Origin of the sequence: Salipiger thiooxidans (assembly GCF_900102075.1) — a bacterium.
In the GTDB taxonomy this organism is placed as follows: domain Bacteria; phylum Pseudomonadota; class Alphaproteobacteria; order Rhodobacterales; family Rhodobacteraceae; genus Salipiger; species Salipiger thiooxidans.
Genome location: NZ_FNAV01000004.1, coordinates 280628 through 394436, shown reverse-complemented (window position 1 = coordinate 394436; position 113809 = coordinate 280628). Strand labels below are relative to the sequence as shown.

Genomic DNA, 113809 nt, shown 5'->3' with positions numbered 1-113809 from the left:
CACCACATTATCATCGGGTCTCCCGCCAGATCTTCTATGTCCTTGCCGGGGAACTGACGATCAGGGTTCCGGGCCGTATCCTCTTGGCCAAGGCGGGAGAGGCCCTGGAAATCTCCCCGGGCCTGGGACATTTAGTGCAGAACAACGGGCCCGAAGATCTGCGCATCCTGCTCGTGTCCGCCCCTGATACGGCCGGCGACCGGTATCCGGTCGAAGACCATGCGGCCATCCCGGCGGATGTAGCACACCATCCGATGTATTGGCTCTAGCTCGCCCCAGACAAAATCTCCCGCTCGGTTGAGACCTTCTCAATCGGCGTGGAGGCGGCTCCCGGCTAAGCACTTGAGACAAAGAGCGGATGCCAGAAGCCATGAACATCAATGATCTCAGAAAATCCTTGAGCGCCGCCTCTGGCGAGACACCGACTCCCGGCCTGTCGGGTCTTCAACGACTTGCACTTCTTTGGGTCACGGCCATCGTGCTGACATTTCTGTCCTTCCTCTCTTATCCTCAACGATCTGGCGAAACGGGCTCCATTCAGGATCGTGCCGAGCAAACAGACGACCTTGGGCGGGTATACTCCCTGAACCGCGCATCTTCGTAATACCGTGCTTTTGTCGCCCGGATCGGTGGTGTGCCGGCCACCATGACGATCTCGTCTGAAGGCGGCAGCTGCATGATTTCTCCAGGCGTGAGCAACGCCCGCGCAGTTTCCGACCGGGACACCATGAGATGGCTGAGCCAGGGCGCCAGACGATGACCGGCATAGTTCTTCATCGCCTTCATCTCGGTAGCGGTGCCGAGAGCGTCGGACACTCGCTTGGCCGTGCGCTCATCATTGGTCGCGAAGCTCACCCGGACATGGCAGTTGTCGAGGATCGAGTTATTTGGGCCATAGGCCTTCTCGATCTGGTTCAGCGACTGGGCGATGAGGAAGCTCTTCAGGCCGTAGCCCGCCATGAAGGCCAGCGCGCTCTCGAAGAAATCCAACCGACCGAGCGCCGGGAACTCGTCGAGCATCAGAAGCAGCCGATGACGGTCATCCTTGCCCTGCAGGTCTTCGGTCAGCCGTCGGCCGATTTGGTTGAGGATCAGACGAATGAGCGGCTTGGTGCGATTGATGTCAGATGGCGGCACCACGAGATACAGCGTGACGGGGCGCACTCCCCCAACAATGTCACCGATCCGCCAGTCGCAGCGGCGCGTGACCTGGGCGACGATAGGGTCTCGATAGAGGCCAAGGAAAGACATCGCCGTCGACAGCACACCGGAGCGTTCATTCTCGGACTTGTTGAGCAACTCACGGGCGGCACTGGCGACCACGGGATGCGGCCCCCTCTCGCCCAGATGCGACGTTCGCATCATCGCGCGGAGTGTGGACTCAACGGGACGCCGCGGGTCGGACAGGAAGTTGGCGACACCGGCCAGCGTCTTGTCCTTCTCGGCATAGAGCACATGCAGGATAGCACCGACGAGCAGGCTGTGGCTGGTCTTCTCCCAGTGGTTCCGCCGCTCCAGGCTCCCTTCGGGGTCGACGAGGATGTCGGCGATGTTCTGGACATCGCGAACCTCCGACTCCCCACGGCGCACTTCCAGCAGGGGGTTGTAGGCCGAAGAGTTCGGATTGGTCGGATCGAACAGCAGGACCCGACCGTGCCGGGCCCGGAACCCTGCGGTCAACTGCCAGTTCTCGCCCTTGATGTCATGAACGATGGCCGAGCCGGGCCAGGTGAGAAGAGAAGGCACGACGAGCCCTACCCCTTTGCCGGATCGCGTCGGCGCGAAGCAGAGCACATGCTCCGGCCCATCGTGGCGCAGATATGCCCGGTCATGGCGTCCCAGGACCACACCATCCGGGTCAAACAGTCCGGCGGCCTTCACCTCGCCCTTCTCGGCCCATCGGGCAGAGCCATAGGTCGCGACGTTGCGGGCCTCGCGCGCGCGAAAGACTGACATGGCGATAGCCACCCCGATGGCGATGAAGCCCCCAGAGGCGGCGATGATCCCACCGGTCACGAAGATCGGCGGCGCATAGGCCTCGTAGAAATACCACCACCAGAAGATGGCGGGAGGATAGTAGACGGGCGTCCCGAACAGCTCGAACCAGGGCGGGCCCAGCTGTGCCTGATAGCCAAGGCTTGCAGCCACGTATTGCGTTGCGCCCCAGGTGGTGGCCAGAATGATGAGGAAGACGATGGAGATCTGGCCCCAGAGGATCTTGGTCGCGGACATGACTGTCGCTCCTTTCCGGTGTGTTGATCAGAGGCCGAGGCCGCGCTTACGGCCAAAGTCCCAATCGACCCCGCCGTCCCCGCGTGCGAGGCCGGTGACATCCCGGCCGAGATGCTTTTCGAGAGACGGAGACCAGGGCACCAGCTGGAAGCCGAGCGCGCCGTCAGCTCCATAGCCCTCGATCATCGCAAAACGGCCCGAAGCCAGCGCGAGCCGCCGGCGATAGATACCGCTCACGTAGTCACCCGGATCCGCCTTGTTGAACGGCAACCCGGTTTCCGCCGAGAGCTGCGTGCCAACCGCCTGCAACTCCCGGTCGCGCAAGGTTCCGAGCAGGCGCCGGGCAAAGACCACCCTGCCGCTCCGCCGCTCGGCCAGCCCCTCCGTGACCAGGTGCTCGGCCCGGGCTTCCAGGGCCTCCCGGACCTCGGCACCGAAGCCCTGGCCCGACAAGGCGAGCGGATCGCGCGCGATGGCCTGCCGGTCGAGCCAGGTGGCCCCGGACGCGGACACCTGCGCATCGAGGTCCAGGTCGGACCGGGCCGCCAGCGCGACGCGACGCTGGCCGCGCGCATCGTCATAGGTGCGGAGTTCCACGATCGAGCCCGGCGCGCTGTCGCCGGCGGCGTCGAGATGGGGCAGACGGATATGGTGGCTCCGGCCATCGACACCATCGACGACGGCATAGGCTGTCCCCTTCAGCTCGTCATCGAGGCCCCGCTGGACCAGACAACCGATGACAGGAACATCGAGGCTCTCTGCGGCAAGGACGAAACTCGAGGACCCGCGCTCGATCCCGCGTTCCGTCAGCGCCCGATGCATCCGCTTGATGATGTCGCCACGCTCCCCCATCTCCCGCAGGACTGCCTCTGCATCATCCCTGATGTGCCATTGCGACTGTCCGATCTGGTCGGCGACGCCGAGCACTTCCAGCCGGCGCAACCGCCCGACCTTCAGCGCGTGAAACGCATCCGGCTGCCGATCCGCATCCGGCGCCATGTCGAGGATGCGGGAACGCCCGGCATCCCGGAGCAACTGACGATCGAGCTGCGTCCAGCGCTCGGCCCCGATCTGACGTTCAAGCGTCCGGCGGATGTCGAGATCGCTGCGTGGGCCCAGTTCCTGGGTGATGAGATCCCGTGCCCTGTCCCGCATGCCCTCCTTGATGTAGTCCCGCGAGATCACGAGATCCTGGCCGTCGTCGCGTACGCCCCGAACGATCAGGTGGACGTGCGGATGCGCGGTGTTCCAGTGATCGACGCCGACCCAGTCAAGCGACGTGCCGAGATCCTGCTCCATCCGCCCGACGAGATCGCGGGTGAAGGATTGCAGGTCGGACATGTCCGGCGCGTCGTCGGGTGAGACGATGAACCGGAAATGATGACGGTCATCGCGACACCGCTCGGCAAAGGCCCGGCCATCGGCATCCTCCGTTCCCGGCCCGAAGAGCCTGGCCTTCTCCCCCTCCCGGGTCACGCCGTCCCGGCGCAGGTAATCGAGGTGGGCTCCGAGGGGCGCGGATTTCCCGCTGTGCCGGACCACACGCGCCTTGACCACCGCGCCGCGTGTGCGGGCGGTGATGAGGCGGTTGGCCTGAATACTGGCGCGTTGACCGCGCCCGAAGCGGGACCGATTACCCGGGGTGACGCGCCCGGCCCGCGAGACACCACCCCCGGCCTTTTTCGCGGCAGCCAGGGCCTGTGCGACAAAGGGCCGGGCCTGCTGCGCCCGTGTCGAGCGGATACGTCCCGGACGGATGCGGAACTCGCGATCATCGGGCATGGGATTTCCCCACACAGTGCGAAACCGCGCTGTATATCAGAGTGTTAGGCACATCTCGCACGGTGCGGGCACGCGCGACACGGTTCGGAACGCGGCAAAAACATGAACAAAAACAACCGCCCAACCGCCGCGCACCGTGCGCCCTTTTATCCTGCCATCCTTCGGTCGTGGTGCCTCCCGCCACCCCTCGCGCCCACCAAGACACGCCAGAGCACGACGGAATGCGAAGTGTCGTCGCGCGGGTCATGGCCGGGCCTCACCAGTTTCTCGCCTGACGAAGAGGCCCTCGGCCTGCGGGGCGATGCCCGCCCGTGGCGCCGCCGGGACAGGGGAAAGAGAGCTGCCGACCGTCCGGTGAGGCGACACAGGATCGGTCGCAGACGCGCCTTCTTCGCGGCTGATGAAGAGCGCCGCCTCACGCCAATCGAGCAGCCGGGCTGCAGTGATAGCGGTGCCCGATGGCCGCTCGCCAAGCAGCACGGGCGCAAGCGCAGCGACATAGGCGCGCGTCTCGGCGGGCAGTGGACGATCCGCCAGTCGGTATTCGTCGTAGCGGGCGGGACCGGCATTGTAGGCCGCCAGCATCGCCGCGACATCGCCATAGCGATCCCACATCTCGCGCAGATAGGCCGTGCCCGCGAAGATGTTGTCACGCGGATCGTAGGAGTCTCGGCCAAGACCATGACGGATGCGCAGCCCGGCCCAGGTGTCGGGCATGACCTGCATCAGCCCCATCGCGCCAGCGGAAGAGACCGCACGCAGATCGCCCGCGCTCTCTGCCTGCATCACGGCCATGATCCAGGTCGTCGGAATGCCGAAGCGCTGCGACGCCTCGGCGATATGGGCGGCGTAGGGATGCGCGGCAATTGCGTGATCGGGCACATCGGTTTGCGCCAACAGCGGCTGCGTGGCGGTGACCGGGATGAGGAGGCCGGAAAGAAGAAGGAGGAAAATGCGGCGGCAGATGCCACCTCTCCCCGAGGCGGGACGGGTGCTGGACATGATCATGGTCAGTCCTGCTCATCGCGCTTCTTCGGGCGGGTCCAGTGCAGCCCCCAGTCCCTGCCCTCCTCATCCGACTGGAACAGGCGGGCGCGGATCGGATGCCGGAAAACCGGATCATCGAGCAGGACTGAGACGAATACCCCTGCGGTTTCGCTTGTGTGTTTCCAGCCCGCGCCAACCTCCGGACCATCCTCGTCACCGAGGTGGATACGATAGGCAGGAGCCTTCTCGGTATCGACGTTATCGGTTGGAACAAAGGTCAGTTCCAGGTCGAGCGAGAGCGTGCGAAGCTGTCCGGAATAGCCGGACGGGGTGCGTGTGAATTGGCCGATCTGTGGCATTGGAAGCTCCTTCCTCATGCGGTGAATGGGAGGCAGGCCGCTGGCACGTCCCGCCATGAACGCGCGTCACCGCTCCGGCGCGTGCCAGACGAGGCGGCCATCGCCGCCCTCGTCGGTGAACAGTGGACTGGCCCGACCGATCACTGCCGAGGTGGGGAACGGGCCGAAATATCGGCCATCGAAACTGTCAGCGACCGCCGGGTTCATCAGGAAGACCTCCCCCTCGGCAATCGTGCGACAGCCCTGCCAGACGGGAAGATCGCGGCCCTGGCTGTCGCGCTCTCGCGCCTCCCCCAGATGTCTGCCATCGACGGTGATCGCGGCGCCGTCGCGGCAGACCCGTTGTCCCGGCAGCCCGATGACGTGCTTCAGGATCGGCACATCGCGACCGACATAGCCGCGCGTGACCATGAAACCTGCAAAGGGTTCGGGCGGCATGACCACGACCAGATCTGGCACCGCGAGCCGGTCCACCGGCGCGATGGTGTAGAAACCAATCGGCACGCTGGCCGAGGCGTTCCAGACCAGCCGTGGCGTAGTCGGAATGCTGCCGGCGATGACGGCGGCAAGCGCCGCAACCGTCACCATGATGTAGCGGGCACGGGTCATTTTGCGATCTCCCGGCGCCGGAGCCATGCGGCATGGCGTTCCGCCGAATAGGGACGCGGCGCTTCTCCCGCCGTCATCCAGTGCGCGACATGACGCCAGTGATCGGGATCGACCTCGGTGGGATCGATGCCGAGTCCCTCGATCGCATCGATATGACGCAAGACCTCTTCGACCTTGGGCCAGCCTTCGATCTTCAACAAAATCTCGCCACCGGGGCGCACGAAGGGCAGCGTCTGACAGGCGCTCCCAGGCGCGATTGAGCGCACGATGTCGATGCGCGAGACGACGGTTCCATAGTCATTCGCCGCCCAGCGGACGAAGGCGAAGACAGAACCCGGCATGAAGAAGACCACACGTCGGCTGCGGTCCAGGACCTGCTCCCCTGCCCCGTTGCCGAACCGGATCCAGAACTCGGTCTGCTGCTCCAGCCAGATCAATTCGACGCGGGTCATGTCGCCGAAGCTGAAAGAGGAGGCCTCAGTCGCCGATGATTTGCCGGGTCTCAGAATGACGCTCATCACCGATCTCCTGGTAGATCGAGTGGAAGGCGTGCCAAGCCGGGGCGACGGACCGTGTCGGAGGCGGGGCTGTCCGGGAGCGATCCGGCAGCACCAGGCATGCTCGATGCGTCCGGTTTCTCAGCCTTTCGAAGGCTCCTGGCTGCGCTGCGGATGATGTTCTCCACACCATCCGCGCGCTCTTCAAAGTTAGAGTCTTCGTTAGACTCTAAGTTAAGGGAGCGATTTCCGATTTTACTCCCGTGCGTTACACCCTGTTTGGGTTCCTGATAGCACGAGACCCCGGTTCCTGATGGCACGATAGTCCGGGTTCCCGATAGCACGAGCGCATTCACAGGTTTTCCACAGCCCGGCGCGGGCTCGAAGGCCAGCAGCTTGCGGCCACGAACCTCAGTCTCCAGAAAGAGTGTGTAACCCGGCAGCGGCTGCCGCCGGATGATGTCGCGAAGCTCGAAGGCAAACCGCTTGAAGGGCGACAGTGTCCCGGACTTCTGGTGAAGATGATGGAAGTCGAAACGCCAGCCATCGCGCTGGCGGCCACCGTGCTTGCGCACCAGGCGATAGAGCCAACGGTCGAGCCCGCCGGTCAGGTCGAAATACGCCCGGTCAATGGTGAGGATGAGCGCATTGTCGAGCACGGCCTGGTAGAACCAGTCGGGCACAATCAGCTCGATGCCGTCCGGACGCCCGTCCCTGTCGCTGCGCTCCTGCCATTCGTAGATCCAGGAGAAGCGGTGGCGGCGTCCTTCCGCCGGCTGGCGGATAGAGGTGGAGATCGTCGTCGACTGCAGACGATCCAGCGCCGCCTTCAGGCGCTGGTAATCCCGCGAACTGGTGCCGCGGCCGACATAGGTGAGGATCTCATATGGGGTGGCGGCCATCAGCCGGGAGGTGCGCAGACCCGCGTCACGCGCCTCGACGATCTGGCTCGCCGCCCAGATCAGGATGTCGGCATCCCAGATCGTGGCCATACCGTGATCAGGAACAGCCTCGACCCGGATGCTGACGCTGCCAGCGGCAAAGTCGATCGGTGCGACCCGTTTGGATTTGGCGAGGGAGAAGAAGGGATAGGCCATGAGGTCTTGCGCATCTCTTGGGGCGAAATCCCCGGGCAGCGCGCGGAACAGATCGAGCTGTCCACGCTCGGAACGGGGTCTGCGTCCATCGGTCATGAAGGTGTCGCCCCCCAAGGTCAGCGCACGAAGCGGCCGGGCTGCGGGAGGCTCGGGAGCGTGTGGCGTTTCGCCGGCAGCACCTGTCCGCGCGGGTCGGAGGTCGACGTGACAGCGCCCCGTCCAACCCAGGCCTGCAGGTCCTCGATCGCATAGACCACACGCCCGCCCAGCTTGTGGTAGGCGGGACCGGTGCCATAGGTCCTGTGCTTCTCCAGCGTCCGAGCCGACAGGCTCAGGAACTGCGCGGCTTCCTTGGTGCGCAGATAGCGCGGGGGAAGTTCGGTTGAGATGGCGGACATCGGGCGTCTCCCTGCTGTGTGTGACCAGCGCCGCGAAACAGCGGCTGATGACGGTCACGATGGCGAAGCGCGTCCGGTCAGATGCAGTGGGGAGTTGGCAGAGGAAAATTCGCACACCGCGGCGCGGGATCGCGGACCTAGAGGCGGCGCTGGTGACGAAGGAGCTTACGATAGCCGCCGGCGATCAGGTCACGCCCCTCACGAAGGAGACTGGAGACGGCAAAACGGGCAGAGGAGACCTGCCATTCATCGCGATCCAGGTGACCGGTACGGAACAGCACCTCAGCGATCTGCTTCTGGGTCGCGCCGTCGAAGGCGGCGTCGGAGGCCTGGAGGACCCGCCGCAGGCGTGCTTTCTGCTGCGCGGTCAGACGGGTGTCGCGGGGGATTGATCGACGGCGGTGCTGGTCCGCGAGGAGCCGCTGGATCGCCTCGATGCGATCGAGGCCCTCGGGGCCGAGCGGAACAGTGGCAACAAGCCGACCATGGTGTTTCAAAGGAGCGACGAGATGCAGGTATGTTCCGTCCGGCAGCCTGTGGCGCAGGTGCTTGCCAATGGGGGATGCCCTGCCCTTTGGGGCGACTACCTGACCGCCTGGGGCGTCTGTCCCTTCAACGAGTGCTTCGGGGGCGACCGCGAGGACCACGGCGCTGGTATCGATTTCGGGGCGCCAGAATATCTCTGCAACAGTCGCGGTCAGACCAGGCCGTATCGGGAAAGCACAGACCCCATCGACGGCCGACCTGATCCCTCAGGTCAGCCCTCTCAGGTGGTCCCCCTACAAGTTCTGCATAGTCATCTTGATACTCGGGATTGCGGCGCAGGCATTCCCAGCCGAGTTCCGGCGCGGCCAGATCATCGAGATAGTCATAGGCCGCCTGGTCACGCCAATTCGAGCGGTCGGGTTGCATGGCATCGCCTCTCCCCTGGATTGATCTCAGGAAAGGATTCCGGGAGATCAATCACTTGGGAAGTCCGCCCCAAGGCATCAGGTGATGCGTGGCACGCATCACCTTCTCAGCCGGTGCGCCCCGCCGCCAACTGCCGATAGCCCTCGGAACTCAGCCAGCGCGCGCGTTCAAGATGGGTATCGTGGACCAGGCGCGCCCGCTCAGGCTCTTTCTGCGTATCGAGCCCCAGGATGATCCGCGCCGCCTCCTGCCAGTTCGCGCCCTCGCCTGCAGCATCGAGCAAACGCATATACTGCGTCATGTGGCGACGGTCATAATCCGTCACCACGGCCCCTTGCGGCGGTACATCCTGCAATTCGCCTCTTCTCACGCGCAACCCCATTGCGGTTTGCCAGCATGTTTAGCACGGTTGTTCGATCTTCTTGTGAGCATGGCGACGGCGGGCGTCCCTCTTCGAGGAGACGTGCCGGAAAACTCAGCCCTTCGGGACGGCCTTCGCCTGAACATGCATCACTCCAATCCCCTGGTCAGAGTTCAGGAGCAGAATGCCATTCGCTTCAAAAGCCCGTCGAACCTGATCGCGCGTGGTCTCATAGACCTCGAGTCCGCTTTCGGATTCGAGACGCTTGAGCGCGGTCAAAGATACCCGGGCCTCATCCGCAAGCTGCTCCTGTGTCCAGCCAAGAAGCGCACGCGCGGCCCGCGATTGTCGGGCGGTGATCATGCAGATCACCTCCCATCCGGCCCGGCGCGCGCGCCAGAACTACGACCATTATAGTCGTTCTTAGGAGAATCTCCACCGGAGTTCTTCTACGTTTATATCGCACTTTCGAATTAGCACTGCCAATTCGGAAAACTGATTCGGTTGCCCGGATTGGCGGGCAGGCCCCGGCCTGTCGGCCGGGGCCTCACGGCGCCGCTACTCGCTGCGGCGACCGTTGGGGCGGGACCAGATCAGCGCGTAGCTCTCGCCGTCCTCCTCATCGAAGAGATTGGCGTAGATCGGGGCGGTGAAGCTCGGATCGTCGAGCTTGAGGCCCAGATAGTCGCGGCCCTCGCCCGAGCGCTTGGACCAGGCGGCGCCGATCTCGGCGCGGCCCACCAGGACCCGGTGGCTGGGGGCGTTCTCGCCGGCGGCGCGGGTGTCGGGGACGATGCGTACGCCCTTGGCCTGAACGCTGAGGGTGACGATTTCGCCGGTGAATTCGTTACCGGTCTTCTTGAAGGTGCCGATGGTCGCCATTGTAGTCTCCGTTTTCCGTTTCCGGGTCCGCACCATTGCGGCCCGATGGCGATCGACAGGCCAAAGACGACCGGCGGCGCACCCCGGCCTGCCGGGGGCTGGACAGCAAAGGCGGAGCTTTCTTGTCTCGCGCGGAATGGGCGCAGCACAGGGGAAGAGAGTTATGGCGGCGCTGTTGCGCCAAGCCGGTCGAGGCACAGCCGGTCTTCGGCCAGATCAGGCCATTGAAAGGGCCGTATGGAGCAGACATGGACGGGTCAGAACGGAGACGATGGCGACCGCGGATGCCTGCCAGGCTGACCGGCCTATCCACCGGCGGGTTCGCTCACCCGCGACAGGCCATGCGCGTCGTTGTCCGTGCGCCTCGACCGGCGGGCCTCCTCCGATCACAGGTGCGATCTGCCGCTCGAACGGTCCGCCCCCTCCAACTCACGGCCATGGGCCGCGACGTGGGCCTCATGCCGATCCGCACACCGCTCCATACCGGCATCCTGACGATCGGGATGCTGCGTTGCCACATTTTCCAAAACTGTCCTTCGATGAGTGGCACAGCGAAACACGCGTGATGGCTCCCATCGTGCAACGGGAGCTACAGAAATCATAGGACAAGAAGTGGTGCAGCTCACCACGGGCCTCGCGAGTTCGAGCGAGCTGGGCAGTTGAAAGTGCAATGGCTTCTAGCTGGTCAAATATTCATCGTTCGATCAGACTGGAGGAAGTGACTTTTCGAACATGCATGAGAGGGCCGTCAAACCATGGGACAGACAGAAGCCTCCATAGACCGCGCCCATTCGGTGCCCATGGCATACTATATCGATGAAAGCGGAAATACTGGCGATCTGACCACGGCAGGGGGCGAAATCTACGGTTTTGAGCAGCGCATGTTCACGCTTGCCGCAGTGGGCTGCGACATCGACGATGCGTTCATGGAGAGATTCAAAGTCCTCAGGACAGCGCATCGCATCCAATCTCCGGAAGTGAAATCTCGACAGGCGTATAACCGGCCACAATTCGTCTCCGACCTTCTCGATCTGCTCGAGGAGCGCGGTTGCCCGATCTTCATCGAGGCCGTCGACAAGCACTATTTCGTTATCGCGAATATCATAGATCGGATCGTCGTGCCCTATCTCGGGCCGTGCGACGTTCAGCCGCGCTCGCTATGGATAAAGGGGGTGATTGCGGATCATATGGCGATTTATGGGCCGCCTGAGTTAGCCCAAGCCTTCATCGCTTGCTGCCAGAGCCGAGATTACGTAGAGGTCCGCGACTTCTACAAGCAGATCATCCGATGGGCTCAGAAAAGCCGGCTTCCAACCGAAGGGGTTGCCGATGCTTTCGTCCGCTTTACCCGTGACAGCCTCAAGGATTTTCGGAAGCTGCCGAAGGCAAAGGCGGTGGAGAGCGCTCTGCCAATTCCGGATACCTCACCCAAGGGCAGGCTGCTATGGGTCCTGCCAAATCTGACATCGTTCACCCACATCTATGCCCGGATCAACCGCTTCCTCGAAAAGCAGGTGTCGGGCGTGACGCTCTTCCATGACGAGCAGCTTCAGTTCAACGACGTTCTGCGCCAAAATAAGGGGTTGATGGAGGGTTTCACCGCCCAGAACATGAAGCTGCCGCTCAAGACGGCGGATTTCGAGTTCTCAGAATCTGCGAAACTGGAGTTCATACACTCTCACGACTCCATCGGCATTCAGATTTCTGATGTCCTCGCCGGCTTTGTGGCAAGATATATCCAAGACGTCGTCTGGGGTGGAATCGCAATGGATGTTGACAGAATGGCCATATTCAACCGCATTGTAATTACCAGCGAGCGCGAGCGGGGCACAGGGGTGAACATCGTGGCGCCAGAGAGTCTGATCCGTTTTCTCGGCATAACCTCAAGAGCGAATTATTTCTAAACGTCAATTTGGAATAGAAATATCCGCCCCCCTGGCGGAAAGAGCGTGGGATCAGGGAGGAACTTGTAATGGAATCGGTCAGCGATCTGGAGCGGGGAAAGCATCTTAGAAAAGCACCCAAGGACCTACCAGCCAGCCTTCGCAATGTCGTAGAATACCGGAAATCCGGCCTCAGTCTGAACCACGTTGTCGGGTGCCCGCTCGATTGCGGCTACTGCGTGCGTCATATGTTCGACAACTTCGAGATGAAGCGTCCTCACCTCGTGGTGGATGATGAACAGGCTGTGGCCGCGCTGATCGCACATTGGGCATTCGTACCCCATGTCACCCCAGTCCAGATATTCAATCGCGCGACCGACCCCTTTCTGCCTCTCGTGAAGCAGCACATGCTGCACACTCTCGAACTGCTAGATGGGCACGAGTTCAGAAATCACGTTCTAGTAATCACCCGCTGGAAGGTCACGCCTGAGGATATTGAGCGCCTCGAGCGCCTGCAGCATCTCAAGGTCACAGTTCTGGTGACTTGGTCTGGCATTGCGGACCCTCGTCTCGAACCGGTTGACAGCGCGATCGCAGAAAGGTCGCTTGAGGTACTTTCCGATTATGCCAGCCGCACCAAGAGGATCCTCTACTGGCGCCCTATAATAGCCGGCGTAAACGACACCGATGAATGTATCGCCAGGGCCAGTGCACTGTCGGGCTTCGTGGACGCCACCGTCTTCACTGGCCTGTTCCATCGGGAGGAGATTCGTGCTCACTTTCGTTCTGCAGGCGTCGAGGATTTCTATCATGACGTGCCCAGGCGCAAGATCCTCCCGCGCGAGGTCGAGCAACACATCCTGCGCCGATACTTTGGCGCGCCGATTTTCCGCAAGACCTCTTGTGGTATCGCCTACGCGCACGGCGAAGCCGATTACAACGGTCATTATGGCATCCGGGAAATATGCGACATCTGCCCGCCGGACCAGATCAGGATCTGCGCAGCGGTGCATCGGAGGCCCTCACCCGACCGGCTGTCATCGCTCGTCCAGATGGTCGGTCTGGACCCTGGACGGATTGAAATAGCTGAAGGAAAGGTGATTGTTGAGAACAGCACCGAGCAGCAGCGCTATTTCATCCAGCATTCCCTGGGGTTCCAGGTGCATGATCGTACACAGCCGCATCTGCCTGAGCGACACGGCCGCGCCGAGGAGGGCTGGAATTGAACGAGATAATGTGGGCTGTCGATGTTGAGGGCAGCGGGAAATCCCCCCCTGAGATCGTCGAGCTGGCGATCGCCGAGATGAAGGGGCTGACCCTGACCGGGCGCCGCAAGCATTGGCGCTTTAAGCCGAAGAAGGGAATCTCCCCGATGGCGTCCCACATCCATGGGATCTGGGACGATGACGTGGTCGATGCGCCGGATATCGAGGATGTGGCCGATGACGTGTTACTGTGGCTCGAGGACAAGGCCATCGTCGGTCATAACGTCAAGGTCGAGGTAGACATCCTCAGCCACGCGCTTGAAGGGTGGGAACCCACAGCGGCCTATGACACGTTGAAGATCGCGCGGCGCCTACTCCCCGCGGAGGAAAAGCATGGGCTGGAGTACCTCGGGTCCAAGCTGGGCCTGAGCCCCCTGGCTGAGAAAATCACCGGCGGGAAGAGCCACTCTGCTCCCTTTGATGCGGCGTTGTCAGCTATCCTTCTGGACCACATGCTGCGTGACCGGACAGAGGAAGACCAGCGAGCGATCCTTGCCGGAGCGGACATTCTCGACGGCGCCCAAGGCTCGTTGCTGTGAGACGCGCCCCATTCCGCATTGCGGTCGCAGGAACGCATTCCACCGGCAAGACGACCTTCCTAAAACGTCTGAAGGCGTTGTTCGAGCAGCGCGGGCTTGCCGTGGCCTACGTTCACGACAGCGCGGTCAATGCCCAGGACAAAGGCTTCCCGATCCTTGCAGACCATACCTTTGAAAGCACGGCCTGGCTGATAGCCAGGGCCATCGAACTGGAAACTGAGGCCACCATCTCGGCAGACGTCATCCTCGTGGACCGTCCTGTTGCGGACGCTCTCGGATACCTTCAGGCGGCGCTCCTGCACACCTCGAGGTCAATAGCACCCGCCCGCTTACAGGCACTGGAGCGGATCTGCGAGGCCTGGGCGCCCGAATACGACCTCGCCTTCGTGACGGTCCTTGATCCATCCGTCGAACTCGGTGAGGGGCGGGACGGGGATGTGCTTTTCCGCGCCAGGGCCGCCGAGGAGGTGACCCGAGTAGTCGACAGGTTCATGCCCGACCGCCACCTTCTGCGCCATGGCGGCGCGGACGCAGCCTTGGCGTTCGCCATCGCAGCTTTCGACGATAAACACCGCGGAGTCTGATAATGGCCCGCGAGCAGAATGATCCTGCCAAGATCGCCGAAGCCCGGGCGATCGCCCTTGCGGGAAAGCGCCGCATTGGCCTCGGCTGCATGGCGCTGACCGGGATTTATGGCGCCGTTGGCCGTGAGCAAGCCGTCGCAACAATCACCGCAGCCCTAGATAACGGCGTGACACTTTTTGACACGGCTCCGCTGTATGGCAACGGCGCGAACGAAACGTTGCTGGGCGAAGTACTGTGCGGCCTACCCAATGCGACCATCGTCACCAAGTTCGGCCTCTATTCCGATGCTGGGGGCAGTCTATATCGCGATAGTCGGCCCGAAGCCATCAGGCAATCGGTCGAGGCCTCATTGAGACGCCTGAAGCGAGATCGCATCGACCTTCTGCTCCAGCATCGCAGCGATCCCGATACGCCTGACGACGATGTTCAGGCCTGCATCGAGGATCTGATCTCCGCGGGCAAGGTGGGCGAGTTCGGGCTCTCCAGCGTTTCTGCCGACCAAATCGCAGGACGGCCGGTGGCACACACCCTTGGGGCTGTGCAGAACGAGCTTTCTTTGGTGACCGGCCAGAAGATGGAGGAAGTCGCTGCCGCCATGGCGCGGGGCGCCTGCTTCATGGCCTTCTCCCCATTGGGTAGGGGTATCCTGACAGGCTCAAAGCCTTCACAGCCAGATGATCTCAGGACATCAATGGTGGCTTTTGCGCAGCGCTCTACGAGCGGGCACCCGCATCGCGATGGTTATGGTGTCGAAATGGAAGTTGGGGAGTTAGTCGCCGCGCGCCGGGCGTTAGCATGGGTTCTGGCTCAGGGAGCCAACGTCGTTGCGATTCCCGGCTGTCGATCCCCGAGCCAAGTTTCCGTGATTTTTGATGATCTCGATGGTCTTACCACGGTCCGTGCCCTTAACATCGAAGACAAAATTTCCCAGAAAACTTCAGTCTGAAAGCACATGGTATGCTCTGGGCTGAATCTCCTGCCGTTGGGCGCCTCTTCTGAGTGAATGAACGCATAGCAGGTTCCAAAAGGCGGCTAGCGGCCTGGGAATGGCGGCGGCCAACACGGAAGAGCGGATGTCTTGAATGACGGGCAACCCGGTCGGGCCCCGTCAACCGGACAGGCCGGGGGCGGCCCCAAACCTGCTAATCCAGCATGCTTCAAGGAAGCAAGGCGCTCACGCGCCGCCCTCTGCCAATCGATAGACCGGGATGCCCATTTTGCGGGCCTTGTCGGCGAGGTTTTCTTGAATCCCGGTTCCGGGGAAGACGATAACCCCGATCGGCATCGTGTCGAGCATCCTATCGTTGCGCTTGAACGGCGCGGCCTTGGAATGCTTGGCCCAGTCCGGCTTGAAGGCAACCTGCGGCACCTTGCGATTGTCGGCCCAACTGGCCGCGATACGCTCCGCGCCTTTGGGCGATCCGCCGTGCATGAGCACCATGTCCGGGTGCTTGGCGTGGACCTGATCGAGCTTGGCCCAGATCGTCCGGTGATCGGTGGTGTCACCACCCGAGAAGGCGATCTTTGATCCGGCGGGCAGCAGCACCTCGTTGTCGGCCCTGCGTTTCGCGGCGATGAAGTCGCGGCTGTCGATCATGGCCGAGGTCATCTGGCGATGGTTGACCCGTGATCCGGTGCGCGGCGACCAGGGCGTGCCTGTGGTGCGCAGGAAGAGGTCGGCGGCAGCGTCGCGGAAGGTCTCCATGCTGTCGCGGCGCTCGATCAGGTTTTGTCCGATGCCGATCAGGGTCTCCAGCTGGACGGATTTCACCTCGCTTCCGTCCTGTTCGCGCTGAAGGCGCTTCTGCGCCTGCTCGTTATCGTCGAGTTTGCGTTCGATCCGTTCCACGGCGCGGTGGAAGGTGTTGACGTTGGACCACATGATCTCGTCGAGGTCGAAATCGAGGCTGGTGTCGGCCATGGTGGAAATCAGAGCATCGAAGATGTCGGCAACCGCGCCCTGGATGGCGGTGTCCTCGGGCGTGATCCGGGGATCGGCCTCGCCCTCGGCTGGACGGTAGCCATAGAGTTCGAGCGCTTCAATGACATGGCCAGTGGGAGATGTGCTGTGATCGGGTTCGAATTCGTCATGGGCATACATGGGATGTGTCCTTCGGCTGGACCGCGACCGTCGCGGCCTTCATGGCGACGACAAGCCCACGGGCGCTCCGGTCTGACAGCCGAGCTCTTTGCGAGGGCCGTGATGGCAAAGCCCGGCTGATTTGTTTCGCGCTGTAAAGGCGGCTCCGCCGCCGACGGAAATCAGTCGGGCGCCGCCATTGCCGGGCCGGAGCGTCTGTGGGCCGCTCGCCCTCTCAAGAAGGCCAAGGCGCGGACCTCTTGCCGAGGTGCTGAAATCCTTTGCCCATGACGGGATCGATTGTCCCCGCTCACGGCCCTCTCTGGCTATGACGCAAGCGCCATGAAGCGGCTGACGTCCTCGGGGGCGATCTGCACCCGGATCTGCGCCCGAAGCGCCTCCAGGCCGAAGCTGACGAGATCGTCGTTGAAATCTCCCAGCATGGGCGAAAGCGTGATCGCCTCGATCCCGGCACCGATGGCCCGGTCCACCAGGCTGTCCCGTGCGGCGTCACCTGCCGGATCGTTGTCGCGGACGATGTAGAGCCTGCGCAGTTGCGGCGGGAACAGGATAGCAGCGAGATGTCCGGCCGAGAGTGCGGAGACCATCGGCATGATCGGCAATGCCTGGCGCAGCGAGAGAATGGTTTCGATCCCTTCACCCGCTGCCATGACATCCTGCACCTCACCAAACCGGACAGCGTTTCCGAGCAGGTCCCCCATCGCCTTCCTCGGCGGATCGACTGGCGCTTTCCCGGAGCCGTCGCGGAGGAGCCAGGTGCGATGCGCGCCGGTGATCTTGCCATCGAGGTCGGTCACCGCGGCAATCATGGCGGGCCATGCCTCTGTCGGCCCATCGCCCTCCGGCCGCCAGTAGCAGGTCGGATGGAAACGCAGATTTTCGGTTCCGCGTAAGTCCATAATGCCGCGTGTCCGCAAATACGTCTCTGCGAGACTGCCGGCGAGCGGTTGCGCCATGCGCCAGAGGCGACGGGCCGCCTCGGACGATCCTGATGGTGCTTGCGGTGTTCGGGATCGGTGGGACTTTGGCTCCGGTTCGGGATGCGGCAGGCTTAGGAAGCGGCGGGCTTCTTCGGCGACATCCGCGAAGTCGATGAGGCCGAGGCTTTCGCCGATCACGTCGAGCAGATCGCCATGCTCGCCGCTCTGGGCATCGGTCCATTTTCCAGCCGCACTCTTACCGGCCTCAGGCCCGGTCAGACGGACGAACATCGAACGACCGGGCGTGTTTCGTACATCCCCGACCTGCCAGTAATTGCCCTGCTTGCGCCCGTTCGACAGATAGTGGCGGCACACCGCCTCGGCCTCTCGGCCGAGACGCTGCGCCAGTTCGGAAGCGTTGAGACGTGCCATCACGCGGCCTCCCGCTCGGAAATGCGCTCGATCGGGAAACGGTCGAGCAGTTTGCCGATGATCGCCGGCCCCGATGCGTCCACCGGAACGAAGAAGCGCAGCTTCCAAGAGATGATCTCGCTGAAGAGCCCATAGGCCCGCAGGCGTTTGCGCATCGAGTCGGTGATGCCCGTCAGTTCAATCCGGCTAGTGCCCATGACACGGGGCCGGCGCAGTTGCAGCCCTTCGGCCAGGTCGAAGATTGTCCGGCCCTCGATCAGTGCGGCAGCCGTCCGGCGTGGTGCAAATGTCGCCCTGTGACAGGCGCAACGATGCGAAGCGCATGGCGTCTTCGGCGGACGGGCACTCCCCAAGCGGAATGGTGCGATCGAAACTGTTGGCTTTTTCACCACCCTCATGACTTTCCGTGCCGAGGCAGGAGACCTGCGTCGGCAGTCTCCGCAGCCGGGGAAGTACGGGCATGACTTCGGTTGCAACGATCTGACCGATGGGACGAAAGGTGTCGGAACTGGAAAAGGCGGTCATCGGGATCACTCCATGACGGGCGCCGGTGAGCCTCTCACTCCAGCCCTTAACCCGTCACGGCCGAAAGGCCCGCACTCTTCCTCTCTGACCGGGCTTGTTCCCGGTTCCGCTGCCGACGATGGGGGACCATCGTGAGTCACTGAAGGCCCGAAGCGCGGGTCTCCGCGCTCGGGCCGTTTGGGGTGAGGCGCTTTCGCGCCTTACTCCCATGGATCCAGTTCCAGCTTCACCATGTCCTCATCGCCGTCGAACTCGTCGGCGGGCATGGCGCCGTGGGTTCCGTCCCCGGCCTGGAACACGACGACTACAACCATCAGCGTGGCGGCGAGGCTGGCGGCGAAAGCGGTGGCATCTGCATAGGACATCGGGACTGGCTCCTGTCACTGGAGGCAGGGGACCATCCCCCGCGCGACAGGCGCCCGACGTGTTTGACCGGATCTGCACTCACCCTCGGGCGTTCGGACTTTTTCCGAATCCCCGAGGGCGGCGCGTCTGCGTAAGCCGACCCCTCCGGGGTTGAATGTCAAAGAGACGGATCAGACCAAGGTTAGCGAATGGAAGCGGGGGTGGTGTCTTGCATCCGACAGGTGCCGGAGCCCCCCACTGCAGATGTTTCGCCCTGCCAGCCCTTGCCGCCGCGCTGGCATCAGGAGTGTGTTCGAGGACGGGGCGGAAACCGATGCCGAACATGATGAGCGGCACCGTGGTGAAGCTGGAATTGGTGCCATACAGGCCGACGACACGACGACCGCGGTGGCTATCGTCAGACGTGAACGGGCCTTCAGTCCCAGAGCCCATCGGCAATCTCGTGGTCGATCAGGGCGCGCGCGCTCATCATCACGTCGTCACCGCCGGTGTCGATATGACCGTAGAACCGGGCATGACCGCCGTTCGCGGTCCAATCGGCATAGCGGCAATATTCGCGGGCTTCGAGACGGAAGGCGCGAATGTCTTCCGCCCAATGGGGCTTCGGCTCCACCACCACGGTGATGCCATCGCGGGTTTCCTCCCAAGGCAGCGTGCGTTCGGATGGCGGACTGGCGCGGTTCTCACGGAATATTCGGTCGATATCGATCGTCGCGGGCATCGGGTTACTCCAAAGGAAAAGCCCGGTCACGGGGACCGGGCAAGTTGCGGAAACGGAAGGGATGTGGCGGGGCAGCAAAGGCCACCCCGCCTGAGCATCATTCGGCGGCGACCATGGACTGCTCCTCGTCCTCCGTGGCGTCTTCATCCTCGCCGTCCCCGGCAAGGAATTCAGGCAGATCATCCGCCTCCGTATCGACCCCGGCGTCCATAGCGATATCGGCATCGCGATCCACCATGCGCAGCGGCTCCGGCAACCAGCCGGTTTCGGCCAGCAGGCGCTCGGCCTCCTTCGCCATATCCCCTTTCTTCAGATGGTCGATGAGCTGGGCCGCCCGCTCGCCGGCACCTTCGCGTACCGCCTCGATGATCCGCGGCTTGGTCACGCGACCGAGATAGTTGCCGACGGTCGGCCGCCAACCCACGGCCACCATGTCGAGGTCCGTCGCCCGCGCCAGCCGGTCGGCCTGGGACAGGCGCACGTCGAGCCCGTGCTGGCTGACGCCCATACCGCCATAGGGGTTGGGCTTCTCGTGCAAGGCGTTGACGCCGAAGCTGATGCAATGGGCGAGCAACTCCATGCGGGTGTCGTCGTCCTGATCGACCAGCCAGTCCCAGAGCGCCGCATCGTGGGCCGGGATATGATCACCCCAGCGTTCGTGCCGCTCGGCGATGGCGCGCGCCGAGGCGCTCTCCCCCAGGTCATCGGCCTGCGCCGGGAAATGAACTTCCCGGACATGGGCCTCGAGGCACCCCCTGGTGGACTGCGGCAGGAAGCAATCGGTGACCAGCCGATGCAGCAGCGCCGTCATCGCGACATGCGGGTTCGCCGCCACGGCATCGCGGAGCGCCAGCGTGCGATGCGCGGTGAGCTCGCTGACCAGGCGGTCCGGCAGAGGCCGGATGGTTTCGACGTCCTCTTCCTCTTCGGATTCGGCCGCCGTGCCGCCCACGGTGATGACAGCGCGCTGGACGCCGCCGGGCTCGCCGCCTTCGGGAGATGCACCATCGGCGTCATCGCCCTCGGGACCTTCCGCCGCCTCGTCTTCGGGACGGACATAGCCGCGCTCGACGGCGAGCTGGCCGTCATGGCGGATGCTGACGAAGACACCGGCGCGCGCCATCTGATCGGCGTCGTAGCGCATCGGTCGGGTCTCGAAGGCTTCCAGCGCCTCTTCGATCTCGCGGAGCCGCGAGTCCACCTCGTCGGGCAGTTCGTCGACCTCGGCATATTGCGCCTCCAACGCGTCGAACTCGTCGCGGAGCTTTTCGCGCTCGGCACGCTCCTGGTCGGTCAGGTCGATGGTGGTGCCGACAAGACGGCGCATGCCACTGGTATGGCCATAGGGAAAATCGGCCGCGACCTCGATCCACTTCCAGCCTTCGGCGGCGATGGTTTCGGCCTCGGCCTTCAGCTTCTCGCCTGCCAGCCGGGCGAGCAGCACCGGGTCCTGGAGCCAGCCGCCATCGTCCTGCTGGAAGAGATCGCGCAGCACATAGCCGCCCGCTGCCTCATAGGTCTCGATGCCGACGAAGAGCGCCCGTTTGTCGGAGGCCCGCACCGTGGTTTCCGTCAGCATGCGACGGATCGTGTAGGGCTCTTTCTGCCAGCCATCCTTGATCGCCTCCCAGACCTGTTCCTGCCGGGCGTGGTCTTCGGAGACGGTGAAGGCCATGAGCTGTTCCAGCGTCATGCCGTCCTCGGCATAGGTCTCGAGCAGCGCCGGCGAGACCGAGACCAGGCGCAGGCGCTGCTTCACCACCCTGGCGTCGACGAAGAAGGCGGCGGCGATTTCCTCCTCGCTCATGCCCTTCTCACGAAGGCTCTGGAAGGCGCGAAACTGGTCGAGCGGATGCAGCGGGGCGCGCTCGATATTTTCGGCCAGCGACACCTCGTCGATCAGGATGTCGTCACTGGCCTCCGAGACGACACAGGGCACCGGCGCGGTCTTGTTGAGGCGCTTCTGTTTGACCAAAAGCTCCAGCGCGCGATAGCGGCGGCCGCCAGCCGGCACCTCGAAAAGGCCGGTTTCCTGACCCTCGGCGTCAAGCTCGGGCCGGACATGCAGGGACTGGATCAGCCCGCGGCGGGCGATGGACTCGGCCAGTTCCTCGACCGAGATACCGGCTTTCACGCGACGGACGTTGGACTGGCTGAGCACCAGTTTGTTGAAGGGGATGTCGCGCGAGGACGACAGGGTGATTTTCTGCGTGGCAGTGGCCATGTCAGGGTCTCCATGACGGACGCCGGGGAGCCTCTCTCTCCGGCAACCAGCCCGTCACGAAACCCCCACCCTCCTCTCCCTCTCGTGGCCGAGCCGGGGATGAACGCGCAGACCCATCAGAGCTCGCCGCGGGCACGCAGGCTGGTCTCCCGGCCAGCACCGGTGATGATGTGGTCGTGCAGCACTACCCCAAGGGACGCACAGGCGTTCCGGATTTCTTTCGTCATCGCGAGGTCGGCGGCTGAGGGCTCGGGATCGCCGGCCGGATGATTGTGGACGATGATCAGCGCCGAGGCATTGAGCGCCAGGCAGCGCCGCAGCACCTCCCGGGGATAGACCGGGACGTGATCGATGGTGCCGATGGCGAGGCATTCGTCAGAGATCAGCCGGTTCCTGCGGTCGAGATAGAGGACATGGAAGCGCTCCACATCGCCCCGTATGGTCAAGGCGCAATAGTCGAGGACCGCCTGCCAGGACGTCAGGACAGGGTTCTGGTTGAGATGGCGCAGCAGGATCTGCCGGGCCTCATAGACCACGGCCTGCTCCTGGGCCGAGAACCGGAGCGGCTGCGGTTCGATGGCGGGTGTTCTCGTGTTTCGTGTCATGGCGCTGTTCTCCGACGGGCAGCCGGCCGGGCGCCGAACTTTCACCGCGTCACGAGGAGAAGCGCCGCCCTCTTCCAGCGAAGAGAGCGGCGCCGAAGCTGAAGAGCGTGGATCTCAGGAACGCCGGGGCTCCGCATCGGGACGTGTCCCGCCTGGCAGACGGCCCGAGCGATAAAGCAGGCGCTCGGCATCGCGAATGCTGCCGGCATCCCGGGCGGCCTCGGCCCAGACCGAGATCGGGAGATCCCACGTGAACAGCAGATCCGGCTCGATACCCATGCCGAAGGGCAGCCGAATGGAGCGCAGTTCGTTGAGGCTCCAGGAGCCAAGTTCGGGGTAGCCAATGTCGGCCAGGCCAAACATGATGTCGCCGTCCTCGTCGAGCTCGGTCGCGAGCCAGACACCGGCGCCGAAGGGATTGAAGAACTTCACGACCGGAATGTGATCCTGATCGCGATCGCGGCCATTCGGCAGCAAACGGTCACGCTGTGTGTCGGTCAGGAGGATCATGCCGCGGCCCTCCCTTCCGTCGGGGTCTGCCGCTCAACATCGGTGCTGTCGTCGGGCAGATGGGCCAGCATCCAGTCGGCCGCCTTGCTGGCCTGCGAGGCGGCGCGGACGATCGCGCGGGAATCCTCGCGCATCACCTCCAGCCAGGAGCCGATGTAATCGGCGTGGCGCACAGTCGGGACGATCCCGAGCGAGGCGCAACAGAACGCGCTCGAAATCTCGGCGATTTATCCTGACAGTCAAGTGCGAGATATGCCTTGTCGGTCACTATCGGCGTTCGTGCAGACTACGGCGAAGACCTGTGGAAACCCGAACGGCGCGCGTCGAACATTCAAATCTGCCTGGCTAACGAGCGCGATGCTGCACAATGCTCAGATGCCAGCGAAGCCCAGAAAGCAGACACGGCTGGAGGTGCGCCATGCCCACTCTATCCGCCGCTGTCGGCCCGTTGCGGTCATTCGTCTGGCTGGCCGCGCTGCGTCGCAGCTTCGCCAAACCAGACATCGGTGGGATCCTGCAGCAAGATTTGGCGCGCCAAGGTCACTATGCCATTTGTCTTGAACCTACGCTCCGCGCGCTCCAAGGCTGGCCACCCTTCGGGACCACTTCGCTCTCGTCTCGGGCGATGAATTGATGACTGCCGAAAAATGGGTGACGTGCAGAGGCGAAATGCCGACGAATCCAAAGATCTGCATTCGAAGCTGGCGCACCAGTGCGGCCTTGTGGACGAGCCGAAAGAACCAGTGCGGCGTATCCGAGGTCATGATCAGCCGCGCGGTGCGTCCGGCCAGAAGCGGCCGGGGCGATCCCAGCCAGGTCTTGGCGCGCGTGTCGAAGGCGCTGCCGGGCAGCAGGGCGCGGTCGAATAGGCCCTTCAACTTGGCGGGCAGACCGCCCCACCACATGGGGCTCAGCAAAACCAGATGTTCGGCCCAGTCCATATTGGCCATGACCGCTTCCAGATCTGGCTCGAGAGGCTTGGCGGCACGGTAGCCGGCCCCGCCGAAATCGGGATCGAAGTCCAGATCGTGCAGATGGGTGATCCGAAGTTCGTGACCAGCCTGCACCGCGGCCTGCGCGTAGTCTTCGGAAAAGAGCCTGGAAAGCGAGGTTTTACCGGGATGTCCGTTGAGGACAAAGATGCGTCTGGGGGCCATGGGAACTCCTGAATTGACCGCGGTCATATTTGTTATCCCCTATGTTGACCGCGGTCAATAATCTGGATAGGAGGCCCCATGGCCCGCGCAAAACAGCTCAGAAGCGTCAAGACACGGGAAAGGCTTCTCGGCTGTGCGAGGGAGATTGTCTCGGACTCCGGCTTTGCGGATCTCCGGGTCGAACAGGTCGTCACCGCCGGGGGCGTGGCGAAAGGCACGTTCTTTGCACATTTCAGCGACAAGGACGCTTTGATGGATATCCTGATCGGCGAGCGGGTCGACGCGCTGCTCGACGATCTGGACGCCGTTGGCGGCTTTCGCTCTATCGCACACGTGGTGGAGAGCATCATGCCGCTTCTGAGTTTTCTCTCGAGCGAGCGTTATGTCTTTGATATTTTTCTGCGTCTGTCAGGGGCGCTTGCCGTCGAAAAGGTCGGGGCCATCGCCAAGGCGATCTGTCGGTACGACCGCATCCTGGTCCAGAAGTTGAAGGGTGGACCGTTTCGGCAGGACATATCGGCTGAGCTTCAGTCAGAAGGAATCCAGGCTTTCTCCGTCAGTTCGGTGGCTCTGAGCCTTTGCACAGAGCATGGCGACAAGACCCTCAGAGATCGACTGGCAATCCAGCTGCAGGCTTGGCTGAGTCCCAAGCAAATGCCTGATCGGGATATGTAGGGCGGGATCCATCGCCCGGCTCGACAGCAGCGGCGCATCCATAGCCGCCGTCGAGCGCCCAAGCCTCCACCGCGTGCGGAACCACGAAAGCAGCCATACATCGCGGTTGCAGCACGCCCCGGACCCGCCAAGTTCCGGAGGGCGGACAAACCAGGCTTTCGCTGCCGACTTACCAAGGTCGGCTATCGCGCTTGAGACAACTCTGGCGTCTTGATGTACGTCAATGATCTTATTAATTCAGTGGCTTAGTGTTCAGCATGCCAGCAGCAACCAACAAAATCGATCTACTCGCCGTTTTCGATAAAGACTTGGCCAAGCTCCGCAAAACGCTTGATGGCGTCGACGAAGCAAAAGCCTCTTTGTCGGCCCTCGATGACGACACTACGATCAAGGGTGTGATCGCACACCGCACTCACTGGATGGGCATGTTCCACGGTTGGTACGAAGACGGTGTTGAGGGCCGCGAGGTGCATGTCCCCGCCAAGGGCTACAAATGGAACCAGCTCAAGGAATACAACGCCCCGCTCTACGAGAAAGGTAACGAGACGCAGTGGGCAGATTTGCTTTCCGACTTTGAGGCTGCTTGTGACAATTTGCGCCGGTTTATTGCATCACAAGATAATGAATCGCTCTACACCAGTGGCGCACACGCGTGGACCGGCAAGTGGACGCTTGGACGGTTCGCAGAGGCGTCAGGTCCATCGCATTTCCGATCGGCAAACACCTACATCCGAAAGGCGTTGCGAAACGCAAAATGAAGCCGTCTGAGCTATCCTTAGGTCTGGCCTTCAAGTTCAAGAAAACGAGATTTACAGTTCGTGGCCTGAATGACTGTGACGAACTCAGTACAGCAAAGCTGCCAATCCTATAAGCCGCAGCATTCGGTAGTTTGGGCTCCTTCCCGACCTTCGCTGCGCCGCCGGGCCAAGCCCCTGATCACCCATGCGGCGGCGTCGCTGTCGGCCCACATGTATGTGTCGGCTGCTATTCGCAATCGAGAATTCGGCACGATTTCGGAAATCGTTCATATGTATCCGGCCTGTTAATCGGCTCGCTGGCCGTGGCCTTGATGGGGTTACGCACGCGCCGTGGTCTCATTACCGGCAAGGTCCATGATAACCATTTGGGCCGTCAGACTCTGGGGGCGTATCTTCTCCGTTCCATGCTGTCCTCTCTATCGCGAACTCCTTGGTGACCTTGGAAAGCGTCAGATCGCTTCCATTGCCGCGTCTTTTGGCGCGTCGAACCGGGTGCCGTGCCGCAGAAGGCTCCAGGCAGTTCGAGCGAGTTTGTTGGCAAGCGCGATGGCCGCCTTGTTTCGCGGCATACAGGCGACCGCCTCGGTCAGCCACGGGCCGAAGCTGAAGTCAGACCATCGGTATGGGCGCATCATGATCACTTTCGCCGCCTGCACAAACAATATCCTCAGATAGCGGCTGCCGCGTTTAGTGATCCTGCCGAGAATGGTGCGTCCGCCTGTGCTGAACTGTCGGGGCACCAGGCCCAGCCATGCCGCGAAATCGCGCCCTCGATCGAAGGCTTCACCTTTGCCGACGGACGCGACCATCGCCGTCGAGATCATCGGGCCAATGCCTGGGATCGTCATGATGTTGGCGCAGTTCTCCTCAGTGCGGCTGATCTCTTCGATCTCGCTAGAGACATTCTCGATCCGTTTGTCCAGCCAGAGCCAGACGCCATGGAGCCCGATTAGAATGCCGCGCATCCGGGGCGATATCTCATCCCGTCGCTGTTCGAGGATCGTCTCGAAGGAATTCTTCAGCGCCCGCAGCCCCGACCTGACGGTGATCCCCTGCTCGATGAGAAAGGCCCGGATCTGATTGATGGTGGCCGTGCGACGCGAAACCAGCCGTGCCCGGACCCGGTGCAGAGCCTGAAGGTCGAGCTGATCCTGGTCTTTCTCTGAAACGGTCCGGAGGTTTGGACGCAACGCGGCCTCGGCGATGGCCTCGGCGTCGTTGTAGTCGTTCTTTTGGCCCTTGTTGAAAGGCTTTACGTAAATCGCCGGGATGATCCGCGGATCGAACCCCATGCCCCGCAGCGTTCGGCTGACAAAATGGGCGCTGAGGCAAGCCTCCATTCCCACGATGCAGCAAGGGATTTTTGCGAACGTGGCATTCAGGTCAAAGCGCTTGATCTGCTTGCGCATGACCAGTTGGCCGGACCGGTCGAACGCGACCAAGTGAAACGTATCCTTGCCGATGTCGATCCCGACGACGGCGAGATCTTCGATCCTTCCTGTCTTCTTTGCACACATGGCTGCTTCTCCTTGTTGCGCGGTTGACCCCGGTTCAGGATAGCTCAACGGTGGGGAAGCAGCCGACACATCCCATTACCGGTCGTTGGCCAGGATCGTCATTGCCGCAGCGCGGCTTCCCCAGACCGGACCTTCATGGCACCGCGCAGCATAGTCCGAGGCCCCAAGGTCAGCTCCGCGGACGAAGCCGACGTTCCCTCTTGGCGCGAGAGAGCGACCATCGTATCGACTTCAGAGTAGAAAAATCTCCGATAGAAGAGAGTACGCGATGAAGGATGTGACGAAATCGGTCGGCTTCGCCGTAATTTTTTTGTTTGCGTCATGCGCAGGAGCGCTTGCTGCTGACTATATCGCGGGTGTTCAGACACTCTCAGTGACCTCCGGGGAGCGGGCAACCGATCTGGAGGTGACGATCTGGTACCCTGCGGTCGAGGGCGGCACCGCCGTAACCTAGGGCGAGAACATCTTTTTCAAGGGGACGCCGGTCGAGGAGGGAGCGCCGATACGCAATGGAGAGTTCCCGCTTGTCCTGCTGTCCCACGGCGCGGGACTGGCAGGTCATGCCGGTGCGATGGGCTGGATCGCGGCACCGCTGGCAAAAGAGGGCTTCATCGTCGCAGCGCCCACGCATCCCGGGAATACGGGGCGGGACCGGTCGGCCGAGGAAACCATGAAGCTCTGGCTGAGACCGTCCGATCTCTCGAAGACGCTTGACATGATCGAGGAGGATCAGGCGTTCAATTCGCATGTCGCGCGTGATCGAATAGGGGTTCTGGGCCTGTCAATGGGCGGCAATTCCGCGCTGTCCATCGCTGGAGCCAGGCTCGATCCCGAGCTTTTCGCGACATATTGCGACACGGACGATCTGAACGCGTCCCTCTGCGAGTGGGTGCGTCTGAGCGGAGTCGACCTGCACGCAATGGACAAAGGCGCCGCTGGACGAGACAACACGGATCCCCGGGTCCGCTTCGCCGTTGCTATCGATCCGGCGCCAGCGGATATCTTTGCCCCTGCATCCTTCGCTGACGTCTCGGTTCCGGTTTTCATCGTAAACCTGGGAAAGGCATCTGAGATCCCGGAAACCATTCAGGCATCCGGGATCGCGGGCGCCATACCCGGCGCAACCTACCAGATAATCGAAGCTGCCAGCCACGCGTCAATGTTCCCCGAGTGCAAACCCCATGCGGCCGAAATTGCGATTGAAGAAGGCATTGAGGATCCGATCTGTACGGATGGTTCCGGCAGCTCCCGCGATGCTATCCATGCCGAAATTATCGGGCTGACGATTTCCGCGTTTCGCAACGCGATTGGTTCAGCTGACTGACAACAAAACCCTCGAACGAGAATCGACGGAACGCCCCCCCTACTCACCAACCGACTGGCGTCCTGCGCTCGGCAAACGACGGTCCTGACTGGGTTTCAATCGGACGTTCGGCTGCGCAGAGACCAAGACCGCGACCGTGGTCGAGGACATCGTCGCTTCCGGCCCATTGCTGCCCTTGGGCTTCGCTGATGCGCCGCGGCGCAGCATTCCCGAAGCGGACGCACGAGCATGGTTGCAGCACCACGACCGACAAGCCGTCGATTATTGCAGTCGAACGGACGTTGACACTCCCCCATTTTTTCAGCCCAATGATAATCATGTTTTGCAGCTGAGGTCCTGATTAGCATTACGGGGTCATTCAACCTTCAGGAGTGCCTGTAGAATGCCTAACCGAACTTCTTTGGTTGCTGGAGCGACCCTTTCTCTTTCCCTTATATTTTCAGCTTCTGTTTCAACTGGGCAGGGTGCAACAGCCGACCTTGATGCTATCCGATCCGACATCGCCGCCATCGAGCTGGAGATTTCTGAGGTCGAGGTATCAAATGGCAACTACCAGGGCGGCGCACTCGCCCTAATCGCCTCTCTTAACCTCGAGACATTGCTTCTAACGAAATCAGTCCTGGAGGCTCGGCTCGCAGCCGAGGAATCCGGTGCCCCTATCGAAATTGTGGTTCCTGCGGTCCAGCCCGATCCGGCGCTGGCTGGGAGCATCCTCGCGGATATCCAGACCCAGCAAGGAAATGTCGATGCTGCGAAAGCGGAGGCCGACAACTCTGGTGGCCTGATGCAGGCGCTTGCGCTCACGCGATACGAGACGGAGAAGCTGAGCCTCGCCCAGCTGCGCCAGGCCTGGTTCCGGGCCCAGTATGGGATTGCCTTCCCGACCAGTGGGGCGCCGCAAGCGCCTACGCCGATCGCGCAGACGGAAAAGACATCCCTGCCGGACGAGGTCGGGCTTGGCGTGAAAACCAAGCCGGATTGGGCGGACCCGGGCCATCCGGAAATCGACTACGACATGGAAGTGTTCAAACAGCTCGCCGCGGGTGATTTCACGATCGTCGGCTGGTGGGGAATTGAGCACTCTCGTGCAGCTCTTGATGATTCCCCTCAGGTCTTCGCCATCAATGTCTCGGATTACGGAACCGGATATTCGGATCATCCTTCACTCAAGGTGTTGTGCCACGAAGGGGAGGCGCGCGTGATCTTTGATGCCGATAGCTTCATAATGGGAGATTTCCAATCCAACACGCTGCCAGTCACGGTTCGGATCGGGAGCGACGAAGCGATGCCGGAGCGGTGGTCGAAACTGACCAGCAACAAGGGCGCAGGGCTCTTTGGTGCCAAGGCGCAGGACTTCATCCGAAGGCTTGTCGGAGAGGAAAAGGTCTTCATGCGTCTGACGGGCGACCGCGGCCAGCTGTACGATCTTTCACTCAAGATGGATGGATCTGAGCGAGTTTTTGACGAAGTGGCGGGTGCCTGTCAGTTCAGTTTGCTCGATCTTGATCGAGAAGACTACAAGGCCATCCAGACTATTTTGAACGCGGCTGGTTTCGATGCCGGGACGCCGGATGGTCAGTGGGGGCCAGGATCGCGCAACGCAATGGCGGGCTACCAGGCGTCTGTCGGATTGCCTGAAACCGGGGCACCGGATCGGGCGACGCTTGTCGAGATGGGGATCCTGCAATAGTGAATTGCCTCCTTTGTCGCGTGCCCTCATGAAGCCCCGCAAAACGGTTCGGCTCGACTGCGGTCAACCTTAGCCCGAAGCTGCACTGCGGTTCCGTAGCGTCTAGAACGGGCTACGGTCGCTGTGTGGTTGCGTGGTCCCGGCCCAAAGCTGCAGTTGATCGAGACCTTCGTCGCTGCGTTGCCGCTTGCCTAAAGCAGCCACTGGCGGAAGAGGCAGATTTGGGATTAGCAATCCTCGCCATTCATGGTTAGTTAGTCAGCTGAGTAAAGCCATAAATTTACAGGACAAAAGTGTGAGTTCGTCTTCACCTACACACCCGCTCGACGAGGCTGCATTCGAAGATGTGTTTCTTCAAGAACTGGACTCTTGGTTCTCGGCAGACATTGCATGCTGCGACCGATGCAACGAAAAGTTCCTAAAGATATGGCCAGCGGCATACGCTGCCGATTCCGCAGAGTTTCAGTGCAACCAAATACAACTTGACGCATTTTATGACGGATCTCGGATCAGTGCATTTTATACAAAAGAACAATTCGAGCGCCTCGTTCAGGAGCTGGATTGCCCAAGGTGCGGCGAAAAGTTGGGATACACCCTCTACCCGTACGAATTACCATTCGATGTCCCTGTTGAGTTTGAGGATAACGTGGCCTCCATTCACGCTATTGCGCACGAGACGCCATTTCTCCTATTGAAGAACGAGTTCGCCCAGAAAGTTCTCCAGACCTTGGAGGCTCTATCACAATCGACCAACGCCACTACGATGCCGTCTAGCTTATATAGAGCGCGTGGGCTGGAAGGGCTGAGAGAAATATCAGTGGGTCAGTTTGACTTTGCCGACCCCAAGTATGTCGGCGAAGGTAGGTACAACCACGCAGGGCAACCGGTACTATACCTAGGTGATAGCAAAGAAACTTGTTTTCATGAACTAAGAGGTAAAAATTGCGCTGTTGCTGAAATTGCGCTCGATAGTGACTTGAAGATCTTGGATTTGGCGACCCCATACGACAGCCATAAAAACCAATCAGATCTGTTGAATGCGCTCGCGTTTTCAGCACTCCTCAGTACTCCTCAGGAGGAAATGGGGTATAAGAAAGCTGCCTATGTTTTTTCAAGGTTTGTCGCGGACTGCGCCCGCTCGTCTGGGTTTGATGCTATTCGATACCCTTCAACACGAGCCCCAGAGCACGCGTACAATCTTGTAATTTTGAATGCGGACTTTTCGATTGGAAACCGATCGCGTTTGGTCGGCCTATGCCTCTTCGATGGCCAAATAGCCAGGACGGTGGAGATCTAGTTTCGGCGAACTATTCTGGAAACACGGGAAGCGTCCCTTCGTTCTAGCATCAAATGCTGTAGCGCTACTCCCGAAAACGGCCATCGGCTTGCATCCGTATCAAGGATGCCAGCGCTCACCCACTGCCGCCCGCTCGTCTTCTCGACGTGCATCCCATTCATATCCTTCTGCAATGGACATGAGGCTTTCCGACAACCGAGGGTGGGAATTGCCATATCTAGCAGCCAAGTCTCGATAGCGCTCAGCAAGTCTGCGCTCTTGCTCCCCGCCATCGTACGGGCTGCGCGTTGTTACACCTCGTGCATTTCGGACCCCCATACAGAACCGCTCTCTTAGTCCGGCGCATTCAGAGCGATCTAGATACTCCAAGATGACGTCAGGCAACCAGTCATCCCAGGACCGTCTCCGCGCCAGTCGTGCGAGCAGAGCTCCAAAATGGATTTCAGCGACTTCCTTGCGGTCAGCATCCGCCGCAAGTCTTAAGGCGCTATCAGCCCATGAGGTGAAATCATCCGGAGACATCGCACCTTCGTCATTGCAGCCGGGGACTTTCTTCCACCCCTCCAAGGAATGATAGGCCAGCTCTGCAAGAAACTTGCGCTTCTCCGCCGATAGCTCCTCTCGCTCGAGTTCTTCCGCCCCATCGCGCCGACGATACTGCCAACAAAGTAGCTCAATAAAGAACTTAGGGTCGCGAGCAAGTTGTCGGTGCAAGGCCAGTGTACGCTTGTGACGCCTATGTCCGTATGAGCTCAGAAGAGGCACGAAGGGCAGTTCTATATTGGCGATTTGATCGTCAGAGATTTCTTCGTCTGCGTCGAGGATTTGAAGCACTTCATCCAGATTGTAGGAACTTGGAAAAGGCCCATCCCGTTCCTCTCCGTGAGCAACTGCTTGTAGGATCTCGACCCACCGGCTTGCTGGCAGCTTGTTCCTCCACAGAGAAACGGCTGAAAACGCAGATCTAGGACGCTGATGTTCAATGAGCTTTGTAACGGCGTACTCCACTTCGGTGGACGGCGTGTCATCCCAAATATGAATTGATGCCGAATTCCAAAATGCAGAAGCCACGTCTTCGCCCAAGCTTTCTGCGACCTGCCAGCCAATTGAACGACCAGGAAGGTGCTCGGCGAATCTCAGGCGCTCCACTTCACTGTTCAGGATTCCTTGTGCCTCTAGGCCAGCCACGACTGCGGCAAGGTCGATCCAACCTGCGCTCCATAGAAGTTGCCGCAGGAATGGATTGGATTGATCATTTGCCTCGGTGCGCAACGCAGCCGAGACCCAGTGGGTCGCCGTTTCCACTGCCGCGTCTTGCGGAACCAAGATTTGAGCCACCAGTTCTGGTTGCTTCACGCTAAGCGCAAACGGAAGAACCGCTTGATCTCCCAATAGCTCCCTGATTTCAGCGATGGCGTTTCGGCGGCGCTCTTCGACAAGTGCGTTTCGCTCCTGCCATGACAAGCGCCCATTTCCTTCGTCTTCCACCAGCGCACGCCACTCAACGTGGGAATTTTCAAACAGCCAACGGTGGCGAGCAGTCGGGGACTGAGGGGATAAAGCCTCTTCCATACGCCGAAGCGCGGCTGCCAACTGTTCGTCCTCTTCACCTTCCTGATAAGCACGAAGAACATCGCGCCGACGAAGGTTGTGCCGAAGATCAGCTTTGTCCTCATCGGTTGCTGTCGCTGACCAACTCTCGACCTCGATGACCAAGCGAGATAGGTCGTCAGGATGAATACGTGTCGCAACCTCTAACAGCTGTTCCAGCTCCGACTTTTCAAATGGAGCCAAGTCGAGCAGTAGTCGGCTGGCTTCGATCGCCGCCGTGCGGACATCCGCATTTGTCGGTGACGGCACTTCTGCATCCAGTGCTCGCCATTGCGGCCTCGCGGTGCGTGAAGCGAAATTTGGGCCACCTCCTGGAAGAAGAGAGATGCAGACGTCCATCGCAGCATATCGAGACTGCGCGGACAAGCGCCGTAAGACAGCTATCTTTTCCGCAGCACTGAGAGCGGTGGCAGGCAGCCAAGCCCTGAACAGAGAACGGGCGGTTGATTTCGGCGAGTTTGACCAGTTGTCTTCCACCTCCAGACGGCGAAGGCCAAAAACAATCTCTGCGACACGAGAAAAGTGAACAGGGTGCCAAGCCAAAAGTTCAAGCGCCCAAAGCAAATTGGTCCGCAAACACTCGCCACTCACGAAACCTTCAGTGGTTCCCATGATGGCGCGTATGGCTGGTACTGGTTCTCTAAGCTCAGCTTCAAGGCAATCAAGGAACGCAGATGGAGATGCCTCCGCCAATGTTCGTAGGTGTCCCCGAATAGAAAGCCAGCGTTCTTGGTCAGCACCTTGCATCAGTGACCGAACAATTTGCGCGGCACGATATGAAAGGTCAACTCCCAACCTATCACCGCAGATTTCTGCACCATGAACGGATAGAATGCCCAACGCGTCGCCGAGACCGGAAAGAAGGGCACCCGAAAAACTTCTCGCGTGACCCAACACATTGGCCATGTACCACTGATCTTGAGGCAGATCTAAGGCGGGGTCTCTATCGCCCAGCAACTCCGGCAAGAGTTGAAAGAAACGGTCCAGATCGTCTCGATCTATGTAAGGCCCTACGGCAAAAAGTGCGTCGATTTGTGATACGACGACATTCACATGCCCATAGCGAGTAATTGGTGCGTCGTTCAAAGCGAGCAGTTCGTCTCGAACTGGTTCCACTTCACAATCCCGAAAATCACCCAATAGCTGGAGAATTGTGCTGTCATCCATGCTCTCGCGCTCAACCCACGAGCCTGCCAATGCGAACGGGAGGACACGTTTTGCCACTGCGCGATCTCTAACCCAACTAGGCCGCCGAACCTCAGGATCACGAGAGAGCTGACGCCGCAATACAGGAACAGAATGACCGACCTTGATGGAGAGGTTATCCGCGTCATCACGCGATAGCCCCATACTCTCGAGTTCAGCGCGAAAGGTATCTGAGGGGACGTGCGAAAGCAGCAGTGCCTCCCGGACATCTAAACGGCCCTTGGGATATGCGCGGACAATAGTCAAATTTCGTCGATCACCAAAATCCAACTCCTCCCCATCTCCGCCGTCCGCAACGACAATAAGGTGGTTTGCGCTCGTAGGAATTCTGGCATCGCGAGATGTGGCAACAACTGTCGTATCAAGAAGATCGAGAGCATCGGCCTCGATCATTGTTGCAACGACAAATGCAACGGCCTCCCCTCTATCGTCAGCTTGAACCGGAACTATTTGCTCTCGGTCGCGCAACTTCTGCAACAACACGCTCTGCTCGTTGTGTCGTCTAGAAGAAACAAGCTTGATGGACAATGGCGGCACCGAAGCTGTCGCCCAGCTATTCCACCATTCGTGAGGTGTCTTCAGCCCGGGCCAGGCGACACCCAGCTTTTCACCCAACCAACGGGCCGTGGCAGGCGCGTCTTCGAGCCAAGTTTCAAGGTCTATGGCGTCTAATGCCTCAACGGTCGCCCAAGCGCCTTCACCACGTTGCTCTTCAAGCCAGTCTTCTTTTCCGTTCCACCTCCTCGGCGTCACGAAGACGAATGCACTATTCTCGCGCTGGTCTTGCGGCGTTTCTTTAGTTCTCTTTTGATAATCACCGTCGGCTTTACTTCGAGGGTCTACATTGCAACCCATTTCCCATACGCTTCGGCCTTGCGGCACCCAGACTGTCCCGGCTTCACATTCCACTTGACCGTCAAGCCCAGGCAAATCGACCGCTTCGTTTCCGGGAAAGCGCATGGAAACAAGGGATCCCGTGGTTTCCGTGATCAGGCGGCGAACAAGTATTGGTAGGTTGCTACGACAATCGTGGCGGTCGGCCCATTGGCGTATTGCAGTTTCGTCAACTGGCACAGTGACCTCGTGAGCTTGGGGCTTGGTTCAGCCCAGAGTAAGTGTTTGAGTTGATTTGGTGCAATGCGTCTGGCGATAGTAAAGCCTGCTTTGCGGGATGCGAAAGAAAATCTCGCGCTTGCAGAGAATGCCCGCTTCCCGCCCCTGGTGTCGATCGAGCGGGCTTCAGCCTTGGTTCTCGCCTGAATGTCCGCTTCGGCGGTGCGGCAGGGGCGCCTTCGCGACCGCGGCGAATGACCGCTCCCCGCCCGATTGTGTTGAAAAACTCTGCGAACCAAAAAAATGGCTCGAAATCTTGGAATACTATTCCCGAAGGCCGCCCCTTGGCAAACTGCATTTGCTCAGGAGGGGCGCGTCAAAGTACTCCAAGATGTCGTCCAGCTGGCCTGAACGGTGTTCCTGCTCAACCTGTCTATGAAAGCGCAGAGGGTTCGGCCCTCAAGGCGCTGCCGCGGGCCTGGATGACCCTCCTCCTGCCGGCAGCACCGGTGTGGCAGCCCCCCCAGCGGGATCCGGGGATGTCTGCACCGCAAAAGGTGCACTTGTCTTGCGGCCTCTCCAGAAGCGTTGCTTGGCGTCGAGGCTCCCGCCCGACTGACCCAAGCATGGGCTCCCTACCCCCTTTCACACGCTTCGGAGAGTCTCTCCGACCCAACGTACCCGTCCGATTTGCGCTCCATGCTATCCGCTTCCCCGCCAACCCGCTGCGCGACCTTCTCCCAACTATGCCATCGTGCTTCACTCCGGGGTCATGAACACGGCGTTTCTCTTGATAGCAATGTATTCCGGGCGACCGATCATTCCCGCTGAGGATGTCGCCAGGGATTTTTCAGTCTGAGTACCGACAAGTTCGTCCGCAAAGTCTCGGCTGGTTCCATCGCCCTTCCTCTCGTCCGCATGGAAGCGTCGCAGAAATGCGCCAAAGGCGTCCATATCGACGATTTGGCCGAGTACCTGGACAAGAGGCGGGCTGCTGCCGTCAAGGAATGCCTGCAACTGCGGGGCCTTCGGTAAGCGTGTTCCCCTCTGAAAATCGCCGAAGGCCAGCCTGCTACCCATGGCACAAAGCTACCACCCTCCTCACCTCGTCCGACAGCACGGATTGGTTTCTGTCAGAAAACTGCGTATATTTCTGACAGGAGAACGATCATGCAGCGCCTTGCCGAACAGATATTGACCCATGCAGAGGGACTTCCGGAAGGAGCGCCACTTGCCGCAAAGGGGCTGCTGCACCTCGGCAGCCGTGCCGGTGTGGATCAGGCCTTGTCGCGCCTCGCCGAGCGCGGCCAGTTGATCCGTGCCGGACGCGGGGTTTACCTGCGACTGATCAAAAGCCGGTTTGGAACGCGCGCACCGACCGTGGAACAGGCCGTCGAGGCCCTCGCGGCGCAACGTGGCGAAGTCATTGTTCCAACCGGCGCCGCCGAAGCGAATGCGCTTGGGTTGACCACGCAAGTGTCTGTTCGCTCCGTGTACCTGACCTCGGGTCGCAGCCGCACGCTCTCATTGGGCAAACAACTCGTGGAACTGCGCCACGCCCCCCGATGGCAACTCGCCCTGGGGAAGAGGCCGGCAGGCAGTGCTGTTCGCGCTCTGGCCTGGCTCGGGCCGGAACAGGCAGAGACAGCTCTTAGATCGCTGAAGCAGAAACTGCCCGCAGCGGCGTTTGACGAATTGGTAACGGCAGCACCGCAGTTCCCGACCTGGCTTGCACGCAGTGTCGCAAAGGCGGCGCATGCCTGAGCCCTTCCTGTCTTTGTCGTCTGAAGACCGCAAAGAAGCCCTGGCCGTAGCTGTAGATCGCACCCGGCGGCCCACACCAGCGAAGAAGCGCGGTCGGGCAGCATGCTCGGCGAGCTAATGGCGATGCCTGACACTTAACACCAAACTCTAGCGCGGACGCTCCACATCATAGGCGACAAAAAAGGGGAAACCGCCTTCAATGCCACGACATCGGATCTCATATTGACTGTCACCACCGTCCCTGCTCCGACAGAAAAGATAAGCTAACTTAGCTCTGGGACTTGCCTCCGTGGCGAAGCCTATGGCGTTGCAAAGTTTGCCGAGCTCCTTCTATAGTATCTAAATCTGATGTAGAGAGCTGAAGTTTTGCCATTAACCGATCATTAGAAAACTGTATTGCAGCCTGGGCACCATCGGCGAGCGTAAACCTACCCTCAAATCTAGAGAAATCGGACGCCGAGAATTCACTCAACGGAACCGGAAGTCTCCTAAATTCATTGGGCGTAACCTCAAGAACACCGCCACCGTAGAACCTCCCCTCGATCTCTGCGAAGAGCAGCGTCAACGAATTGTAGAACGACGCACAAAGGTCATGAATCGCGACCCCCGGCTTCATCCGGATATGATAAGCTGAATCGGTTGCAAGCACACCGCACTCATTTACGCAAAACCGCGGGACGATGTGTGAGCGTTTGAAGAAAAAACCCTCATTCGGTTGAACAACCGGAACCTTAAACCAGTCCTTTCTATGCCTACACTTGTAACGCTGATCGATACCTTCTTCTTCACCTAATTCTATATATCGTTGAACTGCCTTAGGCAACTTTTCAGCGTGTAATTTGGAAAAATCCAGAAGATAGCAAGCCTTACCGGTAGATTCGAGCTCATCAAAGTGCTCGACCGAAAAACTAACCGCATCGCCGAGGAAACTTGATTTTTTTATGATCGGCCGCGCCCAACGAGTGAGCTTATTAAACTCCAGGTCAGCTCGGGACAAAATAAAATAGTCGTTCGCAGCGGTGACAGTACCAGCAGCATTATCGCAAAAATCCGAGACACGTTCACAGTTCTGGTCGATCTTCTGAATTAGGTTAAGCACCTCACTATCCAGTAAGAATCCTTTCATCTCTAAAGAGGCGGCTTTGATGGCTCCAGACGAAAGACGGCAACTTGATTGAACCCCTGCTGTCTCAAGTGATGCTACTCGGTGCAGCACAGTTTCACACGGACCTTCTCCTTTGGTCGCAATAACAGTAACTGCATCTTGGTCTATGGATTTGAAAGCTTTCTCATTCGGAATGTAGATATCAAGGGTCGTGAAGTGACCCTCCATCCAGTCCCGAAGGCGCTTGCCATAAGATACAGTTAAGAATTCATAAGGAATAACGAAAGCGAGGACACCTTTTTGTGCCAGCTTCATCGTGGCTTTCACAACGAAACCCGCCCATGCGTTCCTGAGATGCCTGCCTTCAAAATCATATTGCTCACCGATGCGGTCAAGACGCGACCTCGTATCCGGGTCACAACGATGCCAACTCACATACGGTGGATTACCAATGATGATATCGAATTGCTTAGGCCAAACCTCCGGCAGGTCCTCAAAGAAGTCGCCACAATAGACATGAGCCTTGTCGAATTCGGCTTTGCAGTGTGTGATCGCTTCTTCGTCTTTGTCCAGCGCGTAGATATTCAGAGAGCTTGTCGCCAACAGCGTGCGCACAAACGAACCGTCACCACAGCTTGGCTCAAGAACAGAGCCGATCGCCGTGACATCCAGTTTCGCCAACGCCTGAGCAACAACCACTTCAGTGACTGCTGCTGGCGTGTAGACAACCCCGTTTCCTTTCGGATCGTAGGAAGAATTACTACGCAATGGCACTGAGTTTGAATCTTTCATATTCCTGTGTCAACTCATCAATCTGCTCGAGCAGCGCAATTTTTCTCTCATTTGTAAGACGCGGATCCTCCTTCAAAAAGCGAAGACGCGACCTAAGTTTCCTGATTGCTTGAGATTGCCAGATCTGTTGATGACGCATGAGGCCAAGTTTCAACTCGCGGATCATGTAGGTTCCGACGGGACTCAACGCCAGAAAACGGCCATCGACTGAGCGATCAAGATGCGTTTCGTACTCAAGCGAGCAAGGATCCTCAAAACCGACTTCTCCGTTGTTTGGTGTGTCAGGATCATCACCAATCCAAGTGTCCCACTTTGCGCGGTTACAAAATGGACAACTATAGATAAGGTTGGAATAAGTGGCGCTTCGCTCTGGAAACCTCTTCTTGGGTGCAAAGTGATCAATTTGAAACACCCTAATGCCCCCCAGTATATAATCAGGCGTATCGCAGTAGCCGCAACACTCTCCAAAATCCGTCTTGAGCTCCGTTTTATAAGCCCTGTAGTGGCCTTTGGATGGCGGGTTGGACCGCTCGGGTCGGCGATCTCGAAGCATCATTCATTCTCCCGTGGCTGCCCAAGTTCAGTTTCAATCTCGGCAGCGAGATCAGCGGCCCTGCGCAGTAGATTATTGAATGGTTCGAGGGCGTTTTCTTTTAGCAGACGAGGGACTGCTGCTACTCGCCCCCCAATGGCTCGCTCCAATCGCCCGTCGAGATCGAGCAATACCTGCAGTTCTTCTGCTCGCAAGGGTTCTTCTAGTGACCGCTGGTATAACTCCTGAAAGGATTCTTCCAACCGGCGCCGGTCAGCCCTGTACTCTTCAATTTTCGTACGAACTCGCAGAAAGAATGGAAGTTTACTTTTATCTTTTTCACCTGAAGCGGTCTTCTCAGCAAGATAGTCATCTTTGGGGAAAATCAAGTTTACATCATGGAGCTGCTCAAGCGCGTGCGGAACATAATTTGTTGTCAGGAAGCAGGGGAACCCCTCGAAATGCTTTTGCACCTCCTGAATAAGATCCAGTCCCGAATATTGGACGTCGGCCTTATATTCGCTAAGGCGAAAATCCGTGATCAAGACCTCACAACGGGATTCTATGATCTTCTCCAGCATCGTATTGATATCCGCCTCGGGAACTACCGTCGCAACTTCATCATCCCCAAAATAGCCAGAGAGGGCAGCGGCGAGTACTACTCGCCGCCCCTGGTCCGCTTCTTCATCTACATATAGCAACATCGTCAGACACCACTTTTCCCTGCTATCGGCAAAGAAAACTCCAATCGGAAGCCGAAACTTTCGGTCTTACGGTACGCACGCACGGTCCCATCGTAGGAGCGCACCACCGACTCAAGTATCCACATACCCAAGCCAGTGCCTGCTCCTTTGCCTTCACGATCTTTCTTTGTCGTGACGTTGAACTCGAATATTTCGCTCGGATCTTTGATTGAGCTGTGAATGCCAGGACCATTATCTTCATAGATGATACCAACCTCCTTCTCACTCTTAGCAAAAATGTCTATCTTTATTCGCCGCTCGCCTCCCCCCATGCCATCGACGAAAGCTTCGAATGAATTCAGGATCAAGTTGTTGAAAATGCTGTCAATATCAATTTCGAACGCCAGAATCTCTGCTGCGAATCCATCTTCGAAATTGAGATCCAATGCGATTTCTCTCGGCCGAAGGAAGCCATCCCAAACGACCTTCAATTCCTCTAGGTGACTGCGCATATCGACGTTGGATCGCCGACGGCGCCCGGAGCGAACGGCCGAAAGTGCGAAATTGAACCACTGCGCCGCCTTCCTGTCGGAGGCTTCCATGTCACGAAGGATGGCGAAGGGATTGAACGCCTCGTTCTTGTTGGCAAATTCTTTTTCATCCAGATGGCGTGCCAACAACGCGGCGAGCTGCTGATTGCGTCCTGCCAGCGTGTTCAACTGTCCCATTTCGTGGGCAAAGGACACCATTACGGTGCCAAGTGTCGCCAGTGACCTCAGAATGACCTGATCCTCAGCTTGTTCCTTGAGCATGTTCTCTTGGACGGTCACCGTCTGGGCAAGCTTGCGTACATCGTCTGAGGAGCTCTCAGGTTGCGCTTCAATTTTGCGTGCCAGTTTCAACCCTTCTGACCGCACTTGCTTATCGGCATTTTCGACTTTGTAGGTCTCAAGTAGGTTGTAGAGAACACGGCTCCGATCCCTTTCCAGTTCATTGACGAACCTCAGAATGAGGGCCTGGAATACCCGGAATTCTTCTGTTTCGATAATGCCTTCGCGGTTTGACTGATCGACAAGAACGCTATTTTCATTGCGAGAAATGTTCACCGTTCCAGCAATATTCTGAGGTGGAACGGGCCAGTTGAGGCGTGTGGGTGCTGCAGGGTTTGCGGCCCTTCGCTGACCAAGCGACAGCCAGTCATATGCTCCGCTTTTGGGCTCGCCGTAGGGCCTCACACCAAAGTTGTCTCGATAAATGCGAATACCCCCAAAGATATCGAGCCATTCCTTTCGCCGTTGCGGCTGAAAGCTCCGATATGGATACTGTCGATCTTCGGCCTTTGATGGCATTTGAAGCTTGAAGAACCGCAGGACAACCTCGAACGGACCGATGGACCGCGCGCGATTGAAAAAGAGCTCGGACTCTCCTGGAAATAGATCTTCGAGCGATTTTACGTAGCTTGTGGCCCGATTGCTGAAAGCTTCCTTGGTAAACGGTTCCTTTTTCATGTCTTTCCGCATGAAGAGCGCTTTCGGAAACTCATCATGGTTGAGTTCATTGCGGACGACCGTGAACTCCACCGCACCATCCGACTGAACCTTTGCGGTCAGCCTGTAGTCAAAATCCTCAAGTACGTCGGACGCGACACTGTTTGATTGGTTGGGATCTCGGTCGTCGCGCAGATAAATGCTAAATGCACGCTGTTCGTCGGGGGGCGCAAGAACACCCAGCGTGCGTCGAAGCTTCTTGATCGAGTCCCTCGACCAGTTGTCGCGCACCTCCGAAATTTCGATTGATGTGCCAGTACGACTTTCCGACGCCTTTTTCGCAAGCTCCTCGAGATCCGCGATTGCCGCAACTGCGGACAAATCTTTTTGGAATCCAGCCGTTCCTAGCTCAATCTGAGCAGTTACCTCGTCTAGGACCGCTCCGTCTTTCTCGAATTTGTTCCAATCAACGGTCCAAGTCAGCGTTTCACTATTACCAGCTTCTGTGATGGTGCTCGAGTGCAGTTGGCATCGTGCTCCCAGCCGATCAAGGGCAAACCTACCGATCCCTTTGGCTCCGGTCCTAGTGCGACCAAGCTTGGATGAAGATTCCAGTTCTTTGTTGGCTGTTCCGATGACCATCCATGCATCACGGATTGCGTCGTCTCCCATACCTGCACCATCGTCGATCACTGTGATCGTCACAAGATGCCGAATGAGTTCGGCCTCCGGACTGTGCTCATCGGCGAGGCATGGGCGCAGATTGGCTGTTTCGCCATCAAGATCGTAGTGGTTTTCGGGGTTCAGGCCCCACTCAGCCAGTCGGTCGAATTCATCCTTCGAAATCTTTTCCGGAACCCCGGTGTAGGTTGGCGATATCCGAACAATGCAGAAAGACGCATCGGCGTCATAGGAGTTCTTGACCAACTCGCTGATTGCGCTCTCTGCGGTAGCAACATTTTCACGCCCAATCAGGCGAGCCGTTCGGGCAGAAACCCGAAAAGGGACTTCCTGAACTTTATTCATGACGAACTCCAAAGGCTCGAAAGCGGAACCGCGAAGATGTTCTCTCCGAAGGGAACGATCTTATCGTGATCATAGAGCACCATACCCTGCACGAACTTGTCCCCACATGCATCGGCCAACTTCCGCATTCCGGAAAAGTCCGCCGCTGATACCGTTGCTGAAGACTTGACCTCAATCCCGATGACTTCGCCGCGACGATTCTCCAAAACCAAGTCGACCTCGTTCTTATCCTTGTCCCGGAAGTGAGCGAAGGAGCATCTCTGTTCGCTCCATGAAGCGATTTTGCGCAGTTCGCTGAACACAAAGGTTTCCAAGATCGGACCGAAGCAGGTCTTATCCTTCGCAACCACATCTGGTGACACATCGCGCATTGCTGCGAGCAACCCGGCATCGAGAAAGTGCAGCTTGGGCGATTTGGTAAGACGCTTCAGACGGTTCGTGAACCAAGGCTGCAATGTATGGACAAGATAGAGGCTCTCGAAAACGCCTACGTACTTCCGGGTCGTCACGTGATTGAGATCGAGAGCGCCACCGATAGCTGAGTAATTGACCAATTGCCCTGAATGTTCAGCGAGCACGGACAACAATTTGGGCATGACTGCGAGCTGATCGATTTGGGCCACGTCACGCACGTCTCGCTGAACGATCGCATCAAGGTAGCCGTGGTACCAGTCTTGCTTGCGCGCCCATCTCTTTCGACCAAGAGCCTCCGGATAGCCGCCGGACAAAACGACCTCGATCAGCTCATGGCCAACGACTATGTGTTTTGACGAAGGCATTTCTCCCGCAAAAGCTCGATCGATGAAATTCGACTTGGTGCCAATAATCTCAGACTGGCTTAGCGGCAGAAGCCTGATGACTTCCATGCGCCCGGCCAGGGAGTCTGCGACCTTCGGAAGGGTCATCAGGTTGGCAGATCCTGTCAGCAGGAAGCGACCTGGCGTCTCGTCATCATCAACCAGGTTCTTGATCGCGAGGAGCAGGTCCGGAACACGTTGCACCTCGTCGATCACGGCACGATCGAGACCGCGAACGAACCCGACCGGATCATCGACCGCGGATCGCAGGACGTTGGCATCGTCCAATGTCAGAAAAGGTGTCCTGTCGGCGGCGACATCCATCGCGAGTGTCGTCTTCCCCGACTGACGCGGGCCAGAGATCAGAACGACGCGGGTGTCTGACAGCGCCTCCTCTATCCTCTCTTTCGCGAATCTCGGGTACATGTTCTGTTTGTCTCCATCCGGCCGATTGAAATTGCGCTTCCGACCGGTTGAAAGTCAATAGATGACCGTTTGAAAGCAGGCATCCGACCGTCTGAAACTAAAGGTTAGGGAAATCGAAAGACCACACGCGGCGAGCAGCAAGCTGATGACATCAGCTCACCTTCTCCATACGCTGCCCCTTCGCAACAACCCGATCCGTGTCGCTGAGCTGCTTGAGCATTGGGGCGATCAGCTTCACCAAATCGACAGGTCGCCTATCGGTTGACCCGTACAGCCTCGCGACGCCAACATTTGGTACTTGGTACACCCCACAATGGCATTACCGACTGTAAATTAATGATTTTTTCATCCAAGTCCGTCCAATCCATCACAGGATGAACGGCAACCGCGCGGCAAACTCGGCGGCGCCGGGGCAACCTGACTAGCGAGCCCAAATCTTGGAATTTCGAGGTTAATGGCGCACCCATCAGGATTCGAACCTGAGGCCTTCGCCTTCGGAGGGCGACGCTCTATCCAGCTGAGCTATGGGTGCCTGCGCATGGGGGTGATACGGCAAAGCGGCGGCGCCCGCAATCGGGAAATTTCGTCGGCGAGGCATTCGCTTGTTATGGCCTCTGGCGAGCCGCGCGCCCTGCCCCGGAGCCGCCTTGCGGGGCCTGACACACGGACGCCAAGCCAAGCGCAGCCAGAAACGAGCGCGAAAGATCATGTCGCCAAGCGCACCCTGCGGAACACCATTCACGGCAGAATAACGGATCAACCCTAAACTGTGCCCGTGAGCGAGATTCTCTCATTTTTCAAAGACTCATTTTTTCAGGAGACACAGCATGACCGGTATGACCCACGCCCTGTCCCGATACGATTACCTCGTGAAGCAATGCCTCGACGGCAAGGCCCTGTTGACCGAGCCGCCACTGGCGCAGCATTTCGGCCATCTCCTCGGCAAGCCGAACGAGATCACCGGGAACCTGTCGCACCAGGCAATCCTCGACGCCTATATCGCCCTTGTCGACGGCATGAAGACCACGACGGTCACCCCCGGGCCGGCCGAGGCCGGGATGACCTTCTTCGGCCAGTTCGTCGACCATGACATCACGCTCGACGCCACCAGCAGCATCGGCAGGAAGATCGACCCTCGCTCGATCCGCAACGTGCGCACGCCGACGCTCGACCTCGACTGCGTCTACGGTGACGGGCCCGACGCGAGCCCGCATCTCTACCACAACAAGCACAAGGACTACCTGCTCTTCGGGCGCGACGACTGCCCGCTGGACCTCGCCCGCAACGCCAAGGGCACGGCGCTGATCGGCGATCCGCGCAACGACGAGAACATCCTGGTGAGCCAGATCCAGGGCGCTTTCATCTGCCTGCACAACATCCTCATGAGCCACGCCAACGACGGCGCGCGGGCGGAGAACGAGGTGAGCCGGATGGTCCACGGCGTCGGCGGCATGTCCATCCGCAAGACCGTCTGGACAGAGACAGTGGTGCCGCGGCTGATGGACTTCGAGCACGTCCGGCGCACCGTCCGGCTGCACTACCAGTGGCTGGTGCTGAACCAGCTCCTGCCCTCGTTCGTCGACAAGGCCTGCATCAAGGCGGCGCTCGCGGCGCCCTACGTCTTCGGCAAGCACGGCCCGATCATGCCGGCGGAGTTCTCCGGGGCGGCCTACCGCTTTGGCCACGCCACGGTGCAGGCCAGCTACAAGCTGAGGGCAGACGAGCAGCCGCGGGATCTGTTCGCGATGATGAAGGCGTTCAGCCCGCGGGTGCCCGATGACGACATGCACATGAACATGTTCTTCGACCTCGAGGACGGCAACGTCCAGATGGCGCTGCCGGTCGGCACCAAGATGGCCGAGACGCTGTTCGCGCTGCCGGATGGCATCGTGAACAAGTCCGAAAAATGGGGCGAGATCGAGGTGCCCGTGGCGGAAGCCAAGAAGCTCGCACTGCGCAACATCCTGCGCGACCGGACGGCGCTGCAGCTGGCCTCGGGGCAGCAGGTGGCGCGGTGGCTTCAAGCTCATGCGCCGCATCTGGGCATCAAGGAGCTCAAGGCGCCCGAGGCGCTGGCCTCGCGGCACATCGACAAGACGCCGCTATGGTTCTATTGCCTGCAGGAAGCGGACGCGGGCGGCAAGCTCACCGGCGTCGGCGGCACCATCGTGGCGCAGGTCTTCGTGCGGCTGCTGCGCCTCGATCCGGAAAGCATCCTAAACACCGACTTCACCCCGTGGGAGGGGTTCGGCAGCGCCGACATGACCATGGGCAAGATGATGAAGTGGATCGAGACCAACCGCGACACGATCCCGCTGGGCAACGAGCTGCGCTGCGGCTGAGCCATCCCGGGCGCGCCGCCCGCAGGTGGCGCGCCGTTTCTCAGATCGAGACCGAAGGCGCCCGTCAGGCGAAAAGCTCGTGCGCCAGTTCCAGCGCGTCGACAAGCGCGTCGACCTCGGCCTCGGTGTTATAGAGCGCGAAGGACGCGCGGCAGGTCGCCGAGAGCCCGAGGTGGTCCATCAGCGGGCCTGCGCAATGGTGGCCCGCGCGCACCGCGACGCCCTTCTTGTCGAGGATCGTCGAGACGTCATGGGCATGCGCCGCGCCGTCGAGCGTGAACGAGAAGATCGCCGCCTTGCCGGGCGCGTTGCCCTGCACCTGCAGCCAGTTCAGCCCCGAGAGCCGCGAGCCGGCATAGGCCGCGATCTGCGCCTCGTGAGCGGCGACGTTCTCCATCCCCAGCGACATCAGGTACTCGAGGGCGGCGCCCATGCCGATCTGCTGGACGATGCCGGGGGTGCCGGCCTCGAACTTCATCGGCGGGTCGGCATAGGTCACGCAGTCCTTGTGGACCTCGCGGATCATGTCGCCGCCGCCCATGAACGGGCGCATCTCGGCCAGCCGCTCCTTGCGGATGAAGATCGCGCCCGAGCCCGAGGGGCCGTAGAGCTTGTGGCCGGTGATGGCGTAGAAATCGCAGCCGATATCCTCGACATCGACCGGCATATGGACCGCGCCCTGACTGCCGTCGACCAGCACCGGCACGCCCATCTCGCGCGCGGCGTGGCAGATGGTCTTCACGTCCACGACCGTGCCGAGCACGTTCGAAAGCTGCGTGACGGCCACCAGCTTGGTCTTCGGGCCGATGGCGTCGATCACCTTCTGCGGGTCGAGCGCGCCGGTCTCGTCCACGTCGACCCACTTCAGCACGACGCCCTGACGCTCGCGCAGGAAGTGCCAGGGCACGATGTTGGCGTGGTGCTCCATCACCGACAGCACGATCTCGTCGCCAGGCTCGAAACGCGGCATGGCCCAGGAATAGGCCACGAGGTTGATGCCCTCGGTGGTGCCGGAGGTGAAGACGATCTCTTCCTCGTCCTTCGCGCCAAGGAAGCGCGCCGTGATGCCGCGCACCGCCTCGTACTTCTCGGTGGCGAGGTTCGACAGGTAATGCAGCCCGCGGTGGACGTTGGCATATTCCTCGGCATAGCCGCGGGTCACGGCGTCGATTACCGCCTGCGGTTTCTGCGCCGAGGCGCCGTTGTCGAGATAGACGAGCGGCTTGCCGTTGACCTCACGCGAGAGGATCGGGAAGTCGCGGCGAATTTCGGAAACGTCAAACATCAGCCTGCCATGGTTTCGGGGGAGACCCCTGCTAGCACGAGTAGAAGGACCATCGCAAAGGCAAGTGCGATGGTCACGATGACGAGCAGCAGCAGGGCTTTCCAGAGATCGCTGAAGCCATGCGCCACTTCGAGGAAGTTGATCAGGATCCAGACGCCGGCCATCAGCGCGGCGACCAGCAGGAGCGAGCCCAGGGCCGAGGACAGCAGCCCCGCCAGCAGCACGACGAGCTGCGCCAGCGCCCGCAGGACGTGGAACCACGCGAGCAGCAGCGCGATCTCGATGTCGCGCCCGGTGCCGCCAAGCGCCCGCCCGACCACGCCGAGCAGGACGATGGTCACCGCGAGCTCGAGCGCGAGGATCCCCGCAACGAAGACCGGACCAAATTGCGCGGGCAGTGCCTCGGCCGGGACCAGCACGAAGGAGATCCCCGCGACCAGCCCGTTCAGCACCACCGACAGCGCCAGCGCCGTCAGGATCGCCTCACGGCTCAGCCGCATGGCCAGCAGCAGGCGCGCCACCTCGCGCGGGGCCGCAACCGTCTGCAGCGCCAGCCGGAGGAAGCCCGCCGGGGTCATTCCGCCGCCGCCTTCTGCGACGCGACGAGCCCGCCGAGCCAGAACCACACGAAGACCGCGAACCACAGCAGACCCACGATGGTCAGCTGCGGCCCCGTCCCCACCAGCCCCGCGACGAGCCCGTTCAGCAGCACCAGCGGCGTCGCCGCCAGCAGCGCCCAGAACAGCGCCAGCCGGGCGCCGTAGCCCGACCCCTTGCCGCCGAAGAGGCGGGCGGCAAGGTGGCTGAGGAAGGCCAGCACGTAGAACAGCAGCGGTGCGATCACCAGCCACGCCAGCAGCGAGGCGCCGAGCATCGGGTTGAGCTCGGTCCCCGCCAGATGCGCCTGCCGTGCGAGCTGCGGCATCTGCGCCACGAAGAACAGACCGCAGGCGGCCATGACGAACATCAGCGCGCGGTCCTCGCGCGGTCCCTGTCGCAACAGGCGCCGCACGACGGCCCCCGGCCCCCGGTAGGTGGCCAGGATCTCGCGCGAGAGCGTCATCAGCCGCGGCGCCGCAGGAGCCAGGCCTCGACCCGGCCTACGATCTCTTCCTGCAGGCTCTCATCCTCGATCTCCTGCACCGCTTCCGCGATGAAGGCGATCGTCAGAAGGTCCTCGGCGATGCCACGCGGCAGGCCGCGGGCGCGCAGGTAGAAGAGGCCGTCCTCGTCGATGGCGCCCGAGGTGGACCCGTGCGAGCAGGCCACGTCGTCGGCGTAGATCTCGAGCTCGGGCTTGGCGAGGAACTGGCTGTCCTCGTCGAGCAGCAGCGACTGGCTGATCTGGTAGCCGTCGGTCTTCTGGGCACCCTGCTTCACCAGGATCTTGCCCTGGAACACGCCGGTCGCGCCGTTGCGCAGCACCTTCTTGAAGACCTGCCGGCTTTCGCAGTTCACCGCGTCATGGGTGACGAACACCGTGTCGTCGTGGTGGAAATCGCCGTCGCCCATGCAGGCGCCCGCGATGTGGCAGACCGCGTCGTCACCGGTCAGCTCGACCACGCACTCGTTGCGGGTCAGCACGCCGTTCACCGTCAGGGTGAAGGTCTTGAAGGTGCTCTCGGCGCCGAGCCGCGCGAAGATATGCGTGGCGGCGCGACGCTCGTGGTCGCGGCCCTGGGCGCGGATGTGGTGGAACCCGGCGCCGTCGGCCACGTCTACTTCCATCACCTTGTTGAAACGCGCCGCCGCGGGCCCGTTCTCGAGCACGGTGACGTCGCCGCCTTCCTCGACCTTCACCACGTGGTGCAGGATCGCGTCCGAGGTCTCGGACTCGTGGTAGTAGATCAGCGCGACCGGCTTCGAGACCTTGCCGGTGACGCGCATCAGGATGCCGTCTGTGGCGAAGGTGGTGTTGAGCGCCGCGAGAGGACGCTCGACCGGGGTCTGGCCGTCCTCTTCGAGCTTGCCGTAGAGATCCTGCGCCCAGTGGATGTCCGCCGCATCGGCGAGCCGGGCGATCTCGATGTTCTCGAGCGCCAGCGGATCCGAGGCCTCGGCATCGAAGACGCCGTCGCGGAACACGATCTTCAGGCGTTCGACACCGTCGAACACCAGCGGCTCGTCCCCCTGGAACACTGCGGCCGTGGGGGCCTCGGCCGCCACGAGCGTGTCGGGGCGGGTGTATTTCCAGTACTCGTCACGGGCGCCGGGCAGGCCCATCGCCTGCAGCCGGGCAAGCGCCGACTGGCGCGCCGGCGCCGACCAGCCGCCCTCGGGCAGGTCGAGCGCGGCAAGGCGCGCGTCGGTCGCCGTCTGCTTCGGTTGCGGAAGTGCCATTTACGCCTCCTCTTCGATCAGGTGCGCGTAGCCTTGCGTCTCGACCTCGAGCGCCAGCTCGGGGCCGCCGGTCTTGATGATGCGGCCGTCGTACATGATGTGGACCACGTCCGGCTTGATGTGGTCAAGCAGGCGCTGGTAGTGCGTGATCACGAGGAAGCCGCGACCCTCGTCGCGCAGCGCGTTGACGCCGTCCGAGACCAGCTTCATGGCGTCGACGTCAAGGCCGGAGTCGGTCTCGTCGAGGATGCACATCTTCGGCTCGAGCATCGCCATCTGCAGGATCTCGTTGCGCTTCTTCTCGCCGCCCGAGAAGCCGACGTTCACCGGACGCTTCAGCATCTCGGCGTCGATCTTCAGGCTCTTGGCCTTTTCACGCACGACCTTGAGGAACTCGGTCGAGGACATCTCCTCATCGCCACGTGCCTTGCGCTGAGCGTTCACCGCGGTGCGCAGGAAGGTCATGTTGCCGACGCCGGGGATCTCGACCGGGTACTGGAACGCGAGGAAGAGGCCTGCCGCGGCGCGCTCTTCGGGCTCCATCTCGAGGATGTCCTCACCGCCGAGCGTGGCCTCGCCCTCGGTCACCACGTAGCCGTCCTTGCCGGACAGCACGTAGGAGAGCGTCGACTTGCCCGAGCCGTTCGGCCCCATGATGGCGTGCACCTTGCCCGCTTCCACGGTCAGGTTCACACCCTTGAGGATCTGCTTGTCCTCTTCCTCAAGTTTCACCTGCAGGTTCTTGATTTCCAGCATGTTTTCTCTCCATTCTACCCGCCCGGGCCGCGTTCGCGTCACGCGGCGTTCAGGGCCGCATCGTCAGTTGCATGATCCGCAGCAGCCGCTTGGGCGGCACCGGCTGCGGGGTGATCTCGAACCGGGCGAGACGCCCGGTCATTTCGGGGCGGCCAAGGAATTCCTCGACCCGGTGTATAGTGTTGCCGCCGGGCGTAATCGTCGAACAGCAGCGTCAGCGGCCGTTCGGCCAGGAACAGGGCCGCAAGCGCGCAGCCCTCGCGGAAGCGCCCGTCGACCAGCACCACGTCGGGGTGGCGGAACTCGGGCAGCTCCCAGACCTCGAGCGGGTAGCGCGGCCAGCGGCGCCATTCGCTCTCGTCGACCGGGTGGCCCCAGTCCTTCGTCTCGCCGATGTCGGACCAGACGATATCCACTTCGGTGCCCATCGCGGGCGGGTTCCCGGCCAGCCAGCCGCGCATCATCTGCGCCCAGTCCCGGTCGCTCTCGACCGAGAACACCGACTTGCCGGGCATCCCGGCGGCCAGGGCGGTGGAGCCGCCCGAGCCGTATTCGAGGATGACCTCCGCCCCGGCATAGAGCTCGCGCAGCAGCGCGGCCTCGGCCTCGGGCATGGTCAGCTCCGGGCGCGTTATGGGCGCCGCGACGCTCACTCGATCACAACCGCCGTTCCGGAGGCGGAGACCATGAGCATCGTGTCGCCCACCACCTCGTAGTCGATGTCCACGCCGACCACGGCATTGCCGCCGACCGCCTTTGCCCGTTGTTCAAGCTCGCGGAAGGCGACCTCGCGGGCGTCCTGCAGCTTGCGCTCGTAGGCGCCCGAGCGGCCGCCGACGATGTCGGTGACCTGAGCGAAGAGATCGCGGACGATGTTGGCGCCCATGATGGCCTCGCCCACCACGATGCCCTTGTAGGCGGTGATGCGGCGGCCTTCGACGTTGTTCGTGGTCGTGATGATCATGGTTTTATTCCAAGGGTTTGCCATGTGACCTTCGTGCGATCCTCGTGGGGTCCCGTCGTCGTCCTCAGGTGTTTGCGAGGTAGTTCACGGCCATCATGACGACCAGCGCGAGCCCGCCGGCGGCGCTTGCCGTCAGCAGGATCGAGCCGCCCAGCAGCCCCTCGGTCTTGCCCTTGCGCTTGCGCAGGGACAGACCGATCAGCAGGCCGAGGAACACGCCGATGCCGGCGCCTGAAGATTGCAGGGCGAGTTGCTGGAGCATCCCGAAGCCCTCCCGGACGCGGCGGGCGTCAGCCCACCGAACCCTCGAGCGAGATGGCCACCAGCGCCTGCGCTTCCATGGCGAACTCCATCGGCAGCGCCTGCAGCACCTCCTTGCAGAAGCCGTTGACGACCAGCGCCACCGCCTCTTCCTCGTCCATGCCGCGCTGGCGGCAGTAGAAGAGCTGCTCGTCGTCGACCTTCGAGGTGGTCGCCTCGTGCTCGCAGCGCGAGGAGTTGTTCTTGACCTCGATGTAGGGGACCGTGTGGGCCCCGCACTTGTCACCGATCAGCAGGCTGTCGCACTGGGTGTAGTTGCGGCTGTTCTTGGCCTTGGGGTGCATCGACACGAGGCCGCGGTAGGTGTTCTGCGCCACACCCGCCGAGATGCCCTTGGAGACGATGCGCGAACGCGTGTCCTTGCCGAGGTGGATCATCTTGGTGCCGGTATCGGCCTGCTGGTGGTTGTTGGCGATGGCGATCGAGTAGAACTCGCCCTGGCTCTCGTTGCCGCGCAGGATGCAGGACGGGTATTTCCAGGTCACGGCAGAGCCGGTCTCGACCTGGGTCCACATCACCTTCGCACGGTCGCCGCGGCAATCCGCGCGCTTGGTGACGAAGTTGTAGATGCCGCCCTTGCCGTTCTCGTCGCCGGGGAACCAGTTCTGCACCGTGGAGTATTTCACCTCGGCGTCTTCCTCGACGATGATCTCGACCACGGCCGCGTGCAGCTGCGCGGTGTCACGCTTGGGCGCGGTGCAGCCTTCGAGGTAGCTCACGTACGAGCCCTTGTCGGCGATGATCAGCGTGCGCTCGAACTGGCCGGTGTTCTCGGCGTTGATGCGGAAGTAGGTCGAAAGCTCCATCGGGCAGCGGACCCCGGGCGGCACGTAGACGAAGGAGCCGTCCGAGAACACGGCGCTATTGAGCGTCGCGTAGAAGTTGTCCGACACCGGAACCACCGAGCCGAGGTATTTCTTCACCAGCTCCGGGTGCTCGCGGATCGCCTCGGAGATCGAGCAGAAGATCACCCCTGCCTTCTCGAGCTCCTTCTTGAAGGTGGTCCCGACCGAGACCGAGTCGAAGACCGCGTCCACGGCCACCCTGCGGTCCGAGCCCGCGGTCGCGGACAGCGCGCCCGCCGCGTCGGCGGGCGCGTCATCGGCGCCCTCGACGCCCGCGAGGATCATCTGCTCCTTCAGCGGGATGCCGAGCTTCTCGTAGGTCGCCAGAAGCTTGGGGTCGACCTCGTCGAGCGACTTGGGCTTGGTCGCCATGCTCTTGGGCCGTGCGTAGTAGTACTGTTCCTGGAAGTCGATCTCGGGGTAGTCGACCATCGCCCAGGTGGGTTCCTTCATCTGGGTCCACCGCTCGAACGCCTTGAGGCGCCATTCGGTCATCCACTCGGGCTCTTCGTTCTTCTCCGAGATCAGCCGCACGATGTCCGGGTTCACGCCCTTGGGAGCGTATTCCATCTCGATGTCGGTTTCCCAGCCATACTTGTAGGTCGAGATGGCCTCGACCGCATCCACGGTTTCCTGCTCGACCCCTTCCTTGACGGTCACGTTGTCGAAGGCTGCCATGCGTTCTCTCCTGTCATCACGCCGGGGCGTGTCCTGTTCGCTCGCGCGCCCGGGGGCGCCCATCCATCCGCGACGCCAGCGCGCCACGCTCAAAGTCCAGACCGCCCTGCGGCCATCCTGTCCCGGCCGACCCGCGGCCCGTGCGCCTAGGGCGCCTCGAAAAGTCGGAAGCGCCTTCCGGCGCTTCGCCGCGGCGCCTCCGGCGCATGTCTCCCGCGCGCGAGGCGCTGGTCTTGCGCGCCTCTGGCGCTTTCTGTTACGCGCCTCTGGCGCGATGCTTCCGGTACTGCTTGAGCCAGGCATCGGCAAAACGCAGCACGTCCTCTTCCGTCACATCCGGCCCAAGGCTCACCCGGATCGCGCTGCGCGCGGTCTCCTCGTCGTGACCCATGGCCCGAAGCACTTCGCTCGGCCGCAGCTTGCCGCTGGAGCAGGCCGATCCCGCGCTGACGGCGAATCCAGCCAGATCCATCTGCATCACCTGCGTTTCGCCCTTCCAACCCGGCAGGGCGAAACAGGAGGTATTCGGCAGGCGCGAAGCACTATTCCCGACAAAAATAGTCTCTTTTGCGCCGTCCGCAATCACATTCTCTAGAATGTTTCTAAGTTTTTCAACTTTTGTCCAGAGCCCATGCTCAAGATCCCGCTGAGACGCCAGAGCCGCCGCCGCGAACCCCATGATTCCAATCAGGTTTTCCGTACCGGCCCGGCGGCCCATCTCCTGGCCGCCGCCCAGCATCCGCGCCGAGAGATCCGTCCCGCGCCGCAACACCAGCGCGCCGATTCCCTTGGGACCGCCAAGCTTGTGGGCCGAAACCAGCGCCGCAGTGCAGCCAGCCCAGTTGAATGCGAAGGGGATCTTGCCAAAGGCCTGCGTGGCGTCGACCACCGCAAGTCCCTGAGGCAGCTCCTGAATCACCCCGGTCTCGGAGTTGGCCGCCTGCAGCGCGGTGCGGGCGGGATCGCTCACCACCACATGCCCCGCCGCATCCACCGGCAGCACCGCGTCGATCCAGGCCCGGACCGCGTCATGCTCGACCGCCGCGCCCCGCAGATCGCGCCCGGCACAGGCCAGCGCCGCGGCCTCGGTCGCGCCCGAGAGGAACACCACGTCCGCCCCGTCGGCACCGAAGGCCGAGGCCACCTCGGCCCGCGCCCGCTCCATCATGCCCTTGGCCACCCGCCCCTCGGCATGCACCGAGGAGGGGTTTCCCGTCACATCCATCGCGGCGATCATTGCCTCCCGCGCTTCGGGGCGCAGCGGTGCGGTGGCGTTCCAGTCTAGGTAGACGCGCTTCACGGTATCATCCTTCGGATCGGTCTCGGGTCACGGGCGGCGACGGCGAACGGGGTGCCCCCGCTCACGGCCTGCCGCAGCCCATGCCACAGGTCGTCAGGGCTCGTCGACCACCGAAAACAGCGAAGGCACCGCCGGACAGGGCGCCAGCGTGTTGTCGATGACGTCCGACAGCCGGGTCTGGTGCAGGAACACGTAGACATGCGCAGAGAGGCTCTGCCACAGCCGGTTGGTGAGCGACTGCGCCCGGCTGCCCGAGGCCGCCCCCGAGGCGCCCGCGCCCTTGTGCATCGCGTCCACGGTCTCGTCGACCGCGGCGAGAATATCCACGACGCGGATCTCCGACGCCGGGCGTGCCAGCCGGTAGCCGCCCCCCGGGCCGCGCACCGAGGCCACCAGCCCCGCCCGCCGCAGCTTGACGAAAAGCTGCTCCAGATAGGGCAGCGACACGTCCTGCCGTTTCGAGATATCCCCGAGCGTCACCAGATCTCCGTCCGGCTGCATCGCGATATCCGCCAGCGCTACCATCGCGTAGCGCCCCTTCGTGCTGAGCTTCATGCCACACCTCCCGCTCCGAAAGCCTCTGACGATTGACCTTGACCGACCGATTGCATATCTGCAATCCAGCCCGCCCGGCTTCGGCGCCGGGCATGAGAAACGTTCTGAGGTCTCTTAGCATTTTCGTCAAGATTATGCCCGAGACCCGTTGAGGAGCAGATTGCACCGATGCCCGAGGTCATTTTTCCCGGACCCGAAGGCCGTCTTGAAGGCCGCTACCACCCCCAGAAGGACAGAGACGCACCGATCGCGATCATCCTCCACCCGCACCCGCAGTTCGGCGGGACGATGAACAACAAGGTTGTCTACAACCTTCACTACGCCTTTTACAATATGGGTTTCACTGTTCTGCGGTTCAACTTCCGCGGCGTGGGACGCAGCCAGGGCGAATACGACCAGGGCATCGGCGAGCTGAGCGACGCGGCCTCCGCGCTCGACTACCTGCAGTCGATGAACAACAACTCCAAGCACTGCTGGGTCGCCGGCTTCAGCTTCGGAGCCTGGATCGGCATGCAACTGCTGATGCGCCGCCCCGAGATCACCGGATTCGTTTCGGTCTCGCCGCCCGCGAACATGTACGATTTCTCGTTCCTCGCCCCCTGCCCGTCCTCGGGCCTGATCATCAACGGCACTTCGGACCGCGTGGCGCCGCCCGCGGACACCACCGCGCTGGTCAACAAGCTCAAGGAACAGAAGGGCATCACGATCACCCACGAGGAAATCGAGGGCTCGGGCCACTTCTTCGAAGAGCCGCACATGGAGACGATGATCGGCTCGGTCACCGGCTACGTGAAGCGCCGGCTCACGGAAAGCACCCGCTGACGATTCGCCGCCGCGCCCCCGTTCAGGTCGGGCGCGGCGCTGTTTCCGGCTGGGCCGCCCCTCCTGCGGCCACCGCGATTCCCTCTTCCGAAGGCTCGGGCGCATCCAGATCCGTCGCGAGATGGCGCAAAGGCTTCGGCCGGTAGCGCGATCTCGTATCGCGCCAGCGCAGCCGTGCCGCCTCGGACACGTCCCGCACCAGCCCCGGCGCATGTGGCGCCATCCGGTCCACCGGGTTGTGCCGCAGCAGCCGCGCAAGGACCCCCGGCGGGGCGCTCTGGTTGCAAAGGCTCACCGACATGTCCTCGGCTTCCGCGTATTCCCCCAGACGCGCCGTGTCGAAGCTCAGCCCCTTCTGCGCCGCGCCCCGCGCCACCCACGCCAGCGAGATGTTCGACAGCCCCACGATGTCGCCGCCCCCGCCCACCGAGCCGTGGTCACCCGGGAACCATTGCTGCAGGTAATCGCCGCCGCCCGCGCCGTTGAGCTCGTCGAGATTCTCCCACAGCGTCGGCGGGAAGGTCCGGCGCCGCTCGTCTACCGACACCGCGTGACGCGCCGCCAGCACACTGCTCGAGAGGTGCAGATCGTGGAAGCCATGGCTGCGGTTGAAGAGCCGCGCCAGCAGCTTGTAATGGCCTGGCACCCCCATCGCGCCCACCGTGTCCCAGACCCCGAGATAGGTGACGGTGAAGAGCGGCACCGCGGGCAAGCCCTGCGCCACGCGCCACGCCTGTTCGGCTTCACTGGTGGCAAGATGCGGCGAATAGACCGCGCGGAACCTGAAGCTCTCCTCGTGGTCGGGGCGCGTCTCCTCGGCGCTGTTCCGGTAGCGCCGCAGCGCCTCGGCGGCACGATAGGCCTGGGCGTGCGGTGGCAGCCCCGAGGCCCGCAGCATCCCCGCCAGCGACCGCGCGGTGAAGGCGCCGCGCGAGAAGCCGAAGATGAAGACCTGGTCGCCGGGCTCGTACTGCTCGGCGATGAAGCGGTAGGCGGTCATGATGTTGCGGGTGACACCTGCCCCGAACACCCCGCCCCGGAACCGGTCCCAGGCCTTGGCAAAGCCGGTCATGCCGAAGCCGGTGCCGACGCCGGGGATGTACTTGGGAAGCTGCACGACGCCGTCGCTGCCGGTCTGCAGCGTGGCGCTGTGCAGCTTGTAGACATTGGTCGCGAACCTCGCGTCCGGCCGGTTCCAGGTGCCGTCGCAGAAAATGGCGATGCGCTTCATACGTGCCCCCCTCGTTCGCCCCTCACCTCAGCCGACGCTAGCACGCCCCGCGCGCCCGCGTCTCCCCTTCGCGCGGCCCTGCGGCAAGACACGGGCGGGTGCTTCCATCCCGGGCGCGCTTTCCGCTATGACGGGCGGGACCCACATGCAGACGAGGTGCACCATGTCGCTGACCCAGGAACTGGCGGACAAGCTCGCCGAGGACACGTTCAAGGCCATGAACGCCACCGGCGACGACCGCTTCTACATGGAGGTGGCCAAGGTGATCGGCGCCTCGTCCACGACGCTGGAAGAGGCCTACCTGACCTCGATCCGGGTGCGCCTCGCCGAGCGCCGGGCGCGGCAGTTCATCCTGGAGCGGCTCGAGGGCAGCGCGACGGGCGGCGACCAGTGACCGCCCGGCTCGACGCGCAGATGGCCTTCCTGATGGAGGCCGACCGGCTCAAGGCCATCACCCGCGCCACCCGCAACCACGACGGCCGCTTCGAGAACTCGGCCGAGCACAGCTGGCACCTCGCGCTCTTCGCGCTGGTGCTGGCCGAGCACGCGCCGGAAGAGATCGACGTGGCGCGGGTGATCCGCATGCTGCTGATCCACGACATCGTCGAGATCGACGCCGGCGACGCCCCGATCTTCGGCGAGGTGGACGAAGCCGCGAAGGAGGCCGAGGAACTCGCCGCCGCCCGCCGCCTCTTTGGCCTGCTGCCCGAGGCGCAGGGCGCCGAGCTGCTGGCCCTCTGGCTGGAGTTCGAGGCCAACGAGACACCGGACGCGCGCTTCGCCAAGTCCCTCGACCGCTTTCAGCCGCCCAACATGAACCTCGCCATCGGCGGCGGCAGCTGGAACGACTACGGCGTCACCCTCGATGTCTTCGAGGCCAAGGTCGGCCCCAAGATCCGCCGCGGCGCCCCCGCGCTCTGGTCCTGGATCCGCCCCCGCGTCGCCAGCTTCTTCGCAGGCCCCTGACCGCCCGGCCACAAACGCCCAGCCGGCGGCACGGTCACGATGCCTCCGGCGGGAGTTTATCTGGCAAGATGAAGACTCATGCCGACCCGCGCTGGCCTCTGCTTCGCCGGTGTCTTTGCGGGCCGCCGCTGAGAGCAACTGCAGCGCAAGCGTCATCGTGGTGCCGCCTCCAGCGGGAGTTTACGGGCAAGATGAAGACACCTGCCACCCCACACCAACCGCCGCCCTTCATCTTGCCGGATAAACTCCGGGGGTGAGGCCGCAGGCCGAGGGGGCAGCGCCCCCTGCTTCCGCGTCATCCGTGCGACATCGGACCTCCCGCAAAACCGCAGCCGCGCGCAGGCAAATCCCGAGCTCCGTAACCGGCCAGCATCGTTGCAGTTGCCCACCGCCCAAGTCCTCAGCACGTCCCACAGCAAAAGGGCCGCCGCGCGATGCGGCGGCCCTTCAGACCTCGGGTGATGCGGGACGGCCCCCGTCAATAGTGGATGGCGCGGCCCCAGGCGTCGAGGACGCTCTCGTGCATCATTTCGCTGAGCGTCGGGTGCGGGAAGACCGTATTCATCAGGTCTTCCTCGGTGGTCTCGAGCTGGCGGCCCACCACGTAGCCCTGGATCAGCTCGGTCACTTCCGCGCCGACCATGTGCGCGCCCAGAAGCGCGCCGGTCTTCTCGTCGAAGACGGTCTTCACCATGCCCTCGGGCTCGCCCAGTGCGATGGCCTTGCCGTTGCCGATGAAGGGGAAGCGGCCGACCTTGATCTTGTAGCCCGCCTCCTTGGCCTGCGCCTCGGTCATGCCGACGCTCGCCACCTGCGGGTGGCAGTAGGTGCAGCCGGCAATGCTGTCGGGGTCCACAGCGTGCGGGTGGCCGCCGGCGATGAGCTCGGCCACCATGACGCCCTCGTGCGATGCCTTGTGCGCCAGCCACGGCGCGCCCGCCACGTCGCCGATGGCGTAGACGCCCTCGACCCCGGTGCGGCAGTACTTGTCGACCACCACGTGGGTGCGCTCGACCTTGGCGCCGAGCGCCTCGAGCCCCAGCCCCTCGGTGTTGCCGACGATGCCCACGGCGGAGATCACCGTGTCGAACTCCTCGGTCGTGGTCTTGCCGTTCTGCTCGATATGCGCGGTCACCTTGCCCTGCCCGCGGTCGAGCTTCTTGACCATGGTCTTCTCGCGGATCTTCATGCCCTGCTTCTCGAACTGCTTCTTGGCGAATTTCGAGATCTCCTCGTCCTCCACCGGCAGGATGCGGTCCATGACCTCGACCACCGTCGTATCGGCGCCGAGCGTGTGGTAGAAGCTGGCGAACTCGATGCCGATGGCGCCCGAGCCGATCACCAGCAGCTTCTTCGGCATGCGCTTGGGCTGCAGCGCGCCCTTGTAGGTCCAGACAAGGTCGCCATCCGCTTCGAGGCCCGGCAGCTCGCGCGCCCGGGCGCCGGTGGCCACCACGATGTTCTTCGCGGTCAGCTCCTCGGTGCCCTTGTCGGTCTTCACCGAGACCTTGCCCTTGGCGGTGATCGTGGCCTCGCCCATGATCGAGGTCACCTTGTTCTTCTTCAGAAGATGGGTGACGCCGGAATTGAGCTGTTTGGCCACGCCGCGCGACCGCTTCACCACCGCGTCGAGATCGAAGCCGATGCCCTCGGCCTTGAGACCGTACTCCTTGGCGCGGTGCATGTAGTGGAAGATCTCCGAGGAGCGCAGCAGCGCCTTGGTCGGGATGCAGCCCCAGTTGAGGCAGATGCCCCCCATGTGCTCGCGCTCCACGCAGGCCACCTTGAGCCCGAGCTGCGCGCCGCGGATTGCGGCCACATATCCGCCGGGTCCGGCGCCGATGACGATCATGTCGAAGCTTTGGGAAGCCATGGCTCTCTCCGTCCGTGTCAAATTAGTTTGGCATTAAACCATTTTCCGCAACGCTTCAATGTAAAGCCAACCCCGGCGGGCGGTTTCCTGTCGCACACAACCCTGAGCGTCACTCCGGGCGTCATGGTCGCAGCATGGAAAAAGGCCCGCGCGACAGCGATCGCACGGGCCTTCCGATGGCTTTGCAAGGGCTTGCACGCCGCCCGGGCCGTTTCAGGCCGCCTCGGCCTGAAGTTTGCGCAGCGTGGCGCCGTAGCCGCCCTGTTCGACATAGGCACGCTCTGCGGCGGTCGATGAGCGGTCGAGCGCCGAATTTCGCGTCGGGAAGCGGCCGAAGTCGCGGATCACCTCGCGGTGGGCGCGGGCGTGCAGCAGGTTGCTGTCTCCGGTCTCCTGCATGCGCTCCTTGAGAAGGCGGATGCAGCGGTCCTGGTCGCAGAGGTTCTCGGAGTGCATCAGCGGCAGGTAGAAGAACTGCCGCGCGGGCTCGTCGATCTTCATGTCCCAGCCGCGCCAGATCGCCTGCTTCGCCGCCGCGAGCGCGATCTCGTCCGAGGCGAAGGCCTTGCCGTTGTCGCGGTACATGTTGCGCGGAAACTGGTCGAGCAGCAGGATGTAGGCCAGAGCCCCGCTGGGATAGGTCAGCCAGAGCCCGAAGCGGCCTTCCATCGCCGCCTCCCAGGTCTCTTCGAACAGGTCGCGGACGCGGGCGTCAAGCGCCTCGTCCTTTGCATACCACCGATCCGGCCCGACCTCGTCGATCCAGAATGCCAAGATATCTTCCGGCCCCGTCATGGCCTCATGCTCCTTTCACCTCGCCCTCACCCCGGGCGTCACACGAAGGTTACAATTCCCACCAACGGAACCGAAAGTCACGTTTTCTGTCAATTACGACATTCCGACAGTGACAATCAGCTCGTCTGCTGCGTGGATCCACCGGGTTCTCCGGCAAGGTCCGCCGCTTCGGCGGCTTCCGCGGCCTCGATGGCCACCTCCTGCATGACCTCGAGCGCCACCGGCGTCGCGGTCGGCAGCACCGCCGTGTAGGCCCCCGTCTCGTCGACCGTGGGCGCCTTGCGCTGGGTCATCCGCCAGACCGCGTAGACGGTGAGGCCGAGCAGCAGCACCGCGATCAGGCCGAAGAAGCCGCCCAGTCCGAAGGTCTGGATCGCGTAACCGGTGACGATGGGACCGGCGATGGCGCCTACCCCGTTGACGAACAGCATCCCCGCCGAGGCCGAGGCCATGTTCTCGGGCTCGAGGAAGTCGTTGGTGTAGGCAATGAGCAGCGAATAGAGCGGGTTGGCCGCCCCGCCGGCCACGAGAGCGGCGAAGAGCAGCACCGGGAATTTCTCGGGCATGGCGGCGGCCACGCAGGACGCGAGCCCGCCCGCCAGCGCCACGAAGGCGACGAGGCGGCGGCGGTCCATGCGGTCCGAGAGCCAGCCCAGCGGGTATTGTGTCACCAGCGCGCCCACGTAGAAGGCCGCCACGAACATCGAGATCTGGGTGAGCTTCAGCCCGGCCTCGGCCGCGAACACCGCCGCCATGCCGAACTGGGCCGAGAACACGCCGCCCAGCAGGAACATGCCGGTGACCCCGAGCGGAGACACGCCGTAGAGCTCACGCAGACTCATTCTTCGGGTGGTGTCGAAGGCGGGGGTCGGCGCGACCGACAAGAGAATCGGCGCAAAGGCCACCGAGACCAGCACCGAGGGGATCACGAACAGCAGGAACCCCGACGGATCCGGCACCAGCAGGATCGCCTGCGCCGCGATGATGCCCAGCATCTGCACGATCATGTAGGCCGAAAGCGCCTGCCCCCGGCTCTCGTTCGACGAGGCGTTGTTGAGCCAGCTCTCTGCGGTCACGTAGACGCCGCAGTAGCAGAAGCCGATGACCATGCGCTCGGCGGTCCAGACGATGGGATGCGGGAAGGCCGGATAGAGGATCAGCACCGCCGAGATGAACGACCCCAGCGCGGCGAATACCCGCACGTGCCCGACCCGGCGGATCATGCCCGGGGTAAGCCGCGACGCGAGCAGGAAACCGGCGAAATAGGCCGACATGACGACCGACATCTCGAAGGCCGAGAACCCCGCGCCGCTGCCGCGCACGCCGAGCAGAGACCCCTGCAGGCCGTTGCCCAGCATCAGCAGCAGCATTCCCAGAAGCAGAGCCCAGGAATGTTTAAGAACGTCGAGCATGTCGTGTCTCCTCGTCGCCACATGGCCGGGCCTGAATCAGTGGCGTAGCCCTGCCTGTCCCGCTCCGCTGGTGCAACCCCTTGCGGGAGGCGAAACGTGGCAATTTCGTGGCAGTTTGCCGTTTGACCGGCGGGTCGTTGCTAACGGCGCCCGGGAATTCCGGATTCCGAATACTTGTAGCCCGTTCCACGAGGATCGCCCTTGCGGCGTCGCCACGGCGCAGCACTGCATTCCGGACGGGGATCAGGGTGTTCGCGCGACCCCACGGGACAACCGCTCGTGACGATAGGAGCAAAAAGTCACTTGCCCGCATATCGCTTCCCTAAGCCAGTCTTACATTCGGCATTTTCGCCCCTCGACATCGGCAGGTCCAAATTGCATCAACTTATCAACTCACTACCCTTAAGGACGAGTGAACCCGGCAGCTTCTCGGCGATACTCCCGAAAAGTCGCCGGGATGTTCGCGCCTTCTGTCATGTCAGAGCGCCGGCCGACCTGCCCGGCATCCGCGGCGCAGGAGAGTGCGATGACGGCAAGGTTCCTGTTCAGGACATGGGCGCGGCGGTTCCGGCTCTGGTCTTTACGGGCTCGCCGCTGGGCGCATGGCTCGACGACACGGTGGAAGACACCGGCGCGCTGCCGGGCGGCGCGCTGGACCTGCCCGGCAGGATCGTCAAGCCGCTGGCCGAGGAGATCTCGGCGTTCACCACGGACCTGCCGTTGCTGCCGATCTGCCTCAACGCGCGCACCATGCTGAACTCGGCCACGGTGGTGCTGCGCTGAGCCTCGTCAGGGGATCAGCAGCGAGGAATCCCCGTACGAAAAGAAACGGTAGCGCTCGGTGATGGCATGATCGTAGATCCGCTTCATCCGCTCCTGCCCCATGAGCGCCGAGACCAGCATCATCAGCGTCGATTTCGGCAGGTGGAAATTGGTCATCAGCGCATCGGTCACCCGGAAGGTGAAGCCCGGGTAGATGAAGATGTCGGTGACCCCCTGCCAGGGCGCGATGGCGCCGGTGTCGCGCGCCGCGGTCTCGAGCAGGCGCAGCGCCGTGGTGCCGACCGGGATCACCCGCCCGCCCGCGGCCTTGGTGGCGGCGATCTCGGCGGCGGCGCTGTCCGAGACCTCGCCCCATTCGCCGTGCATGCGGTGCGTGGTCACGTCCTCGACCTTGACCGGCAGGAAGGTGCCCGCACCCACGTGCAGCGTGACCTTGGTGAAGGCGACCCCGTGCGCCCGCAGCGACTCGAGCAGCGGTTCGTCGAAGTGCAGCGAGGCGGTGGGCGCCGCGACGGCCCCATTCCGCTCGGCCCAGACTGTCTGGTAATCTTGCTTGTCCTGCGCATCCGCCGCGCGCCTGGCGGCGATGTAGGGCGGCAGCGGCATCGCGCCCGCCTCGGCCAGCGCCGCGTCGAAATCCTCGCCCACGAGGTTGAAGCGCAAGAGCCCCTGCCCCTCTTCCCTGGACTCGAGCACCGCCGAGAGCGCGTCCGAGAACACCACCGTCTCGCCCTCGCGCAGCTTCTTCAGCGGCTTGACCAGCGCCGCCCAGCAGCCGTCCGCCCGCGGCTCGAGCAGCGTGACCTCGATCTGCGCGCGCGTGAGCCCCTGTGCGCCGTCACGCTCTCGCGTGCCCGAGAGCCGCGCCGGGATCACCTTGGTGTCGTTCAGCACCAGCCGGTCGCCGGGGCGCAGCCACTGGGTCAGGTCGCGCACCACCGCGTCGGTCAGCCTGTCGCCATCGGCCACCAGCAGCCGCGCCGACGAGCGCGGGTTCGCGGGCCGGGTCGCGATCAGCGCCTCCGGCAGGTCGAAATCGAAGTCGGAGAGTTTCATGCAGGTCCTATTGCGTCACGCTGGGGGGCGGGCGCCGGAAGATGTCACGGAACATGCCGGGGGTGAAGACCGAAAGCGGGTTCACCGAGGTGCGCGGCGCGTCCACTGGCCCGGCAAGGTTGAAGTTGAACCCGATCAGCCCCTCGCCCTTGCGCGCGAAGAGCCGCCCGATGCCGTTGATGATGTAGACCGGCGACAGCACCCCCTGCATGTCCATCGTCCGGCTGCCGAGGTTGTAGTAGCCGTCCATCGAGATGCCCATCGACGGACCCACCGCGCTCGAGCGGCTGACGATGACCTGCTGCGGCGTGAGCCGGAACCGGGCCTCGACCTCGCTGAAGAACAGCCCCGAGCCGTTCAGCTCGTCGATGAGCCCCACCACCGAGACCGCGTCGAGCAGCCCGGTGATGGCGGGGGCGTTCTTGAGCCGCGCGCCCTCGATCTCGAGCGCGCCGTCGTATTCGCCCGCGCGCCCCTGCACCGGGGTCAGCGTGAGGTCGAAGGTCCCGTCCTGCACGTTGCGGAAGATCCCCGCCCCGGCCAGCACGTCGCCCGCGTCGCGGCTCTGCAACCGCATGGCGCTGCGGCCATGCTGGGGAATGATGCGCCCCTTGATGGGGGCGGTGCCGCCGACCCGCGCCTCGAAACTGCCGTCGAGGCCGCCATTGCTCTGGAAGGCGCCCTTGAAGGCGGTGAGATACATGGTGTCCGTGATGTCGAGCCGGTCGAGATCCACGGTGATCGGCCCGCCGCCGCCCGCACCTCCGCCGCCGCTGGCACCGGTGCCGAAGGGTGCCCGGCGCATGTCGAGCCGCCCCGAGGTCAGCCGCACCGCGGGCGCCGCGCCCCGGCCGCGCGCGCTCAGCACGGCGGAGGCGTCGAGCCAACCGGCGACCCGCAGCCGCGGCAGGGTCAGGCTGCTGAACTGCCCCGCGCCGTCGAGCGCCAGCGAGCCCGCCGCGTCGAGCCCGGCGGCCTTGAGCGCGAGCCGGTCGACCGACACCGGCGACGACAGCCGCCCCTCGACCTCGAACGTACCGGTGCCGCCCTGCGACAGGCTCCAGCCGATCTGTGGCAGCGACAGGCCGACGCCTGCCAGCGACGAGGCCAGCGAGAAGCGCGGCACCTGCCCCTTGTCGATCTCGACCGTGAGCTGCCCCTTGCCGCTGCCGGTGATCGTGCCCGGCGCGAGCTTCAGCCCCAGCGCCTTCGCCACCGGCTCCGAGAGGGTGATCTCGCCCGCGACCCGGCTGCCCGAATCCGGTGCCAGCGGTTGCGTCCAGCTGCCCTCGAATGGCACGCCCGACATGTCCGCCGGCCCCGAGATCACCAGCCGCGAGTCGTCGAGATCGAGCAGCAGCCGGTCCGAGCTCAGGGTCTTGCCGGGCACCACCTCGTCGCTGCTCACGCCGGTCAGGACGCCCTGCGCGGTGATCTCCATCTCCTCGCGCTTGGCCCCGCGCTTCAGCGGCACCACGATGCGGCCGGTGACCTCGGCATGGCCCTCACCCAGCTGCACCGGCTTGCCGGCCTTGCGCATGATCTCGAGCTTGGGGCTGTCGAGATATGAGAGCGCCGCCACCAGCGGCCCGGAGGCCGCCAGCGTGACTTCGCCGCTCGCGGGCTTGGCGCGCAGGTCGGGGATCACGAAGCGGGTGCCGGTGCCGTCGATCTGGCCGCCCTCGGGCGGCGTCACGTGACCGGATTCGATGATCGCCGCCAGCCGGTTGTCGTAGATGGTGAGCTGTCCGGTGGCATCCTCGAGCCGCGGCAGGTGCTTGGCATAGGTGAGCTCGACGCCCTCGACGCGGGCGTCGATGTAGCTCTTGACCGGCTCTCCCGGGGCCATGCGCAGGGCGAAGATGCCGTCGTGGACCGAGCCCGCGTGGATGTTCTCGGCCACCCAGCGGCGCGCCGGCGGCGCCGCCGCCTCGGGCCAGTGCGACAGCAGCGTCTCGGCGCTCAGCTCCTCGATCTGCCCGTCCACCGCCAGCCGCCAGCCATCGCTCTCTGCGGCAAGCTCGCCCGAAAGCCGCAGCGGCAGCGCCGGGTCGGTGCTGCGCAGCCGCCCGAGCCGGTAGCGGAAGGGCCGGAAGTCGAGCTGCCAGTCGAGCTCGGCACCCGCCAGCGTCAGCGGCCTGTCGAGAAAGCCCTCGGGGTCGGCCTCGAACCTGGTGACGCGGAACTGGCCGGTCATGCCGTCGGGCCAGCCGCCGTCGACCCCGTGCAGCACCGCGCGCCCATCCGAGACCATGGTGCCGAGCGCGCTCGCCACGGTGATCTCGTCGAAGGTCAGCGTGGTGGTGGCGGGATCGTAGGAGAAATACGTCCGCCCGAGCTGGAACGGGATCGGGCGGGTGCGGGCGTTGGGTTGCAGCACGCCCTCGCCGATCTGCAGTGTGGCGTTCAGCGCGCCAAGCTGGCCGTCCTCGGTGGCGGTGCCGCGCAGCGCCCCCGAGATCGGTGCCCGCAGCGCCTCGAGCCAGGCCAGCGCCGGGCTCTGGCTCGCGATATCCTGCGAGTCGAGCCCCGTGAGGTTGAGCCCGAAGCTGCCCGAGGTCTCACCGATGACGCTCTCGGCGTTGATCGCCAGCGTCGCCGCCACGTCGCCGCGGCCGAGCAGCGACACGTCGCCCGCTAGCCGCAGCCGCCCGTCCTCGCGGGTGAGGCTCAGCCGCCCGCCGTCGGCGGTCCAGCCACGCCCGGCGCGGGCGTCCTCGTAGCGGATGGTCAGCGCCTCGGCGCGCAACTCCTGCAGGCCGGCGAGCCGCGGGTCGGCCACCGCCGCATCCACTTGCGCGATGATGGTGGGGAAGTCCGGCATCCTGGTGCCCGAGGCGAAGACGTCGCCAAGCGCCAGGCCCAGCCGCCCGTCCTCGTCGCGGCGCAGGCTCAGCATGGCGCCGGAAAGGCGCGCCGCGCGCAGCGCCACCTCGCCCCGCAGGAGCGGCGCGGGCGCCAGCCCCGCCTCGAGATCGGCCAGTGTCGCCACCGGCGCGCCGCTGTCGGTGCGGATGTCCACGTCGGTCAGCACGATCCGCGCCAGCGCGTCGGACTGCACCAGCAGCCGCACGTCGCCGAAGCGGAAATCGAGCCCCGGCACCGCCTCGTTCAGCCGCGCCTCGATGCGCGCGCGCAACCAGTCCGGGGCCGACAGCGGCCGCCCGATCAGCGCCAGCACGCCCGCCCCCACGAGCAGCGCGAGCACGCTCAGCACCGCAAAGACCCCGCCCGCCAGACGACGCTTTCGCCCGCGCCGTCGCGGCACCGGCCGCTCCGTCGCGCTTTCCGTGCTCTCCTCGCTCACCGTTTGCCGGCCTCTTGCTTTGCTTTGTCGTTCCGGCGTTCTACACCGTCTCACGGCATTTGAGAAACCAAAGAGCGGAGCGCAGCATGAGCGACATGGCCCCAGACTTCACCCTGCCCTCGACCACGGGAGAGGACATCACCCTTTCGGCACTGCGCCCGGCACCGGTCGTGCTGTTCTTCTACCCGCGCGACGACACCTCGGGCTGCACCGTCGAGAACCTCGATTTCACCGCGCTTCTGCCCGAGTTCGAGGCCGCGGGCGTGAAGGTCTTCGGCATCTCCAAGGACAGCATGGCGAGCCACGAGAAGTTCATGGCGAAAAAGTCGCTGACCGTGCCGCTGCTCTCGGACGAGACCGACACCGTGTGCGAGGCCTACGGCGTCTGGAAGGAAAAGAAGATGTACGGCAAGACCTTCATGGGGATCGAGCGCAGCACCTTCCTGGTCGACGGCGACGGCCGGATCGCGAAGGAATGGCGCAAGGTGAAGGTGCCCGACCACGCGGCCGAGGTGCTCGCGGCCGCCAAGGCGCTCTGAGCGCCACCTATGGCCGGACACGGGAACACGGACAGCCCGATGATGACACTGAGCGAAATGGCGGTGGACGTTCTGACTACCGCCGACGGGCGCGACAAGACCGCGAAGTCGCACGCCCATGCCGCCGCGTGGCGCGCCTCGCGCGCCGCCGGGACCCCGATCCCCCTGGGCAGCGCCACGCCACCGCTGCGCCCCTCGCGCCCCGACCGGCCCGAGCTTCTCGACCCGCGCAACGTGCCCAAGCGCAAGCCCGGCTCGCCTGCCGGGCGCATTGCGCTGCTGCACGCGGTGGCGCATATCGAGCTCAACGCGGTGGACCTGCACTGGGACATCATCGCGCGCTTCACCGATGTGCCCTTTCCGCCCGGATTCTACGATGACTGGGTCCGGGCCGCAGACGAGGAATCCAAGCATTTCAACCTGATGTGCGACTGTCTTGAGGAACTGGGCAGCCATTACGGCGCGCTCCCCGCCCATGCCGGGATGTGGCGCGCGGCCGAGGACACGGTGGACGACCTTATGGGCCGGCTCGCGGTGGTGCCCATGGTGCTCGAGGCGCGCGGGCTCGACGTGACGCCGGGCATGATCACGCTTTTCCGCAAGGCGGGCGTCGACAGCGCCGTGGCCGCGCTCGAGACCATCTACGCCGAGGAAGTGGGCCACGTGGCCTATGGCTCGAAGTGGTTCAACTTCCTCTGCGGACGCCACGAGCTCGACCCGCGCGACGTCTTCCACGACCTCGTGCGCAACTACTTCCACGGCGCCCTCAAGCCGCCGTTCAACGAGGAGAAGCGCGCCGAGGCCGGGCTGCCCCCGGACTTTTACTGGCCGCTTGCCGAAGAAGTCGGCAGGGGCTGACGCAGGGGCCGCCTGCGAACCCATTGGCATCGGCGGTTTTTCGCCATTTCAGCGTGGAATCGCCGGGCCGGGCCACTCGTTCGCCCAAAAACGTTGCTTGATCGACAATTGCTGGGGTAAGCCCCATCGCAGGACGCCGGATATAGGGGAGCCGAGCGTCACAAATGGGATGGGAACAAGGGACAATCAGTTGAGAACGCGTCTCGCGATCAGAACCCATGCGCTCATGGAGCGCGTCTTTCCGGAACGTCGGCTGTTTCTGAAATCGGATACCGACACACGCTTCATCCGGCTCCGCTCGGAAACGCAGCTCGTGGCCTTCCTTGGCGGCGCCCTGCTGGTGGCCTGGGCGATCGTCGCCACGGCCATCCTGCTGATGGACAGCATCAGCGCCGGCAACTACCGCGAGCAGGCACAGCGTGACCAGATCAGCTACCAGCGCCGGCTCAACGAGCTCTCCGCCGAACGCGACTCCCGCGCGGCCGAGGCCCTGGCGGCACAGGAACGCTTCAACACCGCGCTGGCGCAGGTGTCGTCGATGCAGTCCCGGCTGCTTGACAGCGAGACCCGCCGCCGTGAACTGGAGACCGGTATCGACGTCATCCAGACCACCCTGCGCGACACCATGAAGGAACGCGAGGACGTGGGCAACCGCCTCGCCGCGCTGCAGGGCCAGATCGAGGGCGGTTCCACCGCCGCGGTCAACGGCGAGGGCGACGGCACGCTCGACCTGCTGGCAGCCGCCCTTGCCCGCACCGCCGAAGAGCGTGACCAGGTCGTCGCCAACGCTCAGGACGCGCTCGTCCGCGCCGACGAGATGGCGACCGAGATGCGCCTCATGGAAGAGAACAACGACCGCATCTTCCGCCAGCTGGAAGAGGCGATGACCGTCTCGGTCAAGCCGCTCGACAAGATGTTCAGCGCCGCCGGCATGGACCCCGACCGCATCATCAAAGAGGTGCGCAAGGGCTACTCGGGCCAGGGCGGTCCGCTCACCCCGATCACCTTCTCGACCCGTGGCGAGGAGCCCTCGATCGACACCGAGCGCGCCAACCGCATCCTCAACGAGATGGACAAGCTGAACCTCTATCGGATCGCCGCCGAGAAGGCCCCCTTCGCGGTGCCGCTCAAGGACGCGTTCCGCTTCACCTCGGGCTTCGGGCGCCGCTGGGGCCGGATGCACGAAGGCACCGATTTCGCCGCCGCCCACGGCACCCCGATCTATGCCACCGCCGACGGCGTGGTGACCCATGCGGGCTGGATGTCTGGCTACGGGCGGCTGGTGAAAATTCAGCATGAGTTCGGAATTGAGACACGTTATGCGCACATGTCCAAAATCCGTGTGAAGGTCGGCCAAAGGGTCTCGCGCGGGGATCAGGTTGGTGATATGGGAAATACCGGACGGTCGACCGGAACGCATCTTCACTATGAAGTTCGCGTCGGAGGTAAGGCTGTAAATCCCATGACCTACATCAAGGCTGCAAACGATGTTTTCTAAGAGCAAGATCAACGAGCCCGGACCCAAGGCCGAGGACAGCGCACCGAAGGCTTCCGCGGAGGCGCCGCGCCAGCCGTCCACGGACTTCAAGCCGTCGGCACCGCCCAAGGCCAAGCCCCCGGCGTCGGTCCTGTCCAGCGATCTGCACATCACCGGCAACCTGAAGACCACTGGCGACATCCAGGTGGAAGGCACCGTCGAGGGTGACATCCGCGCCCACCTGCTGACCGTCGGCGAAACCGCCACGATCAAGGGCGAAGTGGTTGCCGACGACGTGGTGATCAACGGTCGCATCGTGGGCCGCGTGCGCGGCCTGAAGGTGCGCCTCACCGCCACCGCCCGTGTCGAGGGCGACATCATCCACAAAACCATCGCGATCGAGAGCGGTGCCCATTTCGAAGGCTCCGTGCAGCGCCAGGACGATCCGCTGTCCGCGCGCGGCAAGGGTGCCGCGGCTCCGCAGCCGACGCCGGCCGCAGCCTCCGGCGACGCCGTCTGAGCCAGCCTCCTTCGACACGATACACGAAACGCCGGGCCCCTCGCCCGGCGTTTTCGATTCCGGCGCTTGGGCGCGGGGCCCGGCGTCGGCCCTTCGGGAAAACTCCCTGACGTCACAAAACCATCATCGCTCCGTCGCAGCGGTTTAACGCGCGGCAGGCATCCGTCGCGGCAGCACTGCACACCTGTGCAGCGCCAGCCGGAAAGGACGCCACGTGAGCGACATCACCATCGACGCACTGGACAAGAGCTTCGGACGGACCAGGGTCCTGCACGAGGTGTCGCTCGCCATCGCGTCGGGGGAGTTCATCGCCGTGCTCGGCCCGTCGGGCTGTGGCAAGACCACGCTGCTGCGCTGTCTCGCGGGCTTCGAGCGGCTCGATGCCGGCAGCATCGCCATCGGTGGCGAGACCGTCTCATCGCCCCGTGGCCACGTCCCGCCCGAGCGCCGCGGCGTCGGCGTGGTGTTCCAGAACTACGCGCTCTGGCCCCACATGACCGTGGCCCGCAACGTCGCCTACGGCCTGAAGATCTCGGGCATGGCGAAGCCCGCGCGCGACGCCCGCGTGGCCGAGGTGCTCGGTCTCGTCGAACTCGGCGATCTCGCCGACCGCCGCCCTGCCGATCTCTCGGGCGGCCAGCGCCAGCGCGTGGCACTTGCCCGCTGCCTCGCCATGGAAAGCCGCGTGGTGTTGCTCGACGAGCCGCTGGCCAACCTCGACGTGCACCTGCGCGGCACGCTCGAGGAAGAGTTCGCCCGTTTCCACGCGCGCTCCGGCGCCACCATGTTCTACATCACCCATGATCAGGCCGAGGCGCTGGCGCTCGCCACCCGCGTCGCGGTGATGGATCGTGGCCGCATCCTGCAATTCGCCCCGCCCGAGCAGCTTTTCCGCGAACCCGCCTGCGAGACCGTGGCGGGCTTCATCGGCGAGGGCCGCGTCATCGCCGCCTCGGATCTCGCGCCCACCGGCGACGGCCGCGCCCATGCCAGCGTGCTGGGCCATCCCGCAGCACTGCGCTGCGCCCGCGGCGAGCGCCCGCGCCCGCGCGCCCGGGTCTCGTTCCACCCCGGCGACCTGCACATGGTCCCCGGCGCCCAGGGCATCGCGGCGAACGTCCTGCGCGCCACCTACCGCGGTGCCTACCTGCGCACCGAGGTCATGGCCGGCCCCGCCGGCGACGTGCCCCTCACGCTCAACATCCCCGCCCCCGCCTCGCTCACGCAGGGGCAGCGGATCACCATCGCCCTGCGCGACGGCTGGGTCCTGCCGGACCGGGCCGCTTCCTGATCCTTCCTCCTCCTCCTCCAAAGCCTCAAAGGACCCTCCCATGACCCGCCTGACCCTGACGCTTGCCGCGTCGCTGCTTGCCAGCACGGCATATGCCGAGACCACCATCACGCTCTACACCAGCCAGGCCCCCGAGCAGGCCCAGCAGACCGTCGACGCCTTCGAGGCCGCCCACCCCGACATCAAGGTCGAGTGGACCCGCAACGGCACCTCGGCGCTGATGAACGTGCTGCGCGCCGAGATCGAGGCCGGGCAGGTCCAGCCCGACGTGCTGCTCGTGGCCGACGTCATCAACCTTGGCGAGCTCAAGGCCGGCGGCCACCTGATGGCCTACCCCGAGGCCCCGGTAGGCGCCTATGACGCCGCCACCTACGACCCCGACATGACCTTCTTCGGCACCAAGGCGCTGACCACCGGTATCGCCTACAACACCGACATCGCCGAGCCGGTCACCAGGTGGATGGATCTCATCAAGGAAGAGAACCGCGGCCAGATCGGCGTGCCCTCGCCGCTCTATTCCGGTGCCGCGCTGAACCACCTGCACGCGATGATCGCCTCCGACATCGGCTGGCAGTTCTACGAAGGCCTCAACGATCTCGACATCGTCCCCGAGGGCGGCAACGGCCCGGCGACCAAGGCGGTGGCCTCGGGCATGGCGAAATACGCCATCATCGTCGACTCCAACGCGATGAACGCGAAGGCCGCCGGCTCGCCGGTCGACTACATCGTCCCCGAAGACGGCGTCAGCTTCATCACCGAGCCCGCCGCCATCATGGCGACCACCGAGCACGCCGACGAGGCCAGGCTCTTCATCGACTTCCTGCTCAGCGAGGACGGCCAGAAGCTTGCCGCGTCGCAGGGCTACCTGCCGATCCTGCCCGGCGTCGCCGGCCCCGAGGGCTATCCCGCGCTCGAGGACATGACGCTGCTGGGCTACGACGCCGACGAGGCGGTGAAGACCAACGACGCGGTCACCGCCAAGTTCGCCGACATCTTCGGGCTCTGATCCATTGAGCCTTGCCAATGACACCGCGAAGCGCCCCCCGAGGGCGCTTCGACTGCCCCGAGGCATGGGCGGAGAGCGCGGGCTGCTGATCGCGCTGGTGCTCTTCGTGGGCCTGCTCTCGATCGTGCCGCTGGCGCGGCTGGCCTGGGCGGCGCTGCTGCCCGGCGGCAGCTTCGACGCCGCCCGCATCGCCGACCTGCTCGGAAACCGCCGCGTGGTCGAGGCGACGGTCAACACGATCTGGATCTCGGTGGCCTCGACGCTTCTCGCGACGGTCACCGGCACCCTGGCTGCGATGCTGGTCACGCTCACCGACATGCGCGCCCGCACGCTCTGGGTCTTCGGCTTCGTGCTGCCGCTGATGATCCCGCCGCAGGTCACGGCGCTGGCCTGGGTGCAGGCCTTTTCACCGGCGAGCCCGATCCTCGGCCCGATGGGGCTCGCCCTGCCGCCCGGCACCCGCCACCCGCTCTATTCCATGGGCGGCATCGTCTTCCTTCTCGGGCTTTACAACGCGCCGCTGGTGTTCCTCTCGGTGCGCGCCAGCCTGCAACGCGTGCCCTCCTCGCTGGTCGAGGCCGCGCAGGCGCAGGGCGCCCGCGGCTTCGCCGTCACCCGCGACATCGTGCTGCCGCTGGCACGCGGAGGCATCTTCGCCGGTGCCGCGCTGGCCTTCGTGTCCTCCATCGGCAATTTCGGCATCCAGGCGATGCTGGGGATCCCCGCCCGCGTCTCGACGCTCATCACGCTGATCTACCGCCGGCTCAATTCCTACGGCCCCTCGGCGCTCAACGACATGGCGCTGCTGGCACTGCTGCTGGCACTGCTCACGGTGCTCGGCATGGCGCTCACCGCGTGGCTCGGCCGGCGCGGCGACCAGCGCGTCGACAGCGCACGGCGCCTGCCCCGCCGCAGCCTCGGTGCCTTGCGAGGACCGGTCGAGGGGCTGGCATGGCTCTACCTCGTGCTCTGCCTGCTGCTGCCGCTCTCGGCCCTCGTCGGCACCGCGCTGGTGCGCGGCTACGGCCAGCCGCTGAACGCCGACACCATCACCTTCGAGAACTTCGCCAACGCGCTCTTCCACCACGAGGGCATCCGCGAGGCGTTTGCCACCTCGCTCTGGCTCACCCTCGCCACCGTGGCGGTGCTGATCCCGGTCTCGGTGGCGCTCGGCTACGTGCTGACATGGCGCGAGGGCTGGGTGGCGCGGGTGCTGCGCCTCGCGTCGGAACTGGCCTACGCGCTACCCGGCATCATCATCGGCGTCGCCATGATCCTGTTCTTCCTGCGGCCGCTGCCGCTGATCGGAACCGGGCTCTACGGCACCATCTGGGTGATCTTCGCGGCCTACCTGTCGAACTACCTCGCGCTGGCGTTGCGCCCGATCCTCGGCGGCTATGCCCAGATCGAACGCGGGCTCGACGAGGCGGCGCAGCTCGCGGGCGCGGGCATCCTCGCCCGGCTCCGCGACGTGGTGCTGCCCGCGCTCGCCCCCTCGGCCGCCGCCGCAGCGATCCTCGTCTTCATGACCGCTATCAACGAGATCCAGACCTCGGTACTGCTGGTGTCGTCGCGCGCCACCACCATCGGCCCGATGATCATCTTCCTAGAAGAGGCCGGCTCCTCGACGCTGGCCGCCGCGGTGGGCTGCCTGATGGTGCTGCTGGTGCTGATCCTGATGGGGCTGAGCCTGCTCGCCGGCCGCCACCTGCCCGACGGGGTGCTGCCATGGCGCGACTGACCGCCCTGAGCGGGCTCGGCCGCAAGAGCGCCGCGCTCTTCCTGCTCGAGATCCGGGGCCGCCGCCTGCTGCTCGACATGGGCGACGGGCTCGAGACCGGCGAGCGCCCTGACCTTTCGGGCGCCGGGCGCATCGACGCGGTGCTGCTGAGCCATGCCCATGTCGACCACGCGGGCGGGCTCGACCGGCTGGACGAGATCGGCAATCCGCCGGTCTTCGCCAGTGCCGAGACGCTGCGCCAGCTTGGGCGGGGCGAGGCCCATACGCTGCCCGACCAGGGCGATGCGGTGGTGATGGGCGTGCCGCTCCGCACCGGCCGCGCCGGCCATGCGCCGGGCGGCATCTGGATGCGCTTCGACACCGAGGCCGGAGGCGTTCTCTACACCGGTGACTTCAGCACCGAGGCGCCGCTGCTGACCTGCGATCCCTTCCCGCCGACCGCCACTGTGCTGGCCGATGCCTCCTATGGCGACCGAGAGGACGGGCTTCGCGACCAGATCGCCGCCATCGCCGGGTTCGCCAGAGGTGGTGCGGTGCTGCCCTGTCCGGCGGACGGACGCGGGCCCGACATGGTGGCGGCGCTGAGCGCCATGGGCCTCGATGTTGCCGCCTGCGCCATCGTCGCGGCGGAGACCCGGCGCCTCACCGGCAGCGCACCGCGCGTGGTCACCGCCACCACCGCCCGCCCCGGGGACGTGATCGTGGCGGCGGGCCCGAACGCCGAGCACGGCCTGCCCGCCGCACTGTGCGCGCGGCAGGGCTTCCGCTTCGCCTTCTCGGGCCACGTGCCGCGCACCAGCCCGGCCCATGCCATGATCGCCGAGGGCCGCGCGGTCTGGATGGGCTGGAACGTGCACCCGCGCCTTGCGGACCTCGTGACGCTGGCGGACACGACCCAGGCGCTCCGGGTGCTGCCCGCCTTCCTCGACCTTGCCACCGCGCCCCGGCTGGCGGCGGCGCTGGGTCCAAGCCTCTGCCGTGACACCACACTGGAGGTCTGACCATGACACAGCGCCACCACCTGCCCGCCGCCGCCCCCGTGCACGAGGCGCGAGAGGATGCCCGCCCGCTGCTCTACCCGGTGATCGACGCACCCGGCCCGGGGCTCGACCGGCTCTGGCTCGGCAACCTGCCCGCCGCCGAGGACGCGGCGGCACTGCACGAGGCCGGCATCACCGCCTCGCTCAACCTCGCCATGAACCTCTTCCCCGGCCCGCTCGAGCTGCCGGACCGCACGCTGGTGCGCCGTTACCAGATCGGGCTTCTCGACGGGCCGGGCAACGCGCCGCAATCGCTTGCCGCGGCGGTGCTGCTCGTCGACGGGCTCGCCGCAGGCTACACCGCCGGCAAGCCGCACTACCCGCCGCACCGCCCCGGCGGGCTGCTGGTGCATTGCCGCGGCGGGCGCTCGCGCTCTGTCGCCGTGCTGGCGCTCTGGCTGCACCTGCGCCGGCGCGAGCGCTTCCCGACGCTCGACGCCGCGCTCGACCACGTACGGGCGCTCCGGGGCCAGGACGACAGCTATCCGCTGCCGCCGATGATCGCGCTCTCCCGCGAGGTGCTTTCCCAAGGGCTCTGCGGGTGAGCGGCGAAAAGCCCGCGGGCCGCTTCGTCTCGGCCGCGGACGTGGCGCGGCGCGCGGGCGTCTCGCGCTCGGCTGTGTCGCGGGCCTTCACCCCCGGCGCGCAGGTCTCGGAAACCGCCCGCAGCCGCATCCTCGAGGCCGCGGACGAGCTCGGCTACCGGGTCAACCGGCTGGCCCGCACCCTGCATCAGGCGCGCTCGGACCTCGTGGGCATCGTCGGCGGCAACCTCGGCAACCCCTACATCTCGGCCCAGCTCGAGGCGCTGAGCGCCGGGCTCCAGAGCCGCGGCCTGCAATGCCTGCTGATGAACAGCGCGCAGGGCAGCGCCGGCGATCTGGCGCGGCTGCTCGATTACCGGGTGCGCACGGTGGTGGTGCTGTCGGGCGCGGCACCGGACGAACTGATCCGGCTCTGCACCCGCAACGGCGCGCGCATGGTGCTGATCAACCGTCCCGCCCCGCCCGAGGGCTCACGCGCCGACCTGATCCTCGCCGACAGCACCGAGGGCGGGCGCCTCGCGGCGCGGCGCCTGCTCGCGGCCGGATGCCGGCGCGTGGCGGTGGTGATCTCGGGCTCGCGCACCAGCGCCAAGCTCGAACGCGCCCGGGCCTTCTGCGCCGAGATCGAGGGGGCGGGCCTCCCCGTCACCCGCTGGGCCGAGGGCGCGAACAGCTACGACACCGGCTGCGAGGCCGCCCGCGCGCTGCTGGCAGAGCCGGGCATCGACGGCATCTTCGGCGTCACCGACGAGATCGCGCTCGGCGTGCTCAACACGGCGCGGTTCGAGCTCGGGCGCTCGGTGCCGGGCGAGCTCTCGGTCATCGGCTTCGACGACGCGCCGGTGTCGAACTGGGCGTCGCACGGGCTCACCACCATCCGCCAGTCGCTGAGCGCCCTCACCCGCGCCACGCTCGAGGCCATCGAGCGCCCCGCCGACGCGGCCCCCACCCGCGTGCGCATCCCGGTCACACTGATCGAGCGCAGCAGCGTGCCGTGAGCCGCGCTTGGGCCGCACTCAGACAGTCGCCTCGACGCCGGAACGACGGATCCTCCCCCCATTGCACCCGTACCAAGGCTAGGGCAGCCTCGGCCGGGCAACCGAAGACACAGGAGCAAACCCGCCATGGCGACGATCTTCGAAGGCGCAGAGGTGATCCTGCCCGACACCGTGGCGCGGGTCTCGGTGCGGGTCGAGGACGGCCGGATCACCGGCATCGACTGCGCCGCCGATGGCGCGCGCCGCATCGACGCCCGCGGTCTGGTGCTGGCGCCTGCGCTGGTCGACATCCACGGCGACGCCTTCGAGCGCCAGCTCATGCCGCGCCCGGGCGTGTTCTTTCCGCTCGACCTGGCGCTGCTCGAGACCGACCGCCAGCTCGCGGCGAACGGCATCGCCACCGCCTACCATGCGCTGACCCTCTCGTGGGAGCCGGGGCTGCGCTCGGTCGCGCAGGGCGAGCGGGTGCTCGACCAGCTGGCGGTGCTGGCACCGCGCCTCGCCGCCGAGAACCGGCTGCAGCTGCGGTGGGAGACCTTCTGCTTCGAGGCCCGGCCGCTCATCGAACGGGCGCTCGGAGCGGCGCAGACGCCGTCGCTCGCGTTCAACGACCACACCTCGATGGCGATGCTGGCCCCCGGCCTGCCGCTGCAGACGCGGCCCTTCGACCTTGCGCCCGACTACCCGGTGGTGAATCTCGCGCAAATGGCGACCGCCTCGAAATTCGCCAAGCGCGCGGCGCGCTCCGGGCTCGAGACAGGCGACTACCTGCGCCTGCTGGCCGAGGTCTGGGAGCGTCGCCCGCAGGTGGGCGCCGCCATCGCCCGGATGGGCGACCGCGCACGCGGCCACGGCGCGCCGATGCTCAGCCACGATGACAGCCAGATCGAGACCCGCGACTTCTACCGCGGCCACGGCGCCCGGATCAGCGAGTTCCCGATGAACGAGACGGTGGCGCTGGCGGCGCGCGAGGCCGGCGACTGGATCGTCTTCGGCGCACCCAACGTCACACGAGGCGGCAGCCACATCGGCTCGCCCTCCGCGGCCGAGATGGTCTCGCGCGGGCTCTGCGACATCCTTGCGTCGGATTACTACTACCCCGCCATGCTGGGTGCCGTGGCACAGCTTCGGGCCGAGGACCGGGCGCCGCTGCACGCGCTCTGGCAGCTGGTGAGCCGCAACCCGGCGCGGGCGAGCGGCCTTGCGGACCGGGGCGAGATCGCCCCCGGCCAGCGCGCCGACCTCGTGCTGCTCGACTGGCCCGAAGGCGCGGCCCCGGCGCCCCTGCTCACGCTGCGCGGCGGGGCGCTGGTGCATGCGGCGCGGGGCTTCGGTCTCTGACCGCCCCGCCGGGGATCAGCCCATCAGCGCCTTGCGCAGCATGTTGAGCGCCACGAGGATCAGGAAGGCGCCGAACAGACGCTTGAGCGGCGCCGGGTTCATCGCGTGGGCGATCTTCACCCCCAACGGCGCGGTCAGCAACGTCATGGCGATGACCACGAGGAAGCCGGGAAGGTTCACCGCGCCCAACGTGTAGGGCGGGCGCGAGCCGGGCTCGATGGTCAGCATCAGAAAGCCCACCGCCGAGGGCACTGCGATCAGCACGCCGAAGCCCGCTGCCGTCGCCACCGCGCGGTGGATCGCCACATTGTGCAGGTTCATCAGCGGCACGCCGAAGCTGCCGCCGCCGATGCCCATGAGCACCGACAGGAAGCCCACGAAAGGCGAGTAGAGATATTGCTTGCCGCCATCGGGCATGCGGTCGGCGATCCGCCACGAGGTCTTCCCCAGCAGCATGTAGCCGCCAATGATCAGCGCCAACACGCCGAAGATGGCCTGAAGGGTCGAGGATTTCAGCGCAGAGGCCGCCAGCACACCGACGATTGCGCCCACCACGATGCCCGGGGCCCAGCCCTTGAGGATCTCCCAGTCCACCGCGCCCTTGCGATTGTGCCCGATGACCGAGCGAAGGGACGTGACGATGATCGTCGCGAGCGAGGTGGCAAGGCAGACCTGCATGGTCTGCGGCCCGTCGTAGCCCAGCATCTGGAAGGTGAAGAAGAAGGCCGGGACCAGCACAATGCCGCCCCCCACCCCGAGCAGCCCCGCCAGCACGCCGGCAAATGCCCCGATCACCACGAGGAAGGCCAGCAGTTCAAGCAGGAGCGTCAGGTCGGGCATAGGGGTCTCCGGTCGATACATGCGGGCGCGCGGCCCTTGGAAAGCTAGGGAAGGCGCCGGGCGAGCAGATCGACCAGCACCACGTAGGAAGATGCGACGTGGCTGCGCATCAGCCGCCGCGTGGCCTCGGCATCCTGTGCGAGGATGGCGTCGGCGATGGCGCGGTGTTCCGCCCGCGAGGTCGAGAGCCGCCGCCGGTTCTCGACGAAGTTGGCGGCGCGCCACGAAGAGGTGCGCAGGTTCAGCTCGTCGAGCGTGCTCGCGAGGATGGTGTTGCGCGCCCCGGCCTTGATGGCCTCGTGGAAGCGCGTGTTGATCTGCCCGTAGGCCGCGGGGTCGTCGCAGGCATGGCCCTCGTCGACGATGGCCACCAGCGTGCGGCGCTCGATCTCGGTCATGCGGTGGGCCGACAGCGCCGCAAGCGCGCTCTCGACCTCGCCCGCCGCCTCGAAGAGTTCGGCCAGGTCCTCGGGCGCCATGCGCCGGACCACGAAGGCCCGCCGGGCACCGCGCTCGGCAAGGTTGGCCTGCTCGAGCCGGTGCAGCGCCTCGCGCACCGGCGTGCGCGACACGCCGAACTGTTCCGCCAGCGCCTGCTCGACCAGCGGCTCGCCCGGGGCCATCCGCCCGGCCACGATGCCGTCGACCAGGGTCTCGTAGATGTTCTCTGCCGTGCGAATAGTCACCGGTCGCCCGCTCTCGCAGTTTGATGCACTTTTATCTTGCATATGTATACATGTTCTTTCAAGTTGAATTCATAACAACGGCGACCTTGGAGGAGAATTCGACCGTAAAAACGCCTCGGAACCAGCCGGGGTGCAGCGAGATCCGGAGCCAACCGGACCGCTGAAAGGCACTGGCCTCGTTGAAGAAAAAAGGGAGGAGACCATGCCAACAGGAGAGTACGACACATGACGGGAATCGACCACAAGAAGGTCCTCGCCCAACGCCTTTCGGCACGACTCGGACGCCGCGCGGTCCTCAAGGGGATGGGCGCAGGCCTGCTCACCGCGACCGCTGCAAGCGGCGTGCCGGGCATTGCACGTGCCCAGCAGAGCGGTCACCTCAAGATCGCCTCTATCAAGGTCATCGACACCCTCGATCCGCATTTCACCGGGTTCCTCTCGGCGATCCAGATCATCAACAACATCCACAACGGCCTGCTCAAGATCGTTTATGACGGCGAGAATGTCACCTTCGAGCCGGACCTCGCCGAAAGCTGGGATCTCGAGGACGACAAGACGCACGTCTTCAAACTGCGCGAAGGCGTGATGTTCCATGACGGCACGCCCTGCGACGCCGAGGCGGTCAAGTTCTCGCTGCTGCGCGTCAAGGAAGGCGAGCCCGCCTCCCCGCACGCGTGGAAGCTGGCGCTGCTCGACACCATCGACATCGTCGATCCGCTGACCATCAAGCTCACCTTCTCCGAGCCCTACGCCTTCCTGCCCGTCGCGCTGACCGGCTCCACCGGCCGCGCCGGCACCATCGTGAGCCCCGCCGCCGTGCAGCAGTACGGCGCCGACTACGGCCGCCACCCGGTCGGCACCGGTCCGTTCAAGTTCGTGTCGTGGAAAGAGAACGACGCCATCGAGCTCGAGGCCAACCCCGACTACTTCGAGCCCGGCATGCCCAAGCTCGAGCGCGTCACCTTCGTGCTGATGAACGAGGCCTCGACCGCGCTTGCCGCGCTCATGGCCGGCCAGATCGACGGCATGACCGACTGCCCGATGCAGCTGGTGGACCAGGTCGATGCCTTCCCGAACGCCACGCTCTACGGCGAAATCGAGGGCAACTACACCTTTGTCGGGATGAACTGCAAACGCGCGCCCTTCGACGACATCAACCTGCGCCGCGCCGTTGCATGGGCGCTGGATCGCGAGACCATCGTGCAGCAGGCCTATTTCGGGCGGGCCAAGAAAGCCTACACGCCGATCTCGCCGCCGATGACCAGCTTCTACGACCCGGACATCGCCACCAGCGGCCGCGGCCAGTGGTTCGACCTCGAGAAGGCCAAGGCGTTCCGTGCCAAGGCCGCGAACCAGGGCGAGATCGAGGCCACCTACGTGATGGCCGAGCGCGGCCCGGTCGGCACCCGCATCGCCCAGACCGTGGCGCCGATGCTGGCGCAGATCGGCATCAAGGCGAAGCTCGAGCTGGTCGAGCCCGCGACCTGGCTCAAGCGCCGCAACGAGTCGGATTTCGACCTCTACGACTTCGAGTGGGTGGCCGACCTCGACCCCGACGAGACCATCTACCCCGAGTTCCGCTCGGACGGTGCGTGGAATTTCGGCGGCTGGGTCAACACCGAGTTCGACGAGCTCTGCGCACAGGCGCAGGTGGTGCTCGACGTCGAGGAGCGGCGCCCGCTCTACTACAAGGCCGAGGACCTGCTGATGGATGAGGCCGGCATCGCCATCATGGCGCACATGCCCATCTACAAGGTGTTCTCGAACAAGGTTCAGGGGTTCGAGTACATCCCCGCCGACCTCGTGAACCTGCACACGGTGAGCCTCGCCTGATGCTACGACAGGCACTGGGAAAGATCGCGCAGACGCTTGTCGTTCTGTTCTTCGTCTCGGTGGCCAGCTTCGGACTTCTGAAGCTGGCGCCGGGCGATCCCATCCAGATCATGCTGGGATCGGAGTATTCGCAGGAAAGCTACGAGCAGCTCACCGCTCAACTCGGGCTCGACCAGCCCTTCCTCGCGCAATACGCCGACTGGGCATTGCGCTTCGTGCAGGGCGACTGGGGCACATCCTATGTCGCGCGCACGGATATCTATACCTATGCCTTCAAGGAGGCGCTGCCCGTCACCCTGACGCTCGCCTCCTTCTCCCTCGCCTTCGCGATCCTGATCGGCGTGCCGCTGGGCGTGATCTCGGCGGTCAAGAAGGACACCGCGTTCGACGCGGGCTCAGCGGTGCTGGCGCTGACCGGCACCGCCTTCCCCTCCTTCCTGCTCGGCATCCTGCTGATCTGGTTCTTCGCGGTGAAGCTGCAGCTCTTCCCGGTGATGGGCTACATCTCGCCGTGGCAGGATTTCTGGGGCGGCATCTACCACATGATCCTGCCGGGGCTGACGCTCTCGACCTATTTCATCGCGATGATCACGCGCCTCACCCGCGCCACGCTCATCGAGGTGATGGAGCAGCCCTACATCGCCGCCGCCCGCGCAAGGGGCGAGCCGTCGTGGCGGGTGATCTGGGTCCACGGCGTGCGCAACATCGCCATGCCGCTGGTCACCATCCTCGGGCTGCAACTCGGCACGCTCTTGCAGGGCACGGTGCTGACCGAGACCGTCTTCAACCTGCCCGGCATCGGCCAGATGCTGACCTCGGCGGTGCTGGGGCGCGAGTACATGGTGGTGCAGGCCGGCGTTATGATGACAGCCACGCTCTTCATCGGGGTGAACCTGTTGGTCGATCTCTCCTATCCCTTCCTCGATCCCCGTCTGAGGGCCCGCAAATGAGCCTTCCCTCCTCCGACGCCGCAATCCCCCCCCTGCCGCGCGCCAAGGCGCCGCGTGGGCGCCGCTCGATGTTCCTGCGCCGTCCGTTCTTCACCGTCGCGCTGATCGTCGCCGCCGCCTACGTGCTGGCCGCCACCTTCGCGCCGCACGTGGCGCCCTTTGACCCGGTGAAGCAGGACTTCATGGCGATGATGCAGGGGCCGTCGCTCGTACATCCGCTGGGCACCGACAGCTACGGACAGGACATCCTCTCGCGCGTCATCTACGGCGCCCGCTACGCGCTGATCATCGGCATCTTCTCGGTGCTCATCGGTGCCGCCGGAGGCCTCGTGATCGGGCTGGCCGCCGGGCTCTCGGGCGGCTGGCTGGAATGGGCCCTGATGCGGCTCATCGACTCGATCCTTGCGCTGCCCTCGCTGATCCTTGCGGTGGCCTTCATCGCCATCCTCGGACAGGGCGTCGACAAGGTGGTCGTCGCCGTGGGCCTGTCGATGATCGGGCCCTTCGCCCGGACCGTGCGCGCCGACGTGATGCAGGTGCGCGTGCAGCTCTTCATCGAGGCGGCGCAGCTCATGTCCATCCCCTACCTGCGGGTGGTCTGGCGCCACGTGCTGCCCAACGTGATCTTCCCGCTGGCGGTGCAGGTCACCATCCGCGTCTCCGAGGCCATCCTCGTGTCCTCGTCGCTTTCCTTCCTCGGCATCGGCGTGACGCCCCCCACCCCCGACTGGGGCCTGATGATCGCCGAGGGCCGCGACTTCGTGAGCTTCGCGCCGTGGATGTCGGCGATGCCCGGCTTCGCGCTTGCGCTGCTGCTGATCGCGCTGTCGATCGTCGGCGACGGCATCCGCGAGGAATTCGACCCCAAGCTGCGGAGGGGCGCATGAACGACATGACCTCCCACCCCGTCACCACGCAGGACGCGGCCGAGCCGATCCTGCGGCTCGAGGGGCTGACCGTACATCGCGGCGCCGCCAAGATCCTCGACCGGGTGAGCCTCTCGCTCGGGCGCGGCGAGACGCTGGCGCTGGTGGGCGAAAGCGGCGCCGGCAAGTCGACCATCGCGACCGCACTGATGCGCCTTCTCGACGGCGCAAGGGTCGAGGGCCGGGCCGAGCTTGACGGCGCGGGTGACCTGCTTGCCCTGCCCGAGCGCCGCATGGTGCGGCTGCGCGGCTCGCGGCTGTCGATGATCTTCCAGGACGCGGGTTCCGCGCTGAACCCGTCCTACACCGTGGGGCGCCAGCTCACCACGACGCTGCGCCGCACGCTGGGCCTGTCGCGGGCCGAGGCGCGCGCCAAGGCGGTCGAGCTCTTCACCTCGGTCGGCATCAACGACCCCGACGGCCGCATGAGCGCCTTCCCGCACCAGCTCTCGGGCGGCATGCAGCAGCGGGTGATGGTGGCGATTGCGCTGGCCGGAAACCCCGACCTGTTGCTCGCCGACGAGCCCACCTCGGCGCTCGACGTGACGATCCAGGCGCAGATCGTGCGGCTGATCCTGGCCCAGACCCGGGCCCGGGGCGCGAGCTGCATCTTCGTGCTGCACGACCTCGCGCTCGCCAGCCAGTCCTGCGACCGGATCGTCGTGCTCTATGCCGGTCAGGTGGTGGAAAGCGGCCCCTCGCGCGAGGTGCTCGAACGCAGCCGTCACCCCTACACGCGCCAGCTCAAGTCCTGCGTGCTCGAGATCGGCAGCAAGGACCTCACCGCCCCCGAGGGCACGGTGCCGCCGCACAGCGAGATGCCCGTGGGCTGCCGCTTTGCCACCCGCTGCCCGCGCGCCCTGCCCCGTTGCGCCGGTGAGGCGCCGCCGCTGGTGCCCGCGCGCGACGATGCGACGGGCCCGCTCGACCACCAATTCGCCTGCTGGAATCCGGAATGACCATGGCCCAGATCCAAAGCGCCCCGACCGAGACCCGGCACGCGCCCGCCCCGGCGGTATTCGAACTGATCGAGGTCGAGCAGGTCTTCGCCGTGCCGAAACCCGGCCGCGGGCTGCTCAGCCGCGACACCGTGGGGCTGCGCGCCCTCGACGGCGTGCGGCTCACCGTGCGGCAGGGCGCCTCCATCGCGCTGGTGGGCGAGTCCGGCTCGGGCAAGTCGACGCTGCTGCGCGTGCTGCTGGGGCTCGACGCGCCCAGCGGCGGCCGGGCGCTTTACCGCGGCAAGCCGATCCGCGAGGCCCGCGCCCATGGCACCGCCTTCGCCCGCGACGTGGCGATGGTCTATCAGGATGCGCGCGGCTCGCTCGATCCGCGCATGACCGTGGGCCAGCTCATCGCCGAGCCGCTGCGCCATTTCGGCATCGTGCCGAAATCCGGGGAAGCCGCACGTGTGGCGGAGCTCATCGACCGGGTGGGCCTGCCCAGGGATGCCGCCAACCGCTACCCCTCGGGGCTCTCCGGCGGCCAGGTCCGGCGCGTGGCCATCGCCCGCGCGCTTGCGTCCGAGCCCTCGGTGCTGGTGGCGGACGAGGCAGTCTCGGGGCTCGACGTCTCGACCCAGGCGCAGCTTCTGACGCTGCTGCAGGGGCTGCAGCGCGACATGGGGCTGACGCTGGTCTTCATCACCCACGACCTCGGCGTCGCAAGCTATCTCTGCGAGGAGATCGCGATCATGTACCTCGGCCGCATCGTCGAGACCGGCCCCACCGACGCCGTGCTGGAGGCGCCCGCGCACCCCTACTCGGCGGCCCTGCGCGCCGCCGCACCGCAGTTCTTCGAGCCGATCCCCGAGCCGCTTCCGGGCGAGATCCCGAGCCCGCTCGACCTGCCGAAGGGATGCCGGTTTTCCTCGCGCTGCCCGGCGGCGCGGGACGACTGCCGGCTGCGCGACCCACAGCTCGGCGCCCTCGATGCCGGTCGGGCCGTCGCCTGCCTTCACCCGCTCACATCAAAGGGGGCACAGACCCCTGAAATCCGCTAAGGGTCATACATCACTCACGGAACCCGAAGCCAACAACCAGGACAGAATACAATGTTCGACTTTTTCTCCGCCCGGCGTCCCAGCACCCTCGCCTCGCAAGCGATGATCGCGACGTCGCATCCGCTGTCCACGGCGGCGGGTCTCGACATCCTCTCGAGCGGTGGCAACGCTGTGGACGCGGCCATCGCCGCAGTGGCGGTGCAATGCGTGGTCGACCCGCTGATGACCGGCATCGGCGGCGACTGTTTCGCGCTCTACGCGCCGAAGGGCGGCAAGGTGAAAGCCCTGAACGGCTCGGGCCGCGCCGCCGCCGCCGCCACGGTCGAGGCGCTGAAGGCCAGCGGGCTCACCGACGAGATCCCGCAGACCAGCCCGCATTCGGTGACCATTCCCGGCGCGATCTCGGCATGGTGCCTGCTGCATGGCGATCACGGCACCATGCCGCTCGACCGGCTCTTCGCCCGCGCCATCCACTACGCCGAGAACGGCTACCCGGTGACCCCGCGCGTGGCGATGGACTGGGCGGCGACCGCATCGCTGGTGGCCAGGGACGAGCACGCCGCCAAGATCTTCCTGCCGGGCGGGGCCGCCCCCAAGGTCGGGCAGATGCACGCGCAGCCGCTGATCGGCGCGCGCCTGCGCGAGATCGCGGCCAAGGGCGCCGCGGGCTTCTACGAGGGCGAGACCGCCGCGAAGATGGCCGCGCACCTGAAGTCGCTCGGCGGTCTGCAGACCGAGGAAGATTTCCACGACGCCCGCGACGCCGCCCACTGGGTCGAGCCGATCTCGTCGCAATACGCGGGCTACGACGTCCTGCAATGCCCGCCCAACGGCCAGGGACTTGCCGCACTGCTGATCCTGCGCATCCTGTCGAAGTTCGACATGGGCGAGGGCCTGTCGGAGGCCGACCGCATCCACATCCACGCCGAGGCCACCAAGCTGGCCTACTACCACCGCGATGCGCTGATCGGCGATCCCGCCTCCTGTCCCGGCGTAACCGAGACGCTGCTCTCGGACGAGGTGGTCGACACGCTCGCCGCGCGCATCGATCTCACCCGGGCCCTGCCGCCCTCGCTCTGGGACGAGCCCGAGCACAAGGACACGATCTATCTCAGCGTCGTCGACCGTGACGGCAACGCGCTGTCCTTCATCAACTCGATCTTCCACGGCTTCGGCTCGACCCGGCTCGACCCGCAGACCGGCGTGCTCTTCCACTCGCGCGGGGCCTCGTTCCGGCTGATCGAAGGCCACCCCAACGCCATCGCACCGAAGAAACGCCCGATGCACACGATCATCCCCGGCATGGTCTGCAAGGACGGCGTGCCGGTCATGCCCTACGGCGTCATGGGCGGGCAGTACCAGGCGGCGGGACACGGCCAGTTCCTGTCCGGCGTCTTCGACCTCGGCCTCGACCTGCAGGCGGCGATGGATGCGCCGCGCAGCTTCGCCACCGGCGGCGTGCTGCAGATCGAACCGGCGGTGTCGGCCACCGCTCGTGCCGATCTCGAGGCGCGCGGGCACAAGCTCTCGGTGCAGACCAGCCCCATCGGCGGCAGCCAGGCGATCATGATCGACCACGAGCGCGGCCTGCTGGCGGGTGGCAGCGACACCCGCAAGGACGGCATGGCGCTGGGGTTCTGACCCCGCCCCGACCTTCCCGAAGGGACACAGAAAAAGGGCGCCGCGGAGATCCACGGCGCCCTTTCCTTGTGCTTCGCTGTCAGGCGGCTGCGATCAGTGCGCCGTGGCGCCTGTCGCATTGCCCTCGGTCTTGGCGAGGGCCGCGGCGGCCTCTTCGGCCTCCTCGTCCCACTCGACGGCCTGGGGCTCGCCGATCAGCGCGATCTTCAGCACTTCCGACACGTGCTTGACGGGGATGATCTCGAGCCCCTCCTTCACGTTGTCGGGCAGCTCGGCCAGATCCTTCTCGTTCTCTTCGGGAATGAGAACGGTCTTGATCCCGCCACGCAGCGCCGCGAGCAGCTTCTCCTTCAGCCCGCCGATGGCGGAGGCGTTGCCGCGCAGGGTGACCTCGCCGGTCATGGCGATGTCCTTGCGCACCGGCAGCCCGGTCAGCACCGAGACGATCGCCGTCACCATGGCCAGACCCGCCGAGGGGCCGTCCTTGGGCGTCGCGCCATCCGGCACGTGCACGTGGATGTCCCACTTGTCGAAGCGCGGCGGCTTGACCCCGATCTGCGGCGCGATGGAGCGCACGTAGGAGGACGCGGCCTCGATGCTCTCCTTCATCACGTCGCCGAGCTTGCCGGTGGTCTTCATCCGACCCTTGCCCGGCAGGCGCAGCGCCTCGATCTGCAGCAGGTCACCGCCCACCGAGGTGTAGGCGAGCCCGGTGACGACACCGATCTGGCTTTCTTCCTCGGCCAGGCCGTAGCGGAACTTGCGGACCCCAAGGAAGTCGTCGAGGTTCTCGGAGGTCACGTCAACGTGGTCGGCCTCCTTCTTGACGATCTTGGTGACCGACTTCCGTGCCAGCCGCGCGATCTCGCGCTCGAGGTTCCGCACCCCCGCCTCGCGGGTGTAGTAGCGGATGATGTCGGTGATCGCGCCGTCGCTGACCGAGAACTCGCCCTTCTTGAGACCGTGCGCCTTCACCTCCTTGTCGAGCAGGTGACGCTTGGCGATCTCGAGCTTCTCGTCCTCGGTGTAGCCCGAGAGCGGGATGATCTCCATCCGGTCAAGCAGCGGGCCGGGCATGTTGTAGCTGTTGGACGTGGTCACGAACATCACGTTCGACAGGTCGTATTCCACTTCGAGATAGTGGTCCACGAAGGTCGAGTTCTGTTCGGGGTCCAGCACCTCGAGCATGGCCGAAGCCGGGTCGCCACGGAAGTCCTGACCCATCTTGTCGATCTCGTCGAGAAGGATGAGCGGGTTCGTGGTCTTGGCCTTCTTCAGCGCCTGGATGATCTTGCCCGGCATCGAGCCGATGTAGGTCCGGCGGTGGCCGCGGATCTCAGACTCGTCACGCACGCCACCCAGCGAGATGCGGATGAACTCGCGCCCGGTGGCTTTCGCCATCGACTTGCCGAGAGAGGTCTTGCCGACGCCCGGCGGGCCGACGAGGCAGAGGATCGGGCCCTTCAGCTTCTGGCTGCGCGCCTGCACGGCGAGATACTCGACGATCCGCTCCTTGACCTTCTCGAGGCTGTAGTGGTCGTGATCGAGGATCTCCTGGGCCTTGTTCAGGTCCTTCTTGACGCGCGAGCGGGTGCCCCACGGGATCGACAGCATCCAGTCGAGATAGTTGCGCACGACCGTGGCCTCGGCGGACATGGGCGACATGTTCCGCAGCTTCTTGAGCTCGCCCTCGGCCTTTTCCTTAGCCTCTTTCGAGAGCTTGGTCTCGGCAATGCGCGCCTCGAGCTCGGCGACCTCGTTCTGGCCGTCCTCGCCGTCACCGAGTTCCTTCTGAATGGCCTTCATCTGCTCATTCAGATAATACTCGCGCTGGGTCTTCTCCATCTGCGACTTGACGCGGGTCTTGATCTTCTTCTCGACCTGCAGGACCGAAAGCTCGCCCTGCATCAGCCCGTAGACCTTCTCGAGCCGCTCGCTGATTGCGAGGGTCTCCAGAAGCTCCTGCTTCTGCTCGACCTCGATGCCGAGGTGACCGGCCACGAGATCGGCAAGCTTGGCGGGCTCGGTGGTCTCGGAGACCGCCGACAGCGCCTCTTCGGGGATGTTCTTCTTAACCTTGGCGTAGCGCTCGAACTCTTCGCCGACGGTGCGCACCAGCGCCTGGATGGCGGCGGGATCGCCGGGCATCTCGGTGATGTACTCGCAACGCGCCTCGAAGAAGGCCTCGTTCTCGATGTATTCGGTGATGCGCACGCGGCTCTGGCCCTCGACCAGCACCTTCACGGTGCCGTCGGGCAGCTTGAGCAGCTGCAGCACGTTGGCGAGCACGCCGGCACGGTAGATGCCGTCGCTCTCGGGATCATCGACCGCGGGGTCGATCTGGGCGGCAAGCAGGATCTGCTTGTCGTCCGCCATCACCTCCTCCAGTGCCTTCACCGACTTCTCGCGCCCGACGAACAGCGGCACGATCATGTGCGGGAACACCACGATGTCACGCAGCGGAAGCACCGGATAGGAGGAATTGAGGGGCTGTTGCATAAGCATTCCTTCGTCTTGGCAGGACGGACCGGTCCCGGTCTTCCGGCAACCCCCGCCGTCCCCTTTGTCGGAGTCAAAGGTGGGGTCGGGTCCTGTCGAAATCAACCACGCCCTTCTCCGGTCGGATCAGTGTGGCGAAGCGCGTCATTGCGCGCAAGGTGACATTTGCACGAAACCCGCATGTCCAGCGCAGCTCGCGACAAGTTTTGCGCCGCGCGCACCTTGTCTGACGGGTTTGCGTCTGACGGGTTTGCGTCCATCGGGCCGGACCCAGACCGTGCGTTGGTCGGGCGGATGTTCGTGGGGGATCTTCGGCGCGCGTGATCAGGCGACCGCGCCCGCGCGCGACGCCGGCCCCGGGTGATGCACGCGGGGCCGGTCGGCGGCGAGAGACCGAGCAGGGATTGCTCAGCCGTCCTTGCGCTTGTCCTGCGCGGCCTTCATGCGCTCCAGCAGTTCGGACTTGGAAGCCTTGGCCCCCTTGCCCTTGCCAGTGCCCTTGCCCTGAGGCGCTTCCTTGTGGCGGTCGTAACGCGGTGCGTTGGCACCGGAGCGCCCCCCACCCATCTTCGAGTAATCCATGATCCGGCTCCTTGCCGACTGTGCGGACCCTGCTTTACCGCCAAGGACCACACCCGCACAAGCCCGGAGCGTACGCCCTGAACGGCACGGCCCCCTTCGCACGGAAGAGGGCCGGCCTTCGTGGTTCCCGGATCACGCAGCCCGTTCGGGCCTGATGATCAGGCCGCCGCGTCTTCCAGCGTCGGGTAGTCGGTGTAGCCCTCGGAGCCGCCGCCGTAGAAGGTGCTCTGGTCGCCGCTGTTGAGCGCGGCACCGCGCTTCAGCCGGTCGACGAGATCCGGGTTCGAGATGAACGGGCGTCCGAAGGCCACCAGATCCACCTTGCCGGACTCCACCGCCTCGATGGCGAGATCGCGGTCATAGCCGTTGTTGCCCATGTAGGGCCCCTCGAAGAGCGCGCGCAGCGCATCGAGGCTCTCGCCCTCCTTAAGCTCGCGCGAGCCGCCGGTGGCGCCTTCCACGAGGTGGAGATAGGCGAGCCCGTAGGGGTTCAGCTTCTTCACCACGTATTCGTTCATCGCCTGCGGCTCGTCATCGCTGATGCCGTTGGCGGGTGCGAAAGGCGACAGTCTCAGGCCGGTGCGGTCGGCACCGATCTCGGCAGTCACCGCGTCGAGCACCTCGAACAGGATGCGCGCGCGGTTCTCGATCGAGCCGCCGTAGGCGTCCTCGCGCTTGTTGGCGCCGGTCTTGAGGAACTGGTCGATCAGGTAGCCGTTGGCGCCGTGCACCTCGACCCCGTCGAAGCCCGCCTCGATCGCCAGCGCCGCGGCCTTGCGGTAGTCCTCGACCGTGGCCGAGATCTCGTCGACGGTCAGCGCGCGCGGCACCGAGGTCTCCTCGAAGCCCGCCTTGGTGAAGGTCTTGGCGCCGGCACCGATGGCCGAGGGCGCCACGGGCGCCTGCCCGCCGGGCAGCAGCGAGGTGTGCGAGATCCGGCCCACGTGCCAGAGCTGCACGACGATCTTGCCGCCGGCCTCGTGCACCGCATCGGTCACGCGCTTCCAGGCGGCGACCTGCGCCTCGGTGTGGATGCCGGGGGTCTGGATGTAGCCCTTGCCCATCGGCGAGATCTGCGTGGCCTCGGTGATGATGAGCCCGGCACCGGCGCGCTGGCGGTAGTACTCGACATGCAGGTCGCCGACCTCGCCGGTGTCGTCATCGGCGCGGTTGCGGGTCAGCGGGGCCATGACGATGCGGTTCGACAGCTCGATGGCGCCTGCGGTGAACGGGGTGAAGAGTTTTTCGGTCAAGAGAGTCTCCTTCCGTGGTGCGGTCCGGTGGGGAGAGGGGAAGGACCGCAAGACTTGTCGATCCGAGATAATCCTCTGCCGCGTGGCGGCAACGGCAGAGGCCCCTGCGTGCGCGCACAAGCTGCCCTGCGCTCAAGCACCGGGCAAAGACTGCCTGCGAAATGATCAGAGCGGCCCGATGTCGCCCTCGGCCCGGCCGGCGTCGAACTCGGCCTCCCACGCGGCGAAGCGTCCCTCGGCGATGGCGTCGCGCATGCCCTGCATGATCTCCTGGAAATACTGCAGGTTGTGCCAGGACAGCAGCATCCCCGAGATCATCTCGCCGGCGCGGTAGACGTGGTGCAGGTAGGCGCGGGAATAGCCGGTGCAGGCGGGGCAGCTGCACTGCTCGTCCAGCGGCCGCGGGTCGTCGGAATGGCGGGCGTTCTTGATGTTCACCACGCCGTGCCGGGTCCAGGCCTGCCCGGTGCGCCCCGAGCGGGTCGGCAGCACGCAGTCCATCATGTCGATGCCGCGCTTCACCGCGCCCACGATGTCGTCGGGCTTGCCCACGCCCATCAGGTAGCGCGGCTTGTCCTCGGGCAGAAAGCCCGGCGCATGATCGAGGCAGCCGAACATCGCCTCCTGCCCCTCGCCCACCGCGAGCCCGCCCACGGCGTAGCCGTCGAAGCCGATGGCCTTCAGCGCCGCGGCGCTCTCCTCGCGCAGGTCGGGCTCCAGCCCGCCCTGCTGGATGCCGAAGAGCATGTGGCCGGGGCGGTCGCCGAAGGCATCGCGCGAACGCTGCGCCCAACGCATCGAGAGCCGCATGCTCTCCTCGATTCGCGTGCGGTCAGCGGGCAGCGCCGGGCATTCGTCGAAGGCCATGACGATGTCCGAGCCCAGCAGCCTCTGGATCTCCATCGAGCGCTCCGGGGTCAGCATGTGCCTGGAGCCGTCGATGTGGCTGCGGAAGCTGACGCCCTCCTCGGTGAGCTTGCGCAGGGCGGCAAGGCTCATCACCTGGAACCCGCCCGAGTCGGTGAGGATCGGCCGCTCCCAGTTCATGAACTTGTGCAGCCCGCCCAGCCGCGCGATGCGCTCGGCGGTCGGGCGCAGCATCAGGTGGTAGGTGTTGCCGAGCAGGATGTCGGCGCCGGTCGCGCGCACGTTCTCGGGCATCATCGCCTTGACGGTGGCGGCGGTGCCGACGGGCATGAAGGCAGGGGTCCGGATCTCGCCACGGGGGGTCGAGATCACGCCGGTGCGGGCAGCGCCGTCGGTGGCGGTGAGGGTGAACGAGGTGCGGGTCATGCTCCTGCTCTGCCGCAAACCGCGGCGCTTGCCAAGCCCGAGCAGCGGGGCGAGGCGACGCAGGGCAGCCAGCGCGGGCGGACGGGCGTCACAGGGCGGGCATGGCGGGACTGCCGGAAAATCCAGCGCGGTCGATATTCTCAGGCCCGGTTCACCTCTCTCGCCGCCCCTTCCGCCCATCGCCCCCAACGGAGACCGCCCCCAATGGTCCGCATCCTCGCGCTGGACCTCGCCGCAAGCATCCCTGCCACCCCCGCCCAAGCCGACAATGCGACCTTCGGCACGTTCCATGACCCGCTGCGTGCCGCCGCGGAGACCCCCGCTCGGTGCGCGGACCACGGCGGGCGGGTCTACGTGCCCCTCGGACGGCTGCTCCTGCGCGCGCTCAGGCCCCGGGCTACACGCCGACGCGGCACATCATCCGCAACGGCAACGCCTGCGGCCTGCCCGACGCGCACTAGCGCTGCCCCACGATGCCGGGCGACCACGAGCGGCTCTGCCCCTCTTCACCCGCTCCCCCGTCCGACCCAACGCGTCACCCGAGCCACGGCCGTGGAGCCCGCGCCTTCGCGGGCGACGCCCCCTGCGCGCGCCACCGGCGCGCCCCGCGAGCGAACGGCCCGGCCCCTTGCGCAGGTCTCCACGGCCGCGGCGCCGCTGCACCACCGGCACGAAAACCCGGCCCCGGCCCGACGGCCCGGATTGCAGTGTGCGCCACGCCGGGCCACTCTCACCGCCAGGAGGAGCAAGGCCCGATGAGCAGCACGTGAGCACCAGCAACGACAGGCGTCCCACATGGCCCGGCGGCATCGCCGCCCTGCTCACCCAGATGGAAGGCCGGCGCGCGCCCATCGACTACGCCCCGGGCGAGGCGCCGCCCCCCGCGGATCTCGACCTCGCGCCGCTCGCTGCGCAGATCGTCGCCGATCCCGACGACGACCCCGCCGAGGCGCCGCCCTTCCGGTCCAGCCATCACCGCAAACGCCACGCCCTGCGCCGCGAGATGACCGGGCAGAGCGAGCTCGTCTTCCTCAACGCGCTGCTCATCGCGCATCTGCGCAAGCGCACCTTCCCCGACCACCTCCCCGCGCTCTTCCTGCGGCTCTGGCGCGAACAGGGCTGTCACCTGCTGACGCGTCTCGACCCGCGCTGGCTGGTCTCCTCCGTCACCACCTTCGGCGACCATGGCGAAACGCCCACGCAGCGCTCCGTCGGGCTGGCGCTGACGGTGCTCTTCGGAACCATGAAGCTCTACGAGAGCGAGCGGCTGTTCTCGGGCCTGCCCCCCGACCGCCCCTTCCCGGCCGACCGGCGGTCGAACACGCCCCTGCCGATGGAGATGGATGCCTATTCCATCGCCTCCGGAGGGCTCGACGTGAACATGATCGGCAGGCTCTGGACCGAGGCCGAGGCCGACCCGCTGATCCGCCCCCTCGCCCATCACCTGCTCGACCTGCTGATCCACGACGACCGCACGCTCTTCCGCCGCCTCATGACCATGCGCGCCCGAAAGGCCAGAAAGGCTGAGGGCGGGCGAACAGGCGATGAGGGAAACGCCGCGCAGATGGCACATGACGCCGAGAGCGGGCCGCGGACACGCGATGCCGAGAACATGCAGGGAAGCGGCGGCGCCGAGACCGCCCGGCCCGCAGCCGAGACCGGGACCGGGACCGCCCGCATGAACGACGGCGCGGGCGCTCCGCCAGAGCCCCGCGACAGGACCAAGGCCAGGCCCGACAACCCCGCCCCCGTGCCCGTCGACCGCCGCCAGATCCCCGCCGACCGGCTGCGCTGGGGGCTCGTCGCCACCATCCGCGCGCCGCTGCCCGAGATCGCGCGTTTCGCTGCGCACCATCTCGCGCTGGGGGCCGAGGCGCTGCACATCTATCTCGACGCGCCCGAACCCGGCACGCAAACCTTCCTCCGGCGCCATCCGAAGCTCCACGTCACCGCCTGCGACGCCGCCTACTGGCAGGCCACCGGCAAGCCCCGCCCCGAGGCCCACCAGCTGCGGCAGGCGATGAACGCCACCCGCTGCCTGCGCGAGACCACGGAAACGCTCGACTGGCTCGCCCATGTCGACGTGGACGAATTCCTGCTCCCCCAGCGCCCCGTCGCCGCCATCCTTGCCGAGGTCGCTCCCCGCCACGCCGTCGCCCGCATCGCCCCCGCCGAGGCGCTCGCCCCCGAGACCGGCTGGCCCTCGCATTTCAAGCTGACGCATCACCACGCCCGCCAGCCCAAGGCGGTGCTGCAGGACATCTACCCGACCTTCGGCACCCATCTCTATGGCGGCTTCCTCAGCCACACCTCGGGCAAGATCTTCGCCCGCACCGGCATCCCCGACACCCGCCTCGGCATCCACACGCTGAAATACAACGGGCTCGAGGCCACAAACCGCGCCCGGCTCGACACGCTGCGCCTTGCCCACCTGCACGCGCCGTCGTGGCAGCATTTCCGCGACCACCTCGCCTTCCGGCAGGAGAAGGGCTCCTACCGGCCGCGCTCGGAGCGGGTCGAGATGGGACAGGCCAACCTCATCGCCTTCCTGCTCGAGGAAGAGGGCGAGGCCGGGCTGCGCCTGCTCTTCGACGAGGTCTGCGCCGACACCCCCGGGCTGCGCGCACGGCTCGCCGCCCACGACATGCTGCTCACGGCGGACTTCGACCCCGACGCCGAAGTCCGGCGTCTTTTCGGGACCCTGCCGTGACCGGCACCATGCCCGCCGACACCCGGCCCCTGCCGCGCTGGGGCACCGTCACCACCACCAACGCGCCCCTGCCCGAAATCCTCGACTTCGCCGCCTGGCATCTCGAGCTCGGCGCGCACCGTGTCTATCTCTACCTCGACGAGCACATGCCCGAGGCGCAGGCGGTACTCGAAGCGCACCCCAAGCTACGCGTCTTCCGCACCGATGCGGCCTGGTGGGAGAAACGCGGGCGGCGCCCCGACAAGCACCAGGTGCGGCAGGCCGCCAACGCCCGCCATGCCAACAACCGCCGCCCGGAGGTCGACTGGCTCGCCCATATCGACACCGACGAGTTCCTTTTGCCCGCCCGGTCGCTGGCCGAGCAGCTGGCCGCGCTGCCGGAAAGCTGCCTCTGCGCCCGGGTCCGCCCGGTCGAGGCGCTCGCCGGTCCGGGCCCGGTGACGCGCTTCAAGGCCTTCCACCTCGACCCGTCCGCGCGAAGGACCGCCGCCGAGGACTGTTTCCCGACCTGGGGCCGGCACCTGTCGGGCGGGTTCCTCAGCCACGTCGCGGGCAAGCTTTTCTTCCGCGCCGGCACGAAGGGGCTGCAGATCCGCATCCACAACATCACGCTCGACGGCACCGAGAACCCCGGCCAGCAGCCCCTGCCCGACACCGAGTTCGGGCACTTCCATGCTGCCGACTGGGAGCACTTCCTGCGACTCTACCGCTTCCGGCTGGCGCAGGGCTCTTACCGGGCCGAGCTGAAGCCGCAGGTGCGCCAGCCGGGGGCGCTCAGCCTCCACGATCTCTTCGCCACCATCGAGGACAGCGGCGGCGAGGCGGCGCTGAAACGGTTCCACGACGAGGTCTGCACCGCGACGCCGCGCCTGATCGGGGCGCTGGCCCGGAACGGGCTGCTGCGCGAGCGGCGCATGGATTTCGCCGTGCTGCGCGCACGGCATTTTCCCGGCATTTGATGCAATCCCCTGATTCCATGAGCGCAATTCCCGCCGTCGCAACCGCCGCGGGCGCCGGTCAGGCATTACCCTGTCCGCGGCAATCGCGGAAGAATGCTCCGAAACCGCACACAACCATGCGGCGACTGTCCCCCGGAACCCACGAATTACCCATCAAACGACCGTTCTGATTGACCTTTCCCCCTTGTTTCCGGTACAAGCCGCGCCATCGGGATCGCACATGCCAAGTCACGCTTGGGCCCAGAGGGCGCGATCCCATCCTCAGATGCGCGGGCCAAGATGAGTGTCCGCACCCAAATCGGACACACATGACCAAATTTTCTGATCTCAACCTGAACCCCAAGGTTCTCAAGGCCATCGAAGAAGCGGGCTACGAGACCCCCACGCCGATCCAGGCGGGTGCCATCCCCCATGCGCTGGCCGGCAAGGACGTTCTGGGCATCGCCCAGACCGGCACCGGCAAGACCGCCAGCTTCACGCTGCCGATGATCACCGCGCTCGCCCGTGGCCGCGCCCGCGCCCGGATGCCGCGCAGCCTCGTGCTCTGCCCCACCCGCGAGCTGGCCGCGCAGGTCGCCGAGAACTTCGACACCTACGCCAAGTACGTGAAGCTTACCAAGGCGCTGCTGATCGGCGGCGTGAGCTTCAAGGAACAGGAACAGCTCATCGACAAGGGCGTCGACGTGCTGATCGCCACCCCCGGCCGCCTGCTCGACCATTTCGAGCGCGGCAAGCTGATCCTGACCGACGTCAAGGTCATGGTGGTGGACGAGGCCGACCGGATGCTCGACATGGGCTTCATCCCCGACATCGAGCGGATCTTCTCGCTCACGCCCTTCACCCGCCAGACGCTGTTCTTCTCGGCCACCATGGCCCCGGAGATCGAGCGCATCACCAACACCTTCCTGTCGAACCCCGAGCGCGTCGAGGTCGCCCGTCAGGCCACCGCGTCCGAGACCATCGAGCAGGGCGCGGTGTTCTTCAAGGGATCGCGCCGCGACCGCGAGGCGACCGAGAAGCGTGACGTGCTGCGCCAGATCATCGACCGTGAAGGCGAAAAGTGCACCAACGCCATCGTCTTCTGCAACCGCAAGGTCGACGTGGACATCGTGGCCAAGTCGCTCAAGAAGCACGGCTACAACGCCGAGCCGATCCACGGCGATCTCGACCAGTCGCAGCGTACGCGCACGCTGGACGGGTTCCGCGACGGCTCGATCCGTCTGCTGATCGCGTCCGACGTGGCGGCCCGCGGGCTCGACGTGCCGAGCGTGAGCCACGTGTTCAACTTCGACGTCCCGGGCCACGCCGAGGATTACGTGCACCGCATCGGCCGCACCGGCCGTGCCGGGCGCGAGGGCAAGGCCTTCACCATCGTCTCGCCGCGCGACGAGAAGAACTTCGAGGATGTCGAGAAGCTTCTCCAGAAGGAAATCCCGCGCGTCGAACTGCCGAACATGTCGGCCCCCGCCGCCGTCCCCACGCCCGAGCCCGAGGACACCGCCTCGGAGGATCAGGGCGAGAAGAAGAGCACCCGCGTGCGGTCGCGCTCGAAGAAGCCCGAGCGGGAAGAGAGCAAGCCTGCGCGTGCCGAGAAGCCGTCGGCGCCGCGCCGCAACGACCGTAGCGACCGCAACGACCGCTCGGATAAAGGCGTCGTGGGCATGGGCGATCACATGCCCGAGTTCATCGCGCTGAGCTTCGACGAGCGCCGCGCAAGCTGACGAAAGCCTGCCACGAAAGGGCCGTTTTTCTGTAACGGCTCTTCAAGGAATTGGCCCCAGGGCCGGCGCATGAGGAATTCAGGCGCCGACCCCGGAACCACCTCCAAACCAGCGTCGGGACCCGCGACCGTATCCGTCGCCAGCGCCGATCCCAGATACCGCTGCCCGGGCTGTGCCCAACACGCCCAGTTTTTCCCCATAGACACTGAGCCCGGAGCAAGGAGAGACGAACTTCTCCGCCACCAAAGCGCAGCGGCCTTGGGCAGACTGCATTGTGGTGGTGACCTGCTCTCCAACTGCACATAGATCCGACAACCGCACTGGCTTGGCCCACGGAGAGCGCATTTCCATACGCTCAGAGCGTAGAGCGTAGAGCGTAGAGCGTAGAGCGTAGAGCGTAGAGCGCTCCCGAAGCACGGATCTCTCCGCAAGGGTAGCCTGCAAAAGCAGAAAGGGCGGACCCGGCGGCCCGCCCCTCGCACATATCATGACCGAGCGCTCTCCCGGGCGATCTCTCGCCGGGCCCGTCAGTCCCGCAACACCGCCATGCTGCTCTGGTCCCAGCCGATCCACACCGGCGCGTCGCCGACCGACTGGCCGGTGTCTGCGTCCACGTAGGCGCGCAGCCTGGCGCCCTGCGCCTCCTCGACCGTCAGATCGAGCGCCATGCGCGAGCCGAGGAAGGTCTTGCCGGTCACCCTGCCCTGCACCGCGTTGGCGGTGGCCGGGCGCTCGGCGTGGAAGCCCAGCCGCTCGAGCCGCACCGAGGCGGTGATCGGCGCACCGGCGCGCGGTACCCCGCCCGGCGCGTGGCCGCGCAGCGTCGTGCCGAACCAGTCCATCACCACCGCGTCGCCCTCGGTGCCGCGCAGTTCGCCGGTCAGCAGGTTGGTCTCGCCGATGAACTCGGCCACGAAACGCGAGGCCGGGTGGAAATAGAGCTCTTCCGGCGTGCCGTCCTGCTCGACCCGGCCCTTGTTCATCACCACGATGCGGTCGGACATCGTGAGCGCCTCTTCCTGGTCGTGGGTCACGAAGAAGAAGGTCTTGTTGGTGCGGCGCTGGATCGACTTCAGCTCCTGCTGCACCTGCCCGCGCAGCTTGGCGTCGAGCGCGCCCAGCGGCTCGTCGAGCAGCAAGAGCGCCGGATCGGGTGCCAGCGCGCGCGCCAGCGCCACCCGTTGCCGCTGCCCGCCCGAGAGCTGCGCCGGGTAGCGGTCGCCATAGGCGGTGAGCTCGAGGAAGGACATGATCTCGTCCTGCCGCCGCGCGATCTCGGCCTTGCCCATGCCCTTGAGCTCGAGCCCGAAGGCGATGTTCTGCTTCACCGTCATATGCGGGAACAGCGCGTAGTCCTGGAACACCATGTTGACGTTGCGCTTCTCCGGCGGACGCCTGGTGACGTCCTCGCCGCGCAGCAGCACCCGGCCCGCGGTCGGCTGCTCGAAGCCGCCGAGGATGCGCAGCGTCGTGGACTTGCCGCAGCCCGACGGCCCGAGGAAGGTCACGAACTCGCCCTGCGCGATGTCGAGCGTCAGGTTGTCGAGCGCGGTGGTTTCGCCGAAGCGCTTGGTCACGCCTTCGAGGCGGACGAGAGGATCATTGGCCATGGCTCAGCTATCCTTGTTCATGCGGCGGGTGAAACGCTCGGCCCAGACGCCGATCACGGCGGTGAGGATGAGCGCCACGGTCGCGATGGCGTTGATCTCGGGCGACATGCCCGATTTCAGCTTGGCGAAGATCAGCACCGGCAGGGTCGGCTCGTAGCCGCCCAGGAAGAACGAGCGCACGAAGTCGTCGAAGCTGAGGAGAAGGCAGAAGATGCTCGCCCCCATGATCGCGGGCACGAGATAGGGGAAGGTGATGCGCAGGAAGGCGATCAGCGGGTCGGCGCCAAGGTCGCGCGCCGCCTCGATCTGGCTTTTAGGCAGGGTCGAGAGCCGCGCCATGACCACCAGCACCACGAAGGGGACGTTGTGCACCGCGTGGCTCCAGACGATGGCGCCCATGCCCGGCTCGATGCCGAGGTAGCGGGCGTAGATGCGGAAGGCGATGGCCGAGATGATGCCGGGGATCAGCGCCGGCAGCACGGTCATCCCGAAGATCGCCGCCCTGCCCCAGAACTTGCGGCCCTCGAGCAGCACCGCGATCCAGGTGCCGACCACGACTGAGATCAGGGTCGAGAGCACCGCGATGGCGACCGAGTAGCCGAAGGCCGATATGGTCTCGGAGTCCGCGAAGACGCTCGCGTACCAGTCCAGCGTCCAGGACTTGATCGGAAAGCCGATGAACTTGCTGTCCTTGAAACCCATGGTGACCATGAGGATCAGCGGCACGAAGACATAGGCGACGAAGCCCCAGTAGAAGCAGGACAGCAGGATGCGGTTGTGACGGGTCATTTCGTGTCTCCCTTCCGCAGCGCGCTCATCAGCCGCTGGAACCCGGCAGTGATCGCCAGCGCCGCGAGGAACATGATCACAGCAAAGGCCGCGCCCGTGGGCCACTCGTCGCCCGCCACGTGGAAGAAGCCGGCGATGGTCTCGGCGAAGACCGTGGTCGAGGGCCCGCCCAGCAGGACCGGCGTGGCGTAGAAGCCGGTCGAGATCAGGAACACCAGCGTGCAGCCCGAGGAAATGCCCTCGAGCGTCAGCGGCAGCGTCACCCTGCGGAACCGCGTCCAGGCCCCCGCGCCGAGGTCGGCCGCGGCCTCGTTCAGCGATTTCGGCAGCTTCTCGAGCGCCGAGTAGAGCGGCAGCAGCATGTAGAGCGCGGTCAGGTAGACGATGCCCACGCCCATGGAAAAGCTCGTGTACATGAAGGGGATCGGCCGGTCGATGAGCCCGAACCAGCGCAGCACCATGTTCACCGCCCCGGTGTTGCCGAGCAGGATCATGATGGCGTAGGTCCGCACGATCTCGCCCACCCAGAACGGGATCAGCAGCAGCAGAAGCAGCAGCATCCGGTTCTTGGGGCTGACGTGACGGGCGAGAAAATAGGCCACCGGGTAGGTCAGGACCAGCGTGCAGAAGGTGAAGGCCGCCGCGAAGATCAGGGTCCGGAAGAACGGCATCCAGAAGATGCTGTCGCCGAAGAAGCGGACGTAGTTGTCGAAGGTGAAATGCTGCTCGACGTTGGCGGCGACCGGGTAGGCATCGGTCAGCGAGACGCGCAGCATCTGCAGCATCGGCCCGAGGTGCTGGGTCAGCACCCAGAGGATCGGGAAGACGGCGAGGATGACGAACTGGCGGCGCGGCGAGGCGGTGGCCACCTGCACGAGCGCCCGGTATGGCGCCCAGCTTGCCAGCCGACCCCAGAAGGTGCGGTCGGAGGCATGCGCAGCGACGGTCCCGCGTTCCTGCCGCGCGGATGCGTCATAGGACATGGGGTCTTCCTTTTCGACAGGAATGACGACGGATCTGTGGGGTCTACCGCCCGCCGGATCGATATCCGGCGGGCGGCGGGCGAAAGGCTCCGTGAGTGTGTTTACGCGGCCTTGATCGCTTCCACGGCGGGATCGACGAGACCGTATTTCATCTCGTTCGCCTCGGCGCGGAAGAACTGAAGGTTCGCCAGCTCCTCGTCCGGGAAGGACGTAGATTTCTTTTCGAGGTCGGAAAGGTGGTTCGACGCATCTTTGTACGTCGAAATGAATCCCGAGGCCTTGGTCATCGCCGCACCGATCTCGGGGCTCGAGAGGATGGCGTCGAGGAAGGTGTAGGCGTTGTCCGGATTCGGGCAGTTCTTGGCGATGTTGTAGGTGTAGACGAAGCCGTAGGAGCCCTCTTTCGGGATCGCCATGCCGAGCGGGAAGCCGTCGTTGATCAGCGCCGCCGCCGGGCCGTTCCACGAGTGGCCGAGCACGATGTCCTGGTTGACGAACATCTGCTGCACCTCGGCGCCGCCGTCGTAGTACTTGCGCACCAGCGGCTTCTTCTCGATGAGGAAGGCCTTGGCCTCCTCGACAATCTCCGCGGCCTTGGCGGGGTCGTCGAGATAGGCGACCATGTTGCCGTCGTAACCCATCATCAGCATGACGATCGACATCATGTCCTGAATCACGTAGGCGGTCTGGCCCTTGTAGGTTTCGCTGAACAGCGTGTCCCAGGTCTGGGCTTCCTCGGGCGAGACGATCTCGGAGTTGTAGGCCAGCACCTCCATGCCCGACAGGATCGGCGCGCCCCACTTCTCGCCGTTGATCGTGGCCCAGTCGGATTCCGAGAAGGTCGGGTTGATCTTGCCCCAGTTGCTCAGCCGGTCGGTGTCGAGCGGCGCCAGCAGGTCGCTGTCGATGAACTGCAGGAAGCGGTGGCCGGCGACGGTCATGATGTCGACCGTCGGGTTCGGCTGCTCGGCTGCCAGCAGGTTGAACTGCTTGCCCTGGTCGTCGACGAGGCGGACGTTGACCTTGATGCCGGTCTCGGACTCGAACTGCTCCTTGAAGGCCTCGGGCACGAAGTCGTTGTAGGTCCAGATGTTGACCTCGCCGCCCTGGGCGTAGGCGCGGCGCAGGTAGGCGGGGCTCGCAAGCACCGCGCCGGAGGCGGCTGCGGTGTTCAGGAACTTGCGTCGGTTGAGGATGAGCTTGGTCATGTGTTCGCGTCTCCCTGTGGGTTGGGTATCCGTATCGTTTTTTGTTCAGGTCGCCGCAGCGGGCGCCTTCTGCAGAAGACCGGTACGGGCGGCCTCGCGCAGATCGTCCAGGCTGAAGCGGTCGAGCTCCAGCGCATTCAGTATATCATTCTCAGCGGTGAAATCGCGGCCATACATCGCCGAGAAGATCCTGATCCCCGCCTCGTGCAGCTCGGCCGGGGCGCCGGCGAGCCGGCCCAGAACCGCAGTGGGCTGCAGGCCGTAGGGCACGTCCTCGGTCACGTAGCGGCTGTCCGCGGTCGCGGGTCCGGTGCCGCCGTTGCCCTGCGCGTGCATCTGCTGGTTCATCTCCGAGACGCTGGCCTCGGGAACGTGGAAGCTCTGCGAGAAGTGTTCGAAGATGGTCTTGGTCTTCAGCCCCAGCGCCGCCACGATGGCCAGGCGCTCGGCGTCGAGCGCCTCGAGCAGCGACCCCACCTTGGGGGTGACGTTCTGGCCCTGCGACCAGGTCTCGCCGCGCTCCATCCGGGTGATGTTGCCAAGCGCGATGCCGAGGTGGTTCTGCGGGTTGAGGTTCGAGAGCGTGATCGCCAGCAGCCCGTCGCGCGGCACGAAGACATCGCCGAAGAGCCGGGTGCAGACCGCGCGGGCGCAGTCGCTGCGGGTCTCGGGCACGGTGCAGAGATCGACCTTCTTGCGCACCGTGTTGACCTTGACCGAGGCGCCCTCGCCCCGGCGGCCGGTGACCGCGGTGGTGCCCCATGCGGTGATCGTCGGCGTCACGCCGCGCGCGGCGCAGAGCTGCATCAGGTAGACCGCCCCGAACGAGGCGTGCGAGCTGATGATGACGTGCTGGCCGTCGCGCAGATGCGGTGCCAGCGCGTCGAAGACCGGCTTGTGACCGTAGCCCGGCAGCGCGATCAGGATCGCGTCGTTCTCGGCCACGAGCTGCTCGGCCGAGCCTGCCACCCGCGGGATGAAAGAGGTCTCGACGCTGCCGGTGGCGGTCAGCGGGGCCCCGGCCAGCGCCGCGGTGGACGCCCCCGAGGGCGACCACAGCATCGGGTGGTGACCGTTTACGTGCAGAAGCGCCGCCGAACCGAAGGCGATGGAGCCGGCGCCTGCGATACCGATCCGGCAGGGGCTGCCCTGCGCCTCGGTCATGCAGAGACCTCCTCGCGCACGGGATCGCCCAGCACGTGCATCAGCCGGTTGGCCCAGCCGAAGAGCGACGACGACAGGATGAGATCGAGGATCTCTTCCTCGGAGAGCCCCGCCTCGCGCAGCGCCGCCATGTCCTCGGCCGTGGCGCCTACCGGCGCTTCCGAAAGCTTGCGGGCAAAGTCGAAGATCACCCGGTTGCGCGGGCTCAGGTCGGCGTTCTCGCCCTTGGCGAAGAGCTCGTCGGTGACGCTGGTGTCCTTCTCGAGCTTGGCGTGGCGGTCGGCGTGGACCGCCGCGCAGTAGATGCAGCGGTTGACCATCGAGGCCGCCAGCGCCCCCACCTCGCGCTCGGCGCGGGACATGCCGCCGGCGTCGTACATGATGGCGTTGAACAGCGGCGAGCGCACCTTGAGGCTCTCGACGTCATGCGCCAGCGTCAGAACGTAGGCCGAGACCTTGGTGTTCGAGGGCGTCACGCTCAGCGCGTCGAGCTGTTCGGGCGTGGCCTCGTCGAGCTTCACCGGCGTGACGCGCGGCTGCCATTGCGGGACGGTGCGTGTGAACTTGTGGACGATGCGGCTCATGCGGCGGCTCCGGTCATCAGACGCAGTCCGGCGACCACGCGCAGTTGGTAGGCAAGGAAGGCGACGAGCTCGCAGAGGCGCACGATGTCGGCGTCCGACACGCCCGCGGTCTGCAGCCCGGCGATGTCCTGAGCGTCGATGTTGCGGGTGTCGTTGGCGACCTTGTCGACGAAGGCCATCAGGTGAGACAGCCCCTGGTCGGTGCCGTCCTGCGCCGGATCGGCGAGAGCGGCGCTGCCGCCCGCGCGGGCGGCGTAGCGCTCAGCCAGCGCCGGTTCACCGCCAAGCGCGGCGACGCGGGCGGCCAGCGCCGCACGCAGCGGGTGCGGGAAGGCGCCGGGGTCCTTGGGGGTCAGCACCGCGTCCTCGGCGGCCTGCGTGGCCTCAATGATGTTGGCGCGGGTCTCGGTGGCGGCGGCCGTGGCGCTGCCCGGGGTGACGCCCGCTGCGCTCAGAGTGGTGGTGTCGAAGATGCTCATGCAACCTGCCCTTCTTTGGCCGAAGCCAGCTCGGTCTCGGTCCATTCCGTCCCGTCGAGCTCCGGCGTGTCGTAATCCAGCATTGCCTGCCAGTGTGTTTCCAGATCCTCGGCGTAGAGCGTCGCCGCCATCGCCCTGGCGAGCCACGCTGCGCCTTCCGAGACACCCGGGATGTCACCCGAGACCTTCCCGAGGCTCGCCGATGCGCCGTAGTTGAAGCAATAGACGTTCTTCAGCCATGGCACCTCGCCCGCGACTTTCTCGCGGAAGGTGAAATCCTCGTTGAGATAGGGGAAGCGGCCAAGATCGGCCTGCTCCTCACCCTCGGGCGGGGTGTAGACGTCCTGCCAGAGCTGGATGCGGCCTGCAACCTCTCCGAATTCGGTGCGCGCCATCGGGTCGATGATGAAACCGGTGCCGAGGATGACGAAATCGCAGCGGTGGCTGGTGCCGTCGGCGAAGCGGATCTCGATCTCGTCGCCGTGCTGCTCGATGGTCTTCGTGGCCTTGCCGAAGTGGAAATAGGCGTTGGGATGGCGGCTGACCCGCAGGGTCGAGCCATGCGGCGACGGCGTCTGCGTGGAGAAACTGTACTGCATGAAGCGCCAGCGCCATTCGTCGGGCAGCCCCGCGAACCCGGCGGTGAACCCATAGGAGCCGATGCCCATCATCTTGTTGACGGTCGGCATCTCCTTGCGGCGGATCAGGTGGCGGACCTCGGCGGCGCCATGCTCGAGCGCCTCGGCGGCGTTGTCCACGGCCGAAGCCCCCACCCCGATCACCGCCACGCGCTTGCCGCGCAGCGTGTCGAAATCGATGTCATCGGCGCTGTGCGCCCAGAACCGCCGGTCCAGCCCCTGCACGAAACCCGGGATGTTGGGCCCGCCGGTGCCGTCGCGGCCGGTGGCGAAGACCAGCTTGCGGCAGAGGATCGTGCCCTCCTCGGCGCCGGAGACGGTGAGCCGGAGCAGGTCGCCCTCGGGCTCGACCTTGTCGACCGAGACGCCGTTCTCGACCGGCACGCCGGCCGCCTTGCGGTACCAGCGCAGGTACTCCATCCATTGCGGCCGCGGGATCTTGTCGAGCGTCTCCCACGCTTCGGTGCCGAACTGCGCCCGGAACCACGCCTGGAAGGTCAGCGCGCCGTGGCCGAAGGCCGGGCCGGTCAGCACCTTGGGCGAGCGCAGCGTCTCCATGCGGGCGTAATTCAGCCACGGCCCCTCGAAGCCCTCGGGGCTGCGGTCGAGCACGCGGATGTTGCGGACGCCGCCGGAGGTCAGGCCCATCCACGCCACCATGCCGCACATGCCGCCGCCGATGATCACCACGTCCGTCACACCCTCGCGCGCGGGCACCCAGTCCTTGCCGGGGTAGCACAGGAACTCGAGGTCCTCGCGCAGCCGCGCTTCGAGCACGTCCAGGCCCTGACCGTCGATCGGCGATGCGCCGTACGTTGATGCGTCGTTCGTTTGCATACGAATCATCCTCAGAGACATCCTACGAGAAAATCATGTTTCGTTTCAGCATCAAGCTGGGTGTTCCGCCCGGAAACCGATGCGCAAGGTCTAGGGGATGGGCGCCGGCATGTCGATGCCCGCGCCACCCCGCCCCCGGCGTCCGCCCCGGGGCATCCCGGCACCGCCCGCGATTTGCGCTGCGTCGCCCGCGCACGGCACAGGCGGCAGTCACGGCTGGCCCGCATCAGGAGACCAGGCTCGCGGCTTCGGTCGGGGCAGGCGCAAAACGGGCGGTTGACGGGTCACACTCGTAACGTGACCGGTAGTCTGGGGCCTCGCGGGCCAGATTGTCCACCGCCCGGATGATCATATCGGCCTTTTCGTCGGTCATCAGGGCCGAAAGATTGAGCCGTACCCAGCCGGGCTTGGACATTTCCTCGCCCCGCTCGAGCGCGGCGAACATCGCGTCCGAGGCCGCCTCGTCGAGCCCCAGCAACCGGTGCGCGTAGGAACCCGCGCAGGCGCAGCCGCCGCGGGCCTGAATGCCGTGCAGGTCCGACAGCAGCCGGGTGAAGAACTGGTGGTGCACCAGCCCGCCCTCACCGTCGCGCACCCGGAACGAGAAGATCGGCAGCGCATCGGGGCGCTGCAGCCCCAGCATCTCGATCCGCGGATTGTGGCGCCAGACCGCCTCGGCCCGGGCCCGGAGCGCCGTCTGCCGGGCGTCGAGCCAGTCCTGCCCCAGCGCTTCCTTCACAAGCATGACCAGCGCCACGCGAATATCGCCGATGACGTTGGGCGTGCCGCCCTCCTCGCGATGGGAGAGGCTCTCCGAATAGCGATGCCCCCACGGCGAGACGAAACTCACGGTGCCGCCGCCCGGCAGGGTCGGCGTGCGGCGGCGGGCGATGGCGTCGCGCAGCACCATGACGCCCGACGCGGCGGGGCCGCCGGGAAACTTGTGCGGCGAGAAGACGATGGCGTCCTTCTCGGCATCGGTGCTCTGCTCCATGCGCATCCGCACGTAGGGCGCGCCGCCGGCGAAATCCCAGACCGCGAGCGCGCCGTGCCGCTTCAGCAGCCGCGTCACCGCGTCGGTGTCGGTGACGATGCCGGTGACGTTGGAGGCGGCCGAGAAGCTGCCCACCACCAGGGCCGCGCCCTGCGCAGCCACGAGCGCACGCTCGAGCGCCGCCATGTCCGGACCGCCCTCGCCCGCCTCGGGAATCTCCACGACCTCGGCGCCGGTCTCGCGCCACGGCAGCAGGTTGGAATGGTGCTCATAGGGCCCGACCAGCACCACGACCCGGCCACCCGCCGCGAGCGTCGCGGGAATGTCGAGCAGGCCGACGATGCGGTTGATGCCCGCGGTGCTGCCGGAGCCGGTGAAGACCACGCTCATGCCCTCGCCCGCACCGGTCATGCGCGCGATCTCGGCCCGCGCCGCCTCGCGCAGGCGGGTGGCATAGGCGCCGCAGAACGACGCCTGCGTGTGGCTGTTGGCGTAATAGGGCAGCACCCGGTCGCGCACGAAATCCTCGACCTGGGCCAGCGCCCGCCCCGAGGCCACGTAATCGGCGTAGACCAGCGGCTTCGGCCCGAATGGCCCGTCGATGGTCGCGTTCTCCCCGATCAGCCCGGCGCGCAACCACTGCGGCAGATCCGGGCGCTTGAGCGAAAGGGCGAAGTCGTCGAGGGGGGCCATTAGCATCTCGTTTCGGGGAAGGTCTGGCAACCAATATGTCACCGCGAAATCGAGAAGACTTCACATATTTTCACCTTCCAAGCCACAATTTTCTATCATATGATCCAATAATGTCTCTAAAACTCGATCACATTGACCACCGCATCCTCGCCGAACTGCAACGCGACGCCTCGCTCTCGCAGCGCGCACTGAGCGAGCGTGTCGGCCTGTCGCAGAACGCCTGCTGGCGGAGGCTCAAGGCGCTGGACGCCGCCGGCGTCATCCGCAACCACACGGTGGTGCTGGACCGCAACCAGCTGGGCGCAGGGCTGGTGGTCTTCGTGATGATCAAGACGCGGCACCACTCCGCCGCCTGGCTGAAGCGCTTCCGCACCCATGTCTCGGCGATCCCGGATGTCATCGACTTCTTCCGGATCGGCGGCGAATACGACTACCTGCTGAAGATCATCACCCGCGACATGAACAGCTATGACGAGGTCTACAAGCGCCTGATCGAGGAGATCGAGCTCGAGACCGTGACCTCGTATTTCGCCATGGAGGCGATCGAGGAACAGCGTCCGATCCCGATGTGATCGTGCAGATATGCCTTTAAGGCGCTGAAAATTAACCTCTCTTCAGGTGAATGTAAAAAACCTTCACATCGACCCTTGATAAGCACCGTCCGGGTTCCGATCTAGCATAATGTGAAAGACATTCACATTGAACAACGAGAGACAAAGGACACCGCAATGACCGCCGCTGTGCACTATGAAGACCGCCCCGCCAATCCCGGGTGGCTCAAGCGCGCCGAGGCATGGCTCGACGAGCGCGGCAGACCCGCCTGGATCGTGGCCATGGTACTTGGCTTCATTTTCTTCTGGCCGATCGGACTTGGCCTTCTCGCATACATGATCTGGAGCAAACGCATGTTCGGAAAATCCTGCCGCCACCGTCCTGACCGTCACGCCTATCGTCACGGCTTCAACGCGATGCGGCCCTCGGGCAACGCCGCCTTCGACGCCTACAAGCTCGATACGCTGCGCCGGCTCGAGGACGAGCAGAAGAGCTTCGAGGACTTCCTCCAGCGTCTGCGCGAGGCCCGCGACAAGGCAGAGTTCGACCAGTTCATGGACGATCGCGCCCGCAACGCCCGCGACGTGAAGGAAGACGAGAAAGAGGACGCCTGAGCGCGTCCCCCCCCATGGCCCCACCCCGGGGCCATGGGCTACACTCCACGTAACCTTATCCCCGCCCCCCAGACGAGAGCCCGGATGTTCACCGACGGATCCTATTCGCAACTTCCCGACCCCGTGCGCCAGAGCGCCTTCTACGACAGCGTGACCCTCAAGCGCGGTCTCGCGTGGATCGTGGACTCGATCATCGTCGCGATCCTGGTCTTCATCGCACTGGCCTTCACCGCCTTCCTCGGCGCCTTCTTCTTCCTCGCATTCTGGATGGTGATCAGCTTCGCCTACCGCGTGGTGACCATCGCCAACGGCTCGGCCACCTGGGGCATGCGCCTCATGGCCATCGAGTTCCGCGACTGGCGCGGCGAGAAGCTCGATTTCGGGCAGGCCTTCATGCACACGCTGGGCTACACCGTCGCCGTGTCGGTCGCCCCGCTGCAGATCGTCTCGATCGTCTGCATGTTCGCCACCGAGCGCGGCCAGGGCCTGTCGGACCTGCTGCTGGGCACCACGGCGCTCAACAAGCGGGCATGATCCGGGGCGGCGCCTGGGCGCCGCCAGCTGCCTCCGCCCGACGCACCTCCGCGTGATTTGAATTGGCCCGCCGGCTCCCTATTTTCGGGGGGGTTGGCGGGTCTTCGATTCGTTGCTACGTTTTTCTCCGGAACAGCCGACAGGATCGATATGCGCCATTCGCTGCCGCTTGCGCCGCAATTCTATGTGACGGCCCCGCAGGCCTGCCCGTACCTGCCGGGACGCATGGAGCGCAAGCTCTTCACCGCCCTTCAGGGCGACAACGCCGAGAAGCTGAACGACAGCCTCTCGAAGCAGGGATTCCGTCGTTCGCAGAACGTGCTCTACCGGCCGTCCTGTTCGGATTGCGCCGCCTGTCTCTCGGCCCGCATCGACGTGCGCCGGTTCGAGCCCACCAAGAGCCAGCGCCGCACGCTCCGCCGCAACGACAACCTCGCGCGCCGGGCCTCGAGCCCCTGGGCCACCGAGGACCAGTTCTCGCTGTTCCGCCGCTATCTCGACGCCCGCCACGCCGATGGCGGCATGGCCGACATGGATATCTTCGAGTTCGCCGCGATGGTCGAAGAAACGCCGATCCGGTCGCGTGTGGTGGAATACACCGACCGCGAGAGCGGCGCGCTCAAGGCGGTATGCCTGACCGACGTGCTCGATGACGGCGTGTCGATGGTCTACTCGTTCTACGAGCCCGAGCTGCAGCGAAAGAGCCTTGGCACGTGGATGATCCTCGACCATGTCGAGATCGCCCGCGAGGCGGGGCTGCCGTATGTCTACCTCGGCTACTGGGTGCCGGGCTCGCCCAAGATGGGTTACAAGGCCCAGTTCGGCGCGCTCGAGGTCTACCGGCGCGGCCGCTGGGAGCGGATGATGGACACGGCGGATTACGCGGAAGAGTGCCACCCGCTCTCGACCGATCCGATCGCCGAGCAGGTCGCCAACATCTCGCTGCCGGACTCGCGCGGCTGAGCGCGACGCGCCTTTCGCGAGCCATCCTGACATCAAGGCCTGACCAAAAGGCGCGCCCCGCGGGCGCCCCGGCCCCTCGCTCAGCGCGAGAGGCTTGCGGTGATCTGCGACGAGAGCTCGGCGATGGCGGCTCCGGTGGCCTGCGCGATGCCCGCGGGATCGGCGCTTGCCATCGGCACGGTGATCGCGAAACGCTGGATGCGCTCGCGCACCACGCGGTCGTAGGACGACACCGCGAACTGCCCGTCGAGCGACAGCGTGCCGTTGGCCCGCGCCACCATCCGCGACACCGACACGTGCACCTGCGCCTGCGCGTCCTCCTCGAGCGGCCAGGGCTCCGGCGCGACCGCGGCCGAGGACGCCCGGCCGATCTGCTCGGCGATGGCCAGCGTCACCGCGCGGCGGGAATCGTCGGCCCAGAGCGCGTTGTCGACCTGCGTCAGCGCCCCGTCCTCGCCCTCGAGCAGGATCTCGGACGCCTCGGCATAGGCCGGCAGCGACACGTCCATCACCTCGAGGGTGGAGACCTGCAGGCGGCTGGTGCCGGACTGCACCGGCGGGTCGATGAGGTAGCGCGGCTCGGCCCCGCAGGCGGCAAGGATCAGGGCGAAGGGCAGGATGCGATGAAACTTGAAGCTCATGGGTTACCGTCCAAATAGCAGGGAGTTGGGGTTGCGCTCGATCTGGCGGGCGAGCTTGGTGAGCGCCTCGGCGGCCTCGCGCACTTCGCGCAGTGCCGCCACGGTCTCGCGGTTGAAGCTCGAGTTCTCGCCGTAGCCCCGGACCGCCACCTCGGCCTCGCTGACGAGGCTCTCGATCCGGGCCGAGAGGCTGGGCAGGCTCTGCGCCGCCTCCTCGATGGCCGCGGCGGCGTCGCTGGCCGAGGCCAGCGTGGCGTTGGCGTTCTCGACCACCCCGCCCTCGCGCAGTTCGGCAAGCACGGCGCGGATCTCGTCCAGCGCGTCGCCGATGCTGCCCGGCAGGGCGCGGGCGTCGTCGCTGTCGATCAGACGGTCGGCGCTGTCGAGCAGGGCCGAGGCCTCGGACACGAAGCCTTCGAGATCCAGCGAGTTGGCCTTCTCGACCAGTTGGCGGAAATCCTCGACCAGCGCCGGCACATCGGAGGTGGCGCCCGAGAGGTCGTCCGCCACGCCGGTCACCGTGTCGGCGGCGGCAGTGGCGCTTTCCAGCGTCTCGGCGAGCTTGCCCACCAGGTCGGCGGTGCGCAGGTCCTCGATGATGCCGCGCAGTTCCAAGACTGTGGCGTTGAGCTCGCCCGGCAGGGCCTGGACCTCGTCGCTGCCGATCACACCGCGGGCGTCGTCGAGCAGGCCGGTGACCGCACCCGGCACGCTGCGCAGGTTCTCGTCGCTGGCAAAGCTCTCGATGGCGCGCAGGGTGGCGACCGCCTGCTCCATCAGTTCCTCGACCGGCAGGTTGTCGACGCGCTTGAACAGCCCCTCGGCGGTGGCAGCGACATCCGGCAGGTCCGAGGCCACCGAGGGCAGCACCGGCGCCTCGGTGTCGAAGATGCCAAGAGCGGCGGGCGCGGCGTCGGGGATTTCGGCCAGCTCGATCATCAGGTTGCTGCTGAACAGCCCCTGCGAGGCCAGCCGCGCGCGCAGACCGCCCTGCACCGCCTCGGAGAGGAAGCGGATGGTCTCGGCCTGCGGCGCGTCGGCGTCGAGCCCGAGCGAACGCGGGTCGATCTGGATCGACGCGCGCAGCTTGACCTGCTGACGGCCGCTGGTGTCGTCGATGAAGGCACCGATGCCGGTGACCGAGCCGACCTTGAGGCCGCGATAGGTGACCGAGGAGCCCGCCTCGAGACCGCGCACGCTCTCGTCGAACTCGACGACCAGGTCCACGGCGTTGTCGAGCGTCTCGCTGAACACGCTGTCGCGGGCCGCGCCTTCGTCGTCGAAGAGGTCGAAGACGTAGCGCGAGCCAACCGGGCTGCCGCCGGAGAACACCGTGTCGAAGGCGACGCCGCCACGCAGCAGCGAGGACAGCGAGCCCACCGACAGGTCGAGCCCGCCCGGTCCGAAGTTCACGTTGAAACCCGAGGTGTTCCAGAACCGCGTCGCGGTGGTGATGCGCTTGTCATGGGGAGCCTCGATGAAGGCGTCGGCGATGACCCCCTTGCCGGAATCGAGCAGCCTCGGCGTCTCGATGCGGCCGACCTCGACGCCCTGGTGCAGGATCGGCGCCCCGGCCGAGAGCATGCTGCCGTTGGCGGCGCGCAGCACGATGCGCGTGCCCTCCATCCCCGGCTTCACCAGCGGCGCGGAATCGAGCCCGGTGAAACGGGTGGCCTCGGCCCCCGCCTGCGGCTCGAACGCCGCCTCGAGATAGACGCCCGAGAGCACCGTGTTCAGCCCCGTGATGCCCGAGGCGCTGACCTCGGGCCGGACGACCCAGAACTGCGCGTCGTCGGGCAGCGACGAGGCCACGTTGTTGTCGACCCGCGCCTTCACCAGCACCGAGGTCAGGTCGGACGAGAACGCGACGTCCTCGACCACGCCGATGTCGACGTCGCGGTAGCGGATCGAGGTCTCGCCGGCGACGATGCCGGCGGCGTTCTCGAAGGTGA

106 protein-coding genes, 1 tRNA gene and 1 pseudogene (2 of these 108 cut by a window edge) are annotated in these 113809 nt (G+C 64.9%); 42 read left to right on the top strand and 66 right to left on the bottom strand.

Features of this window, described 5'->3' with window-relative positions; translation table 11 throughout:
• A protein-coding gene (locus BLQ77_RS08190) for a cupin domain-containing protein (protein WP_089957710.1) crosses the window boundary here: on the top strand, nt 1-269 show its 3' portion. It extends 130 nt beyond the left edge of the window; 269 of the gene's 399 nt are visible here — the last part of the coding sequence; its start codon lies beyond the left edge, outside the window; the stop codon is at nt 267-269.
• Between the two features lie 268 nt (nt 270-537).
• Here BLQ77_RS08190 and BLQ77_RS08185 read toward each other — a convergent pair whose 3' ends face one another.
• From BLQ77_RS08185 to BLQ77_RS08130, 13 genes are all read right to left on the bottom strand, one after another.
• Nucleotides 538-2232: a conjugal transfer protein TraG gene (locus BLQ77_RS08185; protein WP_242661653.1), complete on the bottom strand. Its 1695-nt coding sequence runs from the start codon at nt 2230-2232 to the stop codon at nt 538-540.
• A gap of 27 nt (nt 2233-2259) precedes the next feature.
• The gene (locus BLQ77_RS08180) at nt 2260-4014 is read right to left on the bottom strand and encodes a relaxase/mobilization nuclease domain-containing protein (RefSeq protein WP_089957706.1); all 1755 of its coding nucleotides are present in this window, start codon (nt 4012-4014) and stop codon (nt 2260-2262) included.
• Between the two features lie 243 nt (nt 4015-4257).
• Entirely contained in the window at nt 4258-5022 is a 765-nt protein-coding gene (locus BLQ77_RS08175) for a lytic transglycosylase domain-containing protein (RefSeq protein ID WP_089957703.1), read from the bottom strand.
• Between the two features lie 2 nt (nt 5023-5024).
• Complete coding sequence (locus BLQ77_RS08170; protein WP_089957700.1) at nt 5025-5360, bottom strand: DUF736 domain-containing protein; 336 nt, start codon at nt 5358-5360, stop codon at nt 5025-5027.
• A gap of 66 nt (nt 5361-5426) precedes the next feature.
• The gene (locus BLQ77_RS08165) at nt 5427-5969 is read right to left on the bottom strand and encodes a S26 family signal peptidase (RefSeq protein ID WP_089957698.1); all 543 of its coding nucleotides are present in this window, start codon (nt 5967-5969) and stop codon (nt 5427-5429) included.
• On the bottom strand, nt 5966-6487 hold the full coding sequence (locus BLQ77_RS08160) for a DUF2840 domain-containing protein (RefSeq protein ID WP_089957695.1): 522 nt from the start codon (nt 6485-6487) through the stop codon (nt 5966-5968). The genes BLQ77_RS08165 and BLQ77_RS08160 overlap by 4 nt, the downstream gene beginning before the upstream one ends.
• Entirely contained in the window at nt 6487-7659 is a 1173-nt protein-coding gene (locus BLQ77_RS08155; protein WP_089957775.1) for a replication initiator protein A, read from the bottom strand. The genes BLQ77_RS08160 and BLQ77_RS08155 overlap by 1 nt, the downstream gene beginning before the upstream one ends.
• 20 nt (nt 7660-7679) lie before the next feature.
• On the bottom strand, nt 7680-7961 hold the full coding sequence (locus BLQ77_RS08150; RefSeq protein WP_089957692.1) for a helix-turn-helix transcriptional regulator: 282 nt from the start codon (nt 7959-7961) through the stop codon (nt 7680-7682).
• 137 nt (nt 7962-8098) lie between these two features.
• Nucleotides 8099-8608, bottom strand: coding sequence for a DUF2285 domain-containing protein (locus tag BLQ77_RS08145; RefSeq protein WP_242661652.1), 510 nt, complete (start codon nt 8606-8608; stop codon nt 8099-8101).
• Nucleotides 8574-8873: a transcriptional regulator domain-containing protein gene (locus BLQ77_RS29820; protein ID WP_375360199.1), complete on the bottom strand. Its 300-nt coding sequence runs from the start codon at nt 8871-8873 to the stop codon at nt 8574-8576. Before BLQ77_RS29820 ends, BLQ77_RS08145 begins: the two co-directional genes overlap by 35 nt.
• A 106-nt stretch (nt 8874-8979) precedes the next feature.
• A complete protein-coding gene (locus BLQ77_RS08140; protein ID WP_089957690.1) occupies nt 8980-9255 on the bottom strand; it encodes a DNA -binding domain-containing protein in 276 nt (91 codons plus the stop codon).
• A 93-nt stretch (nt 9256-9348) separates the two neighbouring features.
• A complete protein-coding gene (locus tag BLQ77_RS08135; RefSeq protein WP_058099626.1) occupies nt 9349-9597 on the bottom strand; it encodes a helix-turn-helix domain-containing protein in 249 nt (82 codons plus the stop codon).
• Nucleotides 9598-9792: 195 nt separating this feature from the next.
• Complete coding sequence (locus BLQ77_RS08130; RefSeq protein WP_089957687.1) at nt 9793-10116, bottom strand: DUF736 domain-containing protein; 324 nt, start codon at nt 10114-10116, stop codon at nt 9793-9795.
• A 755-nt stretch (nt 10117-10871) separates the two neighbouring features.
• On the opposite strand from BLQ77_RS08130, the gene BLQ77_RS08125 reads away from it, so the two are divergent.
• From BLQ77_RS08125 to BLQ77_RS08105, 5 genes are all read left to right on the top strand, one after another.
• Nucleotides 10872-12020, top strand: a complete 1149-nt coding sequence (locus BLQ77_RS08125) for a DUF3800 domain-containing protein (RefSeq protein WP_089957685.1) — start codon at nt 10872-10874, stop codon at nt 12018-12020.
• A 68-nt stretch (nt 12021-12088) separates the two neighbouring features.
• Nucleotides 12089-13225: a radical SAM protein gene (locus tag BLQ77_RS08120; protein ID WP_089957682.1), complete on the top strand. Its 1137-nt coding sequence runs from the start codon at nt 12089-12091 to the stop codon at nt 13223-13225.
• The gene (locus BLQ77_RS08115) at nt 13222-13803 is read left to right on the top strand and encodes a 3'-5' exonuclease (RefSeq protein ID WP_089957679.1); all 582 of its coding nucleotides are present in this window, start codon (nt 13222-13224) and stop codon (nt 13801-13803) included. The genes BLQ77_RS08120 and BLQ77_RS08115 overlap by 4 nt, the downstream gene beginning before the upstream one ends.
• Entirely contained in the window at nt 13800-14387 is a 588-nt protein-coding gene (locus BLQ77_RS08110; RefSeq protein ID WP_089957675.1) for an AAA family ATPase, read from the top strand. The genes BLQ77_RS08115 and BLQ77_RS08110 overlap by 4 nt, the downstream gene beginning before the upstream one ends.
• 2 nt (nt 14388-14389) lie before the next feature.
• Nucleotides 14390-15334, top strand: a complete 945-nt coding sequence (locus BLQ77_RS08105) for an aldo/keto reductase (protein ID WP_089957673.1) — start codon at nt 14390-14392, stop codon at nt 15332-15334.
• Nucleotides 15335-15562: 228 nt separating this feature from the next.
• Here the strand turns inward: BLQ77_RS08105 and BLQ77_RS08100 are convergent, their stop codons facing one another.
• From BLQ77_RS08100 to BLQ77_RS08060, 10 genes are all read right to left on the bottom strand, one after another.
• Nucleotides 15563-16489, bottom strand: a complete 927-nt coding sequence (locus tag BLQ77_RS08100) for a DUF2493 domain-containing protein (RefSeq protein WP_089957670.1) — start codon at nt 16487-16489, stop codon at nt 15563-15565.
• 305 nt (nt 16490-16794) lie between these two features.
• Nucleotides 16795-17841, bottom strand: a complete 1047-nt coding sequence (locus BLQ77_RS08095; protein WP_089957667.1) for a DUF7146 domain-containing protein — start codon at nt 17839-17841, stop codon at nt 16795-16797.
• Nucleotides 17841-18239, bottom strand: a complete 399-nt coding sequence (locus BLQ77_RS08090) for a hypothetical protein (RefSeq protein ID WP_446000277.1) — start codon at nt 18237-18239, stop codon at nt 17841-17843. The genes BLQ77_RS08095 and BLQ77_RS08090 overlap by 1 nt, the downstream gene beginning before the upstream one ends.
• A 327-nt stretch (nt 18240-18566) precedes the next feature.
• Nucleotides 18567-18731 carry a hypothetical protein gene (locus tag BLQ77_RS28135; protein WP_110476885.1) on the bottom strand — a complete coding sequence of 55 codons (165 nt, stop codon included), beginning with the start codon at nt 18729-18731 and terminating at the stop codon, nt 18567-18569.
• 416 nt (nt 18732-19147) lie between these two features.
• A complete protein-coding gene (locus BLQ77_RS08085) occupies nt 19148-19453 on the bottom strand; it encodes a hypothetical protein (protein WP_089957664.1) in 306 nt (101 codons plus the stop codon).
• 97 nt (nt 19454-19550) lie between these two features.
• A complete protein-coding gene (locus tag BLQ77_RS08080; RefSeq protein ID WP_089957661.1) occupies nt 19551-21677 on the bottom strand; it encodes a ParB/RepB/Spo0J family partition protein in 2127 nt (708 codons plus the stop codon).
• Nucleotides 21678-21793: 116 nt separating this feature from the next.
• A complete protein-coding gene (radC, locus tag BLQ77_RS08075; RefSeq protein WP_089957656.1) occupies nt 21794-22282 on the bottom strand; it encodes a RadC family protein in 489 nt (162 codons plus the stop codon).
• A 114-nt stretch (nt 22283-22396) separates the two neighbouring features.
• Nucleotides 22397-22792: a DUF2958 domain-containing protein gene (locus BLQ77_RS08070; RefSeq protein ID WP_089957653.1), complete on the bottom strand. Its 396-nt coding sequence runs from the start codon at nt 22790-22792 to the stop codon at nt 22397-22399.
• On the bottom strand, nt 22789-23010 hold the full coding sequence (locus BLQ77_RS08065) for a zincin-like metallopeptidase domain-containing protein (RefSeq protein ID WP_089957650.1): 222 nt from the start codon (nt 23008-23010) through the stop codon (nt 22789-22791). Before BLQ77_RS08065 ends, BLQ77_RS08070 begins: the two co-directional genes overlap by 4 nt.
• Nucleotides 23011-23355: 345 nt before the next feature.
• Nucleotides 23356-23949 carry an NAD(P)H-dependent oxidoreductase gene (locus tag BLQ77_RS08060; protein WP_089957648.1) on the bottom strand — a complete coding sequence of 198 codons (594 nt, stop codon included), beginning with the start codon at nt 23947-23949 and terminating at the stop codon, nt 23356-23358.
• Nucleotides 23950-24027: 78 nt separating this feature from the next.
• Here BLQ77_RS08060 and BLQ77_RS08055 point away from each other — a divergent pair, with 78 nt between their 5' ends.
• Nucleotides 24028-24624, top strand: coding sequence for a TetR/AcrR family transcriptional regulator (locus BLQ77_RS08055; protein WP_089957645.1), 597 nt, complete (start codon nt 24028-24030; stop codon nt 24622-24624).
• Nucleotides 24625-24881: 257 nt separating this feature from the next.
• Entirely contained in the window at nt 24882-25382 is a 501-nt protein-coding gene (locus BLQ77_RS08050) for a ClbS/DfsB family four-helix bundle protein (protein ID WP_089957642.1), read from the top strand.
• Nucleotides 25383-25831: 449 nt separating this feature from the next.
• Here the strand turns inward: BLQ77_RS08050 and BLQ77_RS08045 are convergent, their stop codons facing one another.
• Nucleotides 25832-26899, bottom strand: coding sequence for an IS110 family RNA-guided transposase (locus BLQ77_RS08045; RefSeq protein WP_089957639.1), 1068 nt, complete (start codon nt 26897-26899; stop codon nt 25832-25834).
• Between the two features lie 268 nt (nt 26900-27167).
• Between BLQ77_RS08045 and BLQ77_RS29275 the strand changes: the two genes are divergently transcribed.
• The 4 genes from BLQ77_RS29275 to BLQ77_RS08030 all read left to right on the top strand — a co-directional run bounded on the left by BLQ77_RS29275 (nt 27168) and on the right by BLQ77_RS08030 (nt 31210).
• Nucleotides 27168-27353: a hypothetical protein gene (locus BLQ77_RS29275; RefSeq protein ID WP_242661651.1), complete on the top strand. Its 186-nt coding sequence runs from the start codon at nt 27168-27170 to the stop codon at nt 27351-27353.
• Nucleotides 27354-27362: 9 nt separating this feature from the next.
• Nucleotides 27363-28223: an alpha/beta hydrolase family protein gene (locus BLQ77_RS08040; RefSeq protein WP_375360200.1), complete on the top strand. Its 861-nt coding sequence runs from the start codon at nt 27363-27365 to the stop codon at nt 28221-28223.
• Nucleotides 28224-28605: 382 nt separating this feature from the next.
• On the top strand, nt 28606-29913 hold the full coding sequence (locus BLQ77_RS08035) for a peptidoglycan-binding domain-containing protein (RefSeq protein WP_242661649.1): 1308 nt from the start codon (nt 28606-28608) through the stop codon (nt 29911-29913).
• Nucleotides 29914-30208: 295 nt separating this feature from the next.
• Nucleotides 30209-31210: an RES family NAD+ phosphorylase gene (locus BLQ77_RS08030; RefSeq protein WP_131821998.1), complete on the top strand. Its 1002-nt coding sequence runs from the start codon at nt 30209-30211 to the stop codon at nt 31208-31210.
• A 99-nt stretch (nt 31211-31309) separates the two neighbouring features.
• On the opposite strand, the gene BLQ77_RS08025 is transcribed toward BLQ77_RS08030, so the two are convergent.
• Nucleotides 31310-34987, bottom strand: coding sequence for a hypothetical protein (locus BLQ77_RS08025; RefSeq protein ID WP_242661648.1), 3678 nt, complete (start codon nt 34985-34987; stop codon nt 31310-31312).
• Nucleotides 34988-35839: 852 nt separating this feature from the next.
• Nucleotides 35840-36160, bottom strand: a complete 321-nt coding sequence (locus BLQ77_RS29945; protein WP_446000276.1) for a hypothetical protein — start codon at nt 36158-36160, stop codon at nt 35840-35842.
• 90 nt (nt 36161-36250) lie between these two features.
• Between BLQ77_RS29945 and BLQ77_RS08015 the strand changes: the two genes are divergently transcribed.
• Complete coding sequence (locus BLQ77_RS08015; protein ID WP_089957635.1) at nt 36251-36844, top strand: DUF6088 family protein; 594 nt, start codon at nt 36251-36253, stop codon at nt 36842-36844.
• A gap of 268 nt (nt 36845-37112) precedes the next feature.
• On the opposite strand, the gene BLQ77_RS08010 is transcribed toward BLQ77_RS08015, so the two are convergent.
• The 6 genes from BLQ77_RS08010 to BLQ77_RS07985 form a co-directional block, all read right to left on the bottom strand.
• Nucleotides 37113-38741 carry an Eco57I restriction-modification methylase domain-containing protein gene (locus BLQ77_RS08010; protein WP_089957631.1) on the bottom strand — a complete coding sequence of 543 codons (1629 nt, stop codon included), beginning with the start codon at nt 38739-38741 and terminating at the stop codon, nt 37113-37115.
• The gene (locus BLQ77_RS08005) at nt 38710-39297 is read right to left on the bottom strand and encodes an HNH endonuclease signature motif containing protein (RefSeq protein ID WP_089957629.1); all 588 of its coding nucleotides are present in this window, start codon (nt 39295-39297) and stop codon (nt 38710-38712) included. Before BLQ77_RS08005 ends, BLQ77_RS08010 begins: the two co-directional genes overlap by 32 nt.
• Nucleotides 39294-39977, bottom strand: coding sequence for a hypothetical protein (locus BLQ77_RS28415; protein ID WP_131821997.1), 684 nt, complete (start codon nt 39975-39977; stop codon nt 39294-39296). The genes BLQ77_RS08005 and BLQ77_RS28415 overlap by 4 nt, the downstream gene beginning before the upstream one ends.
• Before the next feature lie 2 nt (nt 39978-39979).
• Nucleotides 39980-42469 (bottom strand): ATP-binding protein, encoded by a 2490-nt coding sequence (locus tag BLQ77_RS07995; protein WP_131821996.1) that lies wholly within the window; start codon nt 42467-42469, stop codon nt 39980-39982.
• Nucleotides 42466-43692 (bottom strand): ATP-binding protein, encoded by a 1227-nt coding sequence (locus BLQ77_RS07990; protein ID WP_089957623.1) that lies wholly within the window; start codon nt 43690-43692, stop codon nt 42466-42468. The genes BLQ77_RS07995 and BLQ77_RS07990 overlap by 4 nt, the downstream gene beginning before the upstream one ends.
• A 455-nt stretch (nt 43693-44147) precedes the next feature.
• Nucleotides 44148-44224: transfer RNA gene (locus tag BLQ77_RS07985), tRNA-Arg, on the bottom strand.
• Nucleotides 44225-44519: 295 nt separating this feature from the next.
• Here BLQ77_RS07985 and BLQ77_RS07980 point away from each other — a divergent pair.
• Nucleotides 44520-46034: a peroxidase family protein gene (locus tag BLQ77_RS07980; RefSeq protein ID WP_089957618.1), complete on the top strand. Its 1515-nt coding sequence runs from the start codon at nt 44520-44522 to the stop codon at nt 46032-46034.
• A gap of 64 nt (nt 46035-46098) precedes the next feature.
• Here the strand turns inward: BLQ77_RS07980 and BLQ77_RS07975 are convergent, their stop codons facing one another.
• The 11 genes and pseudogenes from BLQ77_RS07975 to iscR all read right to left on the bottom strand — a co-directional run bounded on the left by BLQ77_RS07975 (nt 46099) and on the right by iscR (nt 55078).
• Nucleotides 46099-47319: a cysteine desulfurase gene (locus BLQ77_RS07975; protein WP_089957615.1), complete on the bottom strand. Its 1221-nt coding sequence runs from the start codon at nt 47317-47319 to the stop codon at nt 46099-46101.
• Nucleotides 47319-47897, bottom strand: coding sequence for a YIP1 family protein (locus BLQ77_RS07970; RefSeq protein ID WP_089957613.1), 579 nt, complete (start codon nt 47895-47897; stop codon nt 47319-47321). The genes BLQ77_RS07975 and BLQ77_RS07970 overlap by 1 nt, the downstream gene beginning before the upstream one ends.
• Nucleotides 47894-48382, bottom strand: coding sequence for a YIP1 family protein (locus BLQ77_RS07965; protein ID WP_089957610.1), 489 nt, complete (start codon nt 48380-48382; stop codon nt 47894-47896). Before BLQ77_RS07965 ends, BLQ77_RS07970 begins: the two co-directional genes overlap by 4 nt.
• The gene (gene sufD, locus BLQ77_RS07960; protein WP_089957607.1) at nt 48382-49659 is read right to left on the bottom strand and encodes a Fe-S cluster assembly protein SufD; all 1278 of its coding nucleotides are present in this window, start codon (nt 49657-49659) and stop codon (nt 48382-48384) included. Before sufD ends, BLQ77_RS07965 begins: the two co-directional genes overlap by 1 nt.
• A complete protein-coding gene (gene sufC / locus BLQ77_RS07955) occupies nt 49660-50415 on the bottom strand; it encodes a Fe-S cluster assembly ATPase SufC (RefSeq protein WP_008884011.1) in 756 nt (251 codons plus the stop codon).
• 49 nt (nt 50416-50464) lie between these two features.
• Nucleotides 50465-51029, bottom strand: a pseudogene (locus BLQ77_RS07950) (hypothetical protein).
• 35 nt (nt 51030-51064) lie between these two features.
• Nucleotides 51065-51379 (bottom strand): heavy metal-binding domain-containing protein, encoded by a 315-nt coding sequence (locus BLQ77_RS07945; RefSeq protein ID WP_008884549.1) that lies wholly within the window; start codon nt 51377-51379, stop codon nt 51065-51067.
• Nucleotides 51380-51443: 64 nt separating this feature from the next.
• Complete coding sequence (locus BLQ77_RS07940; RefSeq protein WP_008885012.1) at nt 51444-51641, bottom strand: hypothetical protein; 198 nt, start codon at nt 51639-51641, stop codon at nt 51444-51446.
• 28 nt (nt 51642-51669) lie between these two features.
• Complete coding sequence (sufB, locus tag BLQ77_RS07935; RefSeq protein WP_008885791.1) at nt 51670-53223, bottom strand: Fe-S cluster assembly protein SufB; 1554 nt, start codon at nt 53221-53223, stop codon at nt 51670-51672.
• A gap of 256 nt (nt 53224-53479) precedes the next feature.
• Complete coding sequence (locus BLQ77_RS07930; protein ID WP_089957604.1) at nt 53480-54523, bottom strand: cysteine desulfurase family protein; 1044 nt, start codon at nt 54521-54523, stop codon at nt 53480-53482.
• A gap of 93 nt (nt 54524-54616) precedes the next feature.
• Nucleotides 54617-55078, bottom strand: a complete 462-nt coding sequence (iscR, locus tag BLQ77_RS07925) for a Fe-S cluster assembly transcriptional regulator IscR (protein WP_008883644.1) — start codon at nt 55076-55078, stop codon at nt 54617-54619.
• A 168-nt stretch (nt 55079-55246) separates the two neighbouring features.
• On the opposite strand from iscR, the gene BLQ77_RS07920 reads away from it, so the two are divergent.
• Nucleotides 55247-55900, top strand: a complete 654-nt coding sequence (locus BLQ77_RS07920; RefSeq protein WP_008884311.1) for an alpha/beta hydrolase — start codon at nt 55247-55249, stop codon at nt 55898-55900.
• Between the two features lie 22 nt (nt 55901-55922).
• Here BLQ77_RS07920 and BLQ77_RS07915 read toward each other — a convergent pair whose 3' ends face one another.
• Complete coding sequence (locus BLQ77_RS07915) at nt 55923-57131, bottom strand: T6SS phospholipase effector Tle1-like catalytic domain-containing protein (RefSeq protein ID WP_089957602.1); 1209 nt, start codon at nt 57129-57131, stop codon at nt 55923-55925.
• A gap of 163 nt (nt 57132-57294) precedes the next feature.
• On the opposite strand from BLQ77_RS07915, the gene BLQ77_RS07910 reads away from it, so the two are divergent.
• A complete protein-coding gene (locus tag BLQ77_RS07910) occupies nt 57295-57525 on the top strand; it encodes a hypothetical protein (RefSeq protein WP_008885836.1) in 231 nt (76 codons plus the stop codon).
• Entirely contained in the window at nt 57522-58097 is a 576-nt protein-coding gene (locus tag BLQ77_RS07905; protein ID WP_089957599.1) for an HD domain-containing protein, read from the top strand. The genes BLQ77_RS07910 and BLQ77_RS07905 overlap by 4 nt, the downstream gene beginning before the upstream one ends.
• A 478-nt stretch (nt 58098-58575) precedes the next feature.
• On the opposite strand, the gene lpdA is transcribed toward BLQ77_RS07905, so the two are convergent.
• The 3 genes from lpdA to BLQ77_RS07890 form a co-directional block, all read right to left on the bottom strand.
• The gene (gene lpdA, locus BLQ77_RS07900; protein WP_008884626.1) at nt 58576-59970 is read right to left on the bottom strand and encodes a dihydrolipoyl dehydrogenase; all 1395 of its coding nucleotides are present in this window, start codon (nt 59968-59970) and stop codon (nt 58576-58578) included.
• A gap of 213 nt (nt 59971-60183) precedes the next feature.
• Nucleotides 60184-60765, bottom strand: coding sequence for a DUF924 family protein (locus tag BLQ77_RS07895; protein WP_008885559.1), 582 nt, complete (start codon nt 60763-60765; stop codon nt 60184-60186).
• A gap of 116 nt (nt 60766-60881) precedes the next feature.
• Nucleotides 60882-62177, bottom strand: coding sequence for an MFS transporter (locus tag BLQ77_RS07890; RefSeq protein ID WP_008886234.1), 1296 nt, complete (start codon nt 62175-62177; stop codon nt 60882-60884).
• A gap of 552 nt (nt 62178-62729) precedes the next feature.
• On the opposite strand from BLQ77_RS07890, the gene BLQ77_RS07885 reads away from it, so the two are divergent.
• Nucleotides 62730-62960, top strand: a complete 231-nt coding sequence (locus tag BLQ77_RS07885; protein WP_089957595.1) for a hypothetical protein — start codon at nt 62730-62732, stop codon at nt 62958-62960.
• A 6-nt stretch (nt 62961-62966) separates the two neighbouring features.
• Here BLQ77_RS07885 and queA read toward each other — a convergent pair whose 3' ends face one another.
• Nucleotides 62967-64016 (bottom strand): tRNA preQ1(34) S-adenosylmethionine ribosyltransferase-isomerase QueA, encoded by a 1050-nt coding sequence (queA, locus tag BLQ77_RS07880; protein ID WP_089957591.1) that lies wholly within the window; start codon nt 64014-64016, stop codon nt 62967-62969.
• Between the two features lie 7 nt (nt 64017-64023).
• Entirely contained in the window at nt 64024-67323 is a 3300-nt protein-coding gene (locus BLQ77_RS07875; RefSeq protein WP_242661647.1) for a YhdP family protein, read from the bottom strand.
• A gap of 86 nt (nt 67324-67409) precedes the next feature.
• Between BLQ77_RS07875 and BLQ77_RS07870 the strand changes: the two genes are divergently transcribed.
• The 11 genes from BLQ77_RS07870 (at nt 67410) to BLQ77_RS07820 (ending at nt 78679) form a co-directional block, all read left to right on the top strand.
• The gene (locus BLQ77_RS07870; RefSeq protein ID WP_089957587.1) at nt 67410-67862 is read left to right on the top strand and encodes a peroxiredoxin; all 453 of its coding nucleotides are present in this window, start codon (nt 67410-67412) and stop codon (nt 67860-67862) included.
• A gap of 39 nt (nt 67863-67901) precedes the next feature.
• Nucleotides 67902-68720 (top strand): ferritin-like domain-containing protein, encoded by an 819-nt coding sequence (locus BLQ77_RS07865; protein ID WP_089957585.1) that lies wholly within the window; start codon nt 67902-67904, stop codon nt 68718-68720.
• A 190-nt stretch (nt 68721-68910) separates the two neighbouring features.
• Nucleotides 68911-70218, top strand: coding sequence for a M23 family metallopeptidase (locus tag BLQ77_RS07860; protein ID WP_089957582.1), 1308 nt, complete (start codon nt 68911-68913; stop codon nt 70216-70218).
• The gene (locus BLQ77_RS07855; protein ID WP_040384063.1) at nt 70208-70717 is read left to right on the top strand and encodes a bactofilin family protein; all 510 of its coding nucleotides are present in this window, start codon (nt 70208-70210) and stop codon (nt 70715-70717) included. The genes BLQ77_RS07860 and BLQ77_RS07855 overlap by 11 nt, the downstream gene beginning before the upstream one ends.
• A 214-nt stretch (nt 70718-70931) precedes the next feature.
• Nucleotides 70932-72008 carry an ABC transporter ATP-binding protein gene (locus tag BLQ77_RS07850; RefSeq protein ID WP_089957579.1) on the top strand — a complete coding sequence of 359 codons (1077 nt, stop codon included), beginning with the start codon at nt 70932-70934 and terminating at the stop codon, nt 72006-72008.
• Nucleotides 72009-72048: 40 nt separating this feature from the next.
• On the top strand, nt 72049-73014 hold the full coding sequence (locus BLQ77_RS07845; protein ID WP_089957576.1) for an ABC transporter substrate-binding protein: 966 nt from the start codon (nt 72049-72051) through the stop codon (nt 73012-73014).
• Between the two features lie 64 nt (nt 73015-73078).
• Nucleotides 73079-74755 (top strand): ABC transporter permease, encoded by a 1677-nt coding sequence (locus BLQ77_RS07840; RefSeq protein ID WP_089957573.1) that lies wholly within the window; start codon nt 73079-73081, stop codon nt 74753-74755.
• A complete protein-coding gene (locus tag BLQ77_RS07835) occupies nt 74743-75756 on the top strand; it encodes an MBL fold metallo-hydrolase (protein WP_089957571.1) in 1014 nt (337 codons plus the stop codon). Before BLQ77_RS07840 ends, BLQ77_RS07835 begins: the two co-directional genes overlap by 13 nt.
• A 2-nt stretch (nt 75757-75758) precedes the next feature.
• Nucleotides 75759-76340, top strand: coding sequence for a dual specificity protein phosphatase family protein (locus BLQ77_RS07830; protein ID WP_089957568.1), 582 nt, complete (start codon nt 75759-75761; stop codon nt 76338-76340).
• The gene (locus BLQ77_RS07825) at nt 76337-77338 is read left to right on the top strand and encodes a LacI family DNA-binding transcriptional regulator (protein WP_089957565.1); all 1002 of its coding nucleotides are present in this window, start codon (nt 76337-76339) and stop codon (nt 77336-77338) included. Before BLQ77_RS07830 ends, BLQ77_RS07825 begins: the two co-directional genes overlap by 4 nt.
• 126 nt (nt 77339-77464) lie before the next feature.
• A complete protein-coding gene (locus BLQ77_RS07820; protein WP_089957562.1) occupies nt 77465-78679 on the top strand; it encodes an alpha-D-ribose 1-methylphosphonate 5-triphosphate diphosphatase in 1215 nt (404 codons plus the stop codon).
• Between the two features lie 15 nt (nt 78680-78694).
• Here BLQ77_RS07820 and BLQ77_RS07815 read toward each other — a convergent pair whose 3' ends face one another.
• Entirely contained in the window at nt 78695-79519 is an 825-nt protein-coding gene (locus tag BLQ77_RS07815; protein WP_089957559.1) for a sulfite exporter TauE/SafE family protein, read from the bottom strand.
• Between the two features lie 44 nt (nt 79520-79563).
• On the bottom strand, nt 79564-80205 hold the full coding sequence (locus BLQ77_RS07810) for a GntR family transcriptional regulator (RefSeq protein ID WP_242661646.1): 642 nt from the start codon (nt 80203-80205) through the stop codon (nt 79564-79566).
• A 225-nt stretch (nt 80206-80430) separates the two neighbouring features.
• Here BLQ77_RS07810 and BLQ77_RS07805 point away from each other — a divergent pair, with 225 nt between their 5' ends.
• Genes BLQ77_RS07805 through BLQ77_RS07780 form a run of 6 tightly spaced genes read left to right on the top strand, consistent with a single transcriptional unit; the run spans nt 80431 to nt 87557 of the window.
• Nucleotides 80431-82038 carry an ABC transporter substrate-binding protein gene (locus tag BLQ77_RS07805; RefSeq protein WP_008884240.1) on the top strand — a complete coding sequence of 536 codons (1608 nt, stop codon included), beginning with the start codon at nt 80431-80433 and terminating at the stop codon, nt 82036-82038.
• Nucleotides 82038-82988, top strand: a complete 951-nt coding sequence (locus BLQ77_RS07800; protein WP_008885190.1) for an ABC transporter permease — start codon at nt 82038-82040, stop codon at nt 82986-82988. The genes BLQ77_RS07805 and BLQ77_RS07800 overlap by 1 nt, the downstream gene beginning before the upstream one ends.
• Complete coding sequence (locus tag BLQ77_RS07795; protein ID WP_089957554.1) at nt 82985-83875, top strand: ABC transporter permease; 891 nt, start codon at nt 82985-82987, stop codon at nt 83873-83875. Before BLQ77_RS07800 ends, BLQ77_RS07795 begins: the two co-directional genes overlap by 4 nt.
• Entirely contained in the window at nt 83872-84873 is a 1002-nt protein-coding gene (locus BLQ77_RS07790) for an ABC transporter ATP-binding protein (protein ID WP_089957551.1), read from the top strand. The genes BLQ77_RS07795 and BLQ77_RS07790 overlap by 4 nt, the downstream gene beginning before the upstream one ends.
• Nucleotides 84874-84875: 2 nt before the next feature.
• Entirely contained in the window at nt 84876-85916 is a 1041-nt protein-coding gene (locus tag BLQ77_RS07785) for an oligopeptide/dipeptide ABC transporter ATP-binding protein (RefSeq protein ID WP_242661645.1), read from the top strand.
• A 51-nt stretch (nt 85917-85967) separates the two neighbouring features.
• Nucleotides 85968-87557, top strand: a complete 1590-nt coding sequence (locus BLQ77_RS07780; protein WP_089957546.1) for a gamma-glutamyltransferase family protein — start codon at nt 85968-85970, stop codon at nt 87555-87557.
• Between the two features lie 93 nt (nt 87558-87650).
• On the opposite strand, the gene lon is transcribed toward BLQ77_RS07780, so the two are convergent.
• The 4 genes from lon to tgt form a co-directional block, all read right to left on the bottom strand.
• Nucleotides 87651-90056 (bottom strand): endopeptidase La, encoded by a 2406-nt coding sequence (lon, locus tag BLQ77_RS07775; RefSeq protein WP_008886246.1) that lies wholly within the window; start codon nt 90054-90056, stop codon nt 87651-87653.
• A 408-nt stretch (nt 90057-90464) separates the two neighbouring features.
• The gene (locus BLQ77_RS28700) at nt 90465-90638 is read right to left on the bottom strand and encodes a hypothetical protein (protein WP_008885503.1); all 174 of its coding nucleotides are present in this window, start codon (nt 90636-90638) and stop codon (nt 90465-90467) included.
• 158 nt (nt 90639-90796) lie between these two features.
• Entirely contained in the window at nt 90797-91891 is a 1095-nt protein-coding gene (locus BLQ77_RS07770; RefSeq protein ID WP_089957542.1) for an alkene reductase, read from the bottom strand.
• A 165-nt stretch (nt 91892-92056) separates the two neighbouring features.
• Nucleotides 92057-93184 (bottom strand): tRNA guanosine(34) transglycosylase Tgt, encoded by a 1128-nt coding sequence (gene tgt, locus BLQ77_RS07765; protein ID WP_089957539.1) that lies wholly within the window; start codon nt 93182-93184, stop codon nt 92057-92059.
• Nucleotides 93185-93950: 766 nt separating this feature from the next.
• On the opposite strand from tgt, the gene BLQ77_RS07760 reads away from it, so the two are divergent.
• The 3 genes from BLQ77_RS07760 to BLQ77_RS07750 all read left to right on the top strand — a co-directional run bounded on the left by BLQ77_RS07760 (nt 93951) and on the right by BLQ77_RS07750 (nt 98574).
• Entirely contained in the window at nt 93951-95894 is a 1944-nt protein-coding gene (locus tag BLQ77_RS07760) for a glycosyltransferase family 2 protein (protein WP_089957536.1), read from the top strand.
• The gene (locus tag BLQ77_RS07755) at nt 95891-96853 is read left to right on the top strand and encodes a glycosyltransferase family 2 protein (RefSeq protein ID WP_089957533.1); all 963 of its coding nucleotides are present in this window, start codon (nt 95891-95893) and stop codon (nt 96851-96853) included. The genes BLQ77_RS07760 and BLQ77_RS07755 overlap by 4 nt, the downstream gene beginning before the upstream one ends.
• Before the next feature lie 308 nt (nt 96854-97161).
• Nucleotides 97162-98574 carry a DEAD/DEAH box helicase gene (locus tag BLQ77_RS07750; RefSeq protein ID WP_089957530.1) on the top strand — a complete coding sequence of 471 codons (1413 nt, stop codon included), beginning with the start codon at nt 97162-97164 and terminating at the stop codon, nt 98572-98574.
• A 527-nt stretch (nt 98575-99101) separates the two neighbouring features.
• Here BLQ77_RS07750 and BLQ77_RS07745 read toward each other — a convergent pair.
• The 9 genes from BLQ77_RS07745 to BLQ77_RS07705 form a co-directional block, all read right to left on the bottom strand.
• On the bottom strand, nt 99102-100184 hold the full coding sequence (locus BLQ77_RS07745) for an ABC transporter ATP-binding protein (RefSeq protein ID WP_089957527.1): 1083 nt from the start codon (nt 100182-100184) through the stop codon (nt 99102-99104).
• Between the two features lie 3 nt (nt 100185-100187).
• On the bottom strand, nt 100188-100973 hold the full coding sequence (locus BLQ77_RS07740; RefSeq protein ID WP_089957524.1) for an ABC transporter permease: 786 nt from the start codon (nt 100971-100973) through the stop codon (nt 100188-100190).
• Nucleotides 100970-101956, bottom strand: coding sequence for an ABC transporter permease (locus BLQ77_RS07735; RefSeq protein ID WP_008885751.1), 987 nt, complete (start codon nt 101954-101956; stop codon nt 100970-100972). Before BLQ77_RS07735 ends, BLQ77_RS07740 begins: the two co-directional genes overlap by 4 nt.
• Before the next feature lie 101 nt (nt 101957-102057).
• Nucleotides 102058-103164: an ABC transporter substrate-binding protein gene (locus BLQ77_RS07730; RefSeq protein WP_089957521.1), complete on the bottom strand. Its 1107-nt coding sequence runs from the start codon at nt 103162-103164 to the stop codon at nt 102058-102060.
• Nucleotides 103165-103209: 45 nt separating this feature from the next.
• Nucleotides 103210-104328 carry an NAD/NADP-dependent octopine/nopaline dehydrogenase family protein gene (locus BLQ77_RS07725; protein ID WP_089957518.1) on the bottom strand — a complete coding sequence of 373 codons (1119 nt, stop codon included), beginning with the start codon at nt 104326-104328 and terminating at the stop codon, nt 103210-103212.
• On the bottom strand, nt 104325-104912 hold the full coding sequence (locus BLQ77_RS07720) for a peroxidase-related enzyme (protein ID WP_089957515.1): 588 nt from the start codon (nt 104910-104912) through the stop codon (nt 104325-104327). Before BLQ77_RS07720 ends, BLQ77_RS07725 begins: the two co-directional genes overlap by 4 nt.
• Complete coding sequence (locus BLQ77_RS07715) at nt 104909-105391, bottom strand: hypothetical protein (RefSeq protein WP_089957512.1); 483 nt, start codon at nt 105389-105391, stop codon at nt 104909-104911. Before BLQ77_RS07715 ends, BLQ77_RS07720 begins: the two co-directional genes overlap by 4 nt.
• Nucleotides 105388-106866, bottom strand: coding sequence for an NAD(P)-binding domain-containing protein (locus BLQ77_RS07710; RefSeq protein WP_089957509.1), 1479 nt, complete (start codon nt 106864-106866; stop codon nt 105388-105390). The genes BLQ77_RS07715 and BLQ77_RS07710 overlap by 4 nt, the downstream gene beginning before the upstream one ends.
• Before the next feature lie 226 nt (nt 106867-107092).
• Entirely contained in the window at nt 107093-108553 is a 1461-nt protein-coding gene (locus tag BLQ77_RS07705; protein WP_089957506.1) for an aminotransferase class V-fold PLP-dependent enzyme, read from the bottom strand.
• A gap of 110 nt (nt 108554-108663) precedes the next feature.
• Between BLQ77_RS07705 and BLQ77_RS07700 the strand changes: the two genes are divergently transcribed.
• The 4 genes from BLQ77_RS07700 to BLQ77_RS07685 all read left to right on the top strand — a co-directional run bounded on the left by BLQ77_RS07700 (nt 108664) and on the right by BLQ77_RS07685 (nt 111216).
• Nucleotides 108664-109125, top strand: coding sequence for an Lrp/AsnC family transcriptional regulator (locus BLQ77_RS07700; protein WP_008886160.1), 462 nt, complete (start codon nt 108664-108666; stop codon nt 109123-109125).
• Between the two features lie 156 nt (nt 109126-109281).
• The gene (locus BLQ77_RS07695; RefSeq protein WP_008885034.1) at nt 109282-109719 is read left to right on the top strand and encodes a DUF2852 domain-containing protein; all 438 of its coding nucleotides are present in this window, start codon (nt 109282-109284) and stop codon (nt 109717-109719) included.
• Between the two features lie 84 nt (nt 109720-109803).
• Nucleotides 109804-110253, top strand: a complete 450-nt coding sequence (locus BLQ77_RS07690; protein ID WP_008884768.1) for an RDD family protein — start codon at nt 109804-109806, stop codon at nt 110251-110253.
• 150 nt (nt 110254-110403) lie between these two features.
• Nucleotides 110404-111216, top strand: a complete 813-nt coding sequence (locus BLQ77_RS07685; protein WP_089957504.1) for an arginyltransferase — start codon at nt 110404-110406, stop codon at nt 111214-111216.
• An 80-nt stretch (nt 111217-111296) separates the two neighbouring features.
• Here BLQ77_RS07685 and BLQ77_RS07680 read toward each other — a convergent pair whose 3' ends face one another.
• Nucleotides 111297-111857: a PqiC family protein gene (locus BLQ77_RS07680; RefSeq protein WP_089957502.1), complete on the bottom strand. Its 561-nt coding sequence runs from the start codon at nt 111855-111857 to the stop codon at nt 111297-111299.
• A 3-nt stretch (nt 111858-111860) separates the two neighbouring features.
• Nucleotides 111861-113809, bottom strand: the 3' portion of a protein-coding gene (locus tag BLQ77_RS07675) for an MlaD family protein (protein WP_089957499.1). Its footprint extends 157 nt past the window's final position; the window shows 1949 of its 2106 coding nt (coding positions 158-2106); its start codon lies off the right edge, out of view — the gene reads right to left on this strand; the stop codon is at nt 111861-111863.

Bases quoted from the DNA above. Each gene is read 5' to 3' on its own strand.
- BLQ77_RS08185 (WP_242661653.1), bottom strand. From the start codon at position 2,232: ATGTCCGCGACCAAGATCCTCTGGGGCCAGATCTCCATCGTCTTCCTC.
- BLQ77_RS08180 (WP_089957706.1), bottom strand. From the start codon at position 4,014: ATGCCCGATGATCGCGAGTTCCGCATCCGTCCGGGACGTATCCGCTCG.
- BLQ77_RS08175 (WP_089957703.1), bottom strand. From the start codon at position 5,022: ATGATCATGTCCAGCACCCGTCCCGCCTCGGGGAGAGGTGGCATCTGC.
- BLQ77_RS08170 (WP_089957700.1), bottom strand. From the start codon at position 5,360: ATGCCACAGATCGGCCAATTCACACGCACCCCGTCCGGCTATTCCGGA.
- BLQ77_RS08165 (WP_089957698.1), bottom strand. From the start codon at position 5,969: ATGACCCGTGCCCGCTACATCATGGTGACGGTTGCGGCGCTTGCCGCC.
- BLQ77_RS08160 (WP_089957695.1), bottom strand. From the start codon at position 6,487: ATGAGCGTCATTCTGAGACCCGGCAAATCATCGGCGACTGAGGCCTCC.
- BLQ77_RS08155 (WP_089957775.1), bottom strand. From the start codon at position 7,659: ATGACCGATGGACGCAGACCCCGTTCCGAGCGTGGACAGCTCGATCTG.
- BLQ77_RS08150 (WP_089957692.1), bottom strand. From the start codon at position 7,961: ATGTCCGCCATCTCAACCGAACTTCCCCCGCGCTATCTGCGCACCAAG.
- BLQ77_RS29820 (WP_375360199.1), bottom strand. From the start codon at position 8,873: ATGCAACCCGACCGCTCGAATTGGCGTGACCAGGCGGCCTATGACTAT.
- BLQ77_RS08140 (WP_089957690.1), bottom strand. From the start codon at position 9,255: ATGGGGTTGCGCGTGAGAAGAGGCGAATTGCAGGATGTACCGCCGCAA.
- BLQ77_RS08135 (WP_058099626.1), bottom strand. From the start codon at position 9,597: ATGATCACCGCCCGACAATCGCGGGCCGCGCGTGCGCTTCTTGGCTGG.
- BLQ77_RS08130 (WP_089957687.1), bottom strand. From the start codon at position 10,116: ATGGCGACCATCGGCACCTTCAAGAAGACCGGTAACGAATTCACCGGC.
- BLQ77_RS08125 (WP_089957685.1), top strand. From the start codon at position 10,872: ATGGGACAGACAGAAGCCTCCATAGACCGCGCCCATTCGGTGCCCATG.
- BLQ77_RS08120 (WP_089957682.1), top strand. From the start codon at position 12,089: ATGGAATCGGTCAGCGATCTGGAGCGGGGAAAGCATCTTAGAAAAGCA.
- BLQ77_RS08105 (WP_089957673.1), top strand. From the start codon at position 14,390: ATGGCCCGCGAGCAGAATGATCCTGCCAAGATCGCCGAAGCCCGGGCG.
- BLQ77_RS08100 (WP_089957670.1), bottom strand. From the start codon at position 16,489: ATGTATGCCCATGACGAATTCGAACCCGATCACAGCACATCTCCCACT.
- BLQ77_RS08095 (WP_089957667.1), bottom strand. From the start codon at position 17,841: ATGGCACGTCTCAACGCTTCCGAACTGGCGCAGCGTCTCGGCCGAGAG.
- BLQ77_RS08090 (WP_446000277.1), bottom strand. From the start codon at position 18,239: ATGAGGGTGGTGAAAAAGCCAACAGTTTCGATCGCACCATTCCGCTTG.
- BLQ77_RS28135 (WP_110476885.1), bottom strand. From the start codon at position 18,731: ATGTCCTATGCAGATGCCACCGCTTTCGCCGCCAGCCTCGCCGCCACG.
- BLQ77_RS08085 (WP_089957664.1), bottom strand. From the start codon at position 19,453: ATGCCCGCGACGATCGATATCGACCGAATATTCCGTGAGAACCGCGCC.
- BLQ77_RS08080 (WP_089957661.1), bottom strand. From the start codon at position 21,677: ATGGCCACTGCCACGCAGAAAATCACCCTGTCGTCCTCGCGCGACATC.
- radC (WP_089957656.1), bottom strand. From the start codon at position 22,282: ATGACACGAAACACGAGAACACCCGCCATCGAACCGCAGCCGCTCCGG.
- BLQ77_RS08070 (WP_089957653.1), bottom strand. From the start codon at position 22,792: ATGATCCTCCTGACCGACACACAGCGTGACCGTTTGCTGCCGAATGGC.
- BLQ77_RS08060 (WP_089957648.1), bottom strand. From the start codon at position 23,949: ATGGCCCCCAGACGCATCTTTGTCCTCAACGGACATCCCGGTAAAACC.
- BLQ77_RS08055 (WP_089957645.1), top strand. From the start codon at position 24,028: ATGGCCCGCGCAAAACAGCTCAGAAGCGTCAAGACACGGGAAAGGCTT.
- BLQ77_RS08050 (WP_089957642.1), top strand. From the start codon at position 24,882: ATGCCAGCAGCAACCAACAAAATCGATCTACTCGCCGTTTTCGATAAA.
- BLQ77_RS08045 (WP_089957639.1), bottom strand. From the start codon at position 26,899: ATGTGTGCAAAGAAGACAGGAAGGATCGAAGATCTCGCCGTCGTCGGG.
- BLQ77_RS29275 (WP_242661651.1), top strand. From the start codon at position 27,168: ATGAAGGATGTGACGAAATCGGTCGGCTTCGCCGTAATTTTTTTGTTT.
- BLQ77_RS08035 (WP_242661649.1), top strand. From the start codon at position 28,606: ATGCCTAACCGAACTTCTTTGGTTGCTGGAGCGACCCTTTCTCTTTCC.
- BLQ77_RS08025 (WP_242661648.1), bottom strand. From the start codon at position 34,987: ATGCGCTTTCCCGGAAACGAAGCGGTCGATTTGCCTGGGCTTGACGGT.
- BLQ77_RS29945 (WP_446000276.1), bottom strand. From the start codon at position 36,160: ATGGGTAGCAGGCTGGCCTTCGGCGATTTTCAGAGGGGAACACGCTTA.
- BLQ77_RS08015 (WP_089957635.1), top strand. From the start codon at position 36,251: ATGCAGCGCCTTGCCGAACAGATATTGACCCATGCAGAGGGACTTCCG.
- BLQ77_RS08010 (WP_089957631.1), bottom strand. From the start codon at position 38,741: ATGAAAGATTCAAACTCAGTGCCATTGCGTAGTAATTCTTCCTACGAT.
- BLQ77_RS08005 (WP_089957629.1), bottom strand. From the start codon at position 39,297: ATGATGCTTCGAGATCGCCGACCCGAGCGGTCCAACCCGCCATCCAAA.
- BLQ77_RS28415 (WP_131821997.1), bottom strand. From the start codon at position 39,977: ATGTTGCTATATGTAGATGAAGAAGCGGACCAGGGGCGGCGAGTAGTA.
- BLQ77_RS07995 (WP_131821996.1), bottom strand. From the start codon at position 42,469: ATGAATAAAGTTCAGGAAGTCCCTTTTCGGGTTTCTGCCCGAACGGCT.
- BLQ77_RS07990 (WP_089957623.1), bottom strand. From the start codon at position 43,692: ATGTACCCGAGATTCGCGAAAGAGAGGATAGAGGAGGCGCTGTCAGAC.
- BLQ77_RS07980 (WP_089957618.1), top strand. From the start codon at position 44,520: ATGACCGGTATGACCCACGCCCTGTCCCGATACGATTACCTCGTGAAG.
- BLQ77_RS07975 (WP_089957615.1), bottom strand. From the start codon at position 47,319: ATGTTTGACGTTTCCGAAATTCGCCGCGACTTCCCGATCCTCTCGCGT.
- BLQ77_RS07970 (WP_089957613.1), bottom strand. From the start codon at position 47,897: ATGACCCCGGCGGGCTTCCTCCGGCTGGCGCTGCAGACGGTTGCGGCC.
- BLQ77_RS07965 (WP_089957610.1), bottom strand. From the start codon at position 48,382: ATGACGCTCTCGCGCGAGATCCTGGCCACCTACCGGGGGCCGGGGGCC.
- sufD (WP_089957607.1), bottom strand. From the start codon at position 49,659: ATGGCACTTCCGCAACCGAAGCAGACGGCGACCGACGCGCGCCTTGCC.
- sufC (WP_008884011.1), bottom strand. From the start codon at position 50,415: ATGCTGGAAATCAAGAACCTGCAGGTGAAACTTGAGGAAGAGGACAAG.
- BLQ77_RS07945 (WP_008884549.1), bottom strand. From the start codon at position 51,379: ATGATCATCACGACCACGAACAACGTCGAAGGCCGCCGCATCACCGCC.
- BLQ77_RS07940 (WP_008885012.1), bottom strand. From the start codon at position 51,641: ATGCTCCAGCAACTCGCCCTGCAATCTTCAGGCGCCGGCATCGGCGTG.
- sufB (WP_008885791.1), bottom strand. From the start codon at position 53,223: ATGGCAGCCTTCGACAACGTGACCGTCAAGGAAGGGGTCGAGCAGGAA.
- iscR (WP_008883644.1), bottom strand. From the start codon at position 55,078: ATGAAGCTCAGCACGAAGGGGCGCTACGCGATGGTAGCGCTGGCGGAT.
- BLQ77_RS07920 (WP_008884311.1), top strand. From the start codon at position 55,247: ATGCCCGAGGTCATTTTTCCCGGACCCGAAGGCCGTCTTGAAGGCCGC.
- BLQ77_RS07915 (WP_089957602.1), bottom strand. From the start codon at position 57,131: ATGAAGCGCATCGCCATTTTCTGCGACGGCACCTGGAACCGGCCGGAC.
- BLQ77_RS07910 (WP_008885836.1), top strand. From the start codon at position 57,295: ATGTCGCTGACCCAGGAACTGGCGGACAAGCTCGCCGAGGACACGTTC.
- lpdA (WP_008884626.1), bottom strand. From the start codon at position 59,970: ATGGCTTCCCAAAGCTTCGACATGATCGTCATCGGCGCCGGACCCGGC.
- BLQ77_RS07895 (WP_008885559.1), bottom strand. From the start codon at position 60,765: ATGACGGGGCCGGAAGATATCTTGGCATTCTGGATCGACGAGGTCGGG.
- BLQ77_RS07890 (WP_008886234.1), bottom strand. From the start codon at position 62,177: ATGCTCGACGTTCTTAAACATTCCTGGGCTCTGCTTCTGGGAATGCTG.
- BLQ77_RS07885 (WP_089957595.1), top strand. From the start codon at position 62,730: ATGGGCGCGGCGGTTCCGGCTCTGGTCTTTACGGGCTCGCCGCTGGGC.
- queA (WP_089957591.1), bottom strand. From the start codon at position 64,016: ATGAAACTCTCCGACTTCGATTTCGACCTGCCGGAGGCGCTGATCGCG.
- BLQ77_RS07870 (WP_089957587.1), top strand. From the start codon at position 67,410: ATGAGCGACATGGCCCCAGACTTCACCCTGCCCTCGACCACGGGAGAG.
- BLQ77_RS07865 (WP_089957585.1), top strand. From the start codon at position 67,902: ATGATGACACTGAGCGAAATGGCGGTGGACGTTCTGACTACCGCCGAC.
- BLQ77_RS07855 (WP_040384063.1), top strand. From the start codon at position 70,208: ATGTTTTCTAAGAGCAAGATCAACGAGCCCGGACCCAAGGCCGAGGAC.
- BLQ77_RS07845 (WP_089957576.1), top strand. From the start codon at position 72,049: ATGACCCGCCTGACCCTGACGCTTGCCGCGTCGCTGCTTGCCAGCACG.
- BLQ77_RS07840 (WP_089957573.1), top strand. From the start codon at position 73,079: ATGGGCGGAGAGCGCGGGCTGCTGATCGCGCTGGTGCTCTTCGTGGGC.
- BLQ77_RS07835 (WP_089957571.1), top strand. From the start codon at position 74,743: ATGGCGCGACTGACCGCCCTGAGCGGGCTCGGCCGCAAGAGCGCCGCG.
- BLQ77_RS07830 (WP_089957568.1), top strand. From the start codon at position 75,759: ATGACACAGCGCCACCACCTGCCCGCCGCCGCCCCCGTGCACGAGGCG.
- BLQ77_RS07820 (WP_089957562.1), top strand. From the start codon at position 77,465: ATGGCGACGATCTTCGAAGGCGCAGAGGTGATCCTGCCCGACACCGTG.
- BLQ77_RS07815 (WP_089957559.1), bottom strand. From the start codon at position 79,519: ATGCCCGACCTGACGCTCCTGCTTGAACTGCTGGCCTTCCTCGTGGTG.
- BLQ77_RS07805 (WP_008884240.1), top strand. From the start codon at position 80,431: ATGACGGGAATCGACCACAAGAAGGTCCTCGCCCAACGCCTTTCGGCA.
- BLQ77_RS07800 (WP_008885190.1), top strand. From the start codon at position 82,038: ATGCTACGACAGGCACTGGGAAAGATCGCGCAGACGCTTGTCGTTCTG.
- BLQ77_RS07795 (WP_089957554.1), top strand. From the start codon at position 82,985: ATGAGCCTTCCCTCCTCCGACGCCGCAATCCCCCCCCTGCCGCGCGCC.
- BLQ77_RS07790 (WP_089957551.1), top strand. From the start codon at position 83,872: ATGAACGACATGACCTCCCACCCCGTCACCACGCAGGACGCGGCCGAG.
- BLQ77_RS07785 (WP_242661645.1), top strand. From the start codon at position 84,876: ATGGCCCAGATCCAAAGCGCCCCGACCGAGACCCGGCACGCGCCCGCC.
- BLQ77_RS07780 (WP_089957546.1), top strand. From the start codon at position 85,968: ATGTTCGACTTTTTCTCCGCCCGGCGTCCCAGCACCCTCGCCTCGCAA.
- lon (WP_008886246.1), bottom strand. From the start codon at position 90,056: ATGCAACAGCCCCTCAATTCCTCCTATCCGGTGCTTCCGCTGCGTGAC.
- BLQ77_RS28700 (WP_008885503.1), bottom strand. From the start codon at position 90,638: ATGGATTACTCGAAGATGGGTGGGGGGCGCTCCGGTGCCAACGCACCG.
- tgt (WP_089957539.1), bottom strand. From the start codon at position 93,184: ATGACCCGCACCTCGTTCACCCTCACCGCCACCGACGGCGCTGCCCGC.
- BLQ77_RS07750 (WP_089957530.1), top strand. From the start codon at position 97,162: ATGACCAAATTTTCTGATCTCAACCTGAACCCCAAGGTTCTCAAGGCC.
- BLQ77_RS07745 (WP_089957527.1), bottom strand. From the start codon at position 100,184: ATGGCCAATGATCCTCTCGTCCGCCTCGAAGGCGTGACCAAGCGCTTC.
- BLQ77_RS07740 (WP_089957524.1), bottom strand. From the start codon at position 100,973: ATGACCCGTCACAACCGCATCCTGCTGTCCTGCTTCTACTGGGGCTTC.
- BLQ77_RS07735 (WP_008885751.1), bottom strand. From the start codon at position 101,956: ATGTCCTATGACGCATCCGCGCGGCAGGAACGCGGGACCGTCGCTGCG.
- BLQ77_RS07730 (WP_089957521.1), bottom strand. From the start codon at position 103,164: ATGACCAAGCTCATCCTCAACCGACGCAAGTTCCTGAACACCGCAGCC.
- BLQ77_RS07725 (WP_089957518.1), bottom strand. From the start codon at position 104,328: ATGACCGAGGCGCAGGGCAGCCCCTGCCGGATCGGTATCGCAGGCGCC.
- BLQ77_RS07720 (WP_089957515.1), bottom strand. From the start codon at position 104,912: ATGAGCCGCATCGTCCACAAGTTCACACGCACCGTCCCGCAATGGCAG.
- BLQ77_RS07715 (WP_089957512.1), bottom strand. From the start codon at position 105,391: ATGAGCATCTTCGACACCACCACTCTGAGCGCAGCGGGCGTCACCCCG.
- BLQ77_RS07710 (WP_089957509.1), bottom strand. From the start codon at position 106,866: ATGCAAACGAACGACGCATCAACGTACGGCGCATCGCCGATCGACGGT.
- BLQ77_RS07705 (WP_089957506.1), bottom strand. From the start codon at position 108,553: ATGGCCCCCCTCGACGACTTCGCCCTTTCGCTCAAGCGCCCGGATCTG.
- BLQ77_RS07700 (WP_008886160.1), top strand. From the start codon at position 108,664: ATGTCTCTAAAACTCGATCACATTGACCACCGCATCCTCGCCGAACTG.
- BLQ77_RS07695 (WP_008885034.1), top strand. From the start codon at position 109,282: ATGACCGCCGCTGTGCACTATGAAGACCGCCCCGCCAATCCCGGGTGG.
- BLQ77_RS07690 (WP_008884768.1), top strand. From the start codon at position 109,804: ATGTTCACCGACGGATCCTATTCGCAACTTCCCGACCCCGTGCGCCAG.
- BLQ77_RS07685 (WP_089957504.1), top strand. From the start codon at position 110,404: ATGCGCCATTCGCTGCCGCTTGCGCCGCAATTCTATGTGACGGCCCCG.
- BLQ77_RS07680 (WP_089957502.1), bottom strand. From the start codon at position 111,857: ATGAGCTTCAAGTTTCATCGCATCCTGCCCTTCGCCCTGATCCTTGCC.